This is a genomic window from Paenibacillus hunanensis (genome assembly GCF_014645615.1).
Lineage (GTDB): Bacteria > Bacillota > Bacilli > Paenibacillales > Paenibacillaceae > Saccharibacillus > Saccharibacillus hunanensis.
Genome location: NZ_BMMB01000003.1, coordinates 115,344 through 230,686, shown reverse-complemented (window position 1 = coordinate 230,686; position 115,343 = coordinate 115,344). Strand labels below are relative to the sequence as shown.

The following is a 115,343-nucleotide window of genomic DNA, read 5'->3' as shown; positions in this document are numbered from 1 at the left end:
CACTGGCGAATCTGTTAGCCGGTACTAATGGCTACACGATTGGTACGGGAATTCTCGTATCCCAGTTTAACTATGAGCAACTAATCTCGGTACCTTTACAGACGACAGAAGACTTTACAGTGGGCTGGATCGCACATAAGGATCGCAAGCCAAGCGATATCGCTTCAAAATATATCGATATCCTGAATGATCTCGTATCCAATAGCTATCTAAATATGAATCAATTCTTATTATAGGAGGAGCATATGTCCATTCCAATGACAGGCACACGCAGAATTCATCCTCCATTTCGCTGTGATATCGTAGGTAGTTACCTGCGTCCGGAGACACTGCGGGAGGCAAGATTTCAATTTGAAAGTGGCGAGATCAGCGCGGAAGAACTGAAAGTGATCGAGGACGAGGAAATCACCCTGCTCGTGAATAAGCAGAAGGAAATGGGACTGCAAACGGTGACCGATGGCGAATTCCGTCGCGGCTGGTGGCATCTGGATTTCTTCTTTGGTGTACAGGGCACTGAGAAGATTGGCTTGCCGACAGCAGGGATCGATAATCGCAACCGTGCTGAAAGCTTCCGAGTCGTGGATAAAATCTCCTTCGGCGATCATCCGATGCTGGAGCATTTTCGCTTTTTGAAAACGCTGGCAGGCGACCGCGTAGCCAAAATGACGATTCCATCACCAGCACTCTTTCATTTTGTACAAAGCTATAATGGAAATGATGTGTACGATGATACCGAGGAGCTGTATCAAGATATTATCGCAGTGTATCGTGATGCGATTCAAGCCTTTTACGATGCGGGTTGCCGCTATCTACAGCTGGATGATACGACATGGGGGACACTGTGTAGCAGCCGTCACCGCATGCTCATCCGCAATCGCGGACAGGACCCGGATCAGCTCGCACGCGATTATGTCCGTCTGATCAATGAAAGTATTGCCGAGCGTCCAGACGATATGGTGATCGCCCTCCATGTCTGCCGCGGCAATTTCCGTTCGACCTGGTTCGCGGCTGGAGGCTATGAGCCAGTAGCGGAAGAGCTATTCAGCCATACGAAGGTCGATGCGTTCTTCCTTGAATATGATAATGAGCGCTCCGGCGATTTCCATCCGCTACGTTATATTGAGGATCAGTTTGTCGTGCTGGGATTAGTAACGACCAAGCACGGAGGGCTGGAGAGCAAGGATATGCTCAAGGAACGCATCGCTGAGGCAGCAGGCTTTGTTGAGCTGGATAAGCTCTGTCTGAGTACACAATGCGGATTTGCCTCGACGGAGGAAGGCAATATGCTGACCGAGGAGGAGCAGTGGAATAAGATTCGCCTTGTCCGTGAAACGGCGAATGAGGTGTGGAATAGCAGTTCGGTATAATTGCTTGCTATTTATCTACATTATTTCTAAAATAGGGATAATATAGGTGAGGGGGCAAGTACGTGAATAAATTTTTGATAGCAATTTTTGTGCTGCTTTTGCTTGGATTTAGTCAAACTTCATATGTAAAAGCAACGGAATATATAAATCCAGAGAATTTATATGTATACTCCAATGATGGTAGTGTATTTTTAGGGTCACTTTCTACCAATACATTTAATACTTATTCTGTATTTAATACTTATGGAGCATATGGTAGTAAGTATAGTACCACAAGTATATGGAATTCCTATGGAACCTATGGTAGTAAATATTCTTCTTACAGTGCTACAAACCGATATACATCTACGCCTCCTATTTTAGTTTATAAAGGTAAAGTAATGGGATATGTTACTGCTAATCCTTATCTTTCTAACGGAATTTCTCCGCAGAATTTATGGACTTTAGCTCGCTCATTATAGTTCGATTTTAGTTATAACTTTTTTAAAACGCTTCTAATCGTAGAAGCGTTTTTTATTTGGATTATAAATGTAAAAGTATATGATTCATTGCGCTATTTGAAGCGTATTTTTGTAAAAGGTTAGAATAATAAGAATTCATATGTTATGAAAACAACATACGAAAATACTGGGTAATACAATATATACAATGAATGGAGTGTGAACATCATGGCACTGGACCCAGAAGTACAGGAGATGGTAGACAATTTCAATCGTTTGCAGATTCCTCCGATTCACAAAATACATCCCAAAATGATTCGGATCATCGAAGCAAGAATGGCGCGCAAGCAGGTCACCCAACCGACGTCGCTCTATGAGGTGAAAAAGGAAAAAATCAAGCTACCGCATCGCAAAATCAAGCTACGCATCTATAAACCTGTTGCAAACGAAGCAGGTACACCACAACCTGCCATTGTATTTTATCATGGTGGCGGCTGGGTCATCGGTAGCCTGGATTCGCATGATGAGCTATGTCGTCGTATCGCTGTAGGATCAGGCTGCTGTGTGATTGCTGTTGATTATCGCCTGGCGCCTGAGCATCCATTCCCAGCGGCGATGCAGGATGCGTATGATGCGTTCCATTATATTACCGAGCATGCCGAGCAATGGGAATTAGACGCTTCGCGTATTGCCGTAGCCGGGGATAGCGCAGGTGGCAATCTAGCAACTGTCGTCTGTCTCGCCGCCAAGGATCACGGTACAACGATGCCAGCCGCGCAGCTGCTCTTTTATCCATCCACTGGCAAAGGAGAAGGCACACTATCCTATGAGGAAAATGGTCAGGGCTATATCCTAACCGCCGAGATCATGAGCTGGTTCGAAAAAAGCTATTTCAAAGGTGAAGAAAATGCCACAGAACCCTACGCTTCACCCTTACTCGCTAATGATCTAACCGGCATGCCACCAGCGCTTATCATCACTGCACAGTATGACCCATTACGCGATCAGGGTGCTCAATATGCTGAACGCCTGAAAGAAAGTGGCAATGAAGTCCATTACGAATGTTACGATGGCATGATCCACGGTTTTGTCTCTCAGCTCCAGTTGCCTCGCTCCGCGGAAGCTGTCCGCAAAGCGAGCGAACAAATCGGAGACTGGTTAAAAGGTAAGGAGTAAGAAGCTATTAATGTGAGGTCAGCTGAAAATTGAATATAAATAGATTAAAAGACTATCACTTGATCTTGATGTGATAGTCTTTTTAGCAATTATGCTAATATGAAATATACCTTTTTCGCTTTCGATGATTATTATTGGAATTCCCCTGCATCCATAAACTAAGGGCGACAACACGCTCAATCCGCACAAATTTAAATCCCCCGTATACTTGAATTAACAAGGCTACGGGGGTTTAATCATTAACAGCAATATTCAATTGTAAACGATCCTCCTATAGAACAATCCACATGCCTGACATGGTTACTTTCACCGTCCATGCTGCCGATTGTCGTTACTCTGCAGACGCAGACAACCGTTTAGCGATTGTTTTCATTATGTCATAGCGTAATTTCGTATGCCGTTGCATCACGAATGCTATGCTTGCTTCACAGCCATTTTCTACAGGCGTGTGAGCGATCTATGCTATTCAATCCACCCGGATTGAATCATATGCCGTCCGTACATTTCTCATTACCTCATCCATGTCCTTGCATATGGGATGATGTCCAGCATACCACGTCTTCACGAAAAACGTTTTCACGGACGCTTTTCTAGCGTGAATTACGCTCTAGTATGCTTCGCTAACCTGCTTCATTGGAATCCTGCTCCCTTCCTAACAAGTAACTACAAGCTTGCTCGAAAATAGCATTTTCCTCTGTTCACAGCCTTTCTTCATAATGGGAAACATTGTATTCATCATTTCATACTTACTCATACTGCATAATTACGATACATCCATTGTGCATATACATTTTACTTCCGCATTCATAAATCATCATTCATTATTCGTAAACCATATTCATCGTTCATGACATTTCAATTTACAGAGTTACTGGTTTCGCATCAGATGAGTTTCCCACATACCCACGAACTACGAAGAATGTTTTCACGGACATCCCTCTGTGTGTAGCCGATTATAGTATGCTTCGCTTTCGCTATTGCAATGGAATCCTGCTCCCTTCCTAGCAACTGATTAAGTTTGCTTGAAAACAGTTCATTCCTTACCTACTTTCCATTTCGTCAATTTTCAGCAGTGCAATTACATCATCCTATGCGTTCCCGCATACTCCCATTTCACGAAAAACGCTGTCACTACGCTTTTCTTACGTGAAATCGTGCCGGTATGCTTCGCTAACCTGTTTCAACGGAATCCTTCCCCTTTCGTGCAAGTGGTTTCGGCTTGCTTGAAAAAGTTTGTCCCTTTGTCTCGTCCAATGGTCTAAGCTGTGCTGTGCTTATTCGTCAATCTGCGCATCGTGCGTTTTCACGGACGCCAATTTGTTCTGCAGTTGAGCGAATAAGAGGCAATAACTTACGCCACTAGACGAATCTCTCCTTTCCTAATGGTAGGAATTGATGGAGTGAATCACCTGCAACAATGCTTGGTGTCTTGCGTTAAAGCGTTGCTGTTTGGTGATGACTACATCATATACTGTGTCAACGGAAAATGAAAGCGATGTAAAAACCGTTAAACGAGTGTAAAATCCGATTTATGTAAAATAAATCCCTCGCACGTTAAAATCCATCTTTTTCCTTTTGTTTATGAGCATTTACGCTATTATTGCTCAGTAGCTAGCTTAGAAATCAGCAGTTGGGAAATTGATGAGGGAGGAATTAAACCCTTGATACATAAGGGCTTATAAGGTTTTTTATCTGTTAAAATGTAGACGATCCAGACGATCCTGTTGCTAAAAATAAATTAAAGACTGCTCGGAAACAGCACGATTGTAACGCAATTGTAAGTTGAAATGAGCAAATAGATAAAATAGTTATGTCAACATCGATCCATCATGCTTATCCTGCTGAATATAGCTAGAGCAGTCTACAAAACAAGTACGAATTATAGTCGGTTTAGGATCACGATATATTGCATCGATGCTTCAAAAAGAGAATTGGATCATTACACAACTGGCAACACAATGCTTGCAAGGCTAGATCATATACGAATGATATGAGTATGAATATATGAGCCTGCCCATACATACAAATTGCTGCGTATATTAGCATCATTGCAAGGCTGAATATGCCGTTGAAAACAGACTGAAGCATCTGCGTCATACCCCGGTGATAATTGGGTAATACATCATGTACAGCCACGCAATGACGTGAACCGTTACGACAACATAGAAGGTAACGTATATAGCAGTATCAAGGATTACAATAAGAGAAGCCTATTTGTACGAATGGAGGAGATCCTGTGAGAAACCCGATCAAAGAGCTAATGGGCATTAAGGACAGCATCAATGGCGTTAAAAATACGATGGATGAGATCAAAACGATGCTGGATGATGTAAAAGGCGACGTAGACAACGTTCAGCAGAAGCTGCAAGGAACGATGGAGCATGCGAAGTCTACATCGGAAAAGGCCAAGCTATCTGCGGATCAGCTAAAACAGGCACTGGGCGAGGCGAGTACAGGCCTTAACGCGTCCAAACAGCATATCGAATCAACGAAAAAGGATATTCAGCAGACCACTAAGGTCATCAAGGGCTTATTCGGCAAAGTATCCAACAATGGACATGCTTCCATTTCCGATACCGCTAATAACGGTCAAACTCAGGCCATTCCTGCACAGGTAACGTCTTCATCCGGTGCACTGGCAGATTCCCATACCCGCAGCTGGCTACAGGATATAGAAGGTGCGCAGCTAATCAAGGAAGGCCCGGCTTATTTTGTAAAGCTTGGGGAGCGGGTGATTGGCGAGATTACGTATATCCCGGGTCCAGAAAATGATACCTGGACGCTCAATCATACGTATGTGGATCCACAATTCCGTGGCGGTCGCATCGCTAAAGGCTTACTGGATGAGGTCGTACATGCCGCGCGAGTGGAAGGCAAGAAGATTTTCCCGACCTGCTCCTATGCACTTGTGCAGTTCAAGCGCGATCGCAGCTATGAGGATGTATGGCTACGCGCATAATACTTAATGCAAGCACAGATAGGAGTTAAATTCACGAGTTAAATTACGATATAACGGTTAAAAGTACGATCTAAAAGCAATGAAGATACTATTCACATATGGAAGGTGAGCATGAATGAAAAAGACAATCGCAGATGCAGTAGTAGAGACACTCGTAAACGCTGGTGTAAAACGCATATTCGGTATTACCGGAGATTCGCTCAACGCAGTCATTGACGCTGTGCGTCGCTCCGGTAAGATCGAGTGGATTCATGTCCGTCATGAGGAGGTTGCTGCATTTGCCGCTGGCGCGGAAGCGGAGCTGAACGGTACGATCGCTGTATGTGCAGGTAGTAGCGGCCCAGGTAACCTGCATTTGATCAATGGCTTGTATGATTGCTATCGTAATCGCGTGCCCGTGCTGGCGATTGCGGCTCATATTCCAAGTGATGAGATCGGAAGCGGGTATTTTCAAGCGACACATCCAGAGCAGATTTTTCAGGAGTGCAGTGACTTCTGCGAAGTGATTACGACAGAAAAACAAATGCCACGTACGTTAACGATGGCGATTCAAACTGCGATTGGCAAATCTACAGTATCGGTTGTTGTGCTGCCTGGCGATATTGCAAGTCTGGAGGAATCCAGTCATCCGGTGCCAGAGCGTGTCGCCTATCCAGCCAAGCCGGTTGTGCATCCATCTGCTGACGATTTGCAATTGCTTGCAAACTATCTGAACGAAGGCAAGAAGATTACTCTACTGTGTGGTGCCGGCTGTAAGGGCGCGCATGCTGAGGTGATGGAGCTATGTGCGAGATTGCAGTCACCGATGGTGGTCGCTCTACGCGGTAAAGAGCATTTGGAATATGATAATCCGTATTTTGTCGGACTGACAGGTCTGATCGGCTATGCATCAGGTTATCGGGCGACGATGGATTGTGATGTGCTGCTCATGCTGGGAACAGACTTCCCGTATCGTCAGTTCTATCCGGAAAAGGCGGCGATTTTGCAGGTCGATATTAATGCGGCTAATCTGGGTCGCCGCACTCCACTAGCGCATGGCGTATGTGGAGATGTGAAGGATACGGTTCGTCAGCTGCTGCCACTGTTGGAAGGCGATCGTAGTAGTGATCATCTGCAAAAGTCTGTTGAGCGTTATAACAAGGTACGTGAGGAACTAGATGAGATGGCAGTCAAAGGCAATAGTGTGAAGCATGGCATGCATCCGCAGTATTTGACGAAGGTCGTTAGCGATGCGGCTGCCTCCAATGCGGTCTTCACGGCAGATGTTGGCACGCCAACGGTTTGGGCCGCTCGTTATCTGGAAATGAACGAGCAGCGTCGCTTGATCGGCTCCTTCAATCACGGTACGATGGCGAATGCTCTTCCGCAGGCGATCGGTGTGCAGGCAGCAGAGCGTGACCGTCAGGTGATTTCCTTTTCCGGTGATGGGGGCTTGAGTATGCTGATGGGTGATCTGATTACACTGAAGCAGCATAATCTACCCGTTAAAGTTGTTGTTTTTAATAATAGTGCATTGAGCTTTGTAGAGCTGGAAATGAAAGCAGGCGGCTATCTGGAATCCGGTACCGATCTGCATGCGACTGATTTTGCAGCGGTGGCGAATGCGCTCGGTATTCAAGGGATTCGAGTAGAAGACCCGGAAGAGCTAGAGGATGCTGTGGCACGAGCGATGTCCCATGATGGGCCGGTATTGCTCGATGTACTCGTTAACCGTCAGGAGCTGTCAATGCCACCGACGATTACGATGCAGCAGGCTAAAGGCTTCTCGCTCTGGATGGCCAAGGCAATTATGAATGGACGCGGAGATGAGCTGATCGATCTGGCGAAAAGTAATTTGTTCCGCTAATCGACGGGTAGTTAGCTACGATCCGTTGAATACAACATCATAAATGAGCAGTATATAGATTCACTCTTCCAGCCTTTAGTAGGGTGAGATGCCCTGTACAGGAGCAAGGGTGAATCTGTAACTGCTTGATTTATAGCTTGATTTATAAAGGGTAATTCATACCGCATATTTTATTAGTTCATAGTACATATTTTAAAGATTAGCTCATATACATAAAAAATAATTTAAAATTCCATCTCTATTGTGAAAAAAATCACATTATAATCTCTATGCATCGTTTATGATGAAGGTGTAGAAAATACAAGGAGATGATTAAGATGAGAACCAACGTCAACGAGAACTTTACCAAGTATTACATGGATCTGTGCTACAACTGTCAGGAAGCAGAGAAATGTCAGGATGAAGAAACATGTCTCGCATGCTGGGCAGATCAAGGGCTATTCGATGGTGAGAAGGATGATACACAGCAATTGCTTAACGCCTACTATGCGTAAGCTTCATACGCCGAGCGCCGGCGTAAATGGCGGTTATATCGGACAAAAGCAGTCTGACACATGGCTAATTATGGGTACTGTCTCATTTTCAAATGGGAAAGAAGTCATTCCTGGCAGTTCATAAACCGCTACACTTCATTCGATCGAGAAGTGTAGCGGTTTTTGCTGTTTATAGATATAGCAAACGATTAACAATAAGAAATGATCAGCCAGCAATTAATAACAAGCGATTACGATGGAATTATTACAAGTCATTCAAGAAAAGTTAAACAAGCTTAGCCCCAAACGAGCGATACATACAGGAACGTTTCGCATGTCTAAAAGACGTTGAATAATGCTTATATAGCAAGCTATATTCATTGGTAAGATAGCAATATCCAGTTATCTAAAGGTGAATGGAGCCAAAGCTAAGACTAGAGTGCTAATAAGCATGTATACAATAAGTCTCCGACAAGCATCGGAGGATGGAGGGAATAACATATGGACTACACATCTAACACAGTTATCGTTACCGGAGCTGCACAGGGAATTGGACGAGCAGTCGCAGAGGCTTACGCAGCGGCTGGTGCTACAGTATTTCTTAGCGATGTCGCTGAATCGGAAGGTGCAGCGGTAGCCGCAGCGATCAGAGAGCAGGGAGGACAAGCTCACTATTTGCCATGCGATGTGCAAAATGAAGAGCAGATTAAGCATCTCGTTCAGGAAGCGGTGCAGACAACCGGGCAGATCGATGTAGTGATTAATAATGCAGGTATCGGACACTGGGTATCGCCGTACGAGTTGACAGTAGAGGATTGGGATCGTGTGTTAAATACGAATGTACGTGGTTGCTTTCTCTTATCGCGTGAAGCAGGTAAAGTGATGCGTGATGGTCATGGGGGCAGTATTGTGAATATTTCCTCCACACGTGCGCATATGTCGGAGCCTAATTCCGAAGCCTATGCAGCATCCAAAGGTGGGATTACCGCATTGACCCATGCTCTAGCTATATCGATGGGGCCGGACGATATTCGAGTGAACTGTATCAGCCCGGGCTGGATCGAAAATGGCGACTATGCAGCATTGAAGCTAGAGGATCATAAGCAGCATCCAGCCGGTCGTGTTGGTAAACCAGACGATATTGCGCGTGCCTGTATGTTCCTTACGTCTAAGGACAATTCATTTATTACAGGAGCAGAACTTATTATCGATGGTGGGATGACTCGTAAGATGATCTATATCGAGTAGGAGGTAGCCTAGCACGGAGCAGCTTATAGTCTGAATCAAGCAAAGTAGCTTCTTCTTAGAGCAATCCATAGCTAGCAAAAGTTAAGCCGTGACAAAGCTGGAGCTAGACAGCAGACAACTACATGGAACAGTCATGAACAGCTAATCGCACATGAACAATCTAGTGTAGTCATTACAAGCAAACAATAGAAGAAGCAATAGTTACGAACAGCAAACAGCCAACCCGACGGAGTTCGTCAGGTTGGCTGTTATTTGTTACGACCGTTGATTCGTATAGGACAAGTGCAATTTATCTTTTAGGAGTCTTTACTTCAAGCTGATTGTAAATAGATATCGCATTGGATATAGCCGATTTCACACATTCTAATTAGCGATAGTCCATCCTTTCAAGCGACAGCTATACTCCTTTTGCTAGCAATATTGATTAGGATTGTGCGGTTGCCGCTTGTTCTTGCTGAGCTGCGCGGCGACTCCATTTTTCCTTAAACAAAGGCAAGGTACTTTCACCGAAAATAGCGGCTTCCTCCAGATGTGGATAGCTTGAAAGGATAAATGAAGTGACACCAGCCTCTGCATATTCTAGCAGACGATCCGATACTTGATCCGGTGTACCGACAAACATCAGTGCTCCACCTGAACGAACATTGGACAGACCTGCCCACAGATTTGGCCCAACGATAAAGTCATTAGCTGCGGCTGCATCGCGAATCTGGTTCTGACGATTTTGTCCGGTGGCACCTGTCTTGCTAAAGGCAGCCTTGGCACGCTCAATCGTTGCAGGATCGATATCCTTGATCAGATTGCGAGCAGCTTCCCATGCTTCTTCTTCCGTATCACGTACCAGCACCTGAGCACGCATTCCTACACGAAGTGGACGTAATGTTCCTGTACGCTCGGCATGCTGACGCTGTGATTCCTTCAATTCCTCGATCTGCTGCTTGATCATGTCCAGCGGCTCCGACCACATGAGGAATACGTCGGAATATTCAGCACCTACACTTTTTGCCATAGGCGAGCTACCGCCGAAGTAGATTGGCAGGCCTGGCTCCTGAACTGTAGCCGGGCGGCTTTTTCCGCCGTTAATTTCGTAATATTCCCCTTTATAATGGAGCTTATCATCCGTAATAGACGCGTCTACACCCGCACCGAATTCAGTCGAAGCGAGTCCAGAAGCCTGTGCCCATACCCCTTTAATGATATCCAGATATTCACGTGTACGCGCATATTTCTCATCATGTGCTCGGGCGAGTGGATCACCAAGCTCTTCCAGATCATCCGGCGAGCTACCCGTCACAATATTAATGCGAGCGCGTCCACCGGATAACTGATCAAGTGCCGCTGCCATACGTGCAGTCAGGACAGGAGCGATTAGACCCGGACGTACCGCCACCAGTGGCTTGAGAGTCGTAGTTGCGCCAATAATCGCAGAACCAACAACCCATGAATCAATACATGCGCCGCCCGTTGGAATCAGCACAAATTCAAAGCCCGACTTCTCGGCTGTCTGAGCAACATGGGTCAAATATTCAAGGGTTGGCTTACGCTCGGAATCACGCCCCAGGCTTGTGCCATCGCCCATCGTAGGCATAAACCAGCCAAATTCAACTTGATCACGGTAAATGGAATCAGAAGACATAATGATAGCTCCTTTATATAGAGAGAAGTAATAGTGCATAATTCACGGTCAGACCTCATTCGTTAGCTGCATCCATACGATAGAACATCACATACAGTAGCATGATGAATGAGTTACAAACTAATCCGACAAACATACTTGGTATAAAAATACTAGCATGTTCCTTCTAGTGTGTCAACGATCTAAACCGAGCCGATTCATGACCAATATCACCGATTGAAGTGGCGGGTATCCGCATTTGGTTCTATGTCGTTTCTATTGTAAACTGGTACATGAACTCAGCTTCCGGTAAGATAAAGCTGACCTTATATGAATACACTGACCGTATACGAACGGCATATAAAAAGTATAGAAAAGGGTTCCAAAATTCGAATACATCATACCAGACCAGCTCAGCCTGAACAGCAATAGCTTAATCTGCACGAATATAAGAGGAAGTCGTATTTCAACCTATTACTCTGTTCGTGCGATTTAACTCGTATCCCGATTTTATTATTGTACGATCCAATTTGGAGTTCCATTTAAAGGAGAATCAACCGATGAACAATTCAGCTTCTACTGCTTCGCAGAACGAGACAGCATCGTCAACCTCAACTCACGAGACAAGCGATACGATAAACAATGAAGCAATAAACGATGAATCCCAGACACAACCAGCCATGACCAAGCTACCGCAAGCTTCGGCGCAGCTATCGATCGGAGAAGTGGCGGAGCGACTTGGACTGAGCGTGCATTCACTGCGTTTTTATGAGCGTGAAGGGCTGATGCTTACACTCAAAGTCTCCAGAGATGGAGGTGGGAGACGCCGCTATAGTGAGGTCGATGTGGAATGGCTGCGCATTTGTATTTGCCTGCGTGCTTCGGGTATGCCGATAGCTCAGATTCGGCGCTTTGCTGATCTGGTTCGATTGGGACCGGGCAATGAGCATGAACGTCTGGCGATTTTAAAAGAACACCAGCAGCGTGTGGTCGATCAGATGCAGCATCTAAATGAATGTCTGGATGTGATCACCAATAAAGCCAATGTATATGAAAATTATATTTCAAGCTCGATTTCAAGCTCTACTGTAAACTAACAGGGTCATGTATAACGAGATCGTGCATTCATCGAAAAGAGGACTTGACCTAGAGTGAACTCTAGGTTGTAAAGTAGACCTATAATTGATTTCAAATACGAACTGATGAGAGGGGAATACCCATTATGACACAGGCCTACCAACAAACACTGCAAGGAAAGATCGACTCTGGATTTGGTTATCGTAGCACAGCAGATGAGGTACTGGCAGGTATTGACCTGTCTGGTAAGCTCGCACTCGTTACAGGTGGCTATTCTGGTCTTGGACTGGAAACGACACGCGCTCTGGTGAAGGCAGGCGCACATGTAGTAGTACCTGCTCGTCGTCCTGATACGGCGCGTGAAGCACTGGCTGGTATCGAAAATGTAGAGGTAGATGAGCTGGATCTATCCAATCTGGATAGCGTACGTGCATTTGCACAGCGTTTTCTGGATAGTGGCCGTAGTATTGATCTGGCGATCCTGAACGCAGGTATTATGGCTTGTCCAGAAACACGCGTCGGTCCAGGCTGGGAACTGCAATTCGCGACGAATCACCTGGGACATTATACGCTGATCAATCTGCTCTGGCCTGCACTGAAAGCCAACGGTGGAGCACGTGTCGTAGCGACTTCCTCCACAGGTCACCATTTCTCTCCTATTCGTTGGGATAACCTGAACTTTGAAGGGAACTACCACAAGTTCGAAGCCTATGGCCAATCGAAAACAGCCAATTCGCTATTTGCAGTAGAGCTTGATCGACTTGGTGCGGAGCATGGTGTACGTGCATTTGCAGTTCACCCGGGCGGTATTATGACGCCGCTTCAACGTCATATGCCAAAAGAAGAGATGATCGCCCTCAAATGGATCGGTGAAGACGGTGAAACGGTGAATGAAGCATTCAAAACACCGGAACAGGGAGCGGCAACACAGGTGTGGGCAGCAACATCACCACAGCTTGAGGGCAAAGGCGGCGTTTATTGCGAAGATTGCGATATTGCGGAGCCATTCCATCCAGACAAACGTGCTGTAGGTGTTAAAGATTATGCGATTGATCCTGAGCAAGCAGAGCGTCTATGGAAGCTGTCTGCTGAGCTGACAGGTGCAGATCTGTCCAAGTCTTAATCAATCGATTAAAAAGTAGGGAAAATCATCCATTAGGAACATGCCGAGAAAGGATTGCACTGATATAATAAGCTCACGCACGTCAGATACAGCAGAGAATAGGATAGAGATGGGATGGTTTATTTTCTAAATAATGGAAAATAATCGATTCAATCCGAAGGCGGAAGGGTACATTACAGGATGTGATACACTTTCATTTACGGGAGGAATGCAATCATGTTAACCCACCCCTATCGTCCAGTTGCTTATCGAAATGAGCACGGGCATGCTCGTACGGATCAGACGCTGACTGAGCCACGTTCGGGTCAGATGATGACCTCGTCCGTAAAAGATTCAGTCATTCACTCCGGCGGAAGTCAGGATCACCTTACTACACGAGAAAAGCTACAGGAGAAGATGGGTCTTGATGGATTCTTTCATATGATTCCGGGACGCGAATCGAAAAATAGTGTATATCGTGGCAGACTGGAAGCGACCGGCGAGGATCATTTTGTAATTCGTCATACGCATAATGGTCAGCGCGAGGTGCTGTCTCTGTCAGAGCTGGATCACGCTGTATTTTCAGAATCGACCTCGGCGTATACGAATATTTCAGGACAGGCTGCGCCAGCGCGACAATCATCCCCTTCGCAGTGATCTCGCAGGGTATGATTTCGTTTGAATGAATGTTAGCAGTTGATGATATATACCATTCGCAAATGAATCCTATACAATCTTTACATCAATAAAACGCCGATCTGCGGAAGTTATCCGTGTGATCGGCGTTTTTATTGAGCCAGTGAGGTTTAGAACGTCACTATAAGGCTTGTGATAAACGATCTGTTACTGTGTGACGGAATCGTTATAGTCCTGTAGCTTTTGTGTAATTTGGGTAGCTGCATCATCCAGTGCTTGCTGAGGTGTCTTTTTGCCAGTCAGTGCTTCTTCAATTGCTGTCTCTGTCAGCTGACGTGCTTCTGGGAAGATTCCCATTACAGCGCCCTGTGTAGCTGGATCGATCTTTGTATTGTGCAATTGATCAACAGCTGTTTGGAATTGCGGATGCTCTTTCAGGTTTTGCTTCATACTATCGACATCATAAGCTTTTTTCGTAATTGGGAAATATCCACTGTGTACAGACCAGTAAGCCTGATTATCCGGTTCAGCCAGGAATTTGATGAATTTCCATGCTGCTTGTTGTTCTGCTGCTGGCTTGTTATTCGTAATCCACAGACTTGCACCACCGACAACAACGCCACCTTTATTTTTGTAATCTGCGGATGGCTTCGTGAGTGGAGCTGTACCCAGCTCGAATTTACCTTTAGAGCCTTCCAGCAGCTTGGTCAGTGCGCCTGTGCTGTTCATTGTGATTGCGGTTTGACCAGCTAAGAATGCTTTATCGGTGTCATCTGTTTTGCGACCGAGATTCATCATTGCTTTTTCATCGACCATCTTTTTCCACCATGTCAGTGTATCTACTGCGGCTTTGGAATTGATGGTTGATTCTGTTGCTGGAGCGCTACGACCATTATCATTATTCAAAATCTGTACATCCTGGTTCGCCATTAATTGCTCCATCAGCCAGCCATAGATCGGAAAGGAGGCTGGTGTACCTTTAGCCGCAAGCTTTTTAGCCGCTTCTTCAAATTCTGCAAAGGTCGTTGGTGGATGTTCAGGATCCAGACCAGCAGCTTTGAACAGATCTTTATTGTAATAGATCAATGGGTTGGATGTGTTAAACGGCATCGAATATTGCTCGCCATTGAAAGTGTAGTAGCTCAGGATATTTTGCTCGAAGCTGGACAGATCGAATTTGTCTGCGTCAATAAATTGCTGCATCGGAGTGATCGCTTTCGAGTCGATCATATAACGACTACCTACATCATAGACCTGCATCATCGTAGGCGCATCGTTCGTGCCGACTACCGTTTTGAACTTGCTCAGCGCTGTATCGTAGTCACCCTGGAATACTGCTTCTACCTGCACATCTTTCTGAGAATCGTTAAATTTTTTCACCAGATCGTTTACGACATTTTCCAGATTACCGCTCATGGAATGCCAGAATACAACTTTCACCGGACCCGAGCTAGTTATCGTTGTTGCTTCACTATCCGCAGCGGCTGCTGGCTGGGAGCCTTGCGAAGCTCCGCCTCCGCTACATGCTGCTAGAAACAGAAACAGACTTAATGCAAGCAGACTCCATTGACGCGTGAAAAACGATTTGAATGTCATGAGTGAATTTGCCCCTTTAACATAAGTTGGTAGTTGTTTGTACACAGTCATGCAGGATGAGACATCATGTGGAACGAGTAGAGGTTGTTTCAGTAGTGCTTTTCATGTTGCTGCTGGATGTCCATACTTGTTAATTGAAAGAGATTAGCCAATCATTAACCTTTCAGTGATCCAGCAGTCAGACCACCTACGAGTCTGCCCAGTCCAACAGCAAGTAGAATTAGGGAAGGCAGCAGTACGAGCACGATACCCGCCATAACGACATTCCATGCAGTCACCTCAGCAAATTGCAGCATACTGATACCGATCTGCACGGTTCTCATACTCTCGGAGTTCGTAATGAGCAATGGCCACAAATACATATTCCAATGGTTCAAAAAGGAATACACACCGAGCGTAGCAAGCCCTGGCATCGAGAGCGGAATGACAAGTGAAGCGAAGATGCGTAGATGACCGCATCCATCGATACGTGCTGCTTCCATCAGCTCCTTCGGAAGCTGCATAAAAAATTGACGCATCAAAAAGGTTCCGAACGCAGTAGCAAGGAACGGCACGGTCAATCCAGCATACGAATCGAGCCAGTTCCAGCTACGAACCGTCAGATAATTCGGAATAATGGTCACTTCCCACGGGATCATCATCGTCGCCAGAAACAGTGAGAACAGCAGCTTGCGTCCCGGAAAGCGAAGGAAGGCAAAAGCATAGGCTGCCATACAGGAGGTCAGTAGCTGACCAAGTGTAATGATCGTGCTCGTGACCAGACTGTTCAGCATAAAGCGTATAATCGGAATCGTGTTCAATACATTCAGAAAGTTTTGCACGTCCCAGTGAGACGGAATAAGCTTCGGCGGATATGTAGCCGAATCAGCCTCGGTCATGAACGAATTAGACAACGCCGTCCAGAACGGAAACAGAATCAGAATAGAAGCAAGAATAAGTACCGTGTAAGCCGAGCCAAGTCGAAGCACGTTAGGTTTCACTGGTAATGCACCTTCTTTTCACCGAATTTGAACTGGATCACCGTCAGGATCAAGATTAGAACAAACAATACAAGTGCCTGAGCGCTACCTGAGCCAAAACGGAAGTTCACAAAAGCATCCTGATACAGATTAAAGACAAGTACATTCGTGCTGTTTACCGGCCCCCCTTTAGTTAGTATGTTGATTTGACCAAACGACTGAAATGCACTAATAATCGACGTCACACTGGCAAAGAACAGTGTTGGCGAGATCAGAGGCAGGGTTAAACGGAAAAACGTACGCATCGGTCCAGCGCCATCCATCCGTGCGCTCTCATAAATTTCCTCGGATACGCCTTCCATACCCCCGAGCAGCAAAATGAATAAAAAGCCTACATTCATCCATACCGTCATGATCGAAATGGAGATCAGTGCCCAATCCGGACTGGTTAGCCATTGAATGCCTGGAAGCCCAATCAGCTGTAGCAGGTAGTTCGGCATACCGAGTGTCGGATGAAATAGCATCATCCAGATGACCGAGCCTGTACCGACAGAAATAGCGATCGGTAGTGAGAAAATAAAACGGAACACTTTGCTGCCACGCAGATGGGTACGACAGATTGCAGCAAGAATAAGGGCAAGAAGGATGGAGGTAGGCACCGTGAACAGCATGAATTCGACGGTTACCCATAAACTGTTCAAAAAGCCGCTTGCTTCAAACAGGCGCTCAAAGTTACGCAGTCCGATATACTTGGCAACATCACCACGCGGTGTGGTGGAATGAAGGCTCAGATAGATCGATTGCACCAGTGGATAAAATAGAAAAATACCAAACAGGGCAATCGATGGCGCTAGAAACAACGCAGCCAGCGAATACTCCTGTAACCAGCCTGCACGACGAGGAATACGCGTACGGGATCGTGCGCGATCAGTAGCTTGCTTGAGTGCGCGCCGTGAAGGCACGACCGACGATTTGTCCAAAACAATCAACCTCACTTTTGTATAGTTTCAATGCCCTTCGCATCCATCAGCACCATCCTGTTCACCTGCTAAAGTATAAAGAGAACATGTTAAGAGAACTGTATAGAATTGTAAAAGTTATGTTGTCTAGACGACTTGCCAGGAGGTCCTGCCGATTTGACTGTTTTCGTTTTCGCGCTATAATATAATCAGGCAACGTCTATACTTACATATGAAAAGAGGTGAAACCATTGGGAAATTGACAGTACACGTAAAATGGCGGAAAATTCAAAAATCTACAATTCGAAGGAGGTGAACCCGACGCTGTAGCTTATCCAACGGTTGGATAAACAGCGCGGGAAACACACTTGACTGACCCCTTACCCAGTTTATTGAACATTGTGCTGGTCTTTGTACTGGTATTATTGAATGGCTTTTTTGTAGCAGCGGAATTTGCGATGGTCAAAATTCGCAGCAGTCGATTGGAGACACTGGTCGATGAAGGTAACAAACGGGCGCGCTTTGCGCAGTCCATTGTAAACAATCTGGACGCCTATTTGTCCGCATGTCAGCTAGGTATTACGCTGGCATCGCTAGGACTTGGCTGGATTGGTGAGCCAGCAATTGCTGAGCTGATCCGACCATTGTTCGCAGCGATAGGCTTGAACAATGAAGTCGTCATCCATAGTGTATCGATAGCCATCGCGTTTATCGTCATTACGATCCTACACATCGTACTTGGCGAGCTGGCACCGAAGTCACTGGCAATCCGCAAAGCGGAAGTCGTAACGCTCTGGACAGCTGCACCGATGCTATTGTTCCACAAACTGATGTATCCTTTTATCTGGATGTTGAACGGCATGGCTAATGCCTTGCTCAAACTGTTCGGCATTGCTCCGGCATCCGAGCATGAATCCGCTCATACCGAAGAAGAGATACGTATACTAATGAAAGAAAGCAACAAGAGCGGGCTGATCGATAATACCGAACTGGCGCTGGTTGATAATATATTTGAGTTCGCCGATACAACCGCCCACGAAATTATGATTCCACGTACCGAGATGATCTGCTTGAGTCTGCATGCTTCTCGTGAAGAGAATTTGCAGATTGCATTGGATGGGATGCGTACACGTTATCCGGTGTGCGATGGCGACAAAGACCATATTGTCGGCTTCCTGCACATTAAGGATCTGATGCGTTACCAGATCACGGACTCGGTGAAGCTGATTCGCCCGATTATTGCCGTACCTGAATCGATCAAGATTAGTGAGCTGATGAAGCTGATGCAGCGTGGCAAAACACAAATTGCCATTTTGATCGATGAATATGGTGGTACAGCAGGGCTGGTTACCCTGGAAGATATTATGGAAGAGATTGTTGGTGAGATTCAGGATGAGTTTGACCATGAACGTCCTGTCGTTGAGCCGATCAATGAAATGATGTATTCCATCGATGGACTGATGCTGATTGAGGAATTCAATACACGCTTTTCACTCGACCTGGACTTGTCCGAGTACGATACGATTGGCGGCTGGTTGTATTCCCGTGTTGAATCCCTGCCTCCACAGGTAGGACAGAGTGTGGCGCATGACGGGCATTTGCTCGTGGTTGAAGAAGTCGAGAACAAACGCATTTCACGCATTAAGCTGGTCATTACACAATTTGCCGTAACGACCAATCAGGCAGGAGCCTGAACATAGCGAGGAGTTATGGATACCGGCTTGAGGAAAATAAATCCATAGCTTTATCGCAAAGAAAAGGAATGGGATAGGCTCCCGTTCCTTTTCTTTTTTTATATAGCCGAAATAGCAAAGCCTGAACAGCAAAAATAAGCCGACACAGGAACCATAATCATGACCACGTGCACCAAAACGTACACAAAAAGAACGGGTCAGATGTCTGACTCGTTCTTTTTGTGGTGGTTCATCTATTTGTGATGCCATTATCCATGGTTTATTAGACTAGATTGGATCGTATGCCGATTCGATACCATCAACGGCGGCGATCTGCTTCTTCCACTTCAGCATCGACCTGCTCATCTGCCTCGTCCACCTGTAGCTCGGTATCACCTTCGCCGCGCTCCTCATACGTACGGGAGGCAGGGCCTTCTTCTACATGACGATCATTGCCTTCGATATCGGTAGCTGCGAATGATTCTACGCTTTCCGTAAAATTCTCATCATCCGGTGAGCCTTCTGCCAGCTCATTATAGCTATGCACCTCGCGCTGTGCACTCATCGCTGGAGAGTCGGCAACACCATAATCTTCAACCGCTTGCCATGCACCTGCATCGTCAAAACGACCTGTATTATGCTGGCGATTCTCGCCTGAGCCTTTGGCTGGTGGAGTGATCAGATCCTCCTCAACCGGGCGGTAATCATTCACATTGTCCTGTTGTGGACTTTCATCCACCAGATAGGTGGTATATGGCAATGCTTGCAGACGTTCGAATGGAATTTCCTTGCCACTTACCTCACTGACCCCATACGTACCCTCGTTGATACGCTGCAAAGCAGCATTCACCTGATCCAGTGTATCATTCATTTGATCATCGATTGCCAGGTCACGTCCACGCTCGTATGTTTCTGTACCGAGATCAGCGGGGTGATTGTCTACCGCAGATAGCTCGCCAGTAGACATACGCTCGGATTCAATTTGTCCATCCATTTTATCTTTATCGACATCGAAATGTCGTTCTAATTCCTTTTTTTCCTCAAGCAAGCTATTTTTAAGTTCTTCAATTTGGGCTTTCGTCAAATGTTTCATCGTTATGGCTCCCTTCGGTGTTGAAATGCATGTAGGTGGCCGCTCTCGTAACGAATTGCGGCTGTTCATGCATTTCATTACCCTGCATACCGATGAATTAATCTTTTGGTCGCTTGGATGGAGCCACTCGCTTAATCGTAATCGATACTGTTTCTATCGATAAGGTTAAAACATCAAAGGGAGTGGTTAATACAACAGAGATCATTGTGCATCATTTAGATTATTTTCTATTATTTGGATATGGATGTCTGGCTGGCTGTTTATAGAGCTACATATACAGGCTTGTCGTGGCATTCATCAAGTAAAGCACACCTGGGCTGGAGAGCAGTTCAAGCTTTGTTGAGTTGTTATTTTATTTACATGCGATTAATGTTATTTCGTTAAGCACAGAATAACCTGCATGGCTCATACCTTCCATTACCGAAAGGGGAATTCATCATGAAAGCACTCACGTATCAGGGTAAGCAAAAGGTCAGCGTTAAAGATGTAGAGGATGCACGTATTCAAAAGGACGATGATATTGTTATCCGGGTAACCTCAACAGCAATCTGTGGTTCGGATTTGCACATTTTTAATGGTGCTATGCCAGTTGTCCATGATAATTATGTGATCGGGCATGAACCGATGGGAATTGTCGAAGAAGTGGGGCCGGGCGTAACCCGTGTGAAAAAGGGTGACCGTGTCGTTGTTCCATTTAACGTATCCTGTGGTGAATGCTTCTTCTGTAAAAATCAGATGGAGAGTCAGTGCGATAATTCGAACAAAATGGAAGAAAAAAATACAGGCGCTTATTTCGGCTTTGATATTTATGGAGGCTACCCAGGTGGTCAGGCTGAGCTGATGCGCGTACCGTATGCGAACTTCCTCCCTTTTGTCGTTCCAGAATCGGCTGAAGTAACGGATGAACAGGTGTTATTCCTATCGGATATTATTCCAACCGCTTACTGGAGCGTTGAAAGTGGCGGAGTGAAGGCGGGTGATACCGTTATTATCCTCGGTTGTGGCCCAGTTGGACTGCTTGCACAAAAATTCGCATGGCAAAAAGGCGCCAAGCGCGTTATCGCTGTCGATCATCTCCCCTATCGACTTGCTCATGCTAAACGTACCAACAATGTAGAGGTCATTAACTTCAAAGAAGTGGATGAAGTTGATCAGCATCTGCTGGAAATGACAAGCGGTGGAGCCGATGTCGTTATTGACTGTGTCGGTCTGGATGCGGAGAAAAATGTCGGTGAACGCGTGCAAACGGCATTGAAGCTACAGGGTGGTAGTCTGAGCGCATTCAATATTGCAGCTAACGTGGTACGCAAATTCGGTACGATTCAGGTTACCGGTGTGTATGGCGAGACGTATAATGGCTTCCCATTAGGTCATCTGTTTGAGCGTAATGTGAAGCTGGCGATGGGACAAGCACCTGTTGTACATTATATGCCAGAGCTGTTCAAGCAGATTGTCGATGGCAAGCTGGATGCGACCGATATTATTACGCACCATATCCCGTTACAGGATGCAGCCCATGCGTATGATATTTTCAATGATAAGCATGATGACTGCATCAAGGTTATTTTGAAGCCATAAGCGAGCATTCATCACGATTGTTTTATAAATCGTTATCATTGTGCAAGCCTGCGCCTGAGCTTATACGGGTGCAGGCTTTGTCATGTGTGCTTACCTAAATGGGTGATTCAAATAACTACATGATTGCCAATCAGCTACAGGGCAATTATAAGGAGTTGAGCTTGCTTAACATCCTGTATTGCTCATTCAATAGCCGAGCATATTGGAGTGGTTCAGTCCATGTAGATTGAGCTAAACGAAATAATGATACTGGTAAAAAACAGGTAGGGAATTGGTAAAGTACATATAGGAAATCAGCAGGAAATAGGCAGAAAATAATTAGGAGATGCAATTACATCTACATCTGACGTGCTGCATGATCTATCGCCTTTTGCATGGATGAGAGAGGATTAGCGATCATCGATCCATGCCCAACAGCAAGTAGGGAAGGGTTAAGCTCCAGTAAGCGTTGTGCACTTTGTAGTGAAATTGTCTTTGACCATGTAGCCAGCGCAGGGAAGGGGAAGCTCCAGCGTAACGAGCCGGATACGGCAATACCTCCACGTGTCTGAAACGCATCGCCTGCAATGATCGCAGAGGTGCGTGTATCTAATAATGAAATCGAGCCGGGCGTATGACCGGGTGTAGTAATAACCTGAAGCGAGCCAATACGATCGCCGTCTTCTAATAGCAGGCTGGCACGAGTACGAAGCTTTTTCGGTACACCACCACGAATAGGTGTTTGCGGCTCATCTGGATTAAGGGATACATCGCCGCTCATCAGACGAGAATCGCGAGTGGATACGCAGATGACTGCATCTGGATATAGCTTTGCCAGTGCATCCAGTGCTCCGATATGATCGCTGTGAATATGCGTTAACACGATATGCGTTAAAGGCTTGCCTGTTTGCTGGACAAAGCTATGGATTCCCTTCTCACTACCAGGTAGAGCCGCATCAATCAAGGTTAGATGATCCTCTTCTTCAATAACATAACAGTTTACCGGAAGAATAGCTGGAAAAAACGTTAATTGGTGCAAATGGGTTTTGCTAATCACTCTCATATTAACACTCCTTTTTCACCATAATAACTAATAGTATTAGTTTTAGCAAGAGTATAATTAATTAAAAATGAAATTATTTTATAAGATTGCATTCCGTTTCTTGATCGTAAGCTTCCTTTCAACGACTACCTGCGACTGTAAAAGAAAATAGGAATAGCCCCATTTTTCAGTACGCTGGAGCTGTTCAGAGCTATTCCTGATTTGCAGAGCTATTGCTACTTCTAGGCATTTGTTGATTGACCCATAGCCTTCAAGCCCTGCACATAGACATTCAAAATCCATTCGAAACTCTCATCAACATCTTCCTTGAGTGCAAAGCCCTTGCTTCGTTCCAATGAGCTAAAGCCATGCAGTATGCTACGTAAGCCGCGCGTGGCATGAATCATCTGCTCATCTGTCAGATGATAAGCGCTCAGCACCTGCCGGACAAGCTCCAAAATCTGTTGACTGAGCTGCTCCAATTGCTCATCCGGTTGCTCTGGTACATAAAGTGTTGCTTCATATAAACCGGGATGCTGACGTACGAAATGCAAATAGGCGCGAAACACTTCACGTATCGCCAGATCGCCTGCACGTCCAACCGCAGCCATCATGATCGTTTCCTTGAGCTGCTGTAAGCCAACAAGTGCCATTTCTCGGCGTAAGCCAGGTAATCCATCAATATGATTGTAGAGAGAAGGGGAGCGTACCTTTAACTGTTGTGCGAGCACCGATAAGGTAACTGCCTGCACACCTTGCTCATCAGCAAGCTGGATAGCTGCCTGAACAATCATGGACAAATTCAAACCGATTCGAGGTGACATATAGAATCCTCCTTTGTAGGTTAAGGATAAAAGTTAAAAATAAAACGATATAAGCGAAAATAGCATATTAAACTAATACCATTCATATATCAGCTATGCCAATTCATCATGTTGAGCTTCATTGTAAGCGATTGGGCTCCATTTGAACAGGTCAAAATAAAAACAGGCACCTGTTCGGTGCCTGCCTGAAAAGAAATAGTGTATGGATACGGTTGTACGCTTACTCCAGCTACTGGAACAGCCCCAGGACATTCTGGTGCTGGTTCCGCTCATGATCCGCGAAAACGAAGTAAGTAGCAAACAGCAATATTAGAATGCCCAGCCGCCTTGCTTAAAGATCGGCTCTTGCTGACCATCTTGCGTGATACCGTAGATGTCCATTTCACCAGAACCAATCATAAAGTCAACGTGTACGAGACTGTTGTTCAGACCGCGTGCAGTTAGCTCTTCACGATTCATTTGCTTACCGCCCTGTAAGTTGAATGCATACGCACTACCGATAGCAAGGTGGTTCGAAGCATTTTCGTCAAACAATGTGTTGTAGTAAAGGATATTTGATTCAGAGATTGGGGAACGGTGAGGTACAAGCGCGACTTCGCCCAGATAATGAGCGCCTTCGTCCATCTCAACCAGATGCGCCAGTGTATCCTGACCTTTTTCTGCCTCTACGCCAACGATGCGACCATCCTTGAAGGTCAGCTTGAAGTTGTCGATGATCGTACCGCCATAGCTCAGCGGCTTCGTGCTACTCACATAGCCGTTCACATCGGTTTTCAGTGGAGCCGTGAATACTTCCTCAGTTGGCATATTTGCGATAAATGCATCGCCACGTTCGCTGATGCTATCTGCCGCAGCCCACAGATGACCTTCCGGCAAGCCGATTGTCAGATCTGTACCTGGTGCAACATAGTGCAGCTGTTTGTAGGCTTTTTCATTCAAATAAGCCGCTTTTTCGTTCAGTAAGGAAACGTGCTTTTGCCATGCAGCAATCGTATCGCCCTCACCTACACGAACCGCTTTGAAAATGTAATCCCACATGTTGTTCACCTGTTCTTCCGCAGGAAGCTCAGGGAATACTTTAGCAGCCCATGATTCGGATGGTACAGCTACGATCGACCAGCTCATTTTGTCGGATTGTACATATTCACGATACTTGGACAGCACGATGCTGGACGCTTTTTGTGAAGCGGCGATACGCTTCGAATCGATGCCTTTCAGCAGATCTGGGTCATCGGAGACAACGTGCAGCACAGCGCCCTGGTTTTCAGCAAGCTCTTCCATCTCAGCTGCATACCATTTCGGCCCGATATCAAACGATTCATCCGGTGCAAGCTCGTAACGCATACGAGTCACTTGATCGTCACCCCAGTTGACTTTAACAAGCAAAGCCCCAGCCTCGTAAGCCTTGCGAGTTACCAGACGAACGAAGTCGACTGCATGAATAGGAGCGTTGATGATCAATTTCTGGCCCGCTTGTACGTTGACACCAACGCGCACAGCAAGCTCGGCATATTGCTCAAGTTTGGTCTGAAAATCTGACATGAATAGTTCCTCCGTTTCAACTGTCTATATGTGTATCGTTAATGCGCGCCTAAGAAAAGCGGACATTACGAAGTAACTGGGATCTTTACTACAGATAACCCGTCTCACCTATTTTACAGGATGTACACGTTAATGAAAACCTTTACCGAAAATGAAATTCATAAAACAAATGCATAAAGTGACATATGATGTGCGTAAAGTTGGAAATGTGGGTAAATTCCTATAAAATACGGTGTACATCTCACTGTTATCCGCAGATCCGAGATCGCTTCCGAGACACAGGTATGCAGATCATAATGGTGCAGGAGAGAGGGGAACAAGCATGAACGAGGATTGGAAGCAGGCACAGGAAGCATTACGTCAAATGACAGTCACAGGCAGTGAGACTAATGAACCGGTCGTCATCTCCGGTTATGCCGACGGGGTTCGATGCGTTGGTATCGGAACCGATGCTGCGGTATTTACGTATGATCAGACTCCGGGATATGCCTTTAAAGTATTCACCGAGCAGGCGAAGGATAAAATTCCGGTAGAGTTATCCGTATATGAACGATTGAAGGGTTCTCCCTTTTTCCCAACCTGTTATGGTCATGATGCGAATTATCTCGTACTCAGCTACGAAGCTGGTCCGACCTTACAGGATTGCTTGTTGCAGGGAATTGAGGTGCCGAAGCAGGTCATTACAGATGTAGAGGCAGCACGCAAATATGTGCGTGGAGTTGGCTTGAATCCACGCGATATCCATTTGAAAAATGTAATTATGCAAAACGGACGCGCCAAGGTAATTGACGTTTCCGAATATGTACACGAAGGAGACGATCGTCGCTGGGATCATCTCGTATGGGCGTACGAGCAATTTTATGATCGCATTGCCGGCAAAACGATTCCTTCATGGGTACTGGATACGATCAAAAACTGGTATGCGCGCATTGGCACGATGAATAATACATTAAATGTAGAGGAACTGGCGAAAAGAGCGGGCGATCTATTTTCTAAATATATGAAGTGACAGGGAAAAGAAAAGCCAGCGAATGATCTGATTAAATGAAAAGCCTTCTGCATCATGTACGCTTTGGTTGTTATACCGAAGCTGCTCGATGCAGAAGGCTTTATTTTTTTATTTATAGAATTCCATTCTATTGTATGAAAACTCGTTTGAGTTTACAGCTTACAGAAAGCAATCAGTTGTTGCAGCTCTTCTGCCATTGTAGACAGGTGGCGAGCGGAGGAAGCGACATCTTCCATCGTGGACAACTGCTCTTCGCTGGCAGCATTCATTTCTTGAATACCTGCGGATCCTTCTTCACAGATGGCGCTCAAATGCTCCATAGCTTCCGCAATTTGACGAGACTTGCTATTGGTGCTATCAATCAGCGAACCAGTCACATCAATACGCTCAGCTGTGCTGTCAACCGATTTACGAATGACTTCGAACGCAGCCATCACACGCTGACTTCCTTCAACCCCTGCCTGCACACTATGAACGGATTCTTCTGCCTGTTGAACCGCGCTCTGGCTTTCCTTTTGTACATCCAGCACCAGACCTGTGATGAGCGTAGAAGATTCTGCTGCACTTTCAGCCAGCTTGCGAATCTCTTCAGCGACGACAGCGAAGCCGCGACCTGCTTCACCGGCACGTGCTGCTTCAATTGAAGCATTAAGTGCAAGTAGATTCGTTTGTTTAGCAATTTGCTGAATAGCGGAGGAGGCATAGCCGATTTGCTCGGACTTTTGATTCAATGTGGTTAATACATTCAGTGTAGAGTGAATATCGGTCGCAAGATGCTGAATACGGCTCGTAATATCACGTACTTCACCAAGTCCTTGCTCGGCATTTTGCTTCATGTGCACAGTCAATTGATTGATTTCTTTGCTTGTGTGAGATACTTTTTCCATCTGATTAGCCATTTCGTTAACGGAATCTGTCACATCGATCACCGTTGTTGTTTGCGATGTAATTCCTGTAGCCAGCTCTCCAGAGGAAGAAGCGATATGAGCCGAAGCACGAGCAGTCTGGTCTGCACTTGCAGTTAATTCCTCTGAAGAAGCGGATAGTGTCATGGCACTGTCGTCGACACTTTTAATAATTTTACGCATGCTTTCGATCAGCTTGTTAAAGCCAGCAGACACACGACCAATCTCATCGCGAGCTTCATAGTCGGAAAGTACGGTCAGATCGCCGTCAGCCGCCTGTTGCATCAAGAGCTGAACACGGTTGAGTGGTTTGGAGATCAGTGTCGTAATCCAGATACCGACCAGCAGAGCAACGATAATTCCAGCTGCAATAACTACAATCGTGATCAATGTAGAAGTGAAATATGTTTGATCTGCGTTTTCTTTACTCTGTGTAGCTTCTTCAATCATATTCTCACGCAGTGCATTCACATTTTCATTTAACGTCGTGCGATAGTTTTCGAGATTAGTATAGGCTGTCTGAGCATCGGCTTTATTATTGGCAGCAATCGCATCCAGGAAGGTTTGACGAGTCTGAGCGAATTGATCAGCGGTTTTGGTAAGAGTGCTTAATAGAGTTTGATTCGCAGCGCTGAGCTGCAATTGCTGGAGCTTGGCATATTGCTGCTTTGTATCTGTAGCCGTTTTTTGAATATCGTCGATTAAGGACTTCTGTTGATTCGTATCGTTTGTGTTCATCAGACGAAGCAGCTTTACAGCATTGGAGCTGTAGTTAATCGGAATTTGATCCATGATCATGAGCGGTTGTAGATTATTTTGATAAATGCTAGTAGAGATATCAGACATCGTACGCGTAGAATTGGTTCCAGTCAGTCCAACAATAGCAAGCAACAGTAGATTGATCGTCATCAGGATAATGATTTTTGTACGAACGCGAATGTTTTTCATCGGTATCATTCCTTTTCTCAGTTGAAGTTAAAATCCATTTGCTGTAACAAGTTCCTATAACAGCGATTTCAATTGTGATGTCCAATATTTGTGCAAATGTAGTCATGATGTCTATTTAAAATAAGAGGTTTAAGAAGATGAATAAAACGATTACCTCTCTCATTTCGGATAATACTCCATCCTTATAATAAGTTTTAAGCTCTTTGCGCATAGTTCTTAGGAACCTGAAAACAAGGATTTTAAATTTGAAACTAAATCTTTATAACTAATTAAATTAATTATAGGGGTAGAATGAATTACACGGAATAGGAAAAATATCTTATATTGTCGAAAATGATCGAAATAAGAATGGTGTAGGGAGTTTGTTCGACATTTTACGCTATTCGATTAAATAGAGGGCTGTCCGGTTAAAGTTACGATAGGCTTACTTTTGAGATTTGAATAAGATGTACCATAGATAAGCTATTGTTTTAGGAAGCAATGCTGTTCGCGCATTAATTTTTGCAAGGTGATTTTGCAATATGTTCTTCAAACAAGTCATACTGGTGCTAGATGAATATCTGTATCACCACTACAGAAAGTGAAGCAATAGGAATACAACAAGAGACAATAGGAAGGGAATGAGTAATATGACAGATATATTAAATGAGATTGCGAAAAAGCATCTATATATAGGAGGAAAATGGCAGGAGGCAGCTTCGTATGAACCGCTGCATTCTCCATATCATGGTGGATTAATTGCTGAGGTTGCGGAAGCGAGTGCAGATGAGACTCGTCAGGCGATTGCAGCTGCGGCAGAGGCAACGACAACGATGCGCGATATGCCTGCTCATCAACGGGCGGCGATCCTGGAGCAGCTGGCGCGATTGCTTGAGGAACGTAAGGAAGAGGCAGCGCGCCTTATTGCGCTAGAAGGCTCAAAGCCACTCAAGGCTGCGCGAGCTGAAGTTGCTCGAACGATCGAAACGTATAAGTTCTCAGCAGAGGAAGCGAAGCGCATTCATGGAGAAACCGTACCGCTGGATGCAGCGGCAACAGGCGAAGGCAAGTTCGGCTATACGATCAAGGAGCCTGTCGGCGTGGTCGGTGCGATCACTCCATTTAACTTCCCGATGAACCTGGTTGCTCATAAGGTAGGTCCTGCGCTTGCAGCTGGTAATACCATTGTATTGAAACCGGCAGAGCAGACGCCATTATCCTCTTTCCTATTAGCGGAGCTATTAGAGCAAGCCGGTCTGCCAGCAGGAGCGCTCAATGTCGTGACCGGTGATGGGAAAACGGTAGGCGATACGATCGTAACGGATGATCGTGTGAAGGCATTATCATTTACCGGAAGCCCGGCGGTCGGTATATCGATTCGTTCACGCTCCGGTCTGAAAAAAGTAACATTAGAGCTAGGCTCGAATTCTGGATTGATCATTGATAAAGATACCGACGTAGCTGCAATGATCGATCGTGCTGTATCGGGTGCTTTTGGCAATCAGGGTCAGGTATGTATATCCGTTCAGCGCATTTATGTGCATGAGCATATTTTCGATACATTTGTAGAGCAATTTGTTACGGCTACAGCGAAGCTCAAGCTGGGTGATCCATTAGAAGAGGATACGGATGTGGCAGCAATGATCTCGGAAAAGGAACAAAAGCGTGCCCTGGAATGGATTGCGGAAGCAATCGAGCAGGGGGCTGAGGTTGTCTGCGGTAATGAAGTACAGGACGGCTGCTTGAAGCCAACGGTGTTACTGAATGTATCTCCAGAAGCACGCGTAGCCTGTCGCGAAGTATTCGCTCCTGTCGTCATGATCAATCGTGTACGTGATATGGAGGAAGCGGTTCAAGCGGTCAATCATTCGGATTATGGATTACAAGCAGGCATTTATACGACACAGCTGGATACTGCATTCCTTGCGATTCGCCAGCTTGAGGTGGGTGGGGTCATTGTGAATGATATTCCATCCTTCCGTGTCGATCAAATGCCATATGGAGGAGTCAAGCAAAGTGGCATTGGGCGCGAGGGTGTGAAGTACGCGATGGAGGATATGCTGGAGACCAAATTTGTCGTGTTTAATCAGCCACGCTAATCATTTACTTCCGTTTTATACAATTAAGCGGCTTGAGAGCTAAATAAAACGGTTAAAAAGACTGCGATTTATTCGCGATTCCTATATAAAAAAACGAAGCAGCTTAATCTGTATGTCAAATAAGACTTATAATTACGTTCATCCGTAGTTATAAGTCTTATTTGCGTTATAAAAAAGGGTTTTATTTGACCGTTTGTTAATTAAAAGGACTTTTGATGTTAGTTATTGAGCTATTTTGAAGAATTTTTCAATTTTTTAGTTAAAAAGGTATTTATTTTTTTTAGGAATCGTGATACGCTTTCTCCCGACACAAAATGTGTTCCATTAATTGCCAATTCAGGCTGATGAGAGGTGAGGAAGCGCTCATAGTGACGTAGTACTTAGCAAGGGCAGGCCGCTATACATAGCTGGCAGTGCATGTGGCACAGGCAATACGTAAGTTTGGCTTTAGGATCTTTCCAGTCGTGAAGAAAGCTCCACCATTTGCATTACAAAAAAACCAAGTGAACAGGGGAGAATACTTTGAAAAAAACAGTTGGTCTTTTACTTGCAGGTAGCTTGCTCGTTGGTGCTACAACGTCCGCTTTCGCAGCAGAAGCAAATGATCTGGCACCACTCGGTGATTACACGCCAAAATTGATTACGCAAGCAACAGGCATCACTGGCGCTAGTGGCGATGCTAAAGTATGGAAGTTCCTGGAGAAGCAAAAACGTACCATCGTAACCGATGATGCAGCTTCTGCTGATGTGAAGGAATTGTTTGAGATCACAAAACGTCAATCCGATTCTCAAACCGGTACAGAGCACTATCGCCTGAACCAAACCTTTAAAGGCATCCCAGTCTATGGCGCAGAGCAAACACTGCACTTTGACAAATCCGGCAATGTATCTCTGTACATGGGTCAGGTTGTTGAGGATGTGTCCGCTAAACTGGAAGCTTCCGATTCCAAAAAAGGCGTAACTGAGGATGTATACGCTTCGGATACGAAAAATGATCTGGTAACACCAGAAATCAGCGCTTCTCAAGCCATCTCGATTGCTGAAAAGGATGCAGCTTCCAAAATCGGCTCCCTCGGCGAAGCACAAAAAACGCCAGAAGCGAAGCTGTATATCTACGCTCCTGAGGATCAAGCAGCACGTCTGGCTTATGTGACAGAAGTAAACGTACTGGAGCCATCTCCGCTGCGTACTCGCTATTTTGTAGATGCAAAAACAGGTTCGATCCTGTTCCAATATGATCTGATTGAGCATGCAACAGGTACAGGTAAAGGGGTACTGGGTGATACCAAGTCCTTCACTGTAGGTACTTCCGGTTCTTCCTATGTGATGACTGATAGCACGCGTGGAAAAGGTATCCAAACCTACACGGCGTCTAACCGCACATCACTGCCAGGTAGCACTGTAACGAGCAGCAGCAGCACATTTAACGATCCAGCATCTGTCGATGCCCATGCGTATGCACAAAAAGTATATGATTTCTACAAATCCAACTTTAACCGCAACAGCATCGACGGTAATGGTCTGGCTATCCGCTCCACTACGCACTATTCCACACGTTATAACAATGCGTTCTGGAATGGTTCCCAAATGGTATACGGTGATGGCGATGGTTCGCAATTCATCGCATTCTCCGGCGACCTTGACGTAGTAGGTCACGAGCTGACACACGGTGTAACCGAGTACACAGCGAACCTGGAATACTATGGTCAATCCGGTGCACTGAACGAATCCATTTCGGATATCTTTGGTAACACAATCGAAGGTAAAAACTGGATGGTAGGCGATGCGATCTACACACCAGGCGTATCCGGCGATGCTCTTCGCTACATGGATGATCCAACAAAAGGTGGACAACCAGCGCGTATGGCAGATTACAACAACACAAGCGCTGATAATGGCGGTGTACACACAAACAGTGGTATCCCGAATAAAGCATACTACTTGCTGGCACAGGGTGGCACATTTGGCGGTGTAAATGTAACAGGTATCGGTCGCTCGCAAGCGATCCAGATCGTTTACCGTGCACTAACATACTACCTGACATCCACATCTAACTTCTCGAACTACCGTTCTGCAATGGTGCAAGCATCTACAGACCTGTACGGTGCAAACTCTACACAAACAACAGCGGTGAAAAACTCGCTGAGCGCAGTAGGCATTAACTAAGTTCTATTCCTTCTTCCTGCTAAATGAAGTGGAGCAGTCGATGTGCATGAAATTGCATGTCGGCTGCTCTTCTCTATACATAGCCCAACTGAAATAGCCAAAGTGGAGTAGCAAAAAAAGCATTATAGCTATAATTGAACAGTTGTCAATACTTTTACACCATTTTTGACCAATTGTTGAATAATGTGACGCTAAATGTTATCTATAAACCAAAAAATATAAAAAATACCTTTAATTCATCTAAAAAAGTATTTATTTTCTTTAGGAATCATGATAATATTCTTCCAACACATACTATGGTGTTACATTATTTACAAGACAGTAGAATGAAAAGGAAGGTGAAGGGAACACTTTCTAGATCAGCAGCAATTTGGTACATAATCGTTGCTCTGCATCGAAACCGTAGTGTCGACTGGAAGACAGGAGAGAGCAGGGAACAACAGCAGGAGAAGCTTCTCTGGTACAGCTTTACCATTTCACATGAATAGGGGATAATTCTATGAAAAAAACAGCAAGCTTTTTACTCGCAGGTACATTGTTACTCAGTGCGAACACATCGATCTTCGCAGCAGGTGCAAGCGAACTCGCACCATTAGGTGATTACACACCGAAAATGATCACTCAGACGAGCATTAGTGGTTCTTCGAACGATGAGAAGGTTTGGAAGTTCCTGGAGAAGCAAAAGCGTTCGCTCGTATCAAACGGTACAGCATCTGAAAATGTCAAAGACCTGTTCGAGATCACCAAGCGTGAGCCAGATTCCAAAACAGGCACGGATCATTATCGACTGGCGCAAACGTACAAAGGCGTTCCGATCTACGGAGCAGAGCAGACGCTGCACTTTGACAAAGCTGGCAATGTATCCCTGTATATGGGTAAGGTTGTTGAGGACGTATACGGTAAGCTGAACACAGGCGAGGCAAAGGTCGAGACGAAGGTCGCTGAAGATGTATATGGTGAAGCTAACGATACTACAGCAACAGACGATCTGGTAACACCGAACATTAGCGCTTCTGAGGCAGTTTCGATTGCGGAGAAGGACGCTGCTTCGAAGATCGGCTCGCTCGGTGAAGCGATGAGCCCGGAGCAAGCGAAGCTGTACATTTACGCACCAGAAGATCAGGATGCACGCCTTGTGTATGTAACCGAGGTGAATGTACTTGATCCAGAGCCACTGCGCACGCGTTACTTCATTGATGCCAAATCTGGCTCGATCCTGTTCCAATATGATCTGCTGGAGCATGCAACAGGTACAGGTAAAGGGGTGCTCGGTGATACCAAGTCTCTGACGGTTACACAATCCGGTACACGCTACCTTCTGCGTGATACAACGCGTGGTGGTGGTATCGAAACGTATACAATCAACAATCGCACATCCGGCTCCATGTCGACGGTTTCCAGCACCAGCTCGGTCTTCAATGATCCAGCAGCCGTAGATGCCCATGCGTATGCAGCGAAAGTGTATGACTTCTACAAAAATACATTTAACCGTAACAGCATCGACGGCTCTGGTATGAATATTCGTTCGATCACACACTATGGTTCCAAGTATAACAATGCCTTCTGGAATGGCTCCTACATGGTATATGGCGATGGAGATGGTAAGGTATTCACCTCGCTGTCCGGAGCGCTGGATGTAGTCGGTCACGAAATGACACACGGCGTTGTTGAGCATACAGCAAACCTCGAATACATGAATCAATCCGGTGCACTGAATGAATCGATTGCCGATATGTTCGGTAGCGTGATTCAAGGCAAAAATGACTGGCTGATCGGTGAAGATGTGTACACACCTGGCAAATCCGGCGATGCGCTTCGCTCGATGGCTGATCCTACACTGTATGGCGATCCAGCACATATGGATGACTATAAAAACCTGCCAAATACAGAAGAAGGCGACTATGGTGGTGTACACACGAACAGTGGTATTCCAAACAAAGCATTCTATCTGCTGTCGAGTGGTGGCACATTTGAAGGTGTAACTGTAAAAGGTATCGGTAACAGCCAGGCGATCTCGATTGTATATCGCGCACTGACGCTGTATCTGACATCCACTTCTGACTTTGCCGATTTCCGTGCAGCAATGACACAGGCAGCAACCGATCTGTATGGTGCAAGTGCAAGCCAAACAACCTCTGTGAAAAACGCATTTGATGCTGTAGGCATTTTTTAAGCCAGCCACTCGCGTTATTCATGATAACCGTATTGTATAATATAGAAGCTTCTCTGCCTGTGTTGTGGACGATATAGTGGTATATGTCTCCTGCAACACAGAGAATAGAAGCAGAGTAGCTTCAGACAATCCACATATTATTATGTTGGAAACGGACATTTAATGTTGGTTTCGGTTATCAGAAATATAGACGACTGATCGTTCCCCCGATCAGTCGTCTTTTTATTGTGTAGATTTCTGTAAGTAGTTTTCAATTTGCAAATTGAGTCTTAGCGACCAATTGTACGGGAGTTTAGCAAGTATAGCTGACAGGCTCTGTGAAAATTTTGAGAAATAAATGAATATATATACGAAAAAGGGGACTATAATCCCAGAAATAAATGTTGTTTTATGTCGCAAAAAATGATCTTTTTTACATATAATCATCCTTTATCAACATTATAAATTTGTTTTACAAGAAAATTTTCAAAAAAATCAACAAATAAACAAAGAAAGATGCTATGATAGGCAACATAACAAAATCATTTCTCTTTGAAAACCCACAAAAAGGAGTGGAAGACATGGAACGCGAATTGGCATTGGAAATTGTAAGAGTAACGGAAGTAGCGGCGTTGGCTTCGGCTCCCTGGATGGGACGCGGTGACAAAAACAGCGCAGACGAAGCAGCAACGCTCGCGATGAGAGCGATGTTCGACTCCGTATCGATCAATGGTACGGTCGTCATCGGTGAAGGAGAAATGGATGAAGCTCCGATGCTCTATATTGGAGAAAAGGTTGGCAGTACGCAGGCTCCCGAAGTGGATGTAGCGGTTGATCCACTGGAAGGAACAGCTATCGTAGCAAAGGGGCTGAATAATGCACTATCTGTTATCGCTGTAGCTGACAAAGGTAATCTATTGCATGCACCTGATATGTATATGGAAAAGCTAGCAGTAGGCCCGGCGCTCGTTGGCAAGCTGAGTATTGAAGACCCGGTTGATGTCACACTTCGTAAGGCAGCGAAGGCACTTGGTAAAAAGATGGCGGATCTGACCGTAATGATTCTGGATCGTGATCGTCATGAGAGTATTATCAAGGTGCTTCGCAAAACAGGAGTGCGGATTAAGTTCCTCAGCGATGGCGATGTAGCTGGCGCGATGGCACCCGCTTTTCCCGAAGCCGGTATTGATCTGTATATTGGCTCCGGTGGCGCACCGGAGGGTGTACTTGCCGCAGCTGCCTTGTCTTGCCTTGGTGGTGAGATTCAGGGTAGATTGATGCCAGCGAATGCAGACGAATTCGCACGCTGCAAGGCGATGGGCATTGAAGATCCGTATCGTGTGTTAACGATGCAGGATATGATTGGTACAGACGATGTGATCTTTGCAGCAACAGGTGTAACACCCGGTGAGATTCTCGGTGGTGTTCGCTACCTGGCAGATGAGCGCGCAGAGACGCATTCGATCGTAATGCGTGCCAAAACGAAAACGATTCGTTACATCAAATCCCTTCATTACCTGCCAAACAAGGAAGTGGTGCACAAGGTGCAGAAAATTCAAGCATCCGGTTCACCGGAGGAACGCCGTTCCGCTGCGATCGATTCGGCGAACGCAAAGTCCAAGCCAGTTGCGGTAAAGCAAGCGTGAATGTGATCGCAGGTGCTTGAGTCGACGATACGGACGCTGCTTACTCAAAATGGCGAAAGGTTAATGTAATGGATCATGTATAGAACAGCATGCTTTGGATGAACCATGCTTTAGATGCACACTGTATAATGATAATGCTGAATAATAGGGCGTTGATCGTTATCGATTGGACATGATTGATCGGTGTTCTCTCTATCACGCCAGTATATGGTCTCCCCCATATCGCGGCGGCCCCCAGGGAGCATCGCCTTATGCTTGATGGAGAGCACTGTTAATCTATATTGTATGACCTCCGCATTGGACAGCCTGTTAAGGGCTGTCTCTTTTTTTGTCGAGATACTTATAGATGAATAGCAGATGGGTATGCGAGCATGATGTGGTATCGCTGTGAGGATAAAATCATAACGCTCTTTTTTGTCATACCAGTTTCTTATACCGATTTCTCATATTGATTGCGCATGCTAATGTTGCCTATCGATGGATGTAAGCTTCATTATCATCCTTCTACCGTTTGAACTGCAATGTAAAATCAGCTACGATAAGGAAACATCCCTGAACAGGGAAAATATAGATAGCTGCTTGCTACGTGACAGGTAGGATACAGGCTACTATACAATGCAGCACCAATACACAACAAAGAAGTCGAAGGAGGATCTTATGATCATTGGAGTCGTATCGGACACTCATCTACTCAGTCATCGACTGACTCTTCCCAAAACACTTGTAGAAGGGTTGGCAGATGCCGAGCTTATTATTCATGCAGGCGATTTTTGCGATTGGGGCGTTTATGAATTATTAGAGCAGCTCGCACCTGTGGAAGCCGTAGCCGGTAATAATGATCCAGGTACGATCGTTAAGCGTCTCGGACAGAAGAAGATCATTACAGCAGGCGGTAAGCAAATCGGTATTGTGCATGGTGATGGTGGATTTCGCGGTAGTACGCCGGATCGAGCCTTTCACTCCTTTGAACCGGATGAGGTCGATGTGATTGTATTTGGTCATTCGCATGTTCCTTTTGCTGAGGAGCGTCAGGGTGTGCTGCTATTCAATCCCGGCTCCCCTACGGATAAACGAATGCAGCCACGTTATTCTTATGGCAAGCTATTCGTTGAGGGCGAGCAGATTCGTTATGAGCATTACTTTTTTGATAAAGAACGTAGCAATGGGTGAATATAGAATTGTATAGAGCATCACTGCGTAGATCGTAAAATTGAAATATCGGTATCGACTAAGTTAAAGTATGATTATCGACTCAGCACGGGTAACAGCAACAGGTATAGAGCATCAGCGTGGATCATTTTCCAATCGATGGTAGGAATAAGCGCTATCATGAGTGTGGAAAAGGGTGATCTTCTGCGGATGCTCTATTTTTTATGAATTTTTAAGATTTTTATGGGCTGTTCTTAATGTTGTTCATACAAAATACATATACATCATATTTAATAGAGCAATCAGATCAGCAGGGTCATCGGCACCATGATCTGAACACCGCTAACGGTTATGGCGGACATACTCTGTTCTACATAACCGATCATTTAAAGGATGCGTCAGATCATCCAATTATTATTCGGGAGGAAGTCCAATGGAATCTAACACCACTACTGTATCTCGTTCAAGGGTAGATATCCCCTTAATCCTCATTTTGCTGCTTTCTGCTTTTTTGAATATATGGCACATATGGGATAACGGGAATGCGAATTCGTACTACACAGCTGCTGTAACCAGCATGCTTCAGAGCTTTCATAATTTCTTCTATGCGTCCTTTGATCCTGCGGGCTTTGTAACGATTGATAAACCTCCTGTAGCCTTCTGGCTGCAAACTCTGTTTGCGGCTATATTTGGCGTGCATGGCTGGAGTGTAACTCTTCCTGCGGCATTAGCAGGCGTTGGCTCAGTCGGCTTGATCTATCTGATCATGAAGCCAACGTTCGGTATTCAGGTGGCACGGATTGCGGCGCTATTTATGGCGCTCACACCGGTTGCTGTAGCCGTACAGCGCTCGAACAACGTGGACGGCTTACTCGTCTTCACGTTGTTGCTTGCGACATGGATGCTGCTCAAGGGCATTCGTTTACAAAAGATAGGCTGGATCTTCGGCGCCTTTGCTATGGTTGGTGTAGCATTCAATGAGAAGATGCTACAGGCATATATGATTTTGCCAGCGATGTATGTATTTTATCTGCTTGCCTTTAAGGTGAATTGGAAAAAGAAGCTATCGATCCTTGCAGTAAGCACTGTTATTTTAGCAGGGGTATCGGTATCGTGGCCTGTTATCGTGGATAGCGTACCAGCCAGTCAGCGTCCTTATATTGGCAGTAGCCAGACGAATTCGGTGCTAGAGCTGGCATTCGGTTATAACGGTGTAAGCCGTTTGACGGGAGAGACGCAAACAGGCGGTATGGGTGGCGGTGGCGGCATGCCAGGAGCGAATAATGCTGCTCCCAATACAAGTGCCAACACGAGTACATCTCAAGCTGGAACGAATACAGCATCGACATCAAATAGTGCGACAGCGAATCCGATTAGTGCAGGAATGGCGCAGGGAGGCTTGATGCAGCCGCCAAATGGTGATGGAGATATTCAGCGCCGAACGGGTGGAATGTTCAATACAGGAGATGTAGGCCCATTTCGTTTGTTCCAAAAAGCATTGTCTGGACAAGCGAGTCTGCTGCTACCCTTTGCTATTATATCGTTGATCACACTGTTCGCAGGCTTGCGCAGAGCGAACTGGCGTGAAGGAAAGTATACCGAAATTGTATTCTGGCTCATGTGGCTCATTCCAGTAGGTGGATTTTTCAGTATTGCGAACTTCTTCCATCAATATTATCTGATTATGCTTGCCCCACCTGTAGCTGCGATTGCTGCTGCCGGGTTGATTGCAGGGTGGCGATACTATCGTCAGGGAACGGGCTGGTTAGCATGGCTGCTTCCGATTAATGTGGCAGCTACAACGGCATTCCAGCTATATGTCATCTATCCGTATCGGAATGAAATTGCTTCATTCTGGTTCTATCTGATTGCAGCACTCGGTATTTTGATTACGGTTGGTTTGCTGATCGGTACTCGTGTACAGACGATGAGTCGTGGTAAAGCCTATCTCGTATCGGCAGCAGCAGGCGCATTGCTATTAACACCATTGTACTGGTCTTCGTTCCCTATGATGAATCCTTCTAGCAATATTGCGCTGCCTTATGGAGGCCCTATTACCGAAATGGGCTTTGGCGGAGGCGGAGCACGAGATCGCGATGCACAAATGACAGCTACGCATCGTGATACATCAGCTAGTGCCACTACAGAAGCAAGCAATAGTACAGGCAATACAGGAATGTCTGCGCAGGGCGCGCCTACAGGCGCCATGAATGGTGGCGCACCGGCAGGCAATGGCGCAGACTCATCCACGTCAACAGATACCTCACGTAATCGTTCCAGAGGTGGCATGGGCTTAGCAGATTCGGTGAATGAGAAGCTTCTGCAATTTGTGACGGAAAACAATCAAGGTGAGAAGTATCTGTTTGCGGTGAATAATGCCAATTCCGCGTCTGCCTATATTATTCGCACAGGTAAAGCCGTCATGGCGATGGGAGGATACAGTGGAAGTGATCCGATCTTAACCGTCGACAAGCTGAAAACAATGGTTCGCAACGGTGAAGTAAAATACTTCCTGTTAAACGGTATGGGACGCGGTGGCTCGACAGAGCTTACACAATGGATTGAGGAGCATGCAACCGAAGTTCCTTCTTCCGAGTGGGAAGAAAGCTCCGGCTCTGTTGTTCAAAATGCACTGAGCGATTCCAAATCAACTACGTCCACAGACAACACCGCTACAGATCGTAGCGGGATGATGAATCCTTCGCAGGGTGGTGGCTTTGGTGGTATGGGCATGATGACAAGCACATTATATGAGCTTACACCTGACGATATCAACGATTAAGTAACGATTACGTACAGTTGTGATGATGCCGCTTTTCGAGTTCTTTTCGAGTTCTGTTACTTTATTTCTTTATCCCATGATATGATCCTGTCATTCCCCGTGAATGGCAGGATTTTTGCTGTATAGTAGCATTTTGATCGGAGTAGAAGGTGAATCAAACAGAAGCGACCGTTTCAATGGCACTGGCTAGTTTACATATTAACGTATAAGCATCATTATGCCGGATGCTGATATGAATCCAGCCAGAGGAGGCTACACGATGATTGATAGCAACACGTATTATGATTGTATTATTGTAGGTGGAGGAATTGCCGGACTTCAGGCAGCACTCCAGCTTGGACGATATTCAGCACATCGCGTGCTGGTCATTGATGCAGGAGTTGGACGATCCACGTTATGTCAAAATTACGGCAATCTGCTCGGTTTTCCAGATGGGGTATCCGGTGAAGAGCTTCGCGATATTGGCAGACAGCAATCCGAGCCACTCGGTATTGAGTTTCATGAGGATCGTATACTGGAAGCACAGAAAAAGGAAGATCATTTCCTGTTAAAAGGAGCAGAAGGTGAGAGCTATCGCGCACGTACGCTGTTATTAGCTACTGGCTTGATTGATCGTTTCCCACGATTGCCGGGGCTTCGTGAAACGCTTGGCTTCAGTGTGTATGTATGCCCGGACTGTGACGGCTATGAGATCGAAGGACGACGTACAGTTGTGATGGGTTCAGGTGAGGCAGGAGCGCAGATGGCACTTATTTTGACTCCGCGTACTGATCAGCTCCTCTATATCAATCATGAAGGTAAGCCATTCAAGCCAGAAACGATGCAGCGCTTGCAGGAGCATGGTATCGAATATATCGAAGCTGCTGTTCAGAGCGTGAGTCATGGTAGTGGCGGTATGCTGGAGTCGGTTCAATTGGAGAATGGACAGTCGATCGCGGCAGAGCGTGGCTTTATTGCTTTTGGCGGTAATCATGTCAATTCCGAGTTGGCTGAGCAGTTAGGTGTAGAAACGCTCCATAATCACCATATTGAGACGAATCCTCGTTCCAAAATGACGAATATTGAAAATGTATGGGTGGCTGGCGATCTGGCAGCGCATTCCGAGCAGGCTAATATTGCCATGGGTGAAGGAGCTCAGGCTGCGATCTGGATTCACAAAACGCTATCCAAGCTAAAAAGTCCATCTGTCGTACGCTCCGGTAAATAGGTTAGTGGCAACGTTCACCACTGTTCTATAATTGTGGCTAATATTGTAGCTAATTCTCACGCAAAAACGCAGCTATTCTGCTTTGTCTTGACAGGGTGCTTATGGTATGATGGTGACGATATACTATTTTGTTGCCAGGTGGGATGCAATTGAGTTTCCATCCTAAAAAGGGGTTTAAACTTGTAACTATCGTTAGCTTTATTATTATTGTATCCATTGTACTCACGATGCTGATTTCTATTCATTCGTCGTACAGCGTCAGCAGGCAATCCCTGGTCAATAACTATCTGAGCGGTAATTATGATCGTGCTATGGATCTATCCGCAGCTACGGGTAATTTGCTCGTTCGTATTCAGAAAAGCGTCGATTCGATGGCGACAATCTGGCAGCGTAATGAAAGTATTGATCCCATGCTTTTAAATGATCTGTATGCAACGCATAGTGAGTATTTTGAGTCATTAAGTATCGTACGCAAAGATACAATATTAATGGAAATTGCTCCATCCAACAAGAAGGAGCTACAGGTCGGAAAGAGTATAGATAGTCCCATTTCCCGATCTTTGATTAAGCTCAAAGAGTCAAAGATGACAGATCCTTTTGTCGGTAAGACGGGCAATCTGCTTATTCTGGTGAGCAGTCCGTTATACGATAAAAATAATAACTATTACGGTTATATTGCGGGAACGATTTATTTGCATAACTCGAATATTTTGCAGCTTATTTTGGAGAAAAATGTAGAGTCAGATGGCTCGTATGTATTTGCAGTCGATTCAAAGGGGAATGTTATTTTCCATCCTGATCCTACAATGATCGGGAAAAATATCGCTTCCAACGAAGCGGTCTGGAAAGTAATCGCCGGCTTGAATGGTTCGATTGAATATGAGGATAATAGTGGGAAGCAGTTCTATGCGGGCTACGCGTATAATATGGGCTCCGGCTGGGGCATTGTATCTCAAACACCAGCGGAGATTGTGAATGGGCCGCTGAACAATTTATTGCAAAGTAGTGCCTTGCAATCGCTACCTTTATTATTTATTACGCTGGCGGCAGGCTGGTTATTAACGTATCTTGTCGTACGACCTTTGCATATGCTCGCTGAATATTCGAATCGTATGCTAAAGGAATGGAGTATAGATGATCTGCCGCCTGTTCGTTCGGCGACGTATGAGATCAAGCTACTCTATTCTAGTCTGCGAACAACAGCCAGACAGATGCAAAAGTATATTCGCAAGCTACGTACCGAGACAGCACTTGATGGCTTGACCGGATTGGCTAATCGTCGCAATTTTGATGCTACTTTGGAAGCATGGTGTCTAGCCAAAGAGCCATTTTCGATGATTATGCTCGATATTGATCATTTTAAGCTCGTCAATGATACGTACGGTCATCCAGTAGGTGATCAGGTGATCCAATTTCTTGCTGCAACGATGCGTAATGTATCGCGTGAGGGCGATCTATGCTTCCGTTATGGCGGTGAAGAGCTGGGTATTCTATTGCGCGGAGCGAACAAGGAGCGTGCTTATTTTGTAGCAGAGCGCCTTCGCCATATGGTTAGCAACACACCTAGCCCATCTGGTGAGTGCATCACCATCTCCCTCGGTATTGTAGACTTCCCTGAGCAGGGCAGGTTTCCTGAGGAACTGATTACCCGGGCAGATGAAGCACTGTACATGTCCAAACGGGAAGGTCGCAACCGCACTACCGTGTATAGAGAGCCTGTTGCGGCAATCGAGCTACCAGAACAACAGTAAGCAAGTATGTCAGCTGTGACGCAGTCTATGCTAAAAGCCGTATCGGACGGATGTGCAATTATGCCATCTATCTGATACGGCTTTTTAATGAGTAGCTATATTTTACTATCTACAATAGGATGATTAAAAGTATAAGCATATGATAAAAGGACGCATACAGTGATGCCTATATCCATGTACCTTGTGACATAAGTTGGAAATTTCTGAAATGATTTTGGTAAAAGTAGTTAGTACTGATGAAAGGGTGGGTAAATAATATCTGGGAACATCGATATACGATTGGAAAGTTAAACTGGGAGCGTAAGTGTGCTGGGCTACATAATTGTGGCAGTGCCGCTTCACGATCTTCGGTCTGATCAGAGCCGGAACGGATCATGTCGTGCAATGCATGGGTAGTTTTGCCCGGTCATAGGGACGCATACCAGAACGGCAAGTTTGCGCTCACTCAGTATATATAGCAGTATTTCTACAATAGGCTGAGTAGATGGCAATTACTGTGCTTTTTTAAGATACAGTATAATTGAATGACCATGTACGTCTCGTTGGAATGTATATCGATCTCTCATAACAACAAACAAACAACATCATTGGAGGGACTAATTATGACTAAGAAATCGAATTTGAAAAAACCGATTTGTGCACTTGCTTCTATGACACTTGCAGCATCGCTGTTGATTCCTGGCGCAGCATTTGCCGAGGAAAATACAGAAACAACAGGCAGCTTCAGTCTGAACAGCAACACGTATCTGTCCAATACGGGCTGGGCAGGTAACACAGGCAGCATGATTTCTTCCGATCAAAGCATGACAAACGGACAATCGATTTTCTATGACAATGCGAACTCCTTTGGATATAAATGGGCTTACCCAGCCGATGCGACAGGACTTCAATCCTCACCAGCCATCTCTTATGGCTGGCACTGGACAAACGGCTATGAAGGAGCAGGCAATATGCCAGTAGACGTGTTCCGTGACAACTCACGTAACAGCACCTCCAGTCGTAGCAGTCAAATGAAAAATATCGATACATCTGTAGCCTATTCCACAGCCGATGTAACTGGTGATTATGCAACGGGCTATACACTGTATATTCACAATACACAGCAGGCAGGCATGGAAACAGCACCAAAAGCAACTATCAAGGTAATCACATCAACCTCGGCTAATCCAGCTATGACTGATGATACAGGCATGATGGATGCCTCTGATATGTCGAATCGTACAGAAACAAGCACAGGTACGAATGTATTCACTGGTAATACTGCGATGACGTCGAGCGATATGGATAACATGATGGCGACCGATATGGGTGCATGGGGTCAATGGATCGATATGGTGAGCATTGGCGGTTCGAACTGGAATGTATATCGCAGCACAAGTAGCAGCGATAATACGGTAACCTCCGCTAATATGAATGATAATGTAACGTATACGTTTGTACGCACAGCGAATACAGATATGATCTCACTGAATCTGACTGATTTTGTGAAAAATCTGCTGGATCGCAATGAGCTGATGACTACAGGCGATTATATTAGTGGTGTAACCTTCGGTACCGATGTGATGAGCGGTAGCGGTAAGCTGACCGTAACCGATTGGAATATTAACGTACAATAATCGTACCTCGAACGATCATTAGTGCATTAAACCTATGATCGCATCGCATGAGATATCAATATTCATATAGCAGGACGGTTCCAGCGAATCGATCTGCATGACCAAAAAGCTGCTCGCGTCCTGTCGCGGCAGCTTTTTGGGTTACCTGTAGATTCGACCCTATCGTCTATGTGTGTATATCTATGCTCGTCACAGTCATATGACAGAGCTGATCGCAATACTAGGCAGGAGATAGATGATCCAGATCCGGTAGATTACAAGCTGGCATCGGATAGCTGAACCAGTAACCCTGAAACTCCTTATATCCGAGTTCTACCAGTCGATCCCATTGCTCTTGATCTTCAATTCCTTCTGCTACGACTTGCAAGTTCAATGCTTCTGCCATCGTGATTAACGCCTTGAGCACGGGTGGATTCATCTGAGTTACAAATGACCGATCAATTTTAATTTTATCGATAGGAAGACGGGTAAGCATGCTAAGCGAAGAATATCCTGTACCAAAGTCATCCAAAGAAATCGTGTATCCCTGATCGCGTAGCTTGAGAAGGGAGGATTGCTCTTCTACCGCATTGCTGGTTGCTACACTTTCGGTAATTTCCAGATCAATATAGCTAGCATCGACCTGCTCCTCCGCTAAAATCTGATTCAATCTGTAAATGAAATCCGGATCATCCAGCTGAATCCGAGAAATATTAACAGCAATGCGTATCCGGTTGCCATATTTACGTTGAAGTAGTGGCAAATCGCGGCAGACCTGGCGAATGACCCAGTCACCAATCGGAATGATCAAGCCGGTTTCTTCTGCAACAGGGATGAATTCGGCAGGCGATACAAGCTGCTGATGATCCTTGTACCAGCGTAACAGAGCTTCCACAATGACCACTCGATTCTTTTCTGTACTGTAAATCGGTTGATATAACAGCTGGAGCTCATCTCGTTCCAAACAATGATTGAGCGCAAGCTCATGATGGAACCGTACAATCTGTTCATAGCGAAGAGAGGTGTCGAAGATATGATAACGACTGCGTCCCTGTCCTTTGGCATAATGGAGAGCGATATCGGCGTGACGTAGTGCGGTCTGGGTGTTCATATCCTGTGTTAGTGGAGCGATACCGATGCTAGCGGTAATTTTAACCTCACGATCCTTTAGAATAAAAGGGCCGCTTAGCGCTCGTAGCATCATTTGAGCGGTCTGATAGGGCGAGCGTTCACTATTCTGGCAGACAACGAGAAATTCATCGCTACCAAGGCGGCAAATGATCTCACCATCCGTAAACTGCTGCTTGATTCGTGCGGCAGCCTGAATGAGCAAAGCGTCTCCACTTTCGTGACCCATCATATCATTGATGCTTTTAAAATTATCGATGTTCAGCAAAAACAAGGTGCCTTTCTTGAGCGTATACTCATACAAAAAGCGCCGATTAAACAAATGTGTTAATTCATCATAGTACGCGTAAAACTTTAGCTTCTCCTCATAGCGGCTACGTTCGGTATAATCTCGTGTAACACAGATCAGGTGAGTAATACGCTGATCCGGTCCACGCAAGGGAGAGATAATGCTTTCTCCACTCAAATTACCGTTAGGCAGCACGTTTCCGTCCTCAAAGCGCGTGCTTTGCCCGGCTGATAAAGCCTTCATGTACTTATTGTGCAGATAATGTGCCATTTCCGGCTCATGGGCATAGCATTCAAAAAATGTCTTTCCCATATGTTCAGTTCTCACACCGCTGAATTTTGCAGCCGAACGATTCACATAGCTGTAATAAAATTGCTCATTATGCACACGCATAACGTACACAAAATCTTCGATCGCATCCAGAGCCAGAGCAAGAAGCGGAGGTATTTCATTCATATCTTTGTCCATGCGTTCCACTCCCTCGACCATGCTTTTCCATTGTTCTTTATCTCGTGATTTCAAATGATTCACACTATATAGTATAGTTCGGTCAAATGCCTGTATATTCTTAGCAATAATTGTATAGTCTCTTAGAAAAGTTAGCTACAAATCATCGGCAGTCATAGATTATAGCAAGATTCGACGTTATTTTACATAGTAGATGTGACAAAAGCGCAAACACCCTGCCGTTTGGTTGCAAACGCAAGGGCGATGCCGGATAATACCAGAGAAATAAGCATAGCACAGGAGGTTTATTTTTCATATGAAGCCAATTATCGAAATTGCGAGGCAGACAGGAATCGACACAGACTACATAGAACCGTATGGCAAATATAAGGCAAAGCTAGAGCCTGAGCTGATAGAGCAATTACGTGATCAGCCGAATGGGAAGCTGGTGCTTGTGACGGCGATCAATCCGACTCCGTCTGGTGAAGGCAAAACATTAACATCGATCGGGCTTTCCCAATCTCTTCATGCGCTGGGTGTACGAGCGATTGCAGCACTGCGTGAGCCTTCGCTAGGCCCTTGTTTTGGAATGAAGGGTGGAGCTACAGGCAGTGGACGAGCGCAGATTGTACCCGCAGACGATATTAATCTGCATTTTACGGGCGATATTCATGCGATATCGAGTGCGCATAATCTGCTCGCTGCGATGATCGATAATCACCTGTATCATGGCAATGAGCTGCGGATTGATCCGAAAAGAATCACCTGGAAGCGAACCGTAGATATGAATGATCGCAGCCTGCGAAGCATTGTAACCGGACTGGGTAGTGGAAATGGTGAGGTACGAGAGAGCGGCTATCTGATCACCTCAGCCTCAGAGGTGATGGCGATTCTCTGTCTGAGTGAGCATATGGCGGATTTGAAAGAGCGTCTGGCTCGTATCATCATCGGCTATTCCTATGATGGCGCACCTGTCACTGCCAGTGACTTAAAGGCAGTGGAAGGAATGGCAATCTTGCTGCGTGATGCGATCAAGCCCAATCTGGTACAGACGATCGAAGGCACGCCGGTTATTTTGCATGGAGGACCATTTGCGAATATTGCTCATGGCTGTAGCAGTGTAATCGGTACGAAGACGGCGCTCAAGCTGGCTGACATTGTCGTGACGGAGGCTGGCTTTGGTGCCGAGCTGGGAGCCGAGAAGTTTTTCAATATTAAATGCAGGCAATCCGGGCTGACGCCATCCGCCGCTGTACTGGTCGTAACGGTAAAGGCGCTCAAATATAATGGACAGACTGGCACCATGGAGTCGTCTACCGATTCGGCAGGCGTGAACGAAATAACAACTTTACAAAATGGAATGGCAAATTTGCGTCGCCATGTGCGTAATCTGCAATCATTTGGCGTACCGGTTATGGTTGCAATTAATCATTTTACGGGCGATACCGAAGAGGAGCTGGCATTGATTCAAGAGGAATGCAGTAGACTGGGCGTTCCAGCCGAGATATCGCATGTATGGGCAGAGGGAAGCGCAGGCGGCGAAGCGATGGCACACCGATTACTACATCTGCTGGAAACCGCACCACAAGCCTTTACGCCATTATATGAAGATGAATGCTCCCTTGAAAGTAAAATTGAACAAATTATTACCTCCATCTACGGTGGAGAGGGTGCTGCCTATGCGCCTGCTGCGCGCCGTACACTGGAGCAGCTGGAGGCACAGGGATTCGGTCATTTGCCAGTCTGTATGGCGAAGACACCATATTCCTTCACCGATCAACCGCGATTACTGGGTGCGCCTACCGGGTTCACGATTCAGGTTACTCGCGTTTCCTTATCGGCAGGAGCAGGCTTTGTTGTCGTGGAAACTGGCAATACGATGACGATGCCAGGACTACCAAGGGTGCCTGCCGCAGAGCGCATGCACATCGATGCAGGTGGAACGATTGATGGATTGTTTTAATAAGCTAGAGTAGTATAAACTAGCTGAACCTATATAATCATACAGAAATAGCCACTCATTGGATGAGTGGCTATTATTACGTTTATGCTGGTGAGTAACAATTAATATACCTGTACATTGCTACCGAGCACCGACTTATTTTGCAACGAATTGCCGGTAAGGTACACTCGTTCAAGATGGGGTAGATTGGTTAACGTCTCCACATTGGAGATTGCATTATTCTCCAGATGAAGCTCCTCCACAGCTCGCCAATTGCTCATGAATGCCAGTGAAGCCAGATTACTATCCTGCAAAGTAAAGGAACGCAAAGCCGTCATATTCGCCAGATACGGTGTTGCCTCGTCAATGTCGGTGACCGAATCATTGTTTAGACTAAAATAAGGCTTGTCTAAGGTCAGCTGTTCAAGTGTGTTATTCGTTGGAGCGGTTGACTGTTTAATATTCAGTCTGCATTCACTACAGGTTAACGATGTTACATGCTTCAAACGAAATAAAGCATCCGTCTCCGAAAATAATGAGCTATCGTAAATGCTCAATGTTTGAAGCGAAGGCAGTGCATCGAGCGCTTGAAGCCCCGTGATTTCACTGGTTTCCCATAAGGAGAGCTGCTTTAGCTTCGGAAATTTCTGTAGCATGGCTAGCTTCAAGTCTCCACTTGCACCACGGATCGTAAGCTCGGTTGCTACGGGTGCTTTTAGCCCACTAAGAAATGACCCTGGAATCTCTACTTTGGTAGCAAGCGGTAAGGTGAGAGAGTCTGCATGTTCATAGTAACCGGATAACGATAAGTCACGCAGTGAAGATAGGCTGTTAATCAATTTTACTGAGCCAAGCTTATTTAAGGATGAAAGATGGAGTGTTGTAATCGAGCCTTTACCTTCTAAAGGCTTCAGACTGGAAAAGTTTACATTGTTCATATCAAGTGTTTGCAATACAGGCATATTTTGTACAAAGTTGATCGACTTCACATTCGTTAAAAAGGATAGTCGAAGATGTTGGAGCTGTGTCAACGCAAACAGCGGTTGCAGATCTGTCGCATCGCTATGCTCGATGGACAGAGACGTTAATCCATTCATCGACGATACCCAGCCCAGATCATTCACAAAGGTAAGTGATAGCGATTGAAGGGGCAGCTTGTTCAGTGACTGGAGATCCGTAACCGATTCGTCCACATACGTAATGGATAAGGAATGTAAATTAGGGAATTCCAGCAGTAATGCTACCTCACGATTGCTACGAAGCTGTGTGGATAACGCTGTAATCTTCGATTTGTCGCCAAAATAACCGGAAAACTGGCTAAATGATTCGTTAAACGCACCACCATAGCTTTTAAGCCCGGGGATATGGGCAAATGTCGTCTGATCAGATTGAGAGATTTCATAGGTTCCGTTGAAATTCAATGAGGTCAGCCCGGTGAATGCCTCGAAATCTCGCTGATCGATTCGCTCGCCATTGAGTTTTTTGTCCTGTGTGACATAGGTGATCTTTTCAGCTTTTTCATCACTGAAAGGATCGGCAAAGCTATATGTAAATTGCCACTGCTTATCTTCTGAATAGTCTACGCTCAAATAACGAATACGAGCCAATTCTGCTTCAGTAGGCGCAGCAGAGCCTTTATGGAAAATATCACGTAAAAAGGATAGCAGCACCTCGCTCTCTGGCATCGTCCGTACTGACTCGTTCGCTACTGTCTGAGGAGACGTATCTTTCATCAAATAATACACATATGCTCCTGTACCGACGATCATAAGCATGACCAGAATGAGCAACAGCCTTACGGGAATAGTTAATGAAGGGGCTGCCTTAGCTTGAGGTGTTGCGCCATGATAATGATTAATCGTTTGATCGACATAATAGACCTTGTTCTGTTCCAGCAAAAGCTCTGTTCCACAATAGGGACACTTTAAAACCTCATCCTGTTTATATTCAATTTTTCCGTTGCAATTAGGACAGTTTAACGGAATTAATGCCACGGGAATATCCTCCTTCAAGATGTCGAATGAAATGCTACTACATGATCGATAATGCACGTTATCATGATGTACGTTTATTATACCCGGTGCGTTGCCAATCTCTATCAAGCTTTTTGCTTGTTGAGGAAAATAACTATATGATCAGACTAGTTATCACCACATGAACAGAGAAATAGATGAAGCGACGTATAGCATGTAGATGTATGTCATGTAGAAGAAAATCAATACGGATTAGAGCGATGGAACCAGCACTCAAGTAACACTCAAGGCATATTCAAGCCATACTCAATAGGAACGTTATATGCACAGTTTTCTCTTGTTAATTGTTAATACATATGATATTAATTAACCATATTATAAATGATTCATTTTTCAAATTGAAAGCGTTATCTTTTGTGTGTAAACATCCAGCTTTGACTGCTTGATCTATGACTGCAAGTCCCATTCGAAAGGAGCTTGATTCACATGAAATCCATTCAGCATTCCGTTCATACGTTAAGTCCAAAGCACGTACATATTGACGATCGTTTCTGGTCAGATTATCAGCAATTAGTAAAGGATGTTGTGATTCCTTATCAATATGAAGCATTACATGACCGTGTGCCTGATGCAGAGCCGAGTTATGCGATTCGTAATTTTGAGATTGCGGCTGGACGAAGAGAAGGTGAGTTTCATGGATTTGTTTTTCAGGATACCGATGTCGCCAAATGGATTGAGGCAGTAGGGTATTCCCTTATGCTATCTCCTGATCCGCAGCTGGAGCAGATGACAGATGAAGTAATCGCGTTGATTGCAGAGGCGCAGGGAGCAGATGGGTATCTGAATACGTATTTTACGATTAAGGAGCCGGATAAGCGCTGGACGAATCTGGTTGATTGTCATGAACTCTATACCGCCGGGCATATGATCGAGGCTGGAGTAGCTTATTATGAAGCGACAGGCAAGCGTCAATTGCTTGATGTGGTCTGTCGTCTGGCGGATTATATTGATGGTCAATTCGGTCCAAAGCCCGGTCAACTGCGTGGTTATGATGGGCATCAGGAGATCGAGCTGGCACTGGTGAAGCTATATCGACTTACAAAGGAAGAACGGTATTTAAAGCTAAGTCAATTCTTTATCGATGAACGTGGACAGGAGCCGAATTATTTAAAACAGGAATGGGAAAAGCGCGGTCGTTACAGCTTCTACGGTGGCAAGCCACAGGAGCGCATCAATCTGGAGTATTGTCAGGCACATCAGCCTGTACGTGAGCAAAAGGTCGCTACCGGGCATGCCGTACGTGCCGTGTATATGTACACCGCAATGGCAGATCTGGCACGTCTGACGGAGGATGAGCGCCTGCATGACGCTTGCCGTACATTATGGCGCAATATTGTAGATCGGCAAATGTACATTACAGGTGGGATCGGCTCAACTCGTCACGGAGAAGCTTTTACCTTTGACTATGATCTGCCTAACGATACGATCTATTCCGAAACATGCGCCGCAGTAGGCATGGTATTCTTCGCTCATCGAATGCTGCAATTAGAGCCACGTGGTGAATATGGCGATGTGCTGGAGCGAGCGCTGTACAACAATGTGATCGGTGGCATGTCGCAGGACGGTAAGCATTATTTCTATGTTAACCCGCTTGAAGTATGGCCAGCTGCAAGCCATCATAACCCGGATCGCGAGCATATAAAGCCTGTACGACAAAAATGGTTTGGCTGCTCGTGTTGCCCACCCAATGTAGCCCGACTGATCACTTCACTGGGGCAATATATATACACAAGCGATACAGACACCATCTATACCCATCTGTTCATCGGCAATGAATCCACTCTTCATATGAATGGATCAGATATCACGATTCAGCAAGCAACCCATTATCCATGGGACGGAATAGCCAGCTTTAGCTTCAAAATGGAACAGCCTGTTTCGTTCACACTGGCACTGCGTCTACCTGGCTGGTGTCACAAAGCGAAGCTTATTGTAAACGGAGAGCCGATTGATCATTCCTCCATGCTACGCAATGGGTACGTATACATCCAGCGTGAATGGACAGCGACAGATACGATCGAATGGCATATGCAAATGGACGTACAAATCCTGTACGCTCACCCTGAGCTTCGTGCCAATGCAGGACGCATCGCTTTACAGCGCGGCCCCCTGGTATACTGCATGGAAGAAGCAGATAATGGAGATCAGCTCGCTTCACTGGCGATTACAACGGAAGCTCCACTCGAAGCCCACTATGATCCTAACCTGCTAGGCGGCTGCACAGTAATCAAGGGTCAGGCTATACGCGAGCAAAATACGGATGCAGATTCCTCCTTATATCGCTTACAGCCACCTGCGCGTGTCGAACAATCCTTTACTGCTGTGCCATACTTTCTATGGGGTAACCGCGGAGAAGGAGAGATGTCCGTCTGGCTACGAAACTCTTGAATGGCTTGAGAGACTTGATGGCATGCCTTATTTATCTCCATTCATAGAGAAATAAATCGTTTGAAGTAAGCACCTGCTCACCTATACATGCCGTATGTATGCTCACATAAAACAATACATGCTGGATTCACTTCAGCAGATGCACCTTGCCAGATATACTAATAGTATTAGCAATTAAAGAATATTACGCATTAAACAAAACAGCATTAATCGTAAATGGTACAAGCATGTCGAGCTCTATATGAGAGAGTATGCTTGTATTATTTTTTCATACGGTTCATGAATCGATCTTGCTGGACATAGGATAAATACAGATTCGTGACAAAATATGAAAACGCTTGCATTTTACATAAATTGGAGTTATTTTAATAATAAGCATGGTTTTTAATCTCTCGTCTCATTCAGATAGCGCTTCATCAAGCATGATGACTGTAATTCCATTTTAAAGGAGGAATATATGATGGCGATCTCGCATGTTCTTGTCCCCTATGATGGTTCATTGCATTCCCAGCGTGCGCTGGAACGAGCAGCAACGCTGGCTGAAGGTCTACAGGCGGAGCTTGAGATTCTATATGTTGATTCTGCAACAGTAGATGAGCTGCGTCAGCCGCTCATTATGACGTCGAGTGAATTGGAAGCTTATTTTGACCATAAAGAGGACGAAGTGCGGCGCAACCTGCGAGAGATGATCTCCAGAATTCCGAATGCCAAAACCGTCATCATTTGTGGTAGTGCAGCGAAGGGGATTGTCGATTATTCAAGGCAATCGAAGCCCGATCTGATCATCATGGGTAGTCGGGGACTGAATACGATGGGTGAGTTTATGAAGGGTAGCGTGAGTCGCTATGTAACCCAGCGCGCATCTGCTCCAGTGATGATTGTTAAATAACCAGTGAGTCATATATGCTGGGGAAGATACAATCATGCTCCCATCGAGCGTATAAGCGTACAATTGAAAGTTTGATTTTAAATGAGCGTTATTTGTTGAAGCGCGAATATGATATAAGTCTGATCCAAACGAACCGCTCTTAGGCTATACATAGCACAGAGCGGTTTTTGATGTGCAGTTGGGTTTTTGGCGTGCGGTTAGATTTTGAGTTGCAGTCAGATTGCTTTCCATAAATCGCTGGATATGTTTTGAAAGAAATTCCAGCTTTAATACCTTGCTATAGCTGTTGCCAGTTCGACCAATCCATCATTCGGAACATTTGTTCTTGTTTTTTCTCGTAAACTATTGTAACACTGGAGATGAAACGTTAAAATGAAAAGGAGAACATACTAGGGAGGTCTTACATTGGCTAAAGCAAAAGTGGCCAAGCGTCCAACACGCGATGAATTTGTTCTGGAAGAGCTCGGTAATCAGCTAACAGAAGCATTTCATGAAAAGTCGATTATCGTGCTGACTGTCTGGGGCTGGGAAGAAACGGTGCGCGGTGAAATTGTTAAAATGGATTCACGTACAGGTAAGGTACATGTACAGACGGTCGAAGATCTGTACAAGGTGCCATTTATGGATATTATGGACATCAACTATCCACGTGATTGAGATACAGGCTATACAAAAAAGCTTTGACAAATTTCATATCCACCACATATACTAGCATAGTCGATTATCGGCTATGCTAGTATTTTGTTGAAGGAGGAATACGATGCCTCTTCATTCAGATGAGCAGTCTTTAGGATTATTGTTATCACGTACGTATCTGGCTTATAAAAAGAGAGCGACTCAATTACTAAGCTCACTGGATATTACACCAGAGCAGTTTGGCATCCTGCATCAATTGAGTAAATATGAAGGGATGTCTCAGAAAAAGCTAGCAAATATCCATGAGCGCGATCAGACGAGCATTGGGAAAACGCTAGAACGACTGGAAAAAAAGCAGTTGATTGCACGTCATGTCGATCCAGCTGATCGTCGTGCGGTCGTTGTGCATCTTACCGAAGAGGGTGTGGCGCTTTTACAGCAGGCAGAGCCTATTATGGAGAGATTGGATCATGATATTTATGATCGATATCAAGGAAAAGCCGACCATTCGCTACAGGATGCCGTAAATCATATCTATGAAAATTTGTCCGACTGAATAAGGTCGGCTCATTTTTTGGACAAATAGATGCATAGCCTTTTATAGGCTAACCATCTATTTATATACAGACAAAGAAGTGGAGTGGAATAACCTATGCAAGCTTTACACACCTGCAAGGCATTTTTAAGTATTGTTCAGACGAAGATTGGTCTCGTATTCGCCGTATTTGTACCGTTATTATTTACGATCGTGTGGATGACCGGATATAACGGGGCAACCGAACGGCTTGATCAGTTGAAGGTTGGTATTGTGAATGAGGATGGTCGTTCGGGTGCAGTAATTATAGAGCGTATGATCCAGCAGATGCCGTATCAATCGGTTATGTATTCGTCGCTGCAACAAGCGCAGCAGCAGATGGATCAGGGTGAGGTCATGATGGTCATTGCGATCCCAGCTGAATTTACAGAGCAAGGTAGCAGCAAGCAATCCGCACAGCTCTCGTATTATGTAAATGAAGCCAATTCAGATATCGCCAAATCAATGATGGAAGCTTCGGCTCCAGCTATTTCAGCAGCTGTAGGCAAGCAAGCCTTTGGCGATGTGCAGGAGCAAATTGTCAGCACGAATATCATCAAAACCCATTCGATTCGTAATTTTGCAATATCGATGCTGCCGATGATTCTGGGCTTTGTTACGTATATTGGTGTGATGACGATGAATATTCAGCTGAATCTCGCTTCCATGATGCTAAAACGTAGCCATCGCAAATGGGATATTTTCTGGGGAAGACAGCTCCTGCTTGTAGGCGTGGCGTTATTTGGATCTTTAATTGTTACCAGTGTTGCTATGCTATTTGCCAATACAACGGCATCGTTCTGGCAAATGTGGGGCTTTCATATGCTCGTATATGCAGCTAGCATCGGTGTGACACAGATGGCATTTGCTCTATTTGGCAATGCTGCACCGTTATTTAATGTAGCGCTCATTCCGCTCCAGCTCATGACAGCAGGCAATATTATTCCAGCAGCGATGCTGACGCCATTTTATCGGCATATCGGTTCCTTTCTACCCGCACCGAATGCGATTCAGGGCTATCTGCGTTTGATTTATAATGATGCGCCAGTCGGTTCATTTGTGCTCAATCTGCTGTTAATCACATTGATCACCTGGGGTGTGACCTGGCTGCGTACGGCTCTCATTCGTCCAGCTACTGCTCCGCTTACACAGCCAGCAGTTGATCATTAAAGAAAAGAGGATACAAGGATGGCATTTCAATATATTATCGTACCTTACGATGGCTCTGCCCATGCTGAGCGTGCTCTGGATCATGCTGTACAGCTTGCCGGAGAGCTACAGACACAGCTGGATGTGGTATATGTTGATTCTGTGCAGGCAGAGTTACTCCAGCAGCCGCTCATCATACCGACCCATGAGCTGGAAGCTTATTTTACAGACGAGCAACAGGAGACCCGGGAGCGCTTGAATCGAATGACAGAACGAGCTCACCCTGCACGTGTGAATATCATACAGGGTCATGCGGGCAAGGCGATTGTACATTATGCGACAAAGGTTCATGCGGATCTGATTGTAATGGGGAGCCGAGGGCTGGGTACGATTCAGGAATGGATGCTTGGAAGTGTGAGTCATTATGTGGCTCAGCATGCTGAATGTGCGGTCACGATAGTGAAGTAATAGCTAGCGAAGCCTTTTCGATGGAGAACATTCACTGTCTCCAGCGGAAAGGCTTTTTATCAATTATCCATGTCCTGAATGGTTAGCATCGCTATAATCATGCCGAGCATCGACCAGAGCTAATGAATAAGTGAAGAAGGATTCGCAGCGTCATCTATAATGTTATATGCCTAATTTCCAAATTTTAATAATATATAGCTAGTTTGAAAAAAGGAAGTTCCTCTAACTAAGCGAAATACTAATATACGATTTGAATACGCTTACATTAATGGGAGGGATTACATGATTACCAAAGGGAAATTATTCAAAATGTCACCGCGACGTCAGACGATTAGAAGCTCAGATACAGCTCTACATACTCGTAACAGCGACATAGCGCTGAAGAAGCAAAGTCGTTTTTGGAAAAAGGCAATGCTCACAGCGGCAAGTGTAGCGATGCTAGCTGCATTGTACACGGCTGGGCCTGCACCAGCAGCAGTTGCTGCGACTGGCTACAAGTTCGATTTTGGCAACGGAGCGGTACAGGCTGGTTATACAGGTGTTCGCGCAGAGGATGCCTACAGTGCAGCACGGGGATATGGCTTTAATACACCTGCTAATATGCGTAATGTGTCTGCCTCAGGGTCAGGTGTGGGGAGTGATGCCGTACAATTTGTAACCTTTGGCACGAAGAGCACCAATACATTCAATGTTGATCTACCCAATGGCTTATATAAGGTGAAGGTGATGCTGGGTAATACATCGCGCTCCAGTGTAGCAGCCGAAGGGGTGTATCAGATCATCAATATGACGGGGGACAATGCGGTTGACGAGTTTCAGATTCCAGTAACGGATGGACAGCTGAATCTACTAGTTACCGAGGGTAAAGCTGGAGCAGCTTTCACCTTGAGCGCATTGGAGATCACGCAGCTATCCACAAATCCAACGACGCACCCTACGATCTATATTGGCGGTGATTCTACTGTAGCGAATTACTATCCACTGGATAGCAGTGTGCAGGGCGGCTGGGGGCAAATGCTACAGCAATATGTGAACCCATCGAGCTTTATCGTACGCAATATGGCGTCTGGCGGACAGATCGCTCGTGGCTTCCTTAATGATGGACAGATGGAGGCTATTTTGAAATACATTAAGCCCGGCGATCTATTTATCGTTCAGCTGGGTATCAACGATACGAATTCCAAAAATACGACAACCGAAGCGCAGTTTAAGGAATATATGCGCGATATGATTCGTCAGGCGAAGGCAAAAGGCGCAACAGCCGTATTATCCACGCCGCAGGGACGTGCGACTGACTTTAATAGCGCGGGTGTACACAACGCTCAGGGCAGATGGTACCGAGCAGCAACAGTTGCCCTTGCATCCGAGGAGAATGTGCCTTTAATCGATCTGAACGTGATCAGCTCCGCTTATTTTACATCTATTGGCCCGGCGGCAACACTGGCACTCTATATGGATGGAGATTCTCTGCATCCTAACCGTGCAGGCGCGATCCAGCTCGCCAGACTGGTATCCGAAGAACTGAAGCGCCAGGGATTAACACCGTAAATGGGAATTAATCATATTGTCTGTTCCATACGAATATCGATACAGCCGATACCAGTGATTCACATGAACGGTACAGATTGATCGATAATTATAATCTTTAGAGCCTGAGAGTCTACAATGAACTCCTATGTTGTAGATTCGCAGGCTCTATTCTAGTGGATCTCCGTATTTCTTACCGGAGTAGTTGATGCAAGACGCTATAAAGTTCATATAGCGGTCTCTTTTCACAGCGCTAAACACAGCACTTATGCAATTTATTTCCTTCCCTTATACATACGAAAAATAATGTAGTATAATATGATAAGCATTTTGCGAGGATATGGAGGAAGATAGAGATGACAATGCAGCTCATTGATCCAGTACTGATCCAGCGTCGTTTAAACGAGCTTCAGGATCAGGATTTGTATATTCACCTTGAAATGACGACTGGCGCGTACGCGTCCCATATGGACAGCAGCAAGCACCCGTCGGCAACATTTATTAGTAATGCACGTCTACGCTATACTACAGGCTCCATTTCAGAAAAAGCGCCCTTTTTCCGTGTAGGTCTGAAAACAGAGACAGGCTGGGTATATTCCGAAGGCTTGACTCATTATGAAGACACCGAGCAGGCGCGCTTGATTCTAGCAGGACACGATGCTCAGGGTAAGCTTGTTGTTGCCTTGCAGCTCAGTAAGGAGCCGTTTTGATGAGTGAGGAGATGAACCCGATGAAACTGACGATACCTGAACAATCCCGTGTACTGGTCGTGCTGCCTCATCCAGATGATGAGTGCTACAGTCTGTCCGGTACATTGTCCAAGCATATTGCCGCTGGTGGGCAAGTAACGTATGCCTGCCTGACACTGGGCGAAATGGGACGTAACATGGGCACACCGCCATTTACGAACCGTGTGAATTTGCCGAATATTCGCCGCGCAGAATTGAAAAAGTCCGTTGAAGCGATCGGTATTCAGGATTTGCGTATGATGGGCTTCCATGATAAAACGATTGAGTTTGAAGATCGTAAGGTGTTGGATGGCACGATTCTAGAGCTATTACAGGAGCTTCAGCCATCTGCTGTATTTACCTTTTATCCAGGCTACAGCGTGCATCCTGACCATGATGCAACCGGTGCTGCTGTCGTGCGTGCGATGAGTCAATTGCCGGAAGCGGAGCGTCCACCGCTCTATGCGATGGCATTTTCCCATAATTGCACAGATGAGATTGGTTATCCTGATGTGGAAAATGAAGTGGGCGACTTTATCCAGAATAAGCTGAATTCCATTCATGCACATCGTTCCCAATTCCCATCGCCAGGTGAGCTGGGCAAGAGCAAAAAGATGGATCGCGAGCTACGCGAGCGCTTTAGCCGTGAACGCTTCTGGACGTATACTGCTTATCCGCAGGCTTAATCCATATATCATCATATCATCGATATTTTCTTGAAGCCGCCCTGTCGTTATGACGGGGTGGCTTTTTGCTGCAAAGGGAGCTTTTTGTGAAGATGGGTCATATTCCTTTTGATTTCATAAAAGATAACGCTTACAATATAAGAGTTCACTTGTTTATCTATTGTATTTACCTATTTATCTAAGGTGTATACGCTAACTTCTCTACCGGTATACCACACGGAGGGGTGTCTGCAACAGTATACACCGTTTGCCTATACGCCATAGATTATCTGATGTCAAAGGAGTGCATCCTAGTGGAACGCGTATCATTTGTATTAAATATACGGCCTGAGGATCGTGATGAATACATCCGTCGACATGAGGCGGTGTATCCTGAATTATTGCAAGCATTTGGTGAAGTGGGAATTCGTACATACAGCATTTTTTTACATGGTGGGATATTGTTTGCTTATATGGAGGTGGAAGATTATCGTAAGGCAATGGATGCACTCGCTGTCCATCCTGCCAATACGAAATGGCAGGCGTACATGTCTGATCTGCTTCTGCTAAATGATGCAGGAACGACCTCAGAGGATATACCGGAAGTATTCCATTATAAGGCTTGAGCTGAAAAAGGATGAGTAGACAGCCAAGACTTGAATTAAAGGTAGTCCAGTCAAAACGAATGCTAGCCATTTATATGATTTCATTTTAAAAAACAGCAATGAATAGACACAAAGTTGTATCTACACCTTTAACCTGTCATCATTAGTGTTGGAGGTGTATTTGTGATGAAATATGTACATTATGATTCGAACGGTCAATCTCAGCTCGGTATTCATTTGGATAAAGGCATTGTGTCATTTGCTGTGCTAGAGGAGCTATCTGCTGGTGCACTGCAATTACCGCAAACGGTAGCGCAATTACTGCAAGAGTCAGAGCTACATAAGAAGCTAACCGCTTGGCTAGAGCAAGCCAGCGCAACTACTGCTATATCACCTGAGCATTATATTGAAGAAGACACGGTACGCTGGCTTCCATGTGTACCAACACCAGGTAAGGTGCTGTGTATCGGCTTGAATTATCGCAAGCATGCGGCTGAAACGGGAATGGCTGAGCCGACAACACCTGTCGTATTCAGTAAATTCTCTGACACCGTAGCTGCACATCTGGATACCGTGCCTTTGCCAGCGCTCAGTCAGCAGGTGGATTATGAGGCAGAACTGTGCATTGTGATCGGGAAAAAGGCAGAGCGTGTCAGTAAAGAGACGGCGTTAGACTATGTGTTTGGCTATTGTGCATCCAATGATGTATCTGCACGCGATTTGCAAATGCGGACCAGTCAATGGCTGATCGGTAAAACCTGTACACGCTTTGCGCCGATCGGGCCGTATCTGGTGACCGCAGATGAAGTGGGCAATCCGAATGAGCTCGGGATTCGTGCCTATGTGAATGATGAGAAGGTACAGGATTCGAGCACATCTGATATGATCTTTTACTGTGATGAAATCGTTCATTATGTATCTCAGTACATGACGCTGATGCCAGGCGATATCATTTTAACAGGGACACCGGAAGGTGTGATTTTAGGACAGCCGGAGGAGCAGCGGGTATGGTTGAAGGATGGCGATGTGGTAACGATTGAGATCGATAAGCTGGGACGTTTAACGAATACGTTCAAAGCAGCTATCCCGCAATAAACATAGAGAGCTGTAGGATAGCGGTGACAGCAGACCGCAAACACGTTATTATGAAAGAAGTGGACATAAATAGAGAAGGGGTCTGTGGATGAAGTTTAGGGAATGGATTAACCATGAGGGGATTAGACGGATTATTGTACTTGCCATACTGATCCTGATTATCTTTTCAATGTCGAGCATGATGAATATTATACTGATGACATTGCTGCTCACGATTCTGATCGGCAGCTTGTATAAAGGCGTCATGAAAATTTTTCAAAAGGTAGTTCCCAATGTATCTCCGTTTTTTGTTATTCCGCTTGTGTATGTTGTATTGCTGGGCATCATCGGCTGGGGGATTTATCGTATGGTGCCAACTGTAAGTATGCAGGTAGCTCAGATTTATGACATGATTCAGGATGTGTACGCCAATCCGCATGCGAACAAATGGAATCATTATGTAGTCGAGCTGATGAGAACGCTGAACATTGAGCAGGTGCTCGAAAATGTAGGCAAATTTATCGGCCCAGGCTTTACCGTACTACTGAAAATAAGTCAGATCGGCTCCCAGCTATTCATTGCCATATTGCTGAGTTTGTTCTTTTTGCTGGATCGCTCGCATATCGTACGCTTTACAGCTTCATTTCAAGATAGCAAGCTCAGCTGGTTTTTTAAAGAAGTCGGTTATTTCGGTGGTATGTTCCTGAATACATTTGGTAAAGTGATCGAGGCACAGCTGCTCATTTCCTTTATTAATACAATTCTGACGATTACAGCGCTCTGGATCATGGGATTCCCGAATCTGATGGGACTTGCTGTTATTGTATTCGTACTCGGGTTAGTACCGGTAGCTGGTGTGTTCATCTCGCTCATTCCGTTAGGACTGACCGCGCTGAGCGTAGGCGGCATCAAATATGTGGTGTATCTGTTCATCCTTATTCTGATTATCCATGCGATCGAGGCGTACTTCCTCAATCCAAAGCTGATGTCGAGCAAAACGAACTTGCCGGTATTTTATACCTTTGTCATCCTGATCTTCTCCGAGCACTTTATCGGGCCATGGGGACTTATTATCGGTATTCCACTATTCGTCTTCTTCCTGGATCTGATCGGTGTCAATCGTGGCAAAGCGTCTAAGCAGCCCGATCCTCCTGCCTCTGGGAAGGAGAAGCTAGCTTCTCCACCATCTCCACCGGATCAGCTTAGTTAAATAGGTTAGAACACTGTAGACTGTATATCATGCACAATCATACATTATAAAATTGAGCCACTTTCCCATATGTTCCAGACTTGTCCGTAATGGATAAGGATTGGTGCGATGAGGAAGTGGCTTTTTTATATAGTTATAGATATGCAAAGTGATAGAACAACAAGCGGACTCGTTACGAAGTGTACAGTGCGATTAGAAGGAAATATGGCGATTTTACAAAATGATAATAAATATGTCAGTATAGTTAACTTTGAAATCACAATAAACGTCATATCGAAACGAAAATAAAGAATGATGTATTCGCTTTGTATGTAATAATAAAGTATCTGTTCAATTTTATATGTTAATTTGATTAATTTTTTACAAAAAGAATTACTTTTGCATATATTTCCATGTTAGAATGGTAACGTTATTCCAATTTCATAATACATAGGGGGAGACAAATGCTTACATGGAATGATCTGCGGCCAAAACTGGCAAAAAGCTTGCTAGCGTTTACATTGTTGATGCCGCTACCTACAGCACTGATGACTGGAGGTCTGGCTCATGCGGAAACGGCAAGTGATCCAGCTCCGTTTATTAATGCAAAGGTCGTTAACGACAATGCAGGGAAAAAGGTATTGTTCGACAATGCTCATGCTCAGACCGCTGGTGCAGCAGACTGGGTAATCGATGGAGGATTTTCGGATTTTGCCAATGCGCTGGCGAATGACGGCTACTATGTGAAGGAGCTGCGCAAAGCTGGTGCGATTACATATGCAGACCTGAGCGGGTATGACGTGTTCGTTGTCGCTGAGCCGAATATACCGTTCAAAACGAGTGAGCAGGCTGCCATGAAGCAATATGTTGAAAATGGTGGCAGTATCTTCTTTATCGGTGATCATTATAACGCCGATCGTAACAAAAATCGCTGGGATGGCTCCGAATCGATCAATGGATATCGTCGTGGTGCATGGGAAGACCCTGCCAAGGGCATGTCCACAGAAGAGCGCAATTCCGAAGCAATGAAGGATGTTGTAAGCTCTGACTGGCTGTCTGACAACTTCGGTGTACGTTTCCGTTATAATGCGCTGGGCGATATTAATGCAAACAATATCGTAGCGCCGGATCAAGCATTTGGCATTACGCAGGGTGTGAGCAGTGTAGCGATGCACGCTGGCTCAACACTGGCGATTACCGATCCAAATAAAGCTAAAGGCATCGTGTATATGCCACAAACGAAGGAAGCCTGGCCTAACGCAGTAGATCAGGGCGTGTATAATGGCGGCGGTGTAGCGGAAGGCCCTTATGTAGCTGTGTCCAAGCTGGGTGGGGGCAAAGCAGCATTTATTGGCGATTCCTCTCCAGTTGAAGATGCAACGCCAAAATATCTGCGCGAAGAAACTGGTGCTAAAAAGACAACCTATGATGGATTCAAAGAGGTTGACGATGGGAAGCTACTCGTCAATGCGGTAAACTGGCTGTCTACAAAGGAGAGCTACACCACGCTGTCGCAGGTGGATGGATTGCAGCTCGATCAGCCAACACCTCTGCTGGCAATTGAAACGCCACAAACATCGACTGAGCCGCAAGCTGAGCCATGGGCAGCACCTGCGGCAGGCTACAAATGGTGGGATTCTTCGACCTTCAAGCCGGGATCTTATGGCAGCACGGTACAGGTATCCAATCCAACCTATAGCCTGGTATATCAATCCCAGCTTCCAAATGCAGAGCCATTCCAGGTACGCATCGTTGCTGATGATCTGGCACCGAATAGTACGGTATCCGGCTTTAGTGCAGGAATCTATGTAACAGGTGGTAACCAGGTGGCTCAGATTCAAAATGCGGATGGCACATGGCCAACATCGTACGGGTATAGCTCGACGTACAGCCTGACAGCGGATAGCAAGGGTCACGCAATCAAAGACCTGACTGTGCGTATCAAGCCAGGCACAAGTGGTGCAGCTAGTCTGCGTCTTCGTCAAAATGGTAGCAATCTGCTGACGCAAGCCGTAACGATTGCGAATGTACCAGCCGAGCCATTGCCAGTAGATAACGGCGGCGTTCAGATTCCAGCACTAAGCAGCATTGCTTCTGCACGTAATCAAAGTGCAGGTGCACTGGTTACAGTTGAAGGTGTTGTAACGACTGCACCGGGTGCATTTGGTGGTCAAGCCTTCTACTTGCAGGATCAGACAGGTGGCATTTATGTCTACCAAAATCAAAGTGGGTTTGCACAGGGAGATGTGGTACGTATTACCGCATCGACTACGCTGTACAACTCCGAGCTGGAGCTAACTGATCCAGTCACGATTGAGAAAAAGGGTACTTCTGCATTGCCAGAGCCTGTAAGCTCGGTAACGGTGGATGCGTATAATCAAGGCCAGCTTGTACAGCTGAAGCAGGTACAGATTAGTAATATCGTTAGTGCAACACCAGCGGGTTCGTTCGAGTTTGATGTGACGAGCGATGTGTATAGCGACCAGTCGAAAAAAACACATGTGCGTGTGGATGCGCGTACAGGCTTAACGCAGGAGAAGTTCTCGTTTAAAGAAGGCGATTGGGTGGATGTAAGCGGTGTTGCTGCTATTTTCAAGGATAGCTATCAGCTCAAGCCGCGCGGTCTGGATGATATCAAGGCAGCTGATGCACCTGTAACACCAGAGCCTCCAATCGAAGAGCCTAATGCTACAGATGCACCAGGAACTCCAGTATTGTCCGACGATAATGGACATGATACAGGATTGCTGGATGGTAGCTATCAGGTAACGATGAATATGTGGTGGGGAAATAACGGTTCTACGTATAAGCTGTACGAAAATGATGCGCTGATCGCTCAAGGGAAGCTGGCAGATCAATCACCAGCAGCACAGCAGGTGACGACAGCTGTGAGTGGTAAAGCGAACGGTACGTATACGTATGTATTGGAGCTGACCAATAGCTTTGGTACAACTAAAAGTGCTCCGCTGACTGTAAAAGTGACCGATGCTAATCCAGGCAAGCCTGTACTGGCGAGCGACAACTGGGATGGCGATGGAAGCTACAGCATCAGTATGAATATGTGGTGGGGAACTAACGCGACAGAATACCGTCTGTACGAGGATGGTCAACTGATCGACAAGCAAGAGCTAAAAGCAGGCACTCCACAGGCACAACGCGCATTTACTGCTGTATCAGGTAAAGCAGTAGGTGAGCATGTCTACACCGCGGAGCTGGTGAATGATTCCGGCACAACGGTAAGTGAGCCGATTACGGTTCAAGTAACAAAGTAAGATGTGCATAGCGGGTAGATGGCTACTTTTCCAATGCTTTAGGTATAACTTTATGTAGAGTAGCGCTTCATTCTCGATTCCATTTATCATTATAAAAAACCCCGAGCGATCAACTCATACTGGATTCCAGTAAAGTTGATCGCTCGGGGCATTTGTTATTTGGGTATAGAGTTAACCTTGAATGACAGCGATCGCTAGTAATACCCAGCCTGCTAGAAATAGCAGACCACCCAGCGGTGTGATTGCACCCAGCTTGCGAATACCACTGAGACTCAGTGCGTAGAGACTACCAGAAAAGAGAATGATCCCACCGAGCAGACACCAGCCTGCTGCGCTGGCAAGCGAATGTCCATTCGTTAACTGGCTGCCTGCTATACCGGCAGCGAGGATACCAATTCCATGTACAAGGTGATACTGGACGCCTGTTTCATAAATTTTCAGCATATCCGGTGTTAAACGCGGCTTCATCGCATGAGCGCCAAAGGCACCAATCGCTACAGCGAGAAACATCACGATGCTACCGATGACTAGCATAGTTTGCATATATACGCTCCTTTTAAAAGGTAGAATGATAGGAAAGAAGGCAGTGCTAGAATGGTTGTCAGACAGGATGTAAACCTTATTCACATCCTATCGCTTCCTGATCGATGTCGTCTGCATGATCATTTACAGCTTACGTAAAAAGATATTTTGGATGCTATGATCAGCTTCCTTTTTCAAAATAAGCTGTGCACGTTCCCGTGTTGGTAAAATATTTTCGTGCAGATTACGTGCATTGATCGTTTTCCACGTATGCTTGGCAGCCGCATCGGCTTCCTCCTCAGACAGGTTGGAAAAGCGTCCATGGAAATAGGAGTCTGGATTCTGAAATGCGGTTTGGCGTAGCAGCTGGAATCGTTCGATATACCAGCGTGCGATATCCTGCTCATCCGCATCGATGAAAATAGAAAAATCAAAGAAGTCGCTCACAAAAAGAGGCGTTTCCTTTTTCACCTGTAGTACGTTAATGCCTTCCACGATCAAAATATCAGGCGTCTGAATGATCGTCTCCTGATCCTTGAGAACATCATAGGTCAAATGTGAGTATTGTGGCGCGCGAACCTGAGGCTTGCCCGATTTGACATCGCCCATAAAGCGGATCAGGCGCTTAATATCGTAGCTTTCTGGAAAGCCCTTGCGATTCATAATATTATGTTTTTCGAGTACGGCATTCGGGTAAAGAAACCCATCTGTCGTTACAAGGTCTACCTTGCGATGGGTATGCCAGCGTGATAAGAGCGTTTGCAATAAGCGCGCTGTCGTGCTTTTGCCTACAGCCACGCTGCCGGCGATGCCGATAATAAATGGTGTTTTGGGAGCCTGAATGTGCAGGAAGCTACCGGTCAGCTGATGAAGCTGCTGGGAAGCGCCCACATACAGATGAATTAAATGGGTAAGCGGCAGGTAAATTTCCTGTACTTCCTGTAGAGATACATGCTCATTTAACCCTTTCAGCTGCTCCAGCTCCTGCTCGGTTAGAGGTAGTGGAGTGTGACTATCGCTCAGAGAGGCCCAGTTCTGGCGATTGAATTCGATGTATGGCGAATAACGTTTCATGTGCTCTCACTTTCTGCATGTTTATTTATTTTACAGTGTATCAAATTTGGCGCATAAAAACCTCATACGAGCGCAGAAAAGTTAGAATTGCCTTGCAAAGTGCCAAATTAAAAAAATGTTTGCTCAATGTAAAGGAAAAGTGCAAAAAAGACTTATCATCGATAACTCATTAAGCTATAGTTAGTAATATATTTATAAAGAGCGACATAAACAGCACTTTTCCATCCATTTCCCGTGTTTAATAGTAAATCAAGGATGTTTAATATTCAACATATTACATAATGAGTCTTTCATATAGATACTTATTCATATTTTTTTAATATCTTTTACCTATTTCTTTTTTAAACCCATATTTTTCAACAAATAAATGAATTAATTATTGTAGAATCACATGCTTAAGCGGGCGTGGTGCAGGTCAAGAAGGAGGAAGCCGTATGTCCAAGTCAATCAACAAACATTCGATCCCGATTCATCAGGATAATCAACCGGGCAAAGAACAGTCGGGATTATCCGATATGGATCTGATGAGTCATTCAAAAGAAGCCTTCTCCAAAATGCTTGATACACTCGAATTATTACCTTACCGAAATGTGAATGCTTCTGTATCGGCTACACAGCGTGCACTTCAGGTTGCGCAGCAATCAGGAGACGAAGCACTTATTATCCGTACGCGGCTTATTCAGGCTGATATTATGGCACGGCAGGGGAAAGTAGCTGAGGCAGGGCGCATTATTCGACAGGCGAATGAATGGGCAGAAACCCATCAGCATAATCATCTTCTTGCTCGTAGTCATCGACTATTAGCGAGCTTTTTTCGTCGTTTGGGCGACAATGAGAGTGCGCTTCAGCACGCCGTGATCAGCTCGCAGCTATTGCCTGATGATGCGATTCCGCCACTTCGTGCAGATCATCTGATGATGCTTGCACTCACATTGGACGAGGTTGGCGCTTACGATGATTCAACAAAGCATTTTGACGAGGTGCTAAATATCGCCAAAGCGACCGATGATACGCTGCTGAGCTTGTTCGCGCTGAACAATATGGCATACACGCGCTTTGAGATGGGAGATGGCGAAGCTGCCTATCGTCTGGCGAATGAGCTGCGTGATATCGCCGCCCGCACAAACATGCAGCTGAGCGCCTCTCATCTGGATACGATTGCTTCTATTGAGATTCTGCTTGGACATCCGGAAAAAGCAGAAGCGACACTCGTACCGATGCTACGTGATCCGCTCAGTCGTAAGCTGGGCGATCTGAATGTGCTGCCTGAATGCCTGCTAACGACTGCTGAAGCACAGCGTCTACAGGGCAAGCTCAAGCAGGCGCAGAAGACGCTTAACGAGGCGCGTCATATGTGCCGTGAGCAGGGATTGACGGGTTTGATGGTGCGTGTACGCTTGCAGCAATCGGAGATGTATGCCGCAGCTGGTGATTATCGTAGAGCCTATGAGGAGCATAAGCTGTATCATCAGGAAAATGAAGCGAAGCGCTCAGCAGAACGTGAAGCACGCGCACGCATTTTGCAAATGACCTTCGATGCAGAGGAAGCGCGTAAGGATAGTGAATATTTTAAAGAAATGGCGCTACGTGATCCGTTAACAGGTCTGCATAATCGACGCTTTATGGACCCGTATCTGGATGATTTGCTTGCCCAATCGCTTATTAATGGTCAGCCAGTCACAGCAGTGCTGATCGATCTGGATCATTTCAAAGAAATCAATGATACGCTCTCTCATCAGGTAGGGGATACCGTACTTGTGAATGTTGCTAAAATTATGTCGATGACGGCACCTTCGTCTTCAGCGCTCGCACGAATCGGGGGCGAGGAATTCCTCGCAGTATTTAAGGATACAGATGCTGAATGTGGCATGCTACATGCTACACGTCTATGTCAGGCGATTAGCTCGGCAGATTGGAGTCCGATCACAGGTAAGATGACGGTGACGGCAAGTCTCGGTGTAGGGACAACGACAGGTGGGAATCTTAATCGTATGGAATTGATTGCAATTGCAGATCGCCTTTTATATGAAGCAAAGCGTACAGGACGAAATCGAGTGATTGGATATTGCAATACAACGAATACGCTGGAGTAAGTCGACTTCGTGAGGGCTAGCATTTCTGATTCAAGAAGCGGATAATAGGATAGGTAACCTTTACAGTTACTTCAATAAAGGAGGACTACCTATGTCTGAACCCCATGCATCATTTGTTCCGGGAAATCCCGGTTATATACCATTATCTGTACTGGATCTAGCGCCTGTACTAGCAGGCTCGACTCCAGCGCAATCATTTCGTAACAGCCTGGAGCTTGCTCGCCATGCAGAGCAGCTTGGCTATCATCGCTACTGGCTGGCGGAGCATCATAATATGCCGGGCGTAGCTAGCTCGGCAACCTCGGTCGTGATCGGCTATATCGCCGCAGGCACGAGCCGTATTCGTGTTGGTTCGGGTGGCATTATGCTACCCAATCATGCGCCGCTTGTCATTGCGGAGCAGTTCGGCACACTGGAGTCGATGTATCCAGGAAGAATCGATCTCGGTCTAGGACGTGCGCCCGGAAGTGATCGGCGTACGACGCTTGCGCTGCGACGAGATATCAATAGCGGCGAAGATTTTCCCGAGCTGCTGGAGGAGCTACAGACCTTTTTTGATGCGTCAGCTACCTCATATCATGCACCTGTACGTGCTGTGCCGGGGGAAGGGCTAAATGTTCCGATCTGGCTGCTGGGCTCCAGCGATTTTAGTGCAAGATTGGCGGCACAAAAAGGATTACCATTTGCGTTTGCCGGACACTTTTCACCGGATTATACGCAGCGTGCATTACGTATTTATCGCGAATACTTCCAGCCCTCCGAGATGCTGAAGGAGCCGTATGCTATTCTTGGCGTGAATGCCATTGCAGCAGATACGGATGAAGAAGCGGAATGGCTCTCTACCACGATGCAGCAGCAATTTCTCAATATTATTCGCGGACGCACCGGACAGATTCAACCTCCTGCATCAATGGAAGGCAAATGGACAGATTATGAGCAAGCAGCTGTCGAAAAGCAGCTCAGCTCTACGATCAAAGGCGGACCACAGCGTATTCGGCAAGGGCTGGAGCGCTATATGCAGGACACGGGTGTAAACGAACTGATTATGACGAGTATGATTTATGATCAACAGGCAAGACTTCATTCCTATGAGCTGATCGCACAGGCTGCCGGGTTACCGCAGACGAAGCAAGGTCAAGCGCTGAGATAACGGTGATCGTAAAGTAAACAGTTAATGGGCATGGCTGACTGCTGGGATCATAAAGTAGCGGTCGTAATCCAGTCGCATGATGACTCTGATGACCACGCATGAGCATAAATAGCACAGCTTTATATCTAATCCAAGCATGCTAAAAGCATATCAAAAGCGTACTGGAGGATCGATGTGAGCTAAGGAACACAATCGAATATTCAAAAATAAGCAAGGGACTGCATATGACTGTGGTCCCTTTTTTGTGTGACGATGGATAGAGACTATGCTGGGTAGGTTATCGTTCTACTTTGATTATGATATAAAATTATAGTTGTTATAAGAAGTTTAGAGGATGAACTATGACCAGCGAGCTAGATCATCACAACGTTGAATCTGTAAAATGTAGATTGCTATAATGGGGTTCATGCCTGATGGAGACGGGTATTAGAGCGCAGACGGTATGTATACACGAATTCACGGTACATGCACTATGATTCCACCTGGTCTGCCATGAAGGGAGTGTAATGCGCGTGACGAGGGATGCTTATTTTGATAATTTAAAATTTCTGCTGATTGCTCTCGTGGTTGTCGGGCATATGATTGAGCCGCTATACGACGATCCGTGGCTGAAGCCATTATATGTATTGATCTATAGCTTTCATATTCCGCTGTTTGTGCTGATCTCAGGCTATTTTGCCAAAAATATCGGTACAGGCGATTATTTTACCAAAGTGATTAGCAAGCTGGTTATTCCGTATGTGATCTTTGAGACACTGTATTCCCTGTTCGATTACTGGCTGTACGATAGATCGCAACTGATCTTTTCTTATTTTACGCCCTACTGGTTGATGTGGTTCTTCTTCAGTATGATTCTATGGAAAACGGCAATGCCGTATATGATTCGAATCCAATACGCATTGCCATTTGCCATCGTGCTTGCCATTCTGGCTGGTTATGCGAATGATGCTGAATATTATGCCAGTGTGTCGCGAACGATCGTATTTTTCCCATTTTTCCTGGCAGGCTATTATATGGATCGTTCCTGGATTACATGGCTTCAATCACCTGTTGTGAAGAAAATATCGGCATTGCTTCTCTTAACGGCGACTGTATTGATTGCAGTCTACTCACCATTTGTCGTTAAGGAATGGCTGTACGGTAGCTTCTCCTATGAGTCGTTAGGGCATAATGAATGGTCAGCAGGCTTATACCGAATCGGTGTCTACATGCTTGCGATCATCATTGGTGGCGCAGTAATGAGTCTGACTCCAGCGCGCCCGCTCGGTATGATCTCAGAGATGGGCAGTAATACGCTATACACGTATCTACTGCACGGCTTTATCGTTATGGCGATTACAGCCAGCGATATCTATACATGGCTCGGAACAGGAACGACAAGAGTGCTTGTTATACCTGTCAGCCTGCTATTAACCGTATTATTATCGCTGAGCAGTGTACGAGTCGCTTCAGCATGGCTTGTTGAACCCGGAGTAAAACGCATATTCAAGCGACATAGCAGCCGCACCGATCTGGGCTAACATCGGAACAAGCTATCTGGCATGCACAATTTGTAAAATGCTTCAACCGAATCTGTAAATCGTACAGTTCCACTATCGGGAAAGGTTGCGTTATACTGGAGAGGTACGAGTTTGGATGTACATCAGCCAATGACAAAGGAGGAATTATTCATGCTTCATTTGCAATCGACAACAAAGCTGTCCAACGGTGTAGAAATGCCGTGGTTTGGTCTGGGTGTATATAAGGTTGAGGAAGGCGATCAGGTCGTTAACTCGGTAAAATGGGCAATCGAAGCGGGCTATCGCAGTATCGATACCGCTGCATTGTATCAAAACGAGGAGGGTGTCGGTCAAGCGATCAAGGAATCCGGTGTTCCACGCGAGGAGCTGTTCATTACAACCAAGGTATGGAACTCGGATCAAGGCTACGATGCGACATTACAGGCTTTTGAAAAGAGTCTGAGCAAGCTCGGTCTGGATTATGTTGATCTGTATCTGGTGCACTGGCCCGTCAAAGGCAAGTATAAGGATACATGGAGAGCGCTGGAGAAGCTGCATGAGGATGGTAAAGTCCGTGCGATTGGCGTATCGAATTTCCAGATTCATCATCTGGAAGACCTGCTCGCCGATGCGAAGGTTCGTCCGGTCGTTAACCAGGTCGAGCTGCATCCACTGCTCAGTCAGGTGGAGCTACGCAATTATTGTAAGGAGCAGGGCATTCAGATCGAAGCGTGGGCACCGCTTGCACAGGGAAGACTGCTGGATAATCCAATCCTGCAAGCAATCGCTGATAAGCATGGCAAGTCTATCGCTCAGGTACTGCTGCGCTGGGATATTCAGAGCGGCATCGTAACGATTCCAAAATCGATCAAAAAGGAACGCATTGTGCAAAATGCGGACATTTATGATTTTGAGTTATCGGTGGAGGAAATGAAGCAGATCGATGATCTGAATGAGGATCGCCGCTTTGGTGCTGACCCGGATAATTTTGATTTTTAAATGCAAGCTACGCTTGAGCCGTGTAAGTATATAAGTTGTGCACGTACATGTACACATACGGCAAAGTGTGAATATATGGAACGAAAAATAATACAACATGAAAAGTAATACAAGCAGAAGATCAGTACAAAAAGGTGAAATCAAAAAAAGCGGCTCCTAAGTAGAGGGAGTCGCTTCTTTTGATATTAAAAATGGTTTAGTATTGCGAATCGTGTAGTATTGCAAATCGTTTGGACATAGCAATCTGTGATCGCACTGTTATTGTTATCATGCGTTTACCAGATCTACAAAAGAGGGTATAAAAAGGCTGTTTTAAATTTTGAACTGATCAACAACCTCTTGTAGAGAAGTTGACATTTGCTTGAGCTGTGCCGTCGTAGAAACCATTTCAGCCAGCGAAGCCGTCTGTTCCTCGGTCATCGCGGATACTTCCTCTGTAAATGCAGCCATGTCCTCCGTAATGCCATTGATCTCCTGTAAGGATGCACCTACAGCCTGATTACCCTTCGACATCTCAGCCACGGAACCAGCGACCTCATTAATCTGTACATTGAGCTGTCCGATCTGACCCATAATTCGATCAAAGGTTTCGCCCGCTTCACCTAGCATCACAACGCCATCATCGACCTGACTCGTTGTAGCGGTAACCAGCTCAACAATACTTTCAATCGCAGCCGTCATCGATTGGATGATCGCAGTGATCTCCTGTGTAGAATGAGAGGATTGATCAGCGAGCTTACGAATCTCATCGGCTACGACGCTGAATCCGCGCCCATGCTCACCTGCACGTGCAGCCTCAATTGCTGCATTAAGTGCCAGCAGATTCGTCTGCGTAGAGGTCTGAGAGATGTAGCCTGTGATAGACAGAATCTGCTGAGAACGCTGAGATAGTTCGTTGACCCCGGTCTCAATTGCACGGAATGCGGTTGCCATGCTCTGTACGCTTTGTACACTGTTTTGAATCTTTTCTCCACCAACGGTTGCCAGCTCCTGTGTCTGGCGCGCCATGCCAGCAACAGCCTCGCTTGTATCTGCGACCATACCGAGTCCAGCTATCGATTGCTCAACTACAGAGGAAATATCCTCCGTACGCGATACCTGACGCTCAGAGCCTAGAGCGATTTTCTGAATCGATTGAGCGACTTCGTCCGAAGCACGAGAGTTCTCATAAGCGCCCTTTTCAAGCTGTTCACTGGCAAGAGCCAGCTGTACGGTGTTGGACTGAACGTCTTTAATAATGCGTTGCAGGTTGATCAGCAGGGAGTTAGTTGCCTGTCCAAGATCCTTGACCTCATCATTCGTTTTCACTTCGATACGACGTGTCAGATCCCCACCGGATGAAGCGATATCGTTGATCGTATGGGTGACGAGACGCATATTGCGTGTGATACGGTACGCTATAATAGAGCCGACAAGAAGTGAGATGATAATAACGGCTCCCAGTAATACATACAGCAATATTTTCAAATTCACATTACTATCATGAAGTACGTTTACTCGCTGATCGGTAAGCTGATTTTCTGTTTCTAAAAAGCTCGTAATGGCTGCACGGAAGCTGTCCATATTGGCTTTACCCGGATCGTTGACGAAAAATTGCTGAATAGCTGCGGTATTGTTTTGCTGACGTAGCGTAATAACAGGGTCGCCAGCTATACTAATCCAGTTCTCGATATTCGTTTTGATCTCATTTAGCTTTTGCTGTTGTGCAGGGTTGTCAGACAGCAGTGCATATAATTGATTATAGTTCGATTCCCATTGCGTTTTGCCATCGTTATACGGAGCCAGATAGTTCTCATTTCCCGTAATCACATAGCCACGCTGTCCAGTTTCCATATCGACGATATTCAGACGGATGTCATTCGCCAGCTTGTGTACATCCATGTCATGACCAGCAATATAAATGATGTTTTGCTCCAACTCATTCATTTTTGCATTCATAATGACAATCGCTACTGCAAAGCAGCACATAATCAATACATAACCAGCTAAAATTTTACTTGCGATGTTAAATCTAATGTTCATAGGTCACCTCATAAATATAATAGTCATAAAGTATGTGTTTGGAAGATTGGTTACGCAATAAAGGGATAAACGTACTAGGCTAAAAGTAGTGGTATCTGTCTGTTCTTTAGTTAAACTAATTTTGCAGTGTTTAATCGACTACAACACATTTTCTTTTTCTTGATCTTCTGGAACAGATATGATTAACTTCTTCATATCCCGAAGCAATCAACGGATTGCAGGTTAGATGTCGTGTAAAGGAGTGAGTGAGCTGGACAAGCTACTAATCGAACGAATAACGACCGCTGATCAAGAGCGTTATGCACAGGCGCTGGAGCTGCGTGACCTTGTGTTGCGTCGTCCACTCGGTATGAGCATCAAGCAGGATCGTCTGGATGGCGAGGATCAAGCCATTCATCTGTGTGCACTGTATGCGGACAAAATGGTAGGCGTGCTCCTGCTCAAGCAGGTGAATCAGGATACGGTACAAATGAAGCAGGTTGCCGTTGATGAAGCATTACGTGGTCAGCAGGTTGGACGTCGGCTGGTAGCGTATGCGGAGCAGGTAGCGATCGATGAGGGCTACCAACATATGATGCTGCATGCACGGCAGGTGGCGATTTCCTTTTATGAGAAGCTGGCGTATGAAACGTATGGAGAGCCATTTACAGAAGTGGGAATTCCCCATCGTATGATGCGTAAGCAGCTGGTACATATAGACACACAGGAAGGAGGCACCAATATATGAGTGAGCTGTATTTTGATTCCTCGTATTTGACGAGCTGGACGACAGCATTAGAGGATAAATTCACACAGAATGGACAGCATTATGTCGTGCTCAAGGAGACGGCATTTTATCCGCATGGAGGTGGTCAGCCGTGTGATGGAGGTACGATTGATGGAATTCCGGTGCTGGATGTGTCTCGTGTAGATGGACGAATCTGGCATCAGATGCCGAGTTTACCGGAGCAGGAGCCGGGGGTAGAGCTATATTGTGAGATTGATTGGCAGCGTCGCTTCGATCATATGCAGCAGCATAGTGGACAGCATCTATTGTCAGCTACCTGCCTGGAAGTGCTGAATGCGCCCACATTAAGCTTTCATCTGGGAGAGCAGGAGTGCACGATCGATATTGACATCGCTGATCTGGAGCCAGCCAGGCTGCAAGCAGTAGAGCGACAGGTGAATACATATGTATATCGCAATCTGCCGATACGTGCGTATAGCGTCGATGAAGCACAGCTTGCGACGATGACACTCGTCAAGCCGCCAAGTGTAACGGGACGTATACGCATCGTGGAGATTGAAGGCATTGAATACAATGCTTGCGGGGGTACGCATGTATCGCGTACAGGGGAGCTTGGCATGATCAAGCTGTACAAAGCAGAGAAGAATAAAGGGCATATGCGAATTTATTTTCGCTGTGGCTGGCGCGTGCTGGACGATTATACGGAAAGTCTGGCCATCAACGACGCGATGGCAGGCCGATTTAATACCGGACGCAAAGACATTATAGCTCGCTTCGATAAATGGACTGAAGAACAGCGACAGCAGCGGGACGAGCTAGAGCGTCTACGTCGTGAAAATGATGAATTTGTGATGCAGCAACTGCTCAGTCAGGTTGGTACGGGTACAACCTATTCGCTAGTGCAGTATGAATGGGCTTCGCGCTCACTTCAGGATGTACAGCGCATGGCTAATCTGTTGATGGAGCAAGGAGAGGATATGGTCATCCTGCTGTCTTCTGCGGATGAACGAAAAGTGGTGCTTGCTCAGCAGGGACACCCTGATCTGAAATGCGGTACCTTTTTTAAGCAGCATCTGGCTAGCTTTGGCGGTAAGGGCGGCGGCAACGATCGTATGGCGCAAGCAGGATTTGAGTCGCTGGAGCAGCTAAGGGAATTTGTGCAGTTTGCGCAGGGTCAATTACGTGGTGAAGGTAAGGCGTGAAGTCCAGTGATGGAGTGTAGTAGGTAAGATAGAAATGCTCTCGAATCTAAACGAGCCTTTTCACAGCGAGCTAGCGTATATTCGCCTGGCTTGCTTGTGGAAAGGCTCTTTATGATATCGGCTAGCTTATACGATTAGTTCATTTTACAACTATATATCGTTTTTTTACTGCTCTATCAATAGATTAACACCCACTACCTACCGCCTTATGATCCTTCACTATCGTTCATCAGGAGAACTGATAGAACCTATAAGGCATTCTAATTGACCGTTTACGCGCACTGTGATACCTTCAAATAAGCAGAATAAATCTGAGCACTATACTAGGAATTAGCGCGTTGTTAGAGATGACAAGTGCTAGATGATGGGGTGGATATCGTTGGAATTTCAAGCAACTAACAGTCCTTTTACAGGGGAGCAGGCCGAGCTTCTCAATCGTTTATTACCTGGATTAACCGAAACACAGCGCATCTGGCTGAGTGGATACCTGACGGCTTCCTTGCATACCGGTGCAATCGCAGCCGCTCCTACCGTAGCATCGTCCGCAGCCGTAGCGGAACCAGCTGCTCCTGTAGCTGATGTACCGAAGGATGTGACCGTATTATTCGGCTCGCAAACAGGCAATGCACAGGGACTTGCGAAAAAGCTGGCACAACAGCTGACTGCGCAAGGCTTTGACGTGACCTTATCCTCGATGGGCGATTACAAAACGAATAATCTAAAAAAAGTTCATAATCTATTCGTTCTGGCGAGTACGCAGGGTGAAGGCGATCCGCCGGATAATGCGATTCCATTTTATGAATTTTTACACAGCAAGCGTGCGCCGCAGCTAGCAGAAACGAAATTCGCCGTGCTGGGGCTGGGTGATACATCATATGAGTTCTTCTGTCAGACTGGAAAAGACTTCGATAAGCGCCTTGAAGAGCTAGGTGCAGAGCGAATCGTACCGCGTGCGGATTGTGATGTGGACTTTGAAGAGCAAGCAGGTGAGTGGATCGGACAGGTGCTGAGTGCTCTGGGTGAAGCTAGCGCTGCTGCTTCAGTCGCAGCCTCACCGACAGCTACGGCGAGCGTGAACGAGGAAGCTTCGCCGTACTCCCGTACGAATCCATTTCCAGCAGAAGTGCTGGAAAATCTGAACCTGAACGGACGTGGTTCGGATCAGGAGACTCGCCATGTGGAGCTATCGTTAGAAGGCTCAGGCTTGAGCTATGAGCCAGGGGATAGCCTGGGTGTATATCCGCAAAATCATCCACAGCTCGTGGAGGACATTTTGCAGGCAACAGGCTGGAATGGCGATGAGACGATTACATTGAACAAAAATGGCGATACCGCAAGCGTGCGTGATGCCCTTTTGCATCATTATGAGATTACAGTTTTGACGAAGCCGCTGCTGGAAAAAGTAGCTGGCCTGGCAGATCATGAGCAGCTGGATGCACTACTGGAGGAAGGTAGAGCGCAGGATCTACGCGCGTATCTGCAAGGGCGCGATCTGCTGGATCTGATTCAGGATTACGGTCTGGGCAGTATCCCAGCGGATGAACTGCTATCGCTGCTTCGTAAAATTCCAGCGCGACTGTACTCCATTTCCAGTAGCTTCAAGGCTTCACCGGATGAGGTACATCTGACAGTACGCAAAGTAGCATACGAGCAGCATGGCCGTCAGCGTTATGGCGTATGCTCTGTGCATCTTGCTGAGCGTCTGGAAGCAGGCGATACGCTGCCTGTATACATTCAGCACAATGATAACTTCAAGTTGCCACAGGATGCCTCCACACCGATCATTATGATTGGCCCAGGCACAGGCGTAGCGCCTTTCCGTTCCTTTATCGCTGAACGTGAGGAGACAGGTGCAGAAGGTAAAAGCTGGCTGTTCTTCGGGGATCGCCGCTTTGCTACAGATTTCTTATATCAAACAGAATGGCAACGCTGGCTCAAGGATGGCGTGCTGACACGGATGGATGTGGCTTTCTCACGTGATAGCGATAAGAAGGTCTATGTACAGCATCGCATGCTCGAGCGCAGTCGCGAGCTGTATGAATGGATTCAGGAGGGTGCTGTGCTGTACGTCTGCGGTGATGAGAAGCATATGGCGAACGATGTGCATCTGACACTGGAACAGATTCTGATTCAGGAAGGAAAGTTGAGTCAGGAGGCAGCAGCCGAATACTTGAGCACGATGTTGCAGCAAAAGCGTTATCAGCGCGACGTATATTAAGCTACGCTTGATGGGGAATGTCCGCGATTACGAGAGGAGAACAAACCATGGTCCAGTATGAAAAATATCCACCGCATGATCGTCCTCACAGCGATGTTGAGGATATCAAGCGTAATAGTAAATATTTGCGTGGCAGTCTGGAAGAGACGCTACGTGATCCGATTACCGGTTCCATCCCTGAGGATGATAACCGACTGATGAAGCACCACGGAAGCTATATGCAAGATGATCGTGATCTGCGTAATGAGCGTAAAAAGCAAAAGCTAGAGCCCGCATATCAGTTCATGCTACGTGTGCGTGCATCCGGTGGGATTGTTACACCTGCACAATGGCTTATGATGGACGATATTGCTCACAAATATGGCAATGGCACAATCCGTCTGACTACACGCCAATCGTTTCAATTGCACGGTGTACTGAAATGGAATCTGAAAAATACGATTCGTGAAGTGAACGATGCACTGCTCAGCACACTTGCTGCCTGTGGTGACGTCAATCGGAACGTAATGTGTAACACGAATCCGGATCAATCTGCGGTACACGCGCAGGTATACGATTGGGCATGTAAAGTAAGTACACACCTCGATCCGCGTACGCGTGCTTATCACGAAATCTGGCTGGATGAGGAGAAAATCATCGACAGTCGAGAGCTGGAAGCGGAGCAGGAGCCGATCTATGGCGCTGTCTATCTGCCACGTAAGTTCAAGATCGGCATCGCCGTTCCACCATCCAATGATGTGGATGTATTTTCCCAGGATCTTGGCTTTATCGCAATTGTTGAAAATGGCACGCTTGTCGGCTTCAACGTTGCGGTAGGCGGCGGTATGGGCATGACACACGGCGATACGGCAACGTATCCGCAGGTGTCGAAAGTGATTGGGTTTATTACACCGGATCAGATGATCGATGTTGCCGAGAAGGTGGTTACGATTCAACGCGACTATGGCGATCGTGCAGTACGTAAGCATGCTCGCTTCAAATATACGATCGATGATCGCGGACTGGACTGGCTGGTTAGCGAGCTGCATGAGCGCCTGGGCTGGCAGCTACAGGAAGCACGTCCGTACCAGTTTGATCATAACGGCGATCGTTATGGCTGGGTAAAGGGCAGCAATGGCAAATGGCTGTTCACGTTGTTTGTTCAAAATGGTCGTATCGTCGATCTCGATGACTACAAGCTGATGACAGGCTTGCGTGAAATCGCAAAAGTGCATACTGGCGACTTCCGCCTGACGCCGAATCAAAACCTGATCATCGGTGATGTGAGTAGCCAGAAGAAGAAAAAGATCGAATCGCTGATCGCACAATACGGTCTGACCGATGGCGCGCATTACTCGGCACTGCGTCGTAACTCGATGGCATGTGTATCGTTGCCAACCTGCGGCATGGCGATGGCGGAAGCAGAGCGCTATCTGCCCACACTGATCGACAAGCTGGAGCTTGAGCTGGATCAAGCAGGTCTGCGTAATGAAGATATCGTTGTTCGTATGACCGGTTGCCCGAACGGCTGTGCACGTCCAATGCTGGCAGAGCTGTCGTTTATCGGGAAAGGGCCAGGTAAGTACAATATGTATCTGGGCGGCGGGTTTGATGGTAGTCGTTTGAACAAGCTGTACCGTGAAAATATCGGGGAAGAGGAGATTCTATCCTCGCTGAAGCCGATCTTCCAGCGTTATGCAACCGAGCGCACAGATGGTGAACATTTTGGTGATTTTGTCATTCGTGCAGGGTATGTAGAAGCGGTGCATGATGGACGTCAGTTTCATGCTTGATTTGAATTAAGTTAGAGTGAATGAGGAATTAAATAACAGAATAACGCATAACAGCCGTGAGAGAAGGGAAGGATTCCTTTGAACTCGCGGCTGTTTTATTTATTCGCGGTGAATAGCTTATAAAGTGAATTTTAAAATAGCTTGAGGGTAGGAAGACGAGCGAAAAAGAAAAGATTTTTAGAAATATGAAATCAATATAAAAAAACAATATATGAAAAATTCATAATAGAAGCGAGCAAATACGTATTTACTCTGAAATGAATAAAGATCGGATTTGATAAAAAAATAATGCACAGCAGCAATAGAGTCATAGCTTGAATGACTTAGAAAAATATAAAAAAGCAGTTCAATCATCTGAAATCAAGATATTCGAGTGATTTTCGTGGGCTCACCGATCGCTCGAAAATAAAAAAATCGAATGATCGAATAGCAGCAACAGAGGTAGCAGAGAAATTTTAAATTATATTCTAAACCTTCTTACACTATTAAAATTAAAATTTCACTATATGAAAAATTCACAATAATAAAACCAAAATTCCTCGTACCAAAGACCATTAAACCACCCACAACAACCAAATGCGAAACACTTCCCATTGCACATATCCTTGAAAAAACCTACTATTTTAATAAAGGCAACGAATGGATCAAAAGCTAATAACACAAACACTCATCTTAAAATAAACCGTTATCGGAGGAACCTATGACCAAACAGGCGCTTGTCATTATCGATATGCAGGAAATCTTTTTCAATAGCGAGGAAAACGCACTATATGAACGCGATTCTCTCATCAAGCGTGTCAATACACTCATTGAAAAGGCTAGAGCCGAGCAGGTGCCCGTTGTATTCATTCAGCATTGTGAAGAGCACCCAGACGACGAGTTTTATCCAGGCAAGCCAGATTGGGAAATCAGTCATCAATTACATCGCTTGCCGGAGGATGCAGTATTCCGTAAGACACGCTGGGATTCCTTTTATCGAACAGAATTACTGGATTGGCTGCGTCGTAACGAGATCGAGCAGATTGTATTTGCAGGTGCACAGACGGAGTTTTGCCTGGATACGACACTTCGCAATGCCTACAGTATCGGTTATCAGAACAATATCGTGGCAAAGGATGCACATAGCACGCTGGATAGCGAGGTTTTATCAGCGGAGCAGATCATTCATCATCATGAGTATGTGTGGAATGGGCGCTTTGCCAGAGTAGAGCCAGTGGAACAGATTACATTCGGAAAGTAACAAAATTAAAACGCTCTACGGATACTCATCATTCGCATGATAGCACATATCCATATTGAGACAGTGAAATCTAGCCCTATGATTTTCAATACATGGTATATAAAATTGTAAAAAGAGCTGATGAATTACTAAAAGTGGCATTACCTCGATCAGTCTGAGCATACCAAACAGAGCAGCAACCGATAGGTATATCCATTCCCAAACTCCATTTTCGCTACGGACTGAGTAATGGTTGCTTGGGTAAATGCTGTTCTGTTTTTGCTTCTATTCCTGTGCGGTTGGGATAGCCGAGATAGGGTGCTTGATACCATCATTTTGGAGCATTACGATTTGGCAAACAGAGAACGATAGAAAACTCATCAAAAAATTATCCTTTCCTATCTTCTAGCTTGAGGGTCGTGGATGCTATAATACGAGTATCGTGACCGAAAAGAGAGGTAGTTCATTTGCACAAAAAAGTAAGCGTTTTATTAGCGGTGGTCTGTCTGACTCTTTTGGCTTTCACGTTATCGTCAGCGGTACGGTTTGTCGAGTCCGCACATGAGCTGCCACAGTCGGGTAATCAGCAGCATTCCAAATACCGCCTCGTTCTGATCACCTCTGATATGGGTACACCTTTCTGGCAAAAGCTTGGAACAAGTGCAGAGCTGGAAGCACAAAGTTTGGATGCAACCTTAGAAATCTGGGGAAGCTATGGCGAGGATCGGGAAAGCTTCTTGAAGCAGCTAGAGATTGCGATCGATTCGCGCGTTGATGGGATCATCGTGCAAGGGATTGATACGAGCGAATTTAACAATTTGACGAAGGTGAAGGCTGCCTTTTATGGAATTCCCATTATTACCGTTGCCAGCGATGTACCGGTAGAGGAAAGCTTACGCAAAATGTATGTGGGTTCCAGTCCTATAGCAGCTGGACAGATGCTTGCGCGCCAGCTTGTGCACAATCTTGGTGAACAGGGAACGGTAGTGCTGATGGGAGATAATCGAAATGAATATGATCAGCGTCAGCGGCTGGCTGGAATTAAGCAGGTGTTAGCACAGTATCCGAATATTCACTCTCTCTATGTGCAGACACCGGAAGTTCGTGAAAGTATTATTGCAGCTACCCAGAACGCGATGAACAAGCTCCCTAATGTAAGCGCTTTTATATCGATTGATGCAAATCTTACCGAAGCGATGGTGCAGGAGATCAGCCAGCGTGCACGAGTGGAGTCATTTAAAATTTATTCGTTTGACGACAATCCTGATGTTCTTCCGTTACTACGAAGCGGCAAGATCGATGGCATTCTGGAGCAGTCGCCCGAGATGATGGGAAAGGTGAGCGTGCAAATGATGATAAAGTGGCTCAAAGGAAGCCCGCTACCGATACAGGGCGAAGGCTATTTAACCGATATTCATATGCGAACGGCGGCGGATGAACAATGATCGGGATTCAACGGAAAATATGGACACTAACCGCGATGATTATGTTCATCATGCTGATGATCTGGATTACATTGATGTACTACAACCAGAAGACGGAAAATCAATACAATGAAATTTTACAGCGATATTTACGCTTGAATGAAGTAACAACCTCCAGCCAGCAGGTGGTGACCTCGCTCAATAGCTATTTGATTACACCAGCAGAAGGCAATCTGAGCAGCCTTCGTCGCAAGGAAGAGATGCTTCGTAGCGCACAGCTCGATATTAGTAATCTGCGTAATAGTGAGAATGATTTTGCCTTAACAGGCTATATCAATTTGATCGATAGCTTGATTGAAACCTCAGAGCGTGCGGTGATGTTCCATTCAGAAAAGGAAAGCGAGGATTCAACCGATGCGTTTGCCGAGGCAACGCGTATATCGAAGTACATTTCCGATATGACGCTGACGCTGCTGGATAAGGAACTAAGCACCTATGAGCAATTTTACCGTGGCATTATTGAGCAGTCGGCAGAGCTGAAAAAGCTAGGCATCTGGATTCTTGTAACGATGACCTTCTGGCTTCTGCTGTTTACGTACTGGTTCTCACTGAGTATTACGCGTCCGATTCAGCAGCTCACTCGTGCTGCACAGGAGCTGGCGAAGGGGCGCTTCGATCTACAGGTGCGTGTGAATTCCTCTGATGAGATCTCCTTTCTGGCGAAGATGTTTGAGCATATGCGGATCAGCATCAATGGACTGATCTCTGAGATTCAGCAAAAGGCACAGCTGGAAAATGAATTACAGCGCAATAAGCTACTACTACAGGAGAGCCAGCTTCGCAGTCTACAAAGCCAGATCAATCCCCATTTTCTATTCAACATTCTCGATACATTATCGAAAAAAGCATTTCTGGAGGGTGCCGAGGAAACGAGTGATCTGCTTGTTAGTGTAGCAGGGTTATTACGCTATAATCTCAAGCGATTAGATCGTTCGGTGACATTGTACGAAGAAGTGCGTGTGATGAAGCAATATATGGAGATACAGAAGGCGCGTTTTACCGATCGATTACGCCTGTACACAGATATTGATGAAGAATGTCTATCGATCCAGATGCCGGGACTCACGCTACAGCCGATTATTGAAAATGCAATTAATCATGCCGTAGAGCCAGATGAGCATGGCGGTACGATTGAGATGATTGTCCATGATCAGGGTGAGCATGTAATCATTGAGATTGCAGATGATGGGCCGGGAATGAGTAGCGATAAGATCGAGCAGATTTTGAATGAACAGCCACTGGAAAATGAAGGGCATTCTACAGGGATTGGCTTTACCAATGTGGTACAGCGATTACGTTTATTTTATGGAGTACATGATGTGATTGATATTAATAGTGCCGAGGGCGCCGGTGTGAGAGTGCGACTGACTATACCGAAAACGAGGAGAATCGACGCTTATGATGAAGCTGCTTATCGTTGATGACGAGCAGGTAGGACGCGAAGGACTACAGGCTATTTTACACCGGGGCTTTCCTGACAACCTGACGATTGAGCAGGCGAAGAATGGCAAGATTGCTGTGGAGCTTGCTGAGCAATTTCAGCCCGATCTGATTTTGATGGATATTAAAATGCCAGGTATGGATGGACTGGAAGCAACCGAGGTGATCAGTTCGCGCTTTCCCGATATTAAATTTATTATGATTACGGCTTACGATACGTTCGACTATGCTCGTCGTGCGCTCAAGCTAGGGGTCAAGGATTATTTACTCAAGCCAAGCAAGGCGGGCGAGATCATTTCGACCGTGAAGCGTGTACTGAACCAGATCGATCAGGAACGCTCTAATCGCGAGCAAAATTTGCAGCGCGAGCATACCTTACAGCGACTCCTGCCCGTCATTGAGACGGATATGGTAACACAGCTCTTATTTGATCATGTGCATGAGGTGCATTTGGATGAGATGGTTGGCTGGCTGCATGTGAACCCCGATTGTGAGAAATTCGCTATGGCGGTCATTATTCCAGAGGAAGGCGAGCATCTATATCCTGCCATACGGGATCGAGTGAGTCGTACAGGGAGCGGATTGGTTGGTGCGCTGAATGGACGGCAAATTCCGATTATTGCTTTTCGGCGTAATGGGCAATCGCTGCGTGCGCAGGCGTCCGAGCTGGCACAGGAGCTACTGGCGGCTGCCGGGCCAAAGCTGCGCAGTCAATGCTTTATCGGTATTGGTAATGCGTATGGTGTGCACGCCCAGCTTCGCCAGTCGTATCAGGAGGCATTGATCGCGACGAGCAATACGAATTTGCCGGTTAAATATCGCTTTTATATGGATCATGCATCTACTTATACGCCGGATAACAGTCACCGTGAAGCAAGACTGGCAGAGCAGCGATTGTTCGACCAGGTTCGTCTGGGGGATTGGGAGCACGTACGTGAGGATACGATGCAATTTATTCGCTTTTACGAGGAGCAAGGATTGGATCGTCTACATGCACAGCAGCTCATTTTACAGCGGCTATGGATCGCATCGCGGATGCTAACGGAAATGGGCGTCGAGCTGGAGGCTCCAGTGTACTCATCCAGTGTGCAGGATTATCGTCAGCTGCGTTATGAGACTGCGCTCATGCTAGAGCAGATGCGTAGTCAGTATGAGGAGTATAGTCAGAAGATCAAGCCAGATACCATTCGCCAGATCAAGCAATATATTATGGAGCATTCCAGTCAGGATATATCGCTGGAGGGGATCGGTGATCAATTCGGGCTCAGTCCTTTTTATATTAGTAAGCTATTCAAGGAGCAGCTTGGGGTGAACTATATCGACTTCCTAACCGAGTGCCGAATCACGCGTGCGAAGAAGCTTATGGCTGATCCCAATCTCAGTTTAAAGGAAATCACCTATGAAGTCGGCTATCGTGATCCGAACTATTTTAGCAAAGTATTTAAAAAAATGGCGGAGGTATCGCCAACAGAATATCGCAAGACGCTACTCGGTGCGCGCGAATGAGTAGTCAGCGATCCTTTACCTACGGTAACGCTAACATCCAGCATTCTCGTGCGAATCCTGCCAAACGACTACGTATAGGCATCGTATTAACATTGTTCTTCTTGATTGTTAGTCTGCTGCTCGTCTCCTGCTCGAATGAAGAAGGAGCATCAGGCGAGCGGAATTCAAGCTCCATCGCTACAAGCAATTCTGAACGTACAGACACCCGCCATCAATATAAGCCAGATGCGCATACCCCGACATCATTAGCCTCCAAGCAGGCGATTAACTCCTCCATGCCAAAGCAAATTCGAATTGGCTTTGCGATGGATACGCTGGTGGAGGAACGTTGGAAGAAGGATCGAGACTTATTTGTAAAGGCGGCAGAACGGATGGGAGCATCCGTTGTCGTTGCTTCAGCAGACAGTAATGACGCCAGACAAATTCAGCAGGCAGAGCAAATGATCGCCGATGGTATTGATGTGCTCGTGCTCGTTCCACATAATGCAGATGCAACCGCCGCGATTGTGAATCGCGCTCATAAAGCAGGGGTCAAGGTACTATCCTATGATCGACTGGTGAAAAACGCCGATGTAGATCTGTATGTCTCCTTTGATAATGAGCAGGTAGGACGTTTACAGGCAGATGCAATCACTACCATCGTACCGAAAGGCAAATACGTCTATATCGGTGGCGCAGATACAGATAATAATGCGCATATGTTCAAGCAGGGCGTATTTGATATATTGCAGCCAAAGATCGATTCTGGTCAAATTCGTGTAGTATACGATCAATGGTCAAAGGACTGGAAGCCTTCTTCTGCATTTCAGCACATGCGCGAAGCGCTTCAGGCGAGTCATAATCGCATTGATGCCGTCATCGTAGCCAATGATGGAACCGCAGGCGGTGTTGTCCGTGCCTTACAAGAGAAAGGACTAGCTGGCAAAATCCCCGTCGCAGGCCAGGACGGTGACCTAGCCGCAGCTCAGCGCATCGTACAAGGCACCCAGACGATGACCGTCTATAAGCCCATCGGCAAGCTAGCTAATGTAACAGCAGAACTAGCTATCAAGCTAGCTAAAGACGAGCCCATTGAAACAACACGCCAGGTCAATAACGGCAAAATCGAAGTCCCTTCCGTACTTCTCTCCCCAGTCGCCGTCAACGCAACCAATATCGACAACACCCTGATTGCCGATGGCTTCCATACCAAAGAAGAAATATACGGAAAAAACAAATAACTACAATTATTCAATCATAGAGACCATCATCACCTCCAACTCGCCCAACCCATCCCAACTTAAAATATGAAACGAATAATACACAATCCATCCTCAACTCAACACACGCCATCTATTAAAATACCTCTTCAAGTGCTTACTGATTTCTTTTCAATAGCTCACCATATGATTAACACTAAAATAAAACCCCAAAAGCCTGAATACAGCAAACTCAGCTGTATTCAGGCTTTTTTTACACTCCATACCATTGAAAAAGCACATCAAAGGTATAAAAGTATACAGGTATTTCACTGCCAATCATTATCATGAGATTCTCTATCAACCTGTTCGCTTCTAACAAACGCAGCGGAGCAAGTAGTATTTATAGCTAGCTTTTCTTTTATATTTTCCTTCTATAATTTCCCTTTCCACTGCTACTCCCACAAAAAGCGCTTATGTATATTCCCCATGATGCCATCCGCACAGAACGAAGGGAAGGAAATAAGGGGAAAGGACGACTTTTGAGCACGGGAATCTACATTTCACTCCTACTCCGTAGACTCCTGTGCGAGACCGGAGTCCGTCCCCTTATTCCTTCCCGAAGTGGTGTAAGCATCCTCCTCCCCATATACATAACCCTCCCACCATAATGATAAAAAAATACAGACAGTAGCAAAAGAGTGCTATATTTAAGCGCTTACATTGGTAGTCCACGATGCTATGATGAACTCGTAAGCAAAACAGACAAGCATCGAAAGGGGTAATACCATTGAAAAAACACGTTAAAGGTATTTCGCTGCTAATCATCATCATGATGTTCTCGATCATCATGTCCGCCTGTAATAACGGCGGTGGAGCAAGCAGTGGTAGCGGTGGGGACGGCGCAATCAGCGTAGGTATCGTACTGCCAACGAAGGATGAGCCAAGATGGGTACAGGATGAGCAACGCTTCAAAGAAGCACTCTCCGGAACGAAGTACTCCACTGAGATTCTGTTCAGCCAGGGATCTTCCGCTAAAGAAAAAGAAAACGTGGAAACACTGATCAATAAAGGCATTAAAGTACTGATCATCTGTCCTCAAGACGGCGCAGCAGCGGCAGCAGCTGTAGAATCTGCGAAAAAAGAAGGCATCACCGTTATCTCCTATGACCGTCTGATCACAGACACAGACGCAGTAGACTACTATGTAACATTCGATAGCCTGGCAGTAGGTGCAGCACAAGCGAAGTACCTCGTTGACCATGCAAAAGGTAAAGGCGAGCCATTGTACCTGTATGCTGGAGCATCCTCTGATAACAACGCATTCCTGTTCTTCCAGGGTGCATGGGAAGTACTGCAACCAAAAATTGCAGATGGCACATTCAAAATCGCTAACTCCACTCAAGCAGATGCACTGAAAGATACAAAAGAGCTGACTCGTGACCAACTGGGCTCCATTATCGGTCAGGTAACGACAAACTGGGATCCAAACGAAGCGAAAAACAAAGCACAGACTCACCTGACTGCGGCAGCAGCTGACATGAAGGGCGATGTAGCTATCCTGGCACCAAACGATGGTACAGCTCGTTCGATCGCTGACGTATTCGGCGCTGATTCTGCAATCAAGAGCTATGTAATCACAGGTCAGGATGCAGAGCAAGCTTCGATCCAGTACATCATCGATGGCAAACAATCCATGACCGTATTCAAAGATGTTCGCACACTCGTTAAGGATGCAATGGGCATGGCTGTAGAAGTTCTGGATGGTAAAACTCCTGAAACTACAGGCTCTTACAATAACGGAAGCGTAGATGTAAAAGCAAAACAAACCGACGTTATCGTTGTAGATAAAGACAATGTGAAAAAAGAGCTGATCGACTCCGGTTACTATAAAGCTTCTGATTTCACCGGACTGTAAGCGCAGCAGCGTTATAGCTACATGGCAAAACAGGGACGGGAGGCTGTTCCTGTTTTGCAATTCATCTGGTATTCAATCCGCTATTTTAATTCCAATTGCTAGTTAATTCGCTTAGGCGCCCCGGCGAGGGAGGAGTATTCCATGGAAGGCAACATTCTGGAGATGCGCGGCATTTCCAAAAGCTTTACAGGCGTGAAGGCGCTATCGGACGTTAACTTTAAAGTAGCCCAGGGCGAGATTCACTGCCTGATCGGTGAAAATGGTGCAGGTAAATCGACATTGATGAAGGTACTGAGCGGAGTTTATCCGTATGGCACCTATGAAGGCGATATTATTTTTGAAGGTAATGTACAGAACTTTAACAAAATTAGCGATAGTGTGAAAACAGGCATCGCGATCATTTATCAGGAGCTGGCATTATTCCCTGACTTGAGCGTGTATGAGAATATTTTTGCAGGTAACGAAGTGAAAAAAGGCGGCATTATCGATTGGAACGAGACGATTATCGAGGCTCGTAAAATGCTGCAAAAGGTCAAGCTGAACGTGAACCCGGAGACGCTGATCCGCGACCTCGGTGTCGGTAAGCAACAGCTGGTCGAAATCGCCAAAGCACTCAGTAAAAATGTTAAGCTGCTCATTCTCGATGAGCCAACCGCAGCGCTCAATGAAAATGATAGCGAAAACCTGCTGGAGCTGCTTCGTGATCTGAAGGGGCAGGGCATTACGAGCATTATGATCTCGCATAAGCTGAAAGAGGTCATTTCCATTGCAGATAAAGCAACCGTTCTGCGGGATGGTAAAACAATCTGTACACTGGATGCATCAAAAGGCGAGCTGTCCGAAGCGACAATTATTAAAAATATGGTAGGTCGCGATATCGAGGACATTTATCCTAAACGTCCAGATAAGAAAATCGGCGCACCGATCCTGGAAGTGAAAAACTGGAGCGCATACGATCCACAGCTTGGACGTCATGTAGCTAAAAATATCGATCTACAGGTGAAAAAGGGCGAGATCGTCGGTATCGCAGGACTGATGGGCTCTGGACGCACCGAGCTGGCGCTGAGTATTTTCGGCAACCCGAAGAACTACAAGCTGGAAGGCGAGCTGCTCGTCGATGGCAAGCCGAAGACGTTCCGTCATACGAGTGATGCCATTCGTTCCGGTATTGCCTATGTGACCGAGGATCGTAAGGGAGACGGATTGTTTCTCATTCAGGATATTAAAAATAACGTAACTGCTGCCAATCTGAAGGGTATATCCTCCGGTGGGCTGATCAATGAGAACGAGGAGGTTCAGGTCGCCACCGGTTACAAAAGCTCCATGTATATCAAAGCATCCTCCATCGAGCAGACGGTTGGCAATCTAAGTGGCGGCAATCAGCAAAAAGTATCGCTCGGTAAATGGCTGTTCGTCGGGCCGAAGCTGCTCATTCTGGACGAGCCGACACGGGGGATCGACGTAGGTGCCAAGTTTGAGATTTATACGATCATGAACAAGCTGATCAGTGAAGGCATGAGCATCATTATGATCTCATCTGAGCTGGGAGAGGTTCTCGGAATGAGCGACCGCATCTATGTGATGGCAGAGGGCAAAATTAAAGGCGAACTGCCGATTGAAGAAGCCGATCAAGAAAAAATAATGAAATTTGCAACTCAATAGGGGGATTAGCCGTGAACTTCTTTTCTGAAGCCAGATCGTTGCTCAAAGTAAATATCCGCGATTACGGGATGTACATTGCGCTATTCGTAATTATGCTTACCTTTTCTATCCTGACTGATGGCTTGTTCATGTCCTCACGTAACATCAGTAACCTGCTCGATGCGACTGGATATATTGCTGTACTTGCTGTCGGGATGACACTCGTTATCGTTATCCGACATATTGACCTGTCAGTCGGCTTTGCCGCTGGTTTTATGGGTGCGATTGCTGCGATTATGCTATCGCAGCTTGGTATGCCTGTGTATCTGACCATTCCTATTATCCTTGTACTTGGTATTGTGATCGGAATGTTCAACGGTGTGCTTGTTGCTTCGGTTGGTATTCCTTCCTTCGTATCCTCACTTGCAGCGATGCTGATCTTCCGCGGCGCATTGCTACAGGTGACAGAGAATACAGGTACGATTATTATCAAGGACAAAACCTTTAACGCCATCGGTAATGACTATTTGCCAGCACTTGCTACGGTAGGTGGACTGAATCTGCTGTCGCTGATTATCGGCGCGTTTGTCATTCTGTTCTTCATCTATTCTGAATTCAGCAAGCGTCACCAGAAGCTGAAATACAAATTCGAAGTCGTGTCGATGCCGATCTTCGTCGTGAAGCTTGTGTTTGTATCGGCAATTATTGCTTATGTAACATGGATTCTTGCTGGATACAACGGCTTCTCCTGGACAGTGGTAATTACACTGATCGTTGTTGTGATCTACCATTTCTTAACTACACGTACCGTGCTTGGTCGTCACATTTATGCAGTAGGTAGTAACCCGGAAGCTGCTCACTTGAGCGGGATTAACGTGAAGAAGATTACGTACATCGTGTTTGGCTCGATGGGTATGCTGTCTGCTTTGTCCGGTATTATGTACACGGCACGTCTACAATCGGCAACAACAACAGCAGGTACACTGTTCGAGCTGGATGCGATTGCTGCTGCTTATGTTGGTGGCGTATCCGCAGCCGGTGGTGTAGGTAAAATTACCGGTTCGATCATCGGTGCGGTCGTTATGGCATCCCTGTCCAGCGGTATGAACCTGCTTGGCGTTGGTATTTCGTATCAATATATGATTCGCGGCGCAGTATTGGCACTTGCGGTTATCTTTGACGTAATGACCCGTAAGAAAAGAGGCTAAATCAGGATTAAAAAACATGAAGCTGACCATAAGAAGAAATAGAGCATGAGAAGTAATAAACAGGAGCTACGGATGATGGATTATCCGTAGCTCCTGTTTATTATGTAGCTTGTTATGTTGTAAGCTCACACTGAAAAAACTGTATAATTGCTCAACTTTCCATTGAGTTGTCTCTTATTCTATTTCTATAATAGAACAAGAAAGGTCGGTTCTTACAGTGCATTCCTATAGCTTCATAATCCGTGTAGACTCAAGTCTACGAGAAAGGTGTACTGCATGAGTATATTATTAAATGTAGAAAAGCTAAGCCACGGCTTTGGTGACCAGACTATTTTCAAGGATATATCGTTTCGGATACTCAGGGGTGAGCATGTTGGACTGATCAGTGCTAATAGTGAAAATAAGTCAATGTTCACGAATATGATTACAGGCAAGCTGAAGCCAGACGAAGGGAAGGTCGAATGGTCGAAGCGTATACGTGTCGGTTATCTCGATCAGCACGCTGTACTGGAAAAAGGTATGACCATCCGCCATATACTGAAAAGCGCATTCCAATACCTGATTGCTATAGAGCACGAAATGAATAATCTGTACAGCAAAATGGGCGATGTGGCGCCGGAGAAGCTGGAAGACCTGTTAGAGCAGGTCGGTACGATTCAGGATACATTAACGGCACAGGACTTCTACCAGATTGATGCGAAGATCGATGAGACGGCGCGTGGTCTGGGCTTGACCGATATCGGTCTGGACAAGGATGTTAATGATCTATCCGGTGAACAGCGTACCAGGGTATTACTGACCAAGCTTCTGTTAGAAAAGCCCGATATTCTGCTACTTGATGAGCCGACCCACGATTTGGACGAAGTGCATATTACATGGCTGACTCGTTATCTGCAAGAATATGAGAATGCGTTTATCCTGATCTCTCATGATATCCCATTCCTGAACAGCGTGATCAATGTCGTTTACCATATCGAAAATCAGGAATTGAATCGCTATGTCGGCGACTATAATCATTTCCTCGAAGTGTATGAAATGAAAAAGCAGCAGATGCAGGCTGCGTCCAAGCGTGAAGATCAGCGACTGACAACCGGCTAATCTAAAAGGCGATGTAGCCATCCTAGTACCAAAAGATAATAGCAATACAACAAAATACATAAACCGAAAGGAGCAAGGCATATCCATGAAATTAACCCCTTATGAAGGTGTAGATGCCTATATATTCGGCAGCAAACAAGCACACATCAACAAAGCCATTGGCAAAGCCCCGGTAGTGGAGAAAGATGACATTATGGAGGAAATTCGCGAAACCCGTGGTAATATCACCTGTACATATATCGAGAAGAAGCTAGCCGATGTGATCATCGTAAAGGAAGACGAGCTACAGATAGGTGACATCGATATATTTAACGATGCCGATGCGGTAGCGAAGCTGGAGCAAACGTATACCGCTATCCGTAACAGTAAAAGAACCCATGTACTATTTGCCGAGCTAGGTCTGTGCCTTGGTGGTTTCACAGGCAAAAAAGTACCGGAGGGGCGAATTGCCATCTGCTTTGCACGAGAGCGACTTGATTTTTATGAGATTTATCTGGAAATGTGATCGCCTACGATCTCTTTTGTCAGAATAAATTGAAAAACCTATACAATCGCTCAACTTTCCATTGAGTTGTCTCTTATATATCTCTATAATAGGACAAGATGGGCCTGCCCCTATTGATCCGCAATCCGCGCAGACTCAAGTCCACGAGAAAAGGTGTAATGCATGAGTATATTAAATGTAGAAAAGTTAAGCCACGGCTTTGGTGACCGGGCTATTTTTAAAGATGTATCGTTCCGTTTGCTCAAGGGTGAGCATATCGGACTGATCGGTGCCAATGGTGAAGGTAAATCGACGTTTATGAACATTATCACAGGCAAGCTGCAACCGGACGAAGGTAAAGTCGAATGGTCGAAGCGTATGCGCGTTGGTTATCTGGATCAGCATGCTGTATTAGAAAAAGGCATGACCATCCGCGATGTATTGAAAAGCGCATTCCAATACCTGCTTGATATGGAGCAGGAAATGAATGACATGTACGGCAAGATGGGCGATGTAACGCCTGAGGAGCTGGAAGACCTGCTAGAGCAGGTCGGTACGATTCAAGATACATTAACGGCACAGGACTTTTATCTGATCGATGCGAAGATCGATGAGACAGCACGTGGTCTGGGCTTGACTGATATCGGCCTAGATAAGGATGTTAATGATCTGTCTGGTGGACAGCGTACCAAGGTACTACTCACCAAGCTTCTGCTGGAAAAGCCAGATATTCTGCTGCTCGATGAGCCGACCAACTATTTGGACGAAGTGCATATTACGTGGCTGACACGTTATCTGCAAGAATATGAGAATGCGTTTATCCTGATCTCTCACGATATTCCATTCCTGAACAGCGTAATCAACATCATTTACCATATGGAAAATCAAGAACTGAATCGCTATGTTGGCGATTACGACTATTTTCAAGAAGTGTACGAAATGAAAAAGCAACAGCTGGAGTCAGCATTCAAGCGTCAACAGCAGGAAATCTCGCAGCTCAAAGACTTTGTAGCACGTAACAAAGCAAGCGTGGCAACACGTAATATGGCGATGTCCCGTCAGAAAAAGCTTGATAAGATGGAAGTGATCGAGCTGGCACAGGAGCGTCCGAAGCCACAGTTTAACTTTAAGGTTGGACGTACAGCGGGCAAGCTTATTTTTGAAACAAAGGATCTCGTTATCGGTTATAACGATCCATTGTCTCGTCCGCTTGATCTGCGTATGGAGCGTGGGCAGAAGATTGCGCTGGTCGGTGCGAACGGTATCGGTAAAACGACACTGCTACGCAGTATTCTCGGTGAAATTCCGGCAATCTCTGGTACAGTAGAACGCGGCGAGCATCAACAGATTGGTTATTTCGAGCAGGAGATGAAGTCCGATAACTACAATTCCTGTATCGAAGAAATCTGGAATGAGTTCCCATCGTTCTCCCAATTCGAGGTACGTGCAGCACTGGCGAAGTGTGGTCTGACCACGAAGCATATCGAGAGTAAAATCGCTGTTCTGAGCGGTGGCGAAAAAGCCAAAGTACGTCTCTGTAAGCTGATCAACAATGAGACTAATATTCTCGTACTCGATGAGCCAACCAACCACCTGGACGTGGATGCGAAGGATGAGCTGAAGCGTGCGCTGCAAGCGTACAAAGGCAGCATCCTGATGATCTCTCACGAGCCTGAATTTTACCGCGATATCGTAACGGAAACATGGAACTGCGAATCGTGGACAACGAAGGTATTTTAATTAGCTATCATCGTAACGATGATGAAATCCTGTTTAAGTGATGACTTGAACAGGATTTTCTTTTTCAAAAAATTTTGATTACGCTGTAAAAAACGTTATAATGAATAGCGTATAAATTCACAAGCAGAAAGAGAGCGGATAGTATGGGCCGTAAGTGGAATAATATCAAGGAAAAAAAAGCGAATAAAGACGCCAACACCAGCCGGATTTATGCCAAATTTGGCGTAGAAATCTATGTAGCTGCGAAAAAGGGCGAACCTGATCCCGTTTCCAACAGTGCTCTGAAAGTAGTACTTGAGCGTGCGAAAACATATAATGTACCAAAAGCGATCATCGATCGCGCGCTGGATAAAGCAAAAGGTAGCGGAGATGAGCAATACTCCGAGCTGCGTTACGAGGGCTTCGGACCGAATGGATCGATGATTATCGTTGATGCACTGACGAATAACGTAAACCGTACTGCGCCAGAAGTACGTTCTGCCTTCAATAAAAACGGCGGTAACATGGGCGTAGCCGGTTCCGTTGCTTACATGTTCGATTCGACTGCTGTTATCGGTGTCAGTGGCAAGAGCGAGGAAGAAGTGCTGGAAATTCTGATGGAAGCAGACGTAGATGCACGCGATATCGCGGAAGAAGACGAATCCGTTATCGTTTACGCAGCACCCGATCAATTCCATGCGATTCAGGAAGCATTCAAGCAAGCAGGCATCGAGGAATTCACTGTTGCTGAGCTGACCATGCTGCCACAAACCTTTGTAACGCTGCCAGATGCGGATGCAGAGGCACAATTCGAGAAGCTGATCGACGCGCTCGAAGACCTTGAGGACGTACAGCAGGTGTACCATAACGTAGAGTTCGCTGAGTAAACTTTAGCTATTTCAGCTAAGGTATTGGAAGTAAACTAGCTTACTACTTTACAAGCTATATGTAGCATCACTCACTTTTTGTATAGATATTTCTGTGCAAAGAGTGAGTTTTTTTACGTTATAATGCAAGAATTGCAAGAGATTTTGTATTAAAATAAGACATGGAACACCTGTTGCAGTGAGAATCTATCTTCAAAGGAGACATCATGGTTAAACGACTCGTTAGACTTGCGGAGCATGTATTCCGCCTGGCATTACCATATGGAGACGGTACAGTGAACAGTTATCTTTTTGAAGGTCAGCGGGGCTACACGGTTATGGACACTGGTGTTCATGATGAATTGACCCAGCGTGAATGGCTCCAGCTGCTTGAAGGCGGACTCCAAATTGAAAAAGTAATCATCACACATATGCACCCTGATCATATCGGGCTCGCTCCCTGGTTCCAGCAGGAGCTTGGCATCCCTGTGATTTGTTCTCAACATACCGTGGACTTAATGAAGCGCTACGAAGTTTATGCAAAGCAGGAGTTATCCGATGCGCATGCGCCCTATGCATTTAACCGTAAATATGATGGCCCGGAGCTATCGGAGCGACAATTTTACCGCTTTATGGGTAGCATTCAGCTAGAGCCAGATGAGGTATATCGTAATCATGATCGCATTATGCTGGGCGACGAAGAATACGAAGCCCTATGGACACCCGGACATGCGCCAGATCACTATTGCTTCTGGCATCAGCCATCCGGTCTACTCATTGCCGCTGACATGATGTTCGCTGATACAGCACCCGTTGTGCCCTTCTGGATGGAGGAGGATGGTAATCCACTAAGCGATTACTTCCGTTCTCTTGACCTGATCGAATCCTATCCAGCCGAGCTTGTCCTACCCGGTCATGACCATGTTATCCATGACCTCGGTCAACGAGCTCGTGATATCCGCAACGGTCACCATTTTCGCATGCAACAAATTCTAGGTCACCTCGTCCACGGCCCAAGAACGGCTGGCGAGCTCTGTATAGACATTTACGGCTCGGATCGTCCGGTAACTCAAGAGCTGCTTGAATTCTACACTTCACTCGCAAGACTTATTTATCTGCAAGAAGAGGGCTTCGTAGAAACCGATGAGCGAGACGGGAAGGTCTATTTTCAACGGAAATAAGTAACGATTAACATATCACCTTCCTCTGCGAGATTGGACAGCCACCCCTATATCAGGTTAAGATGTTCAAGGGTCATGCTCACACGATAAACCCTAACTTACAGGAGGAACAAACATGTCCAACACATTTATCTTTGATTGGCTGGCAAGAAATCGCCAAAATATGCTGAAGCATCTGGATCGTATTCCAACAGAGCAACTGACTGTGATTCCAGAGGATTTCAATAACAACATCTACTGGCAATTCGGTCATATCGTTATGGTTGCAGATAGCATCCTGTACGGCCTGTCCGGGCAAACACGCAAGTTGCCACAAACATATGCAACCTTCTTTGCACCGAATACACGTCCATCTGACTGGCATGGTGAACCACCAGCATGGGAGGATGTACTGAGCGTATTCAATTCCCAAGTTGATGAGCTGCGCGCAGCATTCGAAGGCAAGCTGAACGATCCGGTAGCCGTAGCAGATAATTTTGCTGGCGCCAAAACGATTCATGATCTGCTGGAGCTGAATCTGTCGCATGAGGCTTCTCACGCAGGCATGATCAATGCAATGACTCGTTTGCTTAAACGTGCTACAGTCTAATTTGCACGTATAACTAGAACCCCCCCTTGAGCCTATCCACCAGCCCATTCCATCTAACGATGAAGGGTAATGGATCGATCAAGGGGGGTTCTTCTATATATGCACCAATACGTATAAACAATACATATAAAGAAATGATCAATAGACGGAACACAGGAGACGCTGTTACACAATTGTCGAATCTATAGCCGCCTTGCTTTTGTATCCATTTCAAATTGCGATTATAATAAGGGGAATAGGGGGCTTTCCCTCATATCAGTCGAAACATGAAATGGAGAAATGATATGTACAATAGCCTGGAAGAATGCCTGCTTGATCTGGAGAAACATGGTCATCTGATTCGTGTCAAAGAAGAGGTTGATCCGCATCTGGAGATGGCTGCTATACATTTGCGTGTTTATGAAGCTGGAGGGCCAGCATTATTATTTGAAAATGTAAAAGGAACCCGTTTTCGTGCGGCGTCTAACATTTTCGGTACAATGGATCGTAGTCGCTTTATTTTTCGCCATACGTGGGATTCTACACAGAATCTTATCGCACTGCGCAATGATCCGATGCAGGCGCTCAAACATCCATTTGCCAATGTGAAAAATGGATTGGCTGCCTATAAAGCTCTACCGAATAAGCGTGGAAATAGCTTGCCTGTTGCTGCGGAGCAGATTCAAATCTCCGATCTGCCATTAATTCAGCACTGGCCGATGGATGGCGGTGCCTTTGTAACATTGCCACTCGTGTATAGTGAAGACCCGGACAAGCCGGGCATTATGAATGCGAATCTGGGCATGTACCGGATTCAGCTGACAGGAAATGACTATGAGTTGAATCGAGAGATCGGTCTGCATTATCAGATTCATCGGGGTATCGGTGTGCATCAATCGAAGGCAAATCGAGAGGGTAAGCCGCTTAAAGTAAGCATCTTCGTGGGCGGGCCACCTGCACATACGCTGGCAGCGGTCATGCCTTTACCAGAAGGCTTGAGTGAGATGACATTCGCCGGGCTGCTGGCGGGTAGACGATTTAACTATAGCTATCTGGACGGTCATGCGATGAGCAATGATGCAGACTTCGTGATCACTGGTGAGATTTTTGCGGATGAGACAAAGCCAGAAGGGCCGTTTGGTGATCATCTTGGATATTATAGTCTGGCGCATCCATTTCCAGTATTAAAGGTTCATGGTGTGTATGCACGTCCACGTGCGATCTGGCCATTTACAGTAGTAGGACGTCCGCCGCAGGAGGATACGGTATTTGGTGAATTGATTCACGAGTTAACAGGGGATGCGGTAAAGCAGGAGATCCCCGGCGTGAAGGAGGTTCATGCTGTCGATGCAGCTGGCGTGCATCCATTGCTATTTGCGATTGGTAGTGAGCGATATACGCCGTATCAGAAGGTGAAGCAGCCAGCTGAGATTTTGACGATTGCGAATCGCATTCTCGGTACAGGACAGGTGAGTCTTGCGAAGTATCTGTTCATTACAGCTGAGGACGGATATCCACTGGATACGCATAAAGAGGTTGAGTTTATCGGTCATATTCTGGAGCGTATGGATCTGCGCCGAGATATTCATTTCCAAACGAATACAACGATCGATACGCTGGATTATTCAGGTACGGGCCTGAATACAGGCAGTAAGGTGATTCTGGCTGCCTATGGAGACAAGCGCCGGGAGCTATGCCGCGAGGTTCCGGAAGCACTTAAAGGCTTGCGTACATTACATGAGCCGCGTCTTGTGATGCCAGGTGTTATAGCCGTGCAAAGTCAACCGTTTACCGATTATGCAGCAGCACGTCAGGAGCTGGCGGATGTATGCGCCAGTCTGGAAGCACGTGAAGGATTGGGCTTAGAAGGTGTACCGCTTATTATTTTATGCGACGATAGTGCGATGGTGAGCGATACGCTGAGCAACTTCCTGTGGGTCACCTTTACTCGTAGCAATCCATCTCATGATATGTATGGTACGAATAGTAGCTATGAGTTCAAGCATTGGGGCTGCGATAATATGATTATTGATGCACGCATTAAGCCCCATCAGGCGCCTCCGCTCGTACCGGATGCAGACGTGGAGCGTCGGGTTGATCGATTATTTGCAAGTGGTGGTAGCTTGAGCAGCATTAAGCTAAGCTGATCGGTTGATTATCCCATACGTTCGGATATTATGCAGAGTCTAATGCATGGATCAAACTCCTTATAAAATATCCAGAGAATATCCAGTAAAATTGATACAAATAGCTGCCGCATCGTCGGCGGCTATTTATTTTATATGAATTAGCCGATAATACATGAGGCGTAAATGTACAAATCCATTTATAATATGGAATATATTCCTACATAAGAAAAAAATTAATATACCTACATTACAGGAGGCGAAATGGAGTACAGCGAGTATGCAGGCTGATTCCATTAATCGCCGTAGAAGGCGAGCGTAAAACGAATGAATCCAAGCGATAAAGCACGTCAGGTGAAGCAGTTAGTCGAGCAGGTGAATCAGTCCTTATTATCCGAGCTGGTACTGACCAGCGAAGACCCATTAGAGCCGATCCATGTAGCAGCCTATCCTAAGCCATGGCTACTACTGGGCGCAGGAAATTATGCCGCAGTGCTTACGCATCCCGATTATCCCGGTTATGCGGTAAAGGTCTATGCCGATGGGAAGCCCGGTCTGGAAGCGGAGCGGGAGGTGTACCGTCTGCTAGGTGATCATCCATCCTATTCCACCTGTTACTATGCAGACGGCCCTTTTCTCGTACTCAAGCAACTGATGGGAACGACCATCTATGATTGCTTTAAACAGGGAATTTTGATCCCAGAGCAGGCGGTACGCGATATTGAGCAAGCGATGCATTATGCGCGTTCGGTCGGTCTTCGTCCTCATGATGTGCATGCCAAAAATATTATGCTGTATCAGGGACGCGGACTCGTGGTGGATGTGTCTGATTTTCTCAAGCAGGAGCCATGCCGGATGTGGGATGATTTTAAAAAGGCGTATTATCGGTTTTATTATCCGATTGCATCGCGTGTGTTATTTCCGATTCCTCCATTTATTCTGGAGAGTGTGCGTAAAGGATACCAGATCTATCGTAGACGACGGCGTAAAGCGAAGCAGCTTCCACCTCAAGTGCCGCAGGCTTAATGCTTATCTTATATTAGTGTTTACCATAGTGCTTGCTTAAGAGAAGGGAAGGCACGATGCGTAGCTCCCTGATTAACGTTAGTAAGGTTCAAAAAGACATTTGTCCTGGTTGTTCTCCTGTCTCTTTTGTGTATAATGAACAGGACTGAAATGGAGGGTACAGGATGAGTGGTGTGATTTTCTCAATATTAGCAGGTGTGTTTCTTGCTTTGCAGGGCATCGTCAATTCACATACCGGTGCGTTTGTCGGTACATGGCACGCGGTTATGATTAATCAGCTTGGCGGCTTTGTGCTGGCTGCTGTGATCTGGATAAGTAGGGGCGGTGGTGGCTGGCGTCAGCTGCATGAAGTGAAGAAGCTCTACTGGTTTGGCGGAGCCTTTGCAGCGATTATTGTGTTTAGCAATATTACGGCCATGCATCATATTGGTGCTACACTGACTATCGCGGCATTATTGATCTCACAGCTATGTATGACGTTTCTTATTGATGCACGCGGCTGGTTTGATACGATCAAGCAGCGAGTTGGACGGGCACAATGGCTTGGTATTGCGCTGATGGTAGCGGGCGTTGTTTTACTGCGGTTTTATTAAGTATGGATATTACATGATACAAGCTTTAACATAGCTGATGTAAAATAGCGGAATCGCATATACGGATAGCTTTCACAAAGCAAAGCCACAGGATGACAAGCATGTACTGCTTATCCTGTGGCTTTTTTGATTTTACTTTTTGTTTATTATAATCTTTGTTTATTTTACGTTATTGAGGATCATCAGAATGAGCGAGAAGTATAGCTATCCCAGTACATCCACACAAAGTCACATAAAGTGTCGATGCTCGAAATCTCCGCTGAATCGTTATCGAATGTACCGCGTTATTTGATCGATCTCTGTTCTGGTGCTGATGCTATAGCCGCCTATACTTTATTTTTATTCGAATCAGTCAGCGTATTACTTTTCTGCTTGCGGAAGGAACGCTCGTGAAAATCGGTGATTTGTGCGAAGATGCTTTGTCCATCATCGGTGATTTGAAAGTCAGGCTGTAACGGCAACACAAGCGCTCGGTACGTTTCTGGAATCCAAATATAGTGGTGTACATACGAGGTGGGCAGGAAGCCGCATTTCTCCCAGAAAATAATCCGTTCGCGATTCTCCTGTGTATCCTCTGCTTCGGCTTCGATAATAATCGCATCAATACGATGATGCGCTATTCCCCAATCACGGAGAATATTAAAAAATAATCGTCCTTCACCCCGACCACGCCGATCATGGCGAATCGCCATATAGTCGATAATCATCGTCTGCTGCTGGTCACTTCTACCTAGACCCGTGAGTGCCATCGCAACCAGCTCATCTCCCTCATAACCAGCATGTAAAAAAGCGATCTTCCGATCCAGCATCTGACGAATGATCTTCTCAGGCTTGGCACCGTGTATAAATGCTTCTTCATAAATGGGCTTGATCTGCTGCCAGACTTCCTCGTTCCAGCTATCCCATGTGCGTAGTGTAAGTGTCATCGTTTCGACCTCCTGTCCTTCTATCTTAGTTCATACCCATAGCAGGAACAACTGATACGTCTGGACGTTTAAGGACATATGTCCTAGTCTCATACCTATGTGCTTTCGGTATAATAAAACAGGAAGACTACAGCAGGCAGATTCGTTTGTATTCGTCATGTCCTGATCGCTCAGGAACGATGAGCATTTTCTAGACAGATTCAAGATAGAGAGCGGTGTGATCATGCAAGAGATTCAGGATCAAAAGCAGCTGCAAGCGTATTTGCAGCAATATCGGATTGAAGATGTATTCCACGAGCCATTATTGCCTCATCTCGGTCTATATCGATTTGAGCCGGGTGAAGTGCTATGTGCTCAGGGCGAGCGCTCCGAGATATTATATGTACTGGTCAAAGGCACGACCAAAACATCGCTGACCTCACCCGAAGGCAAGACACTCGTTCTCTCCTTCAAGACACCACCGGAGATGATTGGAGATATCGAATATGTGGAGCGAGTCGAACTGATGAACACCGTTGAAGCGGTAACACCAGTGGAGGTACTCGGTATTCGCTATCAATGGCTGTATCAATATGGTCAGGATCATGCTCCGTTTTTGCGTTTTATTTTAAATATCATCACGTATAAATTTCGGGTGAAATCTGAATCGATGAGCTTTAATCTGATGTACCCTGTGGAAATACGTCTGGCGAGCTATCTATTATCGGTCACTACATCAGAGCATAATATGCTTCTAACCGGCGACCCTGCTGACTATAATCTGACAGACATTGCAAATCTGATCGGAACGAGCTATCGCCATCTGAATCGGGTGATCAGCCAATTTAGCGAGGATGGATTGCTGGAGCGAACCCGTGGCAAGCTGGTTATTTTAAATCGAGAGGGTCTGGAGAAGCTGACGGGTGCGAGGGAGATTGTATTTTGAAAAATCTGTGTCTATATTATAGGTCATGTATATAGATAGGTCAGGCTTGCTAAGCTAAATGAACAAAACCAACTATATTACCGCATAAGCGAAGGGAGCTTTTATATGTCAACTATCATCGATAAAATCGCATGGATCTATCTCAGCGAACGCAAGCTACTCTGTGTACGCTCCAAAGGCAAGGAGCTATATTATATTCCAGGTGGTAAAAGAGACCCGGGCGAAGAGGATCAGCAGACATTGATTCGTGAGGTTCAGGAGGAGCTGGGTGTGACGCTACAGCAGGAGACGATCATGCATGTCGGTACATTTGAAGCAGAAGCAGATAGCAAGGCAACTGGAACGATCGTTCGCTTGACCTGTTATACGGCTGATTATGAAGGTACTCTACAGCCAGATAGCGAGATTGAGGAGATGGCGTGGCTGAGCTATGACGATCAGGAGCAAGTGTCGGTAGCGAGTCAACTGGTATTTGAACAGCTCAAGCAGCAGGAGCTACTGGATTGATATGCTATGTAATCCAAATGAATTGTTGTACAGTATGAGCTGATCATTGTTATGCTATTTAGCAAGAGCAAGAGCAAGAGCAAGAGCAAGAGCAAGAGCAAGAGCAAGAGCAAGAGCAAGAGCAAGAGCAAGAGCAAGAGCAAGAGCAAGAGCAAAAACAAGAGCAAGAACAAAAACAGTAATAGCGCAATAGTAAAAGTAGTGTCAGCTAGTTGTTGAACGAACCACAATCACTTCGCTTCAATAAATCGGTTGACACTACGATATATCATCTATATTATAGACCCATAAAGTCTGTAATATCCGTAATAAAGGTGGCGTGTATACATGAAGTTTTCCAAAGCGACAGATTATGCGCTGCATACGATGCTGCATCTGGCGTTAGCTACACCGGATCGTCTGACTGGTGTTCAGCAGCTGGCTGAGTTTCAAGGCGTGTCGCCCACCTATCTGTCTAAAATCCTGACCAAGCTGGCAAAGGCGGGCATGGTGGAATCATCGCCAGGCGCACATGGCGGCTATCGCTTAAAGCGTAATTGGGAGCAGGTGTCCTTTCTGGATATTATTCATGCGATTGAAGGAACAGCTTCCTTATTCGAGTGTACGCTCGATCATGGGCCGGAATGTAGGATCCAGCAGGTGATGATTCAGGCAGAGGGAACGATGGAGTACTATTTACAGCAGCAAAAGCTAGCTGATCTGGTTGCACATATGCCAGTCACTGACGAGCAACATTAACTCGCAGTGACGGCGTACTCATCGTATAATGTACAAGCAGATTGCCGTCATAGGCGAACAAACGCTTTTTTTTAATCATATTACGGATATTACGAGTCTTTAATATATCTAATTAAAATTGAGCGATTATCATGGTATCGCCAAGGAGGAAAATAAATGATCTATGATTGTGTCATTATTGGTGGAGGGCCAGCAGGTCTGAATGCTGCGCTGGTGTTAGGACGTGCGAAACGTAAGGTCGTTATCGTCGATGATGGACAGCCGCGTAATCGAGTAACGCATGAATCGCATGGTTACTTAACTCGTGATCGGATCAAGCCAGCAGAGTTTCGCCGAATTGCTTATGAAGAGGTACTGCATTACCCTTCGGTTGAGCATCGGGTAGCAATAGCTGAAAAGGCAGAGCGACTGGATAACGGGCATTTTCGGATAGAGCTCAACGATGGACAGCAGCTCACTACTCGTAAGCTACTTTTTACAACAGGAATTAAAGAGGTGCTACCTGATATTCAAGGCGTGACCGACTGCTACGGTCAGAGCTTGTTCAATTGTCCATTCTGTGATGGCTGGGAGCAACGGGATCAGCCATTAGCCGTTATTGGTATGGAGGATCGAATCATGCACCTGACCAAAATGGTACATACATGGAGTCAGGACATCGTCGTATTCACAAATGGTGCTTCCGTACTGGAACCCGAGCAACAGCTAGAGCTTCAGGGAAAAGGAATTACCGTTATCACAACGCCGATCGCACATCTAGAGCATCGGGATGGCAAGCTACAACGGGTCATTCTCTCCGATGGTGAGACAGTGGAGCGTAGTGGTGGATTCGTGATGCCACAATTCCTACCTAAAGCAACTTTCCATGATACATTGGGCTATGAGCTTAATGAGCAGAGCTATATTGGGGTGGATGAGATGGGACGTACGAGTGTGGAAGGCTTGTACAGTGCAGGAGATGCAGCGTTCAAAGGCCCATCCCAGCTGATTATCGCTGCCGCCCAAGGAAGCCTGACCGGCGCTATGATTCATGGGGCATTGATGGAGGAAGAATGGAGCCTACAACCAGCGAATTCATAAAATAAATAACGATTCTTGAAGCCAATGAGAAGCAGTCATAGGTGCAGAAGCTATTCTGCCCGTGGCTGCTTTAATCTTTTCAGCGACACTTCTTCTATGTTGTCAATGAATATTGACACACGCGAACAGGGGTTCTATGATGGAATTGCACTGTGTTAAGGTGCGGTGTGATCAGGTGGAATATAGTTTAGGTAGCCTGGCCGGAATGGAGATGTCGAGTATGAATCCAACAATCAAGCTATACAATTATCATGTATGGGCCAACAAGCTAGTATTTGAACATTTGCGTACGCTTCCTGAAGATGCCTGGAGCCGCGAAGTGAAAAGTGTCTTTCCTTCTATTCGGCAATTGTTGTCTCATCTGTATGCGATGGATACGATGTGGCTAAGCGTCATGTGTGAACGTCCATTTGATGAATCGAGACAATTGATTATGAAATTAATGGACGAGACCAAGCTAGCAACAGTGCAGGAGATGGAGCAGCGCTTTGCTGAGACAGAGCTGGCATATCGTAGCTTTTTCGATGGGCATGATCTGGAAGGCAGTGTGACGGTGACGCATCCGGTTTACGGTACAACGGATACACCGCTAAGTGAATTGGTTCAGCATGTTGTGAATCATGGTACGTATCATCGTGGTAATCTGACAGCGATGCTGCATCAGCTCGGATACCGTGGTATTCCAACGGATTATGCTTTTTATATGTATACGCCTTCTTCCTAAAAATATAGAATTGCACCTATACATGTATACGCTCACAATACCGTCTTGAAATAAGGCGGTATATTTTTTGCGAAAATACTGGAACATTCATTCCGGAAAGAGTATACTGTGTTTACCACTACAGAAGGAAGGCGACGGAATGGGTAGAACGAAGGAATTTGACCATGAAGAAGTGCTCCACGCAGCTACGCTTGTTTTCTGGCAAAAGGGCTACGAAGCAACCAGCATGGCAGAGCTACTACAGGCGATGAATATTAGCCGTTCCAGCATGTACGAGACATTTGTGGATAAGGAGCATCTGTATCTACAGTCGATTGAGCATTACAAGCGGCTTGGTGAGGACAAACGCAGCGAGCTCACCCGGGTCAGCTCTGCGAAGGAAGGGATTCGTGCTTATTTTACCAAGCATATTGATGGAGCGTTCAATCCATCTTCTCCACGGGGATGCCTGATCACCAATGCCATTGCCGCGCTGGATGCACCTGACGAGCAGATTCGTGATATCGTACAGAAGCGATTTGAGGATCTAGGAGAGGCATTTTATAAGCTATTGCAAAAAGGACAGGACAGCGGTGAGATTGCAGCGGATCGCGATATTCGTACCCTGTCGTATTTACTGCTCAATCTGAATCACGGTATTAATATCGCTGCCAAAGTGGATTCGGATCGCACACATGCGGAGCAGATGGTAGAATCGGTTATCGATATGCTGTAACTCGATCGTAAAGTAATTCCTAGACAGAGAAGTGATCATATCCAGTGCAGGATGTGATTTTATTTTACGAATTTCTGGAATGATTGTTCCGAATGCAAATAAGGATAGGACGTGTTTATGATGAGTACAACCCCCCATACTGCGACTAGCTCGGCAGAACAGCCAGCTCAGCCAACGATGCCAAACTGGCTAATGATCTTTCTCGCTATTGCCTGCGGCGTGATCGTCGCTAATCTATATTATGCACAGCCGCTCGTTGGCTTGATTCGCGCTGATATTGGACTATCGGCAGAAGCAGCAGGGCTTATCGTCACACTGGCACAGATTGGCTATGCAGTAGGATTGTTATTTATCGTTCCTCTTGGTGATATTGTAGAAAATCGTCGGCTTGTATTTGTATCGTTATTATTTACGGTACTGGCATTATTAATGGCTGCATGGGCAGGTCAGGCGACGATATTCCTCATCGCTTCTATGCTGATCGGTCTGGGCTCGGTAGCGGCACAGATTCTTGTACCGTATGCTTCTCATCTTGCCCCAGAGCAATCTCGTGGACGTGTAGTCGGAAATATTATGAGTGGATTATTACTTGGGATTATGCTGGCACGTCCGTTATCCAGCTTGATTGCTGATCATCTTGGCTGGCGTGCGGTATTCTTCATCTCAGCAGCGCTCGTACTGATTCTTGCGCTCGTACTGATTCGAGCATTACCTACAAATCGCCCTGCTTCCCGTCATCGGTACCCACAGCTGATTGCTTCGATGGCGCAGCTTGTTCGGCATACACCGATTTTACGGCGCCGTGCTCTGTACCATGCTGCAATCTTCGGTACATTTAGCTTGTTTTGGACAACGGTACCGTTGCTTCTGGCAGGGCCGATATTTCATTTTTCACAGACAGGCATTGCGATCTTCGCACTGGTTGGAGTAGCAGGAGCTGCGGCTGCACCTATCGCAGGTCGGATGGCAGATCGTGGCTGGATTCGTCCGGGAACGGCGATGGCGTTTGCAGTCGTGATTATCTCCATGCTACTGCCATTACTCGCACGCGATGGCTCGATCGGAAGTGTTTTATTACTGGTACTAGCAGCGATTTTACTTGATCTCGGAGTATCGGCGAATCTGGTGCTGGGGCAGCGTGCGATCTTTTCACTTGGCGCAGAGGTACGTAGTCGCCTGAATGGATTGTATATGGCAACCTTTTTCCTGGGTGGAGCGATCGGTTCGTCCGCAGGTACATGGGCATTTGAAGCAGGTGGATGGACGGCTGCGATTGCTCTAGGGCTGGCATTGCCGCTGCTGGCACTGGTCTACTTTGTAACGGAATTTCGCCGCAATCCGGTAGAGTCGTCTGCGAAGTAAAATAGGATCAAGCAGCATAATGGCCGATGAATGCTGAAAAGGGACAACAGGCATCCGTTCAGGAATAAGCTAGTAATCAGGATGAAACTGGCGATTAGAATAAAGGTTCGTATGAATCTAATTGGATTACACCTGAGCTAAATTAGCTTGTATGAGCAGATTCGTCAGGGTCTGCTCTTTTTATTGTTTGCTGAGCGAAAGAGATAGAGAATAACCATGTTGGAGATTCATGCTGGGGTGGATCATCGTGATATACATCCACGAGGTATAGCCACACTTAAAAGCAGTTGACATGTAACCCGTTCCAACAGCTACAGTTAGGAAGACAGCTAGCATAGTAGATTATCTATTGAATGGCCTGTTTGCTTGGCGGAATGATCGACGATGTATCATGCGTTTGATCGATTTTATATGCTTATCTGCCATTTTGGATTGCCGTATATGGATACTCGCTATAACGCTAGTTGGGCAGGTCTAAATTATTACGAATCATCTCATAGTCAGGAGTGCGATACGATGCAACAAGCAAAAGGAACCTCTATATCTGAAGTGACAAAGCGAAACGAGCCGTCTACACGGAAAATAGTTTTTATCGATATCGATGGTACGCTGGTGAATGATTACGGTACTGTGCCATCCTCGGCGAAGCTTGCCTGCCAGCAGGCGAGAGCGAACGGACATTTGTTATTTTTATGTACAGGACGCTCCAAAGCAGAGATTTACGATTCGATCTGGGAGATTGGCTTTGATGGATTGATCGGTGCAGGCGGTGGCTATGTAGAGCTTGATGAGCAGGTGTTGTATCACAAAAAGGTGCAGCCTCAGGATGTGCGCCATATGGTGGACTTTTTTAACGAGCATGGTGTTCACTTTTATCTGGAATCGAATTCAGCACTGTACGCGAGTAGTGGACTTCGTCTTCAGCTGGAGCGTCTGATCTATGGGGATATGGAGAACGATCCGTTAGCTAAGCAGCGGATGGAGCAAGCACCGCATCCCTTTATCGAAGGCTTGACCTACGGTGTGACTGATCTGTATAAGGACGATGTGAACAAGGTGTGTTTTTTAGAGAGTAGCCTGCCATTTGAAGTGATCCAGCAGGAATTTAGCGGTAAGTTCGAAGTTATTCAGTGTACCGTACCGATCTTTGGTAAAGATAGCGGTGAGCTCATGATACCGGGTATTCATAAAGCGATTGCGATTGCGGATATGCTTGAGCATTTGCAAGAGTCACAGGTAGATACGCTCGCTATTGGTGATGGTATGAATGATGCCGAGATGCTGGAATATTGTGCGATCGGCATCGCGATGGGTAATGCCAAGCCGGATTTAAAAGCGATCGCAGATGATATTACCGATACGGTCGAGGAAGATGGTTTATACAAGAGCTTTGTAAAATACGGTTTGATTCAGGAAGCGAACCAGTCGTTGTCGTCGTGAGGGTTCCATTTTGATCCCTGTTCATCATTCTGTTATATAAATATAAAAAGCCTGAGTAGAGCGCACCCAAAGCGCTATACATCAGGCTTTTTGCGTCATTTTCACATAGAATAAGTATGCGCGGAGATGGAACGATTGAAGCACGGAGGATATCACCAATGGAATTTTTCTTGCTGAATATTATTGCATGGTGAATAAATTGGGTAATGTAAAACAGGCTGGCAAAATTTTTTGATCATAATAATAATCACGCGCAATTAATTTTAAGTGAAATGAAACAGAGGAGGAATCATGATGACAGCATTTGATATTCTATTTATTGGTAGCGGGCAGGGAGCATGGAATGCCGCACTTCCGCTAAGTATGAGTGGTAAAAAGGTAGCTATTATTGAACGCGATAAAATCCTCGGTGTATGTACGAACTACGGCTGCAATCCTAAGATCATTCTGGATGGACCGATCAAGCTGATGGAGGATGCTGAGCTACTGGAGACAGCAGGCCTGCAAAGTGAATTTAAGCTTGATTGGGGTAAATTGATGGAGCATAAAAATAAAATTCTCGGCGAATTGCCGAAAACAATGGAAGCCAATCTGAAAAAAGCGGGCATCGAGATCATTCGCGGTGAAGCGCGCTTTACAGATGAACATACGGTTGAGGTGGCTGGAACGAGCTATACGGCGGAGACGATCGTAATTGCCACAGGACAGCGCCCGGCTGAACTCAACATTCCAGGTGAAGAGCTGCTGATCACAAGTAATGAATTCCTGTATCTACCGGAGCTGCCAGAGGACATCGTCCTGATCGGTGCAGGCTATGTGGCGATGGAGCTCGCATCGATCGCTTCCCGTGCAGGCTCTCGTGTACACATCGTACAGGTATCGGATCGTGTGCTGAATGGTTTCCACCAGCCGTATGCACGCCAGTTGACGGAGAAAATGAAGCAGGACGGTATTCAGTTCCACTTCAATGAAAAGGTAACCGCAGTACAGCAAGCAGGCTCCGGGCTGGAATTGCAAACGGAAAGCGGGCTGAAGCTACAGGCAGGTCTGATCGTGAATGCAACAGGACGTATCCCTAACGTTGAACCGCTTCAGCTAGAAGCAGCAGGGGTTATGTACAACAAGCGCGGGATTGAAGTGAATGAATATCTTCAAACCTCCACCTCGCATATCTATGCGACAGGCGATATTCTCGATAAAAAGCAGCCAAGACTCACGCCGACTGCGGTATTTGAAGCAAAATATCTGGCAGGTAAGCTGCTTGGCAAAGTGAATGAGCCGATTCAATATCCACCGATCGCTACGATTGCCTTTACCGCGCCGCGTATCGCACAGGTTGGTATTACGGTAGAAGAAGCGGAAGCACATGGTGATCAATACAAGGTTCAGCCGATGGAGCTAGGCAAGCAATGGGACTTTGCCGGACGCGGTGAAGCGAATGCGCATCTCACACTCATCCATGATACAGACAACAAGCTTGTAGGAGCAACTGCTTACAGTCAGGAAGCACTGGAGATCATCAATAGCTTGACTCCATTCATCACACTGGGCTTGACTGCCGAGGATGCAGCGAAGATCGTATACGCATTCCCATCATTCGAGACGATGATTCCGCGTTATTTCCAATCTTAATGTGCTAGACTATTAAAATATATTGTATTCAGCCGCTTGTAAGGTGGTAAAAGAAAGTGATAACACGAAAGCCGCATTATTCTGAGAGCATGAGGATTCATGAAAAGTTATTTTCTCAGAAGTATGCGGCTTTTGTGTATCGTTATTCATGCCATCTGTCATCATTCTCTGTGCAGCATACGGGACAACCTATGCTAAAATAAAAAAGGGCTTGCCATCACCACGGTACATACGAATCTCAAGTTGAAGGAGCTATGATTGCATGTGTCTTATTTTATTTGCCTATGGCATCCATCCCGAATATCCACTGCTTGTGGCTGCAAATCGGGATGAATTCTATGATCGTCCCTCTGCATCGGTTCATCGCTGGTCAGATGCTCCGCATGTCATTGCTGGACGTGATCTATTGAAGCTGGGCACATGGCTCGGTATATCCGATCGAGGACGATTTGCTGGATTAACGAATTATCGTGATCCGCTGGAGCAAAGTGAAGGCAAACGCTCAAGAGGAGAGCTAGTCGCTAACTTTCTAACCGGAGATGATACTCCACAGGCGTATATGGAGCATATTCATAAGTATGCAGAGGATTATCCGGGCTACAATCTGCTTGCAGGTGACCGCCATGAGCTGTATTACTACTCTAATATTAGCCAGCAGCCACAGCGATTGGAACGTGGCATTTATGGTATTAGTAATCATCTGCTCAATACGAGTTGGCCCAAGGTGGAGCGGGGCAAAGCCGGCTTACAAAAGCTATTAGAGTCTCCGCTTGCTGAGGAGATAGAGCCGTTAGGTGATGCGTTATTTCATCTACTCCAGCTAGCTGACCGACCAGCAGACGAGCTGCTACCGGCTACGGGTGTTCCGCTGGAATGGGAACGTGTACTATCCTCGATCTTCATTCGGAGTGAAGATTCCCGATACGGGACACGATCCTCCACTGTAGTGATGATGAATGATCAGGAAATTCGTCTGCGTGAACGCACCTATGTACCAGAGCTGGTAGAGGAACAGCATATGATAATTCCACTACAGGCATAATCGTTAAGTATGATGTACAGGGTAGCACTTCTGAAAGTATGCACTTCCGAAAAATTCTGCTTACTAATCCCATGCATAGAGAGGAGCTCCACCATGTCCTTATTTTCAATATTATCTCGTAAAATCATATTCACTGCCCTTGGCATGATGCTACTCTGGGTGGCGATCCCATTGACCGCCTCGGCTCATACGAGTCTTGAACGTGCTGTACCCGCTAAAGATGCGAAGGTAGAGAAAGCAGTGAACGAAATTCAGATGACTTTTAACACACCGATTGCGGAGCTTAGCTCATTTACAGTGACCTCCTCCAATAATGGGGCTGTCACGATCAACGATATTAAGGTGGATGGCTCCTCGATGTCTGGTAAGCCAGCTGAACCATTGACCGCCGGTAGCTATACGGTTCAATGGAAAATTGTCGGCGAAGATAGTCACCCGATTGAGGGAAGCTATGCTTTTACCGTAACAGCGGCAGCGAATGAAGCTACAAGCAGCTTAGCTGCTGGATCGGACACCACGAGTGAAGCCGCAGAGAATACAGACCAGTCATCTTCATCTACCGGTACATCCTCTACAGATAGCAGCTCCGGTGAAGCAAGTGATTCTTCTGCAAATGGGGAGGCATCCATAGAGAGTCCAGCACCGACCACTTCGGCACAAACGGAAACCACACCAGCCGATGATGCAACGACCGATCAGAAGCCAGCATCAAGTGGCGCTGCGGCAGCCTCAGATGATGAAAGGGATAGCGAAAGTGTATCTCCAGCCACCTGGATTATTACGATCGCCGTTATTCTCATTGCTATTATCGCAGCTGTGGCAACCATTAGTAAGCGGAGGAAGTCATAGTGCTCTATGGGATGATGCTGGCTGATCTAATCCTATATATCTGTCTATCCCTCGTACTCGGTACACTACTGCTCGGCGCTATTCATCCATCGCTTCAACCAGGCATCTATATGCCGAAAAAGGCAGTAGCTGGCATGATTATCGGCATTATGATCTTATCTGCTGCGCCGATGCTTCAAGTAATTTACTTCTTCGTTACGGAGTTTGATTATACGTTTGGCTTCGTGCTTGCCTATGTGCTGGGTAGCTATAATGCCGGGCATGGCTGGCTGATTACGTTCATTTGTGGGCTTTTACTGATCATTTTGTTACACCAGCGCGTATGGAATCAGCGTCCGCGCTTACAATCTGCCATCGGTCTTATACTGGCGATCGGCATGCTTGCCGGGATCGGTTACACCAGTCATTCATCCAGTCTGTATGGCTTTACCGGCTTTTTTACCCATTCTGTTCATCTGCTTAGTGTGACGATATGGCTGGGTGTGCTGTTTGTCGTGGCGTGGTGTACGAAGCGGCCGGAGAACTGGCAGGCATGGCTAAGCTGGATGTCTCCGTTTGCGATGATCTGCTATGTTGCGGCGATTGCGTCTGGCTTGCTGATGATGCTATCCTTCACTGATAATTATGCAGCCAGTCTCGCAGTTCCGTTTGGACAGGCACTGCTTATTAAGCACGCATTACTGTTACCCTTAACAGCATTGGCAGCAACGAATAGCTTTTTGTTAAAAGGGCAGCTGGCACGGCAGCCGCAGTGGAATCCGGTACGCTGGTTACGGGTGGAAACGATTCTTGCTTTTCTGGTGCTAGTCGGTACTGCCTATCTGTCGAATCAATCGCCACCGCATGATCTAGTAGCCGCATTAGAGAGTGGAGTTATTCCGCTATCTCCGCTATGGACATTGTTTTATGAGCCATTTGGACAGGCGAGCTTATATGGATTAGTACAGCTTGGCTGGTCATTTACAGGCGTAGCAATCGCAGTGCTGGCATTAGCGTTCGTGCTCGCAGGAGTGTGGATGCTCGTTCGCTTTCGCAGTGTATGGACATCGCTTGGATTGCTAGTCTGCTCCGCGATATCATTGTATACGGCTGTAATGCTGAGCGTGCATCCATAACAGCTAACTCGTAACTCATGCAATCTTTTATCAACTCAAGAGTCAATCTTCCATAGCGGAGGGTTGGCTTTTTTATTAGCGATGATGGTGATCGCTATAACCTTTTCTCAGAGGAAAAGCTAGACAAATGCAAGTCCATATTATTCAACGGACATAATCATATGAAAATATAATTGTACC

The 115,343-nt window shown here is 45.9% G+C and carries 89 protein-coding genes and 1 pseudogene (1 of these 90 only partly in view); 75 read left to right on the top strand and 15 right to left on the bottom strand.

Translation table 11 applies throughout. The annotated features are described in order from the left end of the window. The 8 genes from IEX62_RS07310 to IEX62_RS07275 all read left to right on the top strand — a co-directional run. Positions 1-236, top strand: partial view of a LysR family transcriptional regulator gene (locus IEX62_RS07310; RefSeq protein ID WP_188774777.1) — the 3' end only. It extends 697 nt beyond the left edge of the window; only the last 236 of its 933 coding nucleotides appear in the window; its start codon lies beyond the left edge, outside the window; its stop codon occupies positions 234-236. A 9-nt stretch (positions 237-245) separates the two neighbouring features. Continuing rightward, positions 246-1,367, top strand: a complete 1,122-nt coding sequence (locus tag IEX62_RS07305; protein WP_188774776.1) for a 5-methyltetrahydropteroyltriglutamate--homocysteine S-methyltransferase — start codon at positions 246-248, stop codon at positions 1,365-1,367. Positions 1,368-1,429: 62 nt separating this feature from the next. Beyond that, positions 1,430-1,828 carry a hypothetical protein gene (locus IEX62_RS07300; RefSeq protein WP_188774775.1) on the top strand — a complete coding sequence of 133 codons (399 nt, stop codon included), beginning with the start codon at positions 1,430-1,432 and terminating at the stop codon, positions 1,826-1,828. Positions 1,829-2,035: 207 nt separating this feature from the next. Further along, positions 2,036-2,983, top strand: a complete 948-nt coding sequence (lipP1, locus tag IEX62_RS07295; protein ID WP_188774774.1) for a LipP1 family hormone-sensitive lipase — start codon at positions 2,036-2,038, stop codon at positions 2,981-2,983. Between the two features lie 2,236 nt (positions 2,984-5,219). Continuing rightward, the gene (locus tag IEX62_RS07290) at positions 5,220-5,942 is read left to right on the top strand and encodes a GNAT family N-acetyltransferase (RefSeq protein WP_229685670.1); all 723 of its coding nucleotides are present in this window, start codon (positions 5,220-5,222) and stop codon (positions 5,940-5,942) included. Positions 5,943-6,057: 115 nt separating this feature from the next. After that, on the top strand, positions 6,058-7,788 hold the full coding sequence (gene poxB, locus IEX62_RS07285) for a ubiquinone-dependent pyruvate dehydrogenase (protein ID WP_188774773.1): 1,731 nt from the start codon (positions 6,058-6,060) through the stop codon (positions 7,786-7,788). Between the two features lie 317 nt (positions 7,789-8,105). After that, positions 8,106-8,282 carry a hypothetical protein gene (locus tag IEX62_RS07280; protein WP_188774772.1) on the top strand — a complete coding sequence of 59 codons (177 nt, stop codon included), beginning with the start codon at positions 8,106-8,108 and terminating at the stop codon, positions 8,280-8,282. Positions 8,283-8,762: 480 nt separating this feature from the next. After that, entirely contained in the window at positions 8,763-9,509 is a 747-nt protein-coding gene (locus tag IEX62_RS07275) for an SDR family NAD(P)-dependent oxidoreductase (RefSeq protein ID WP_188774771.1), read from the top strand. Positions 9,510-9,933: 424 nt separating this feature from the next. On the opposite strand, the gene IEX62_RS07270 is transcribed toward IEX62_RS07275, so the two are convergent. Next, positions 9,934-11,145: an LLM class flavin-dependent oxidoreductase gene (locus IEX62_RS07270; protein ID WP_188774770.1), complete on the bottom strand. Its 1,212-nt coding sequence runs from the start codon at positions 11,143-11,145 to the stop codon at positions 9,934-9,936. Positions 11,146-11,684: 539 nt separating this feature from the next. Between IEX62_RS07270 and IEX62_RS07265 the strand changes: the two genes are divergently transcribed. The 3 genes from IEX62_RS07265 to IEX62_RS07255 all read left to right on the top strand — a co-directional run bounded on the left by IEX62_RS07265 (position 11,685) and on the right by IEX62_RS07255 (position 13,960). After that, entirely contained in the window at positions 11,685-12,221 is a 537-nt protein-coding gene (locus IEX62_RS07265; protein WP_229685669.1) for a MerR family transcriptional regulator, read from the top strand. 125 nt (positions 12,222-12,346) lie between these two features. Beyond that, complete coding sequence (locus tag IEX62_RS07260) at positions 12,347-13,324, top strand: SDR family NAD(P)-dependent oxidoreductase (RefSeq protein WP_188774769.1); 978 nt, start codon at positions 12,347-12,349, stop codon at positions 13,322-13,324. Positions 13,325-13,540: 216 nt separating this feature from the next. After that, positions 13,541-13,960, top strand: coding sequence for a spore coat protein GerQ (locus IEX62_RS07255; protein WP_188774768.1), 420 nt, complete (start codon positions 13,541-13,543; stop codon positions 13,958-13,960). Positions 13,961-14,146: 186 nt separating this feature from the next. On the opposite strand, the gene IEX62_RS07250 is transcribed toward IEX62_RS07255, so the two are convergent. The 3 genes from IEX62_RS07250 to IEX62_RS07240 form a co-directional block, all read right to left on the bottom strand. After that, positions 14,147-15,535, bottom strand: a complete 1,389-nt coding sequence (locus tag IEX62_RS07250) for an ABC transporter substrate-binding protein (RefSeq protein ID WP_188774767.1) — start codon at positions 15,533-15,535, stop codon at positions 14,147-14,149. 155 nt (positions 15,536-15,690) lie between these two features. Beyond that, positions 15,691-16,515: a carbohydrate ABC transporter permease gene (locus IEX62_RS07245; RefSeq protein WP_188774766.1), complete on the bottom strand. Its 825-nt coding sequence runs from the start codon at positions 16,513-16,515 to the stop codon at positions 15,691-15,693. Further along, positions 16,512-17,483 carry a carbohydrate ABC transporter permease gene (locus IEX62_RS07240; RefSeq protein WP_188775049.1) on the bottom strand — a complete coding sequence of 324 codons (972 nt, stop codon included), beginning with the start codon at positions 17,481-17,483 and terminating at the stop codon, positions 16,512-16,514. The genes IEX62_RS07245 and IEX62_RS07240 overlap by 4 nt, the downstream gene beginning before the upstream one ends. A 338-nt stretch (positions 17,484-17,821) precedes the next feature. Here IEX62_RS07240 and IEX62_RS07235 point away from each other — a divergent pair, with 338 nt between their 5' ends. Continuing rightward, positions 17,822-19,147, top strand: coding sequence for a hemolysin family protein (locus IEX62_RS07235; protein WP_188774765.1), 1,326 nt, complete (start codon positions 17,822-17,824; stop codon positions 19,145-19,147). Positions 19,148-19,445: 298 nt separating this feature from the next. Here IEX62_RS07235 and IEX62_RS07230 read toward each other — a convergent pair whose 3' ends face one another. Beyond that, a complete protein-coding gene (locus IEX62_RS07230) occupies positions 19,446-20,219 on the bottom strand; it encodes a TraR/DksA C4-type zinc finger protein (RefSeq protein WP_188774764.1) in 774 nt (257 codons plus the stop codon). Positions 20,220-20,657: 438 nt separating this feature from the next. Here IEX62_RS07230 and IEX62_RS07225 point away from each other — a divergent pair, with 438 nt between their 5' ends. Beyond that, positions 20,658-21,797: a zinc-dependent alcohol dehydrogenase gene (locus tag IEX62_RS07225; protein ID WP_188774763.1), complete on the top strand. Its 1,140-nt coding sequence runs from the start codon at positions 20,658-20,660 to the stop codon at positions 21,795-21,797. Positions 21,798-22,134: 337 nt separating this feature from the next. On the opposite strand, the gene IEX62_RS07220 is transcribed toward IEX62_RS07225, so the two are convergent. Beyond that, entirely contained in the window at positions 22,135-22,839 is a 705-nt protein-coding gene (locus IEX62_RS07220) for an MBL fold metallo-hydrolase (RefSeq protein WP_188774762.1), read from the bottom strand. Positions 22,840-23,060: 221 nt separating this feature from the next. Continuing rightward, the gene (locus IEX62_RS07215) at positions 23,061-23,642 is read right to left on the bottom strand and encodes a TetR/AcrR family transcriptional regulator (RefSeq protein WP_188774761.1); all 582 of its coding nucleotides are present in this window, start codon (positions 23,640-23,642) and stop codon (positions 23,061-23,063) included. Positions 23,643-23,844: 202 nt separating this feature from the next. Between IEX62_RS07215 and IEX62_RS23720 the strand changes: the two genes are divergently transcribed. Continuing rightward, positions 23,845-23,955: an AraC family transcriptional regulator N-terminal domain-containing protein gene (locus IEX62_RS23720; protein WP_229685668.1), complete on the top strand. Its 111-nt coding sequence runs from the start codon at positions 23,845-23,847 to the stop codon at positions 23,953-23,955. Here the strand turns inward: IEX62_RS23720 and IEX62_RS07210 are convergent. Further along, entirely contained in the window at positions 23,952-25,184 is a 1,233-nt protein-coding gene (locus tag IEX62_RS07210; RefSeq protein ID WP_188774760.1) for an aminopeptidase, read from the bottom strand. The genes IEX62_RS23720 and IEX62_RS07210 overlap by 4 nt on opposite strands. Positions 25,185-25,506: 322 nt before the next feature. On the opposite strand from IEX62_RS07210, the gene IEX62_RS07205 reads away from it, so the two are divergent. Then, the gene (locus tag IEX62_RS07205) at positions 25,507-26,193 is read left to right on the top strand and encodes a serine/threonine protein kinase (RefSeq protein ID WP_188774759.1); all 687 of its coding nucleotides are present in this window, start codon (positions 25,507-25,509) and stop codon (positions 26,191-26,193) included. Positions 26,194-26,345: 152 nt separating this feature from the next. Here the strand turns inward: IEX62_RS07205 and IEX62_RS07200 are convergent, their stop codons facing one another. Continuing rightward, the gene (locus IEX62_RS07200) at positions 26,346-28,046 is read right to left on the bottom strand and encodes a methyl-accepting chemotaxis protein (protein ID WP_188774758.1); all 1,701 of its coding nucleotides are present in this window, start codon (positions 28,044-28,046) and stop codon (positions 26,346-26,348) included. 629 nt (positions 28,047-28,675) lie between these two features. Here IEX62_RS07200 and IEX62_RS07195 point away from each other — a divergent pair. The 9 genes from IEX62_RS07195 (at position 28,676) to IEX62_RS07155 (ending at position 44,593) form a co-directional block, all read left to right on the top strand. Further along, on the top strand, positions 28,676-30,124 hold the full coding sequence (locus IEX62_RS07195; RefSeq protein WP_188774757.1) for an aldehyde dehydrogenase family protein: 1,449 nt from the start codon (positions 28,676-28,678) through the stop codon (positions 30,122-30,124). Positions 30,125-30,646: 522 nt separating this feature from the next. Further along, entirely contained in the window at positions 30,647-32,290 is a 1,644-nt protein-coding gene (locus IEX62_RS07190; protein WP_188774756.1) for a M4 family metallopeptidase, read from the top strand. A 499-nt stretch (positions 32,291-32,789) separates the two neighbouring features. After that, a complete protein-coding gene (locus IEX62_RS07185) occupies positions 32,790-34,463 on the top strand; it encodes a M4 family metallopeptidase (protein WP_188774755.1) in 1,674 nt (557 codons plus the stop codon). A gap of 560 nt (positions 34,464-35,023) precedes the next feature. Further along, positions 35,024-36,088, top strand: a complete 1,065-nt coding sequence (glpX, locus tag IEX62_RS07180) for a class II fructose-bisphosphatase (protein ID WP_188774754.1) — start codon at positions 35,024-35,026, stop codon at positions 36,086-36,088. Positions 36,089-36,745: 657 nt separating this feature from the next. After that, entirely contained in the window at positions 36,746-37,258 is a 513-nt protein-coding gene (locus tag IEX62_RS07175; RefSeq protein ID WP_188774753.1) for a metallophosphoesterase family protein, read from the top strand. Between the two features lie 412 nt (positions 37,259-37,670). Then, complete coding sequence (locus IEX62_RS07170) at positions 37,671-40,019, top strand: glycosyltransferase family 39 protein (RefSeq protein ID WP_188774752.1); 2,349 nt, start codon at positions 37,671-37,673, stop codon at positions 40,017-40,019. A gap of 259 nt (positions 40,020-40,278) precedes the next feature. After that, positions 40,279-41,226, top strand: a complete 948-nt coding sequence (locus IEX62_RS07165) for an NAD(P)/FAD-dependent oxidoreductase (protein ID WP_188774751.1) — start codon at positions 40,279-40,281, stop codon at positions 41,224-41,226. Positions 41,227-41,375: 149 nt separating this feature from the next. Then, positions 41,376-42,977: a sensor domain-containing diguanylate cyclase gene (locus IEX62_RS07160; protein WP_188774750.1), complete on the top strand. Its 1,602-nt coding sequence runs from the start codon at positions 41,376-41,378 to the stop codon at positions 42,975-42,977. Positions 42,978-43,579: 602 nt separating this feature from the next. Continuing rightward, positions 43,580-44,593: a hypothetical protein gene (locus tag IEX62_RS07155; RefSeq protein WP_188774749.1), complete on the top strand. Its 1,014-nt coding sequence runs from the start codon at positions 43,580-43,582 to the stop codon at positions 44,591-44,593. Between the two features lie 220 nt (positions 44,594-44,813). Here IEX62_RS07155 and IEX62_RS07150 read toward each other — a convergent pair whose 3' ends face one another. Next, positions 44,814-46,457 carry a putative bifunctional diguanylate cyclase/phosphodiesterase gene (locus IEX62_RS07150; protein WP_188774748.1) on the bottom strand — a complete coding sequence of 548 codons (1,644 nt, stop codon included), beginning with the start codon at positions 46,455-46,457 and terminating at the stop codon, positions 44,814-44,816. 295 nt (positions 46,458-46,752) lie between these two features. Between IEX62_RS07150 and IEX62_RS07145 the strand changes: the two genes are divergently transcribed. Further along, positions 46,753-48,399 carry a formate--tetrahydrofolate ligase gene (locus tag IEX62_RS07145; protein WP_188774747.1) on the top strand — a complete coding sequence of 549 codons (1,647 nt, stop codon included), beginning with the start codon at positions 46,753-46,755 and terminating at the stop codon, positions 48,397-48,399. Positions 48,400-48,500: 101 nt separating this feature from the next. Here IEX62_RS07145 and IEX62_RS07140 read toward each other — a convergent pair whose 3' ends face one another. Beyond that, positions 48,501-50,276 carry a leucine-rich repeat domain-containing protein gene (locus tag IEX62_RS07140; protein ID WP_229685667.1) on the bottom strand — a complete coding sequence of 592 codons (1,776 nt, stop codon included), beginning with the start codon at positions 50,274-50,276 and terminating at the stop codon, positions 48,501-48,503. Between the two features lie 561 nt (positions 50,277-50,837). Here IEX62_RS07140 and IEX62_RS07135 point away from each other — a divergent pair. The 13 genes from IEX62_RS07135 to IEX62_RS07075 all read left to right on the top strand — a co-directional run bounded on the left by IEX62_RS07135 (position 50,838) and on the right by IEX62_RS07075 (position 65,575). Then, positions 50,838-52,799, top strand: coding sequence for a glycoside hydrolase family 127 protein (locus IEX62_RS07135; RefSeq protein ID WP_188774745.1), 1,962 nt, complete (start codon positions 50,838-50,840; stop codon positions 52,797-52,799). 457 nt (positions 52,800-53,256) lie between these two features. After that, the gene (locus IEX62_RS07130; RefSeq protein ID WP_229685666.1) at positions 53,257-53,688 is read left to right on the top strand and encodes a universal stress protein; all 432 of its coding nucleotides are present in this window, start codon (positions 53,257-53,259) and stop codon (positions 53,686-53,688) included. Positions 53,689-54,093: 405 nt separating this feature from the next. Continuing rightward, complete coding sequence (locus IEX62_RS07125; protein ID WP_188774744.1) at positions 54,094-54,345, top strand: YolD-like family protein; 252 nt, start codon at positions 54,094-54,096, stop codon at positions 54,343-54,345. 103 nt (positions 54,346-54,448) lie between these two features. Next, positions 54,449-54,880, top strand: a complete 432-nt coding sequence (locus IEX62_RS07120) for a MarR family winged helix-turn-helix transcriptional regulator (RefSeq protein WP_188774743.1) — start codon at positions 54,449-54,451, stop codon at positions 54,878-54,880. Positions 54,881-54,976: 96 nt separating this feature from the next. Next, positions 54,977-56,068 (top strand): YhgE/Pip domain-containing protein, encoded by a 1,092-nt coding sequence (locus tag IEX62_RS07115; RefSeq protein ID WP_188774742.1) that lies wholly within the window; start codon positions 54,977-54,979, stop codon positions 56,066-56,068. 18 nt (positions 56,069-56,086) lie between these two features. Continuing rightward, complete coding sequence (locus IEX62_RS07110) at positions 56,087-56,515, top strand: universal stress protein (RefSeq protein WP_188774741.1); 429 nt, start codon at positions 56,087-56,089, stop codon at positions 56,513-56,515. Between the two features lie 435 nt (positions 56,516-56,950). Further along, entirely contained in the window at positions 56,951-58,063 is a 1,113-nt protein-coding gene (locus IEX62_RS07105) for a rhamnogalacturonan acetylesterase (RefSeq protein ID WP_229685689.1), read from the top strand. A 341-nt stretch (positions 58,064-58,404) separates the two neighbouring features. Next, positions 58,405-58,752: a YojF family protein gene (locus tag IEX62_RS07100; protein ID WP_188775046.1), complete on the top strand. Its 348-nt coding sequence runs from the start codon at positions 58,405-58,407 to the stop codon at positions 58,750-58,752. Continuing rightward, on the top strand, positions 58,752-59,456 hold the full coding sequence (gene bshB2, locus IEX62_RS07095) for a bacillithiol biosynthesis deacetylase BshB2 (RefSeq protein WP_229685665.1): 705 nt from the start codon (positions 58,752-58,754) through the stop codon (positions 59,454-59,456). The genes IEX62_RS07100 and bshB2 overlap by 1 nt, the downstream gene beginning before the upstream one ends. Before the next feature lie 293 nt (positions 59,457-59,749). Continuing rightward, positions 59,750-60,061 carry an L-rhamnose mutarotase gene (locus IEX62_RS07090; protein ID WP_229685664.1) on the top strand — a complete coding sequence of 104 codons (312 nt, stop codon included), beginning with the start codon at positions 59,750-59,752 and terminating at the stop codon, positions 60,059-60,061. Positions 60,062-60,226: 165 nt separating this feature from the next. After that, positions 60,227-61,135 (top strand): fumarylacetoacetate hydrolase family protein, encoded by a 909-nt coding sequence (locus IEX62_RS07085; protein ID WP_188775043.1) that lies wholly within the window; start codon positions 60,227-60,229, stop codon positions 61,133-61,135. 88 nt (positions 61,136-61,223) lie between these two features. Continuing rightward, positions 61,224-62,324, top strand: coding sequence for an AI-2E family transporter (locus IEX62_RS07080; protein ID WP_188774740.1), 1,101 nt, complete (start codon positions 61,224-61,226; stop codon positions 62,322-62,324). A 443-nt stretch (positions 62,325-62,767) separates the two neighbouring features. Then, positions 62,768-65,575, top strand: a complete 2,808-nt coding sequence (locus IEX62_RS07075; RefSeq protein ID WP_188774739.1) for a chitinase N-terminal domain-containing protein — start codon at positions 62,768-62,770, stop codon at positions 65,573-65,575. A gap of 171 nt (positions 65,576-65,746) precedes the next feature. On the opposite strand, the gene IEX62_RS07070 is transcribed toward IEX62_RS07075, so the two are convergent. Beyond that, on the bottom strand, positions 65,747-66,118 hold the full coding sequence (locus IEX62_RS07070; RefSeq protein WP_188774738.1) for a DUF423 domain-containing protein: 372 nt from the start codon (positions 66,116-66,118) through the stop codon (positions 65,747-65,749). Positions 66,119-66,241: 123 nt separating this feature from the next. Then, on the bottom strand, positions 66,242-67,171 hold the full coding sequence (coaA, locus tag IEX62_RS07065) for a type I pantothenate kinase (protein ID WP_188774737.1): 930 nt from the start codon (positions 67,169-67,171) through the stop codon (positions 66,242-66,244). A 434-nt stretch (positions 67,172-67,605) separates the two neighbouring features. On the opposite strand from coaA, the gene IEX62_RS07060 reads away from it, so the two are divergent. The 4 genes from IEX62_RS07060 (at position 67,606) to pgoN (ending at position 72,912) form a co-directional block, all read left to right on the top strand. Further along, entirely contained in the window at positions 67,606-69,264 is a 1,659-nt protein-coding gene (locus IEX62_RS07060; RefSeq protein WP_188774736.1) for a sensor domain-containing diguanylate cyclase, read from the top strand. A gap of 91 nt (positions 69,265-69,355) precedes the next feature. Continuing rightward, complete coding sequence (locus IEX62_RS07055; protein WP_188774735.1) at positions 69,356-70,414, top strand: LLM class flavin-dependent oxidoreductase; 1,059 nt, start codon at positions 69,356-69,358, stop codon at positions 70,412-70,414. A 512-nt stretch (positions 70,415-70,926) separates the two neighbouring features. Then, positions 70,927-71,934, top strand: a complete 1,008-nt coding sequence (locus IEX62_RS07050) for an acyltransferase family protein (RefSeq protein WP_229685663.1) — start codon at positions 70,927-70,929, stop codon at positions 71,932-71,934. A 150-nt stretch (positions 71,935-72,084) separates the two neighbouring features. Further along, positions 72,085-72,912, top strand: a complete 828-nt coding sequence (gene pgoN / locus IEX62_RS07045) for a glyoxal/methylglyoxal reductase (RefSeq protein WP_188774733.1) — start codon at positions 72,085-72,087, stop codon at positions 72,910-72,912. Between the two features lie 312 nt (positions 72,913-73,224). Here the strand turns inward: pgoN and IEX62_RS07040 are convergent, their stop codons facing one another. Further along, on the bottom strand, positions 73,225-74,934 hold the full coding sequence (locus IEX62_RS07040; protein WP_188774732.1) for a methyl-accepting chemotaxis protein: 1,710 nt from the start codon (positions 74,932-74,934) through the stop codon (positions 73,225-73,227). 226 nt (positions 74,935-75,160) lie between these two features. On the opposite strand from IEX62_RS07040, the gene IEX62_RS07035 reads away from it, so the two are divergent. The 21 genes and pseudogenes from IEX62_RS07035 to IEX62_RS06935 all read left to right on the top strand — a co-directional run bounded on the left by IEX62_RS07035 (position 75,161) and on the right by IEX62_RS06935 (position 102,108). Continuing rightward, entirely contained in the window at positions 75,161-75,661 is a 501-nt protein-coding gene (locus tag IEX62_RS07035) for a GNAT family N-acetyltransferase (protein WP_188774731.1), read from the top strand. After that, positions 75,658-76,863 carry an alanyl-tRNA editing protein gene (locus tag IEX62_RS07030; RefSeq protein ID WP_188774730.1) on the top strand — a complete coding sequence of 402 codons (1,206 nt, stop codon included), beginning with the start codon at positions 75,658-75,660 and terminating at the stop codon, positions 76,861-76,863. Before IEX62_RS07035 ends, IEX62_RS07030 begins: the two co-directional genes overlap by 4 nt. A 379-nt stretch (positions 76,864-77,242) precedes the next feature. After that, a complete protein-coding gene (locus tag IEX62_RS07025; RefSeq protein WP_188774729.1) occupies positions 77,243-79,081 on the top strand; it encodes an assimilatory sulfite reductase (NADPH) flavoprotein subunit in 1,839 nt (612 codons plus the stop codon). A gap of 47 nt (positions 79,082-79,128) precedes the next feature. Continuing rightward, positions 79,129-80,853 carry an assimilatory sulfite reductase (NADPH) hemoprotein subunit gene (gene cysI, locus IEX62_RS07020; protein WP_188774728.1) on the top strand — a complete coding sequence of 575 codons (1,725 nt, stop codon included), beginning with the start codon at positions 79,129-79,131 and terminating at the stop codon, positions 80,851-80,853. Positions 80,854-81,553: 700 nt separating this feature from the next. After that, complete coding sequence (locus tag IEX62_RS07015; protein WP_188774727.1) at positions 81,554-82,093, top strand: cysteine hydrolase family protein; 540 nt, start codon at positions 81,554-81,556, stop codon at positions 82,091-82,093. Between the two features lie 446 nt (positions 82,094-82,539). Continuing rightward, entirely contained in the window at positions 82,540-83,517 is a 978-nt protein-coding gene (locus IEX62_RS07010; RefSeq protein WP_188774726.1) for a sugar ABC transporter substrate-binding protein, read from the top strand. After that, positions 83,514-84,977, top strand: coding sequence for a sensor histidine kinase (locus IEX62_RS07005; RefSeq protein WP_188774725.1), 1,464 nt, complete (start codon positions 83,514-83,516; stop codon positions 84,975-84,977). The genes IEX62_RS07010 and IEX62_RS07005 overlap by 4 nt, the downstream gene beginning before the upstream one ends. Continuing rightward, positions 84,955-86,502, top strand: coding sequence for a response regulator (locus tag IEX62_RS07000; RefSeq protein WP_188774724.1), 1,548 nt, complete (start codon positions 84,955-84,957; stop codon positions 86,500-86,502). Before IEX62_RS07005 ends, IEX62_RS07000 begins: the two co-directional genes overlap by 23 nt. Beyond that, the gene (gene xylF, locus IEX62_RS06995; protein WP_188774723.1) at positions 86,499-87,722 is read left to right on the top strand and encodes a D-xylose ABC transporter substrate-binding protein; all 1,224 of its coding nucleotides are present in this window, start codon (positions 86,499-86,501) and stop codon (positions 87,720-87,722) included. Before IEX62_RS07000 ends, xylF begins: the two co-directional genes overlap by 4 nt. A 748-nt stretch (positions 87,723-88,470) precedes the next feature. Further along, the gene (locus tag IEX62_RS06990; protein WP_188774722.1) at positions 88,471-89,598 is read left to right on the top strand and encodes a sugar ABC transporter substrate-binding protein; all 1,128 of its coding nucleotides are present in this window, start codon (positions 88,471-88,473) and stop codon (positions 89,596-89,598) included. Between the two features lie 141 nt (positions 89,599-89,739). Further along, positions 89,740-91,260, top strand: a complete 1,521-nt coding sequence (locus tag IEX62_RS06985; protein WP_188774721.1) for an ATP-binding cassette domain-containing protein — start codon at positions 89,740-89,742, stop codon at positions 91,258-91,260. Positions 91,261-91,271: 11 nt separating this feature from the next. Then, a complete protein-coding gene (locus IEX62_RS06980) occupies positions 91,272-92,447 on the top strand; it encodes a sugar ABC transporter permease (protein WP_188774720.1) in 1,176 nt (391 codons plus the stop codon). Positions 92,448-92,723: 276 nt separating this feature from the next. After that, positions 92,724-93,533, top strand: a pseudogene (locus tag IEX62_RS06975) (ATP-binding cassette domain-containing protein); the annotation flags it as partial. Between the two features lie 97 nt (positions 93,534-93,630). Then, a complete protein-coding gene (locus IEX62_RS06970) occupies positions 93,631-94,050 on the top strand; it encodes a hypothetical protein (protein ID WP_188774718.1) in 420 nt (139 codons plus the stop codon). Between the two features lie 162 nt (positions 94,051-94,212). Further along, positions 94,213-95,769 carry an ABC-F family ATP-binding cassette domain-containing protein gene (locus IEX62_RS06965; RefSeq protein ID WP_188774717.1) on the top strand — a complete coding sequence of 519 codons (1,557 nt, stop codon included), beginning with the start codon at positions 94,213-94,215 and terminating at the stop codon, positions 95,767-95,769. Positions 95,770-95,912: 143 nt separating this feature from the next. Then, positions 95,913-96,635 carry a YebC/PmpR family DNA-binding transcriptional regulator gene (locus IEX62_RS06960; RefSeq protein WP_188774716.1) on the top strand — a complete coding sequence of 241 codons (723 nt, stop codon included), beginning with the start codon at positions 95,913-95,915 and terminating at the stop codon, positions 96,633-96,635. A 206-nt stretch (positions 96,636-96,841) separates the two neighbouring features. Then, entirely contained in the window at positions 96,842-97,795 is a 954-nt protein-coding gene (locus IEX62_RS06955; RefSeq protein ID WP_188774715.1) for an MBL fold metallo-hydrolase, read from the top strand. Positions 97,796-97,910: 115 nt separating this feature from the next. Then, the gene (locus IEX62_RS06950) at positions 97,911-98,384 is read left to right on the top strand and encodes a DinB family protein (RefSeq protein WP_188774714.1); all 474 of its coding nucleotides are present in this window, start codon (positions 97,911-97,913) and stop codon (positions 98,382-98,384) included. A 284-nt stretch (positions 98,385-98,668) separates the two neighbouring features. After that, a complete protein-coding gene (locus tag IEX62_RS06945) occupies positions 98,669-100,510 on the top strand; it encodes a UbiD family decarboxylase (protein ID WP_188774713.1) in 1,842 nt (613 codons plus the stop codon). Between the two features lie 306 nt (positions 100,511-100,816). After that, positions 100,817-101,515, top strand: coding sequence for a protein kinase family protein (locus IEX62_RS06940; RefSeq protein WP_188774712.1), 699 nt, complete (start codon positions 100,817-100,819; stop codon positions 101,513-101,515). Positions 101,516-101,679: 164 nt separating this feature from the next. After that, positions 101,680-102,108, top strand: a complete 429-nt coding sequence (locus IEX62_RS06935; protein ID WP_188774711.1) for a DMT family transporter — start codon at positions 101,680-101,682, stop codon at positions 102,106-102,108. 326 nt (positions 102,109-102,434) lie between these two features. Here IEX62_RS06935 and IEX62_RS06930 read toward each other — a convergent pair whose 3' ends face one another. After that, positions 102,435-103,034, bottom strand: coding sequence for a GNAT family N-acetyltransferase (locus IEX62_RS06930; RefSeq protein ID WP_188774710.1), 600 nt, complete (start codon positions 103,032-103,034; stop codon positions 102,435-102,437). Positions 103,035-103,257: 223 nt separating this feature from the next. Here IEX62_RS06930 and IEX62_RS06925 point away from each other — a divergent pair, with 223 nt between their 5' ends. The 12 genes from IEX62_RS06925 to IEX62_RS06870 all read left to right on the top strand — a co-directional run bounded on the left by IEX62_RS06925 (position 103,258) and on the right by IEX62_RS06870 (position 115,163). After that, entirely contained in the window at positions 103,258-103,959 is a 702-nt protein-coding gene (locus IEX62_RS06925) for a Crp/Fnr family transcriptional regulator (RefSeq protein ID WP_188774709.1), read from the top strand. A 105-nt stretch (positions 103,960-104,064) separates the two neighbouring features. Beyond that, complete coding sequence (locus IEX62_RS06920; protein WP_188774708.1) at positions 104,065-104,466, top strand: NUDIX hydrolase; 402 nt, start codon at positions 104,065-104,067, stop codon at positions 104,464-104,466. Between the two features lie 327 nt (positions 104,467-104,793). Beyond that, positions 104,794-105,204 (top strand): RrF2 family transcriptional regulator, encoded by a 411-nt coding sequence (locus IEX62_RS06915; protein WP_188774707.1) that lies wholly within the window; start codon positions 104,794-104,796, stop codon positions 105,202-105,204. A gap of 156 nt (positions 105,205-105,360) precedes the next feature. Beyond that, complete coding sequence (locus IEX62_RS06910) at positions 105,361-106,284, top strand: NAD(P)/FAD-dependent oxidoreductase (RefSeq protein WP_188774706.1); 924 nt, start codon at positions 105,361-105,363, stop codon at positions 106,282-106,284. Between the two features lie 220 nt (positions 106,285-106,504). Continuing rightward, positions 106,505-107,008 carry a DinB family protein gene (locus IEX62_RS06905; RefSeq protein ID WP_188774705.1) on the top strand — a complete coding sequence of 168 codons (504 nt, stop codon included), beginning with the start codon at positions 106,505-106,507 and terminating at the stop codon, positions 107,006-107,008. Between the two features lie 139 nt (positions 107,009-107,147). Further along, a complete protein-coding gene (locus IEX62_RS06900) occupies positions 107,148-107,723 on the top strand; it encodes a TetR/AcrR family transcriptional regulator (protein WP_188774704.1) in 576 nt (191 codons plus the stop codon). A 117-nt stretch (positions 107,724-107,840) separates the two neighbouring features. Then, the gene (locus IEX62_RS06895; RefSeq protein WP_188774703.1) at positions 107,841-109,085 is read left to right on the top strand and encodes an MFS transporter; all 1,245 of its coding nucleotides are present in this window, start codon (positions 107,841-107,843) and stop codon (positions 109,083-109,085) included. 516 nt (positions 109,086-109,601) lie between these two features. Further along, entirely contained in the window at positions 109,602-110,525 is a 924-nt protein-coding gene (locus IEX62_RS06890; RefSeq protein WP_188774702.1) for a Cof-type HAD-IIB family hydrolase, read from the top strand. Between the two features lie 291 nt (positions 110,526-110,816). Beyond that, the gene (locus tag IEX62_RS06885; protein WP_188774701.1) at positions 110,817-112,157 is read left to right on the top strand and encodes a dihydrolipoyl dehydrogenase family protein; all 1,341 of its coding nucleotides are present in this window, start codon (positions 110,817-110,819) and stop codon (positions 112,155-112,157) included. A gap of 262 nt (positions 112,158-112,419) precedes the next feature. Next, positions 112,420-113,199: an NRDE family protein gene (locus IEX62_RS06880; protein ID WP_188774700.1), complete on the top strand. Its 780-nt coding sequence runs from the start codon at positions 112,420-112,422 to the stop codon at positions 113,197-113,199. Positions 113,200-113,292: 93 nt separating this feature from the next. Continuing rightward, on the top strand, positions 113,293-114,048 hold the full coding sequence (locus IEX62_RS06875; protein WP_188774699.1) for a copper resistance CopC family protein: 756 nt from the start codon (positions 113,293-113,295) through the stop codon (positions 114,046-114,048). Continuing rightward, positions 114,048-115,163, top strand: a complete 1,116-nt coding sequence (locus IEX62_RS06870) for a CopD family protein (protein ID WP_188774698.1) — start codon at positions 114,048-114,050, stop codon at positions 115,161-115,163. The genes IEX62_RS06875 and IEX62_RS06870 overlap by 1 nt, the downstream gene beginning before the upstream one ends. Positions 115,164-115,343: the final 180 nt, after the last annotated feature.

Coding starts and splice junctions, on each gene's coding strand:
- IEX62_RS07305 (WP_188774776.1), top strand. CDS start 246: ATGTCCATTCCAATGACAGGCACACGCAGAATTCATCCTCCATTTCGC.
- lipP1 (WP_188774774.1), top strand. CDS start 2,036: ATGGCACTGGACCCAGAAGTACAGGAGATGGTAGACAATTTCAATCGT.
- poxB (WP_188774773.1), top strand. CDS start 6,058: ATGAAAAAGACAATCGCAGATGCAGTAGTAGAGACACTCGTAAACGCT.
- IEX62_RS07280 (WP_188774772.1), top strand. CDS start 8,106: ATGAGAACCAACGTCAACGAGAACTTTACCAAGTATTACATGGATCTG.
- IEX62_RS07275 (WP_188774771.1), top strand. CDS start 8,763: ATGGACTACACATCTAACACAGTTATCGTTACCGGAGCTGCACAGGGA.
- IEX62_RS07270 (WP_188774770.1), bottom strand. CDS start 11,145: ATGTCTTCTGATTCCATTTACCGTGATCAAGTTGAATTTGGCTGGTTT.
- IEX62_RS07265 (WP_229685669.1), top strand. CDS start 11,685: ATGAACAATTCAGCTTCTACTGCTTCGCAGAACGAGACAGCATCGTCA.
- IEX62_RS07260 (WP_188774769.1), top strand. CDS start 12,347: ATGACACAGGCCTACCAACAAACACTGCAAGGAAAGATCGACTCTGGA.
- IEX62_RS07255 (WP_188774768.1), top strand. CDS start 13,541: ATGTTAACCCACCCCTATCGTCCAGTTGCTTATCGAAATGAGCACGGG.
- IEX62_RS07250 (WP_188774767.1), bottom strand. CDS start 15,535: ATGACATTCAAATCGTTTTTCACGCGTCAATGGAGTCTGCTTGCATTA.
- IEX62_RS07230 (WP_188774764.1), bottom strand. CDS start 20,219: ATGAAACATTTGACGAAAGCCCAAATTGAAGAACTTAAAAATAGCTTG.
- IEX62_RS07225 (WP_188774763.1), top strand. CDS start 20,658: ATGAAAGCACTCACGTATCAGGGTAAGCAAAAGGTCAGCGTTAAAGAT.
- IEX62_RS07220 (WP_188774762.1), bottom strand. CDS start 22,839: ATGAGAGTGATTAGCAAAACCCATTTGCACCAATTAACGTTTTTTCCA.
- IEX62_RS07215 (WP_188774761.1), bottom strand. CDS start 23,642: ATGTCACCTCGAATCGGTTTGAATTTGTCCATGATTGTTCAGGCAGCT.
- IEX62_RS23720 (WP_229685668.1), top strand. CDS start 23,845: ATGGATACGGTTGTACGCTTACTCCAGCTACTGGAACAGCCCCAGGAC.
- IEX62_RS07210 (WP_188774760.1), bottom strand. CDS start 25,184: ATGTCAGATTTTCAGACCAAACTTGAGCAATATGCCGAGCTTGCTGTG.
- IEX62_RS07205 (WP_188774759.1), top strand. CDS start 25,507: ATGAACGAGGATTGGAAGCAGGCACAGGAAGCATTACGTCAAATGACA.
- IEX62_RS07200 (WP_188774758.1), bottom strand. CDS start 28,046: ATGAAAAACATTCGCGTTCGTACAAAAATCATTATCCTGATGACGATC.
- IEX62_RS07195 (WP_188774757.1), top strand. CDS start 28,676: ATGACAGATATATTAAATGAGATTGCGAAAAAGCATCTATATATAGGA.
- IEX62_RS07185 (WP_188774755.1), top strand. CDS start 32,790: ATGAAAAAAACAGCAAGCTTTTTACTCGCAGGTACATTGTTACTCAGT.
- glpX (WP_188774754.1), top strand. CDS start 35,024: ATGGAACGCGAATTGGCATTGGAAATTGTAAGAGTAACGGAAGTAGCG.
- IEX62_RS07175 (WP_188774753.1), top strand. CDS start 36,746: ATGATCATTGGAGTCGTATCGGACACTCATCTACTCAGTCATCGACTG.
- IEX62_RS07170 (WP_188774752.1), top strand. CDS start 37,671: ATGGAATCTAACACCACTACTGTATCTCGTTCAAGGGTAGATATCCCC.
- IEX62_RS07165 (WP_188774751.1), top strand. CDS start 40,279: ATGATTGATAGCAACACGTATTATGATTGTATTATTGTAGGTGGAGGA.
- IEX62_RS07155 (WP_188774749.1), top strand. CDS start 43,580: ATGACTAAGAAATCGAATTTGAAAAAACCGATTTGTGCACTTGCTTCT.
- IEX62_RS07150 (WP_188774748.1), bottom strand. CDS start 46,457: ATGGACAAAGATATGAATGAAATACCTCCGCTTCTTGCTCTGGCTCTG.
- IEX62_RS07145 (WP_188774747.1), top strand. CDS start 46,753: ATGAAGCCAATTATCGAAATTGCGAGGCAGACAGGAATCGACACAGAC.
- IEX62_RS07135 (WP_188774745.1), top strand. CDS start 50,838: ATGAAATCCATTCAGCATTCCGTTCATACGTTAAGTCCAAAGCACGTA.
- IEX62_RS07130 (WP_229685666.1), top strand. CDS start 53,257: ATGATGGCGATCTCGCATGTTCTTGTCCCCTATGATGGTTCATTGCAT.
- IEX62_RS07120 (WP_188774743.1), top strand. CDS start 54,449: ATGCCTCTTCATTCAGATGAGCAGTCTTTAGGATTATTGTTATCACGT.
- IEX62_RS07115 (WP_188774742.1), top strand. CDS start 54,977: ATGCAAGCTTTACACACCTGCAAGGCATTTTTAAGTATTGTTCAGACG.
- IEX62_RS07110 (WP_188774741.1), top strand. CDS start 56,087: ATGGCATTTCAATATATTATCGTACCTTACGATGGCTCTGCCCATGCT.
- IEX62_RS07105 (WP_229685689.1), top strand. CDS start 56,951: ATGCTAGCTGCATTGTACACGGCTGGGCCTGCACCAGCAGCAGTTGCT.
- IEX62_RS07100 (WP_188775046.1), top strand. CDS start 58,405: ATGCAGCTCATTGATCCAGTACTGATCCAGCGTCGTTTAAACGAGCTT.
- bshB2 (WP_229685665.1), top strand. CDS start 58,752: ATGAGTGAGGAGATGAACCCGATGAAACTGACGATACCTGAACAATCC.
- IEX62_RS07085 (WP_188775043.1), top strand. CDS start 60,227: ATGAAATATGTACATTATGATTCGAACGGTCAATCTCAGCTCGGTATT.
- IEX62_RS07080 (WP_188774740.1), top strand. CDS start 61,224: ATGAAGTTTAGGGAATGGATTAACCATGAGGGGATTAGACGGATTATT.
- IEX62_RS07075 (WP_188774739.1), top strand. CDS start 62,768: ATGCTTACATGGAATGATCTGCGGCCAAAACTGGCAAAAAGCTTGCTA.
- IEX62_RS07070 (WP_188774738.1), bottom strand. CDS start 66,118: ATGCAAACTATGCTAGTCATCGGTAGCATCGTGATGTTTCTCGCTGTA.
- coaA (WP_188774737.1), bottom strand. CDS start 67,171: ATGAAACGTTATTCGCCATACATCGAATTCAATCGCCAGAACTGGGCC.
- IEX62_RS07060 (WP_188774736.1), top strand. CDS start 67,606: ATGTCCAAGTCAATCAACAAACATTCGATCCCGATTCATCAGGATAAT.
- IEX62_RS07055 (WP_188774735.1), top strand. CDS start 69,356: ATGTCTGAACCCCATGCATCATTTGTTCCGGGAAATCCCGGTTATATA.
- pgoN (WP_188774733.1), top strand. CDS start 72,085: ATGCTTCATTTGCAATCGACAACAAAGCTGTCCAACGGTGTAGAAATG.
- IEX62_RS07040 (WP_188774732.1), bottom strand. CDS start 74,934: ATGAACATTAGATTTAACATCGCAAGTAAAATTTTAGCTGGTTATGTA.
- IEX62_RS07035 (WP_188774731.1), top strand. CDS start 75,161: ATGTCGTGTAAAGGAGTGAGTGAGCTGGACAAGCTACTAATCGAACGA.
- IEX62_RS07030 (WP_188774730.1), top strand. CDS start 75,658: ATGAGTGAGCTGTATTTTGATTCCTCGTATTTGACGAGCTGGACGACA.
- cysI (WP_188774728.1), top strand. CDS start 79,129: ATGGTCCAGTATGAAAAATATCCACCGCATGATCGTCCTCACAGCGAT.
- IEX62_RS07015 (WP_188774727.1), top strand. CDS start 81,554: ATGACCAAACAGGCGCTTGTCATTATCGATATGCAGGAAATCTTTTTC.
- IEX62_RS07005 (WP_188774725.1), top strand. CDS start 83,514: ATGATCGGGATTCAACGGAAAATATGGACACTAACCGCGATGATTATG.
- IEX62_RS07000 (WP_188774724.1), top strand. CDS start 84,955: ATGATGAAGCTGCTTATCGTTGATGACGAGCAGGTAGGACGCGAAGGA.
- xylF (WP_188774723.1), top strand. CDS start 86,499: ATGAGTAGTCAGCGATCCTTTACCTACGGTAACGCTAACATCCAGCAT.
- IEX62_RS06985 (WP_188774721.1), top strand. CDS start 89,740: ATGGAAGGCAACATTCTGGAGATGCGCGGCATTTCCAAAAGCTTTACA.
- IEX62_RS06970 (WP_188774718.1), top strand. CDS start 93,631: ATGAAATTAACCCCTTATGAAGGTGTAGATGCCTATATATTCGGCAGC.
- IEX62_RS06965 (WP_188774717.1), top strand. CDS start 94,213: ATGAGTATATTAAATGTAGAAAAGTTAAGCCACGGCTTTGGTGACCGG.
- IEX62_RS06960 (WP_188774716.1), top strand. CDS start 95,913: ATGGGCCGTAAGTGGAATAATATCAAGGAAAAAAAAGCGAATAAAGAC.
- IEX62_RS06955 (WP_188774715.1), top strand. CDS start 96,842: ATGGTTAAACGACTCGTTAGACTTGCGGAGCATGTATTCCGCCTGGCA.
- IEX62_RS06950 (WP_188774714.1), top strand. CDS start 97,911: ATGTCCAACACATTTATCTTTGATTGGCTGGCAAGAAATCGCCAAAAT.
- IEX62_RS06945 (WP_188774713.1), top strand. CDS start 98,669: ATGTACAATAGCCTGGAAGAATGCCTGCTTGATCTGGAGAAACATGGT.
- IEX62_RS06940 (WP_188774712.1), top strand. CDS start 100,817: ATGAATCCAAGCGATAAAGCACGTCAGGTGAAGCAGTTAGTCGAGCAG.
- IEX62_RS06935 (WP_188774711.1), top strand. CDS start 101,680: ATGAGTGGTGTGATTTTCTCAATATTAGCAGGTGTGTTTCTTGCTTTG.
- IEX62_RS06930 (WP_188774710.1), bottom strand. CDS start 103,034: ATGACACTTACACTACGCACATGGGATAGCTGGAACGAGGAAGTCTGG.
- IEX62_RS06925 (WP_188774709.1), top strand. CDS start 103,258: ATGCAAGAGATTCAGGATCAAAAGCAGCTGCAAGCGTATTTGCAGCAA.
- IEX62_RS06920 (WP_188774708.1), top strand. CDS start 104,065: ATGTCAACTATCATCGATAAAATCGCATGGATCTATCTCAGCGAACGC.
- IEX62_RS06915 (WP_188774707.1), top strand. CDS start 104,794: ATGAAGTTTTCCAAAGCGACAGATTATGCGCTGCATACGATGCTGCAT.
- IEX62_RS06910 (WP_188774706.1), top strand. CDS start 105,361: ATGATCTATGATTGTGTCATTATTGGTGGAGGGCCAGCAGGTCTGAAT.
- IEX62_RS06905 (WP_188774705.1), top strand. CDS start 106,505: ATGAATCCAACAATCAAGCTATACAATTATCATGTATGGGCCAACAAG.
- IEX62_RS06900 (WP_188774704.1), top strand. CDS start 107,148: ATGGGTAGAACGAAGGAATTTGACCATGAAGAAGTGCTCCACGCAGCT.
- IEX62_RS06895 (WP_188774703.1), top strand. CDS start 107,841: ATGATGAGTACAACCCCCCATACTGCGACTAGCTCGGCAGAACAGCCA.
- IEX62_RS06890 (WP_188774702.1), top strand. CDS start 109,602: ATGCAACAAGCAAAAGGAACCTCTATATCTGAAGTGACAAAGCGAAAC.
- IEX62_RS06885 (WP_188774701.1), top strand. CDS start 110,817: ATGATGACAGCATTTGATATTCTATTTATTGGTAGCGGGCAGGGAGCA.
- IEX62_RS06880 (WP_188774700.1), top strand. CDS start 112,420: ATGTGTCTTATTTTATTTGCCTATGGCATCCATCCCGAATATCCACTG.
- IEX62_RS06875 (WP_188774699.1), top strand. CDS start 113,293: ATGTCCTTATTTTCAATATTATCTCGTAAAATCATATTCACTGCCCTT.